Raw genomic sequence first — 87,676 nt, forward strand, 5'->3', positions numbered from 1 at the left:
TATCAGGTTGGATAGGTTAACCCCTTTGGGGAATTCAAAATTCAAAATGACGCTCTCTTACGAGACGCTGCGCGAACACAGACTCGCTCTAAGCGTACCCCTACGGGGAAGCAAGCTACGCGTAGCGTCTCTAAGAGTTGCCATGCCGCAGGCTTTACGCTGCGCTAACAAAATTCAAAATTCAAGTATTTCTACTTGTTGTGAGTTGATTATACTGATGGCAATAATAATACACGAGTTGGCGATTAGCATAATTGTTTTTACCTTTCTTATGACGAAAGACAAAAGCGAAAAAGGAGAGCCACTTGGGTCGCTCTCCAGATCATTACCATGCATTCTTTTTTTCACACCAATTCCTTGATGATGTCAAGGTTAATACTTATTTATTGAAATTATTTCTAGTAATGTTATGAGTTTATCCGTAAATACCATAAAAAGAAAATAAAAAAGAGAGCCACTTAGGCAGCTCTCCAGATCATCAGGGTGCATCTACTTACCACACTATATCATTTTATGTATGCGGGTTGTCACCAGTTTTTATGTGAAGATTCTGTGAAGAAGCACCGGGGAAATACTTACTTGGGGCATGGGGCAATTCAATTTTGGATAATGGAATTGATGATAGCGCAGCGTAAAGCCTGCGGCATGTCTTCTCTACGAGGAGGCTACGCCAACGCTTAGAGCGAGTCCGCGTACCCCTTCTCTTAAGCAAGCTAGCAAGAGCGTCTCGTAAGAGAGCGTCTTTTAGATTAAATTTCAATTCTTTAATCCAAAACCGTTCGACTGAGCGACCTGCCTTGAGCGTACCCCTACGCGTAGCGTCTCTAAGAGTTGCCGAAAGGAGCCGAAGTCTAAAATCTAAAATTCTTACTCCCCTGCCCCCCTCACCAACCATTGTTGACTATGACAGACTACTAGGCGTTCAGTTTTTTCTCCACCAATTCGTTAGTCAGCTTAGGATCAGCACGTTTGGCTGTTTTTTTCAGAACTTGTCCGACAAAGAAGCCTTTGAGGTTGGTGTTACCGTTGCGATACTTTTCTAGTTCTTTGGGATTGGCGGCTATTACTTCATCAACGATGGGTTCCAGTACATTAGGATCGGTGATTAACTCCTGACCAGCAAAGGCTTTGTCAGGAGAAATACCACTGAGCAAATCTGGCAACTTTTCTTTAGCTTGAGCATTGCTAATTTTGCCCGTTTCAATGCGAGTGATGATATCAGCTAAATTGGTGGGAGTCAGGGCGATTTCAGTAATACTGAGTTTTTGCTTATTGAGGTGGGCTGCGATATCTTGAGTAATCCAGTTTGCAGCAGCTTTCGGAATTGCTCCAGCTGCGATCGCAGTTTCAAAATATTCCGCTACGGGATGATCTTCTGTCAACACTCGCGCATCGTAAGCCGAAAGCCCCAACTCACTTTCATAATGATGGCGTTTTTGGGCTGGTAATTCTGGTAATTCGCTGCGCCATTGCTCTAATTGGGCATCCGTCACCTCAATTGGTGCTAAATCTGGTTCGGGGAAATAGCGGTAATCGCTAGAACCTTCCTTCACCCGCATACTAATTGTGCGTTGAGCGCCTTCTTCCCATAGACGAGTTTCTAGGATAATGCTCCCGCCTGCTTCGATGGCGGCAATTTGGCGCTCAATTTCGTAGTCAATCGCCCGTTGGATGGCGTTGAACGAGTTCATGTTTTTAATTTCTACCTTAGTGCCAAACTCCTCTCGCCCCACCGGACGCACAGAAATGTTGACATCGCAACGCAGAGATCCTTCTTGCATATTGCCGTCACTCACGCCGAGATACCGCACAATCCGGCGCAACTCTTCGGCATATTCAGCAGCTTCTAGTCCAGAACGCAGGTCAGGTTCTGAGACAATTTCCACTAACGGTATACCTGCGCGATTGTAGTCTACCAGAGAATAGGAAGAACCGGAAAGGCGATCGCTGCCTGCATGAACCAATTTTCCAGCATCTTCCTCCATATGCAGACGCGTAATGCCAATACGTTTGCGAATGGGGTTACCCTCAGCATCTACCAATTCAATTTCTAACCAACCATGTTCTGCGATCGGTAGATCATATTGAGAAATTTGGTAATTTTTGGGTAAGTCCGGATAAAAATACTGTTTACGGTCAAATTTGCTATATCTAGCGATTTGACAATTTAGTGCCAAACCAGCTTTGACAGCGTATTCTAATACTTTTTCATTGAGTACAGGTAAGACCCCAGGTAAACCCATACAAACCGGGTCAATGTTAGTATTTGGGTCAGCACCAAATGCCGTAGAGCTATTAGAGAAAATCTTGGTATTGGTACTCAGCTGACAATGGGTTTCTAAACCAATAATCGCTTCATACTCAGTTTTTACGGTCGTAGCAGTGGTCATAATATCAATATTTTGGCATAATCCTTCTAGTGGTACTATTGTAGCGGCGTATTGAGTTGCCCTGAAGACGGTTATTTGGGTGAGTAATGCTTACCCTCTTGAGCTTGAAAAGGAAGATGCAAACCTAAGCTGAAGAAAATCTTAATCATTGGTTCTGGGGGTGCTGGTAAATCTACCTTAGCCCGCGAACTGGGAACCATTTTAAGCTTAGAAGTCATTCACTTGGATGCTTGGTACTGGAATCCTGGCTGGGTTGAGACTCCAAAAGCTGAATGGCAGAGCATAATCCAAGACCTAACCCTACGAGAATATTGGATCATGGATGGTAACTATAGGGGTACTCTCGACGTTCGTTTATCGGTTGCAGACACGGTAATTTTTTTGGATTTTCCCCGTCTTTTATGTTTGTCGCGAGTGATTAAACGTCGCTTAATGTATGCTGGACAATCTAGACCTGATATGGCATCAGATTGTCCTGAAATATTGAACTGGGAATTTCTCAAATATATCTGGTCATACCCAATTACTCGTCGTCCCGGAATTCTAGAAAAACTTAGTCAAATAACACTAAAACAACAAGTTATTATTCTCTGCAAACCAACAGAGGTCAGAGAGTTTTTACAAAAGATTTCCCACTTTTCTTGAACTGGTAGTAAAAATATTAAATTTAATCCTACACCTAAAGCAATACGCTTGGATTAGTGATAATTAGCCCCGAAGATCCCCCCAACCTACCTACGCTAGTCTGCTCAACAGGGGGAACTCCCGCACACGGCTGGCTCTAATTCCCTCCTTTTTAAGGAGGGTTAGGGAGGAGCAAGCCTTTACACGTCGTCAGGGAATTAATTAAATAATTATTAAAAATATACAAACACCTTTCTTAATGCCTCAAACTCTTTAATAATAAATCAAACTATTAATTAAATATTAGCACTCTCGGCTTGTTAGTGCTAATTTTTGACTGAGGTTTAATGCCTATGATATAGGCCAAAACTATACTTTTTCTAGATGCTTTAGTTACTTGTCAGATATTATATTAAAAAAACTAAAGCTTTACTGCAAGTAATTTAAAACTGGGAGTACTAGGATGAAATACACTTTTGATATTGTAGGAGTATCTCCACTTTTACAGTTTTTTAATCACCAACAGCAAAATGGGCAAAAACTACCCCACCAAGGCGTGGAATATTTAGGAATGTATACGTGTACACTAGATACGTTTCTAGAATCGGTGGAACCAGTTCCAGCAAAGTGGGGTTGGAATCTAGATCAAGTGGTAGATACCGTGATTCAGTTTTGGTTGAACAACTCAGACAGTATTCGTTATTGGAAAGTACGTTTAAGTGATGCTGGTAAGGATAATTTACTAGTCGCAAGATTGGCGGATATAACCGCCTTACAAGCTGAATTTGAATCGCTACTAGATAAGAAGTGGTGAAGAGATACGTAGAATTGAAGAAGAATTCTAGAGCGGAGCAACTCCTGCTCCGCCTCCAGTTAAAATCAATAGTTTTCTCTATTATTCTGATTTTCAAGTGCTTTGAGAATTTTGAGATATAAATTTTCTACTCTTTTCGTCTGAACTTCACCAAATGAAGCATAGTGAGTTAAGCTAGGAGCGCCATTTACTTCAATGATTGTATAATCTACCATTGGTGACGTTATATCATTAGTAAGAATATCCACACCTGCTAATCTCAATTCCATATCTTTTGTAATACTTACTGCTAATTTTTGAAAGTCTGGATGGATATTTTCAGTGAAGTCTATTGCCTCACCTCCAGTCGATAAATTTGCATTGTCTAAAAGATAGACTATATTATTTTTAGGTATAACACTACTAAAATTTAGCTTCCGTCTTCGCAAGTTTTTTTTGATTCTGTAATCTTCAAAATCTATGATTTCTTTTCTACCATTTTTGATAAAAGTTTCCTGTTTCTGTTGCAGAAGTTCCAAAACATTAGATTGACCATCTCCCATTATAAATAGAGGAATTCTTTGATATGCTGAAACTACTTCATCATCAAGTACTACAATTCTATAGTCATTGCCACTATAGAATCGCTCAACAATAAACCCTGAGATTTTTTGCAAGATTTTCTTGGCTGCTTGATAGTATTCTTGCTTGTTGTGAACCTTTGTAACAAATGTTCCTTGACTGAGATTAATCGGCTTGACAATTAAGGGAAATCCCAACTCTTTAGCATAATAGAATCCTGCATCTATATTCCTGGGATTAGCTATTTCTTCGCATAATTCTTCACTAAAAAATGTTTTTCCTTCAGTAACCTTATAGCCAAATTCATTCAGAAAAAAGCTCGAAACCCCTTTGTCTTTTGCTATTGCGGCTGAAGCAGAAGAATTAATACTGAATTTAGTAGTACGAAAAAAGGTTTTGTTGCCGTTTTTAAACGTAATCAGTCCCACAAAGGTGCATTCGGGGTCAACTAAAACTACTGCTCCTATTTCCTCTGCTACTTTTTGAATTATTGATGTTACAAATGGTGTTTCCATTATCATAACTATAATTTGTTCGGGGAAATATTAACTTTTTTATAGTAATTAGTCAAGATATTCTAAATTAAACAATTGCACTATGTATTGTCCCTAAAACTCTAGTAAAAACCTGAGGAAAAATTTATTTTTCTAATATCTAAAGAAACTATTAAAATCTAAGTATATAGACTAACTATAAAAAACGTAAATGTCCGCAATATGGCTTTACTGAGCGCACTTATAGAAAATTTAACAGTGTGTCTGCGCCCATTAATCTTAGGCACGTTATTGTTCATTTGCAACTGAGTTTCAAGAGTATTTTTTCAGACATTAATGTTGGCTTTACCACTGATACGGACTTTACTTCTGTGTATGCATACAAATCATGCAAACCCAATACTTGCCAAACTTTCTGCTTGAGCTTTGTTGTGTCCTGGAAACAATTGCAAATTAAGGTTTTGAGATTCATAGCCACCTGAAAATTCCAACTTAGTTGGTCTAAAATATAGCGTTAAGTGTTGACAATCTATAAATAATCGAATAACAAGGTGGCAGCAGCATTAAAAAAAGCGTTAGTGCATTCCTACCTAGAAACTAATTGACGCCCTTGATGAAACTTCATACGGATAACATAATTATGCCAGAAAATACGGATAACAAAGCTACCAAATCAGACAATCCGGCTATTGCCTATAAAGAACGCCTCAATTCTTGGGCGATCGCTCGTCTACTTCCTAATACACAACGGGAGATTGTTGCTCGCTTCCGCAGCCGTTCTGATGCCGATGGCTATATGCGGCACCTCCCCCAGGAAATACCAAATGCTTCCTACATGGTTGTTTTTGATTGTCAACACCAAGAAGCTGTCATTTAAAGTACAAGTATAGGCAATAGACCTATCTTGAAAATAGGGAACAGCTTACAGGTGATAGGGAACAGGGAAAGAGATTTTCGTTCTAAATTGTGTTCGCGTAGAGGGTGCTTTGTCCTGACTCTGTTCATGAGCGTCTCTTGCAAAAGGCACTTTTGCACTCTTGTGGTGAAAAGGGAAGGGTTAAAGGGGAAAGGAAAATTCAATCCCTATAACCCTTGCTCTTAATCCCCACTACCCTTTTCTTGTGATCATGGGCGTAGCTTGCTTAAAAGTAGCGGTACAAGAAGTCTGCCTCTGGGCGTATACGCACTTGTAGTAAAGTTAGGGCATGATAAAAGAATTAAAAATGCGTAGGCGTAGCCTGCCCTTAGACATCGGTTACAACTCCAGATTGCAATTCACCAAATTTATGATGTTTAAATTTTGGATAATGGAATTGTTGGCGGAGGCTCTCGTAGAGAAGATTCAAAATCCAAAATTTAATGCATGTTTGAGAGCAGGCGAATTTAAACGCGAGAATAATTCTATTATCCAAAATCTAAAATTAATTGACAAGTAAGTAACTTGATTGCTGGGGTCAATCTAAATTCTATTATCTAAAATCCAAAATTGATTGACGCTTCACTTAAAAATTCTGAATGTTGCCAACGAGCATATTGACCTTTATATTCTACCTTTCCAAATCCGAGTTTCTGAGCCACCCTTGATAATTCACCAAACAGTAAGCCTTTACGCGTCTATGTTCGTGAGCCAGTAACTTCAAGTTTATTCGCATCATTCGCACATTAGCGATCGCGAGTGCATTTGGTAGAAAAGCCTAGTACAGCAGGCGCGTAAATCCACCTACCATCTCAATTTTAATTGATTACAGCACTTGAAGATCAAGAGTCAGTTGACCGTACATTTGAAGTGAGGGCAATGGATTATGTTAACAAACCGATTCACTAGCCAGTTTTGCGACAACGGGTAAAACGCTTGATTCAACAATCTCAGTTACAGCAAAAACTGGAAGCCGTTAATGTGGAATTGCAGCAATTAGTTACTATCGATGGATTAACTCAAGTAGCTAACCGCCGACGGTTTGAAGAGTATTTTAACCAAGAGTGGCAGCGCCTGAAATGGGAGCAACGGTTCCTTTCGCTGATTCTTTGCGATGTTGATTTCTTCAAATTATATAACGATACTTATGGTCATCGGGTAGGCGATCGCTGTCTTCAAGAAATTGCTAAAGCCATCAAAGATATTATTAAATGTCCCGCAGACCTAGTTGCCCTATGGTGAAGAAGAATTTGCTGTGATTTTACCTAACACAGACACTGAGGAGGCGACTCATGTTGCCGACAAAATTTGCCATGCTGTCTGCACACTAGCAATTCCTCATCGAAATTCCCAAGTTAGTCCTCATGTAACCATTAGTGTCGAGTTTACGACAAAAATTCCTCAGCCAGATTCTGACTTGGAAGAAATGATTTCCGCAGCGGATTGGGCGTTGTATCAAGCAAAGGCAGCAGGACGCGATCGCTTTGTGCAAAATATTCTACTACCCAGAAGTAAATAAATTTGTTATTGCCTCGCCTTTGCGTGAGACTAAATTTATACTCTTTATCAGCAACGCCTAAAAATCTACCCCCCGTTTGAGTTCTACACCTTGATTGGCATAGTGTTTGTGGCAATAAACCTCTGAGTGGACGCTAGCCAAGTCGAAGTACGCTGGTTGATTTTGGCAGCGACCAGTGATAATGATTTCGGTGTCGCGGGGTTTGCGGAGCAAAGCTTGGACAATAGGTTCAACGGGGAGGAGTTCTAAGTCAACTGTGGGATTGAGTTCATCGAGGATGATAGTTTTATAGAGTCCAGAGGCGATCGCAACTTTAGCGATTTCCCAACCCCGTTCGGCTTCTACGTAGTCTAATTCTTGCCGGGAATTTCGCCAGACGATCGCATCTCCACCGCAGCGCTGATGATCCACCACTTCTGGATATGACTGCTGTAAGGCAGCGATCGCTGCGTCTTCTGTATACCCGCTACCACCTTTAAGCCACTGCATAATCAACACACGGGTAGACCCGGGATGATTAATTCCTCTACCAATGGCCTGTAAAGCTTTGCCCAAAGCACTGGTAGACTTGCCTTTCCCAGCACCAGTATAAATTTCAATCCCCTCAAGGAAGAGGGCTTTAGCTGTTGGGTGGTGATGAGGTTTCATTTCTGAGTGCAAATCTGCAATATCGAGCAACTTTTGCGGCGCGGCGCGTCCGGTGGCGATGATTTCTAACTCTTGGGGTTTGGATTTTAATGTTTTTACCACTTCATCCACTGGTAACAAACCTAGATCCAGAACAGGGTTAATTTCATCTAAGACCACAACTGAATATAAACCACTGGCGATCGCACCTTTGGCTACATCCCAACCCCGCTCCGCTTCATCTCGGTCAAAGGTGGTAATTTCTTCATGCCCAAAAAATTCGGCTCTCCCAGTGCGAACTTGGTCAATTAAATGGGGAAAACCGCGCTGCAAAGCTGCGATCGCGCCATCTTCATCGTAATCACGTTCCGGGCCTTTTAAAAACCGCAGCAGTAAAACCCGGTTAGAATTGCTAGGCGTATTTATCCCCAAGCCAATGGAGCGCAAAACCACTCCCAAAGCCGCTTGAGACTTACCTTTACCCACGCCATCGTAGACGTGAATTTGACCAATGAGCCGCTCCTGACGCACTTGCGCTGTGCGAATACCAATACCGTTCCTTGTCATCTCTCGAAAAGCTATAACGTGGCAATCTTTAATCTTACCTAACGTCTTGTCATCTCATCTGAGAAACTGCCCCACTAGCACGCTCGTACAAGCATCAGCTTGATATATTAACAATATCAATAAAGGAATACTGGCACACCAACATGGTAAAGGACAAGAACAATGTGATAATTTCCCCCATCACCCTCACTATCCCAGTTATACTCTCTACAGTTAACCCTTACCGTTGACCATTTATGCCTGAAAATTGGATACTTCCCAGGATTTTTCCCATTGGTGGAATTCTGTTTGACTTTTTATTTGTACTGATTGCCATCCCCATCGAAGCATATGTTTTCCACAATCGACTAAAATTTGACAAAAAATCCAGTATTTTTTATGCCATTTCTATCAATCTGTTTTCAAGTGTAATTGGTTGGATCATATTTTTTATATCAGAACCAATGTTGCCGATCCAGGTGAAATCAGAATTAATTAACTATATATTTTTTAATTATTTTACACCGAAAACACAAACGTTAATTATCTTAACCGCTTTTGGATTTTTCTTTGCTACTTTTTTGATGAAATTTTTCCTTTTACAAGTATTACTACTATTATTAAATGAATCATTTGCTAAAAAAGAAGAGGAACCTCAAACATCTCAACGGCGGCGTTGGCGGAGTTTTAGCAATATTAGATTACAAAGTACCAATTTAGTCACTACTACGTTAATAGCGAATTCTGTGAGTTATACTGCTATCACCATTATTTTATTGTTTCGCTCAAAGTAAGAAGAATTTACTTCAAAGGAAGAATAGTGATTAATCAGGTGTGGTGAGGAACATGAATACGCTATTTAAAGATGTATTTGGGATTTTTAAATTTACTGAAGGGCTTTATGCGGGAATTAGAAAGGTATTAGTTCCACCCAAAGCTTATTCCTGGCAGACATTTATTTATCTGAGTGTTTTTTCTTGGGTACTTTCATACTGTGCTACCGGTTATATCAAAGATATAATTGCCTTTTTCGGTTGGTTATTTTTAATTGCCGGCACAGCTTGGTATACAACTGAAGATCCTTTGAGGGTTCCTGGTACTTTTATGCCAGTTGGGGCAGTGATCACTGGATTTTTAGTTAGCGTTTTTGCCTTTGGAAATCAACAGGATGTAATTACATCAAGAACAATCGTTTTTTGGCCGACAATTTCAGCACTAATTACAGCAATACCAGAATTTATTGAAGGAAATGACACCGACGCTAAAGCTCGAATTCCTAAGCCAGAAGACCGCCAAAGAATCATAATTTTAGTTGCTAGTAGTATGCTGTTAAGTTGCTGGATTCAGTTTTACTTTGTGATGGATAATTGGTTCCAACAATATCCCAGTTTGCAGGCAGATACTTTTAAAGGTAGTGCCTTTGTTGTCAGAACAGAAGAACGAGTAAAAATACCGAAAAACGGTGTTGTAATTCTAGAAAAACTCCAACCAAGAGTAGTAGAAGAAATAGCTCAAAGACCTTGGTCAGAAGTAGAAAAATGGTTGCTAGATGCGAAACAGCGGGTAAGAACTCTGGGTACGGAAGTAATTCAAAAAAACCTGGAGAGATATGAAGAGAAGGAACTATGGCACGTTGAACCGCGTGTAGCTAATACTAAGTCTGGATATATATTAGATTTATTAAGTATTTGGATAGGCCCAAGTTCTAACCCACGGGGCTATTACTTGAAAAAATCTTGTGGGATTGAACCAATTGCAACAACTAACAATTCAGAGAATAAGATTACAGTTGCAGAAATTGAATGCGATCGCATCAATAAATTAATTGCTGGATCAGCGCCTCCGCAGCAGTGACTCAATTTTGGATTTTGGATTTGTTCTTGCATTGAAATTTGGGGGCAACTTTTACAAGACGCGTAAGGGACAGACATTTTTAAATTCTTTGACTTTCCTGCGGAACGCTACGCGTAGCTTGCTTCCACGAAGTGGTACGGCGTGAGCGCTCAGTCAAACGCTTTTGAATTATTCAATTCCATTATCCAAAATTTAAAATCTCAACTTCGGTGAGGGAGATGAGAAGATCAGGGAAAAATAACAAATGACTATTAACAGAATTTTTGTATTGGCAAAAAATGTATTTCAGGAAGTGGTACGCGATCGCATCCTATATATTATTGGTTTTTATGCCTTAATACTTGCCACTGCTTTCCGTGTCCTTCCTGAATTTGCAGCTACGACTGAAGACAAAATGTTTTTAGACTTTGGGATGGCGGCGATGAATGCCATCGGGTTAATTGTGACGATATTTGTTGGTACGGGACTGATTAATAAAGAAATTGAAAAACGCACTGTCTTAATGTTAATTGCTAAACCTGTCAGCCGCAGCGAAATTATCGTCGGCAAATATTTGGGTTTATCCGCAGTACTAGCTGTACTTATCGCCACGATGACAGCAATTTATCTGATATTCCTACAATTTGGTAACATTCCTCATCCAACGGTGAGCATTCTAATTGCGGCAATTTTCTTATTTTTGCAGTTGTCATTAATCACCGCTGTGGCTATTACCTTTGGTGTTTTTACTGCTTCTTTACTAGCAACTATTTTAACCTTTGCAGTATATTTAATCGGAAATATTACTCAAGATTTAGTACAACTTGGTCGTCTTAGTCACAACCCTGGTATGGAACGTCTAACTCAAGGTTTGTTTCTCATCTTACCAGATTTATCTCGATTAGATTTGAAAAATGATGCTGTTTATGGTCTGCAAGCACTACCTAACACAACTGCACTAATTATGAATGCTGGCTATGGCTTACTTTATAGTGCCATGTTGTTAGCGATCGCTATTCTTATCTTTTCACAACGCGAATTTTAGTCATTGGGCAGAAGAACAAACAGAAAGTTATTTTCTCCTAACTCTGCTAATTTTAGATTTTAAATTCAAGGAAAAATCTAAAATCTAAAATCGTTCGATGGTTCCTGAGCGAAGTCGAAGGACTGAGCGTTCACGTAGCGTCTCCAAGAGTTGCCGAAGTCTAAAATATAAAATTGAATCACTCCTAACTCTTTTAATAAATCACTATCTGAGGTTGCTTAATTGTGCCATCAGGCATGATAGTATTTCGGAACTTAGCATAAATTAGGTTTGTCTCCCAAAGGTTTGCCTTACTCAAGTTTGCCTTGGTTAAATTTGCCCATGTCAGGTCTGCACCAGTTAAGTTGGCCTCAGTTAAATTAGCTTCTAGTAATTTTGCTCCACATAGCTTTGCTCCTGTGAGATTTGCTCTAACTAAGTTAGCTTCAATCAGTGATGCTTCAATTAATTTGGCTTCACTTAGGTCTGCTTCTCTCAAATCTACATCACACAAAGAAGCACCCCAAAGATTACTATTTATGAATTTTGCCCGCCATAAGAAAGTTCCGCACAAATTTGCTCGTGTTAAATCAGCATTAATCAAATTAGCTTCACACAAAGATGCTTCATACAAATTAGCTTCACGTAAGCTAGCTTGCATCAAATTTGCGCCACTTAAATTAGCACGAGTGAGGATACAGCCACACAGATTTGCATCACGCAAATCCGCTCCGATGAAGTTAACACCACTTAAATCAATTCCTTTCAGGTCGATTCCACTCAAGTCACATCCACTGAAATCTCGGCGCTGAAAATATTTATTTGTAATTTGACTTAATATAAATTCCTGCTTATCAGCATAATTTTTCATGGGATTCACCTCTGGGTGTAATTTATCTCAAAGATCGAGTAGATAGTTACCGTATATTGAGAGTACACCCCAAATGGAGATCAGCTCAGTAAATAATCAAAAATAAATTCCTAAAAAATCGCTAATAACCTGAAAATACGCTTTTGAAGTGGTTTTTAAAACAAAAAATGCTGACATAAGTCAGGAAACATTGATAAGTCAAGTTGGTAGGGTGGGTTACGCTAAAGACTAACGCACCACTTTACTAAGTTGATAGCGAAGGCTAAAGTAAAAACCATCATTCTGGGCGTTATTACCGCGATCGCTCAGATCGATAAATGGAAATCCATAATTGAGCCGCAAATACAGATTATCAATTCCCATTGCCTGATTCCACAATAATCTTAAGCCTGCCCCACCAGAAAAGTTTGCTCGGGTAGCGGATTGGGATTATTAGACTTATTCCAGACGGCTCCCATGTTGAGAAATGGTGCGAGTTGAATCGTGGATAATCAGATTCATTGCGCTGCACTGTGATCCGATCTTCGATCCCTACACGAAATCCATTATCCCCTGAGCGGATATTTTGGCGATATCCCCTTACAGACTGTCCACCGCCAATGACGAATTGCTGCGAAGTTAAAAGGCTATCTGGTGTTAGCTGCAAGTCTGCTTGGATGAGCAATAGATGCTGCACGCGCTGTACTTCACCCAACCAACTGAAAAAGCGACCATTAGGGATGGGGTGATTGTTGATAGTTGCATCTAATATGTCAATACCAAAACTAAATTGCGATGCCTGCGGCGGGCTACGCCTACGCAAAAATCAAGCTCCTTGAGGTTCGCGCTTAATATAGTCTTGACCAAATTTAATTATACTGGTACGGCTAACTCCATTGGCGTCAGGGCCAATACCAAAGGGGGTTGCAAGGTTATCGAAGAGAAAAGTTTGACCATCCTCATAGGTAAATCCCAGGGATAGGGCAAATTCAACTCTTGGCGATCGCAATTATCCCACCCTTAATCACCTCGTTTCTTTGCCACCGACTATATTTCGGAACAAATCCCCTATTTACGAATTACGATTTATTTTAATTACTAGTCAGTTTTTCAACTTTAAATTTGGAATTGCTTATGTCTAACCTACCACCACTGAATACAGAAACAATTTGGGCAATTCTTGACGAGAAACTTGATGATGCCACAGTCAACCAGTTGCTATGGCATTATTTAGGCTATCGCTATGATTCCTCAACTGCACAATGGGACACTAGCCAAGTTACACCAGAATGGCAAGATGAGTACCCACAACCACCAGATTTCATTGAATCTCGCCCTGCAATAGTCAAATTGACTCGTTCCATTCCTGCTGAAAATAAACAAATGCTAAAAGAAAAACTGGGTTTCAAAGGTTACAAAATTGGTGAATTTGGGCCTCGACAAACTCGCAGGGCGACGGCGGCGAATTGGTTGTTAAGTTATCTGCAACAAACTAACGGCAAAATTGAGTAATTTCATGCGGCAGATATTTATAGCAATCCTAAATCATTTCTGAGAAACAAGATCCCCGACTTCGTAAAAGTTGTCAGGGATCTATGGGTTGTAATTATCACAAATTAAATCAGATTGCTCTAGTAAAAAAGATCTTATTATTACCAATACAGTTCAGTTAAAACCAAAAACTAAAACCAGTGTAGGTTGGGGAGCCACTGCGCCCTTGCGGTTTCCCGACTTGTCCCTTGTGCGTCTCCCTTTCTCACATTGCCAGAGGCTAGCGCCTGCCGTAGGATGCCCGAACGCGAACAGCGTCTCCTCTCTTGAAAAGGGCTGTAGGGAGAAGCAAGTGGCGTTTGAGGAACGAAACCCAATATTTTTCGTGGTTTGTTGGGTAACACGAATGTTCAACCCAACCTACAAATATCCTTAACCCAAGCGTATTGTTCTTATTCCCGAATATATGCTGTTTTAGAACTTAATAAAAAGCTATTAATTTATTTGCTAAAATCTTGCACTCGGATACAATAAGATTTTCATTTTAGTAGTATCATCAGACCAAATTGCACTACAGTGAATTTGGATATGAATCAAAAAATAAATGTTATAAACAGTCAAAAATTGCCAAAAAATAGTTAACTTTTATAAATTGTTTATCAATTATTCCTGAAGATAGAAGCACTAACTATATAATTATTTCTCTAGAGTGATTTGCAAATTCAATTGAGCATCAGAAAATACTCCTATCAACCATTGATATTATAAATACTTCTATGGCAAAGCCAATTGAATTTGATTTATTTGCACCTTACAACAAAGGAGCCGCATTAATTGGTTCTTTTTCTGATTGGCAAGAAATTCCGATGGAAAAAGGTGATGATGGTTATTTTCGTACAAGTGTTGAACTAGAAGACGGCGTTTATAAATATAAATTCCGCGTCCAGTCAAATTCATGGTTTTTTGAACCAGAACAATGGGTTGATGTGACAGACCCCTATGCAACTGATATAGATGAACAAAGTGGAAAAGATGATGGTGTTATCCAGGTAAAAGATGGTAAAAGGATTACTGATACCTATATTTGGCAACATGATGATAAACCTTTACCTGCTGACCAAGAATTGGTAATTTATGAATTACATGTCGGTGACTTTTCTGGTGGTGAGGATGACCCTTATGCACGAGGTAAGTACAAACATGTCATTGAAAAGTTAGATTATTTGTGTGAACTGGGAATCAACGCTATTGAGTTGATGCCACTTAAAGAATATCCTGGTGATTATAGTTGGGGTTATAATCCCCGCCACTTCTTTGCAACAGAATCTAGTTATGGTTCAACTGCTGAGTTAAAAAAATTGATTGATGAGTGTCATGCTATAGGTATTCGTGTGATTCTTGACGGTATTTATAACCACTCAGAAGCATCTGCTCCTTTAACACAAATTGACCACGATTATTGGTATCATCACTCTCCCCGTGACCCTGGTAATAACTGGGGACCTGAGTTTAATTATGAACATTATGATGAAAAATTAGATATTCATCCAGCGTGGAAATTTATCGGTGATACAATCCGTTTTTGGATTGGGGAATATCATCTTGATGGTATTCGCTATGATGCAGCGCGGCAAATTGCTAACTACGACTTCATGCACTGGATTGTTCAAGAAGCCAAAAAAACTGCTAGGATGAAGCCTTTTTACAACGTTGCCGAATACATTCCTGAAACTACCAGCATTACCAATGTAGATGGGCCAATGGATGGTTGCTGGCATGATAGTTTCTATCACTGCATTTTAGAACATATCTGCGGTGATACATTTGATTTAGAGCGTCTCAAAGAGGTCATTGACTGCAAGCGCCAAGGCTTCTTGGGTACTACTAATGTGGTAAATTACCTCACCAACCACGACCATAACCATCTCATGGTTGAATTGGGGAACCGTGAGATTTTTGACGAAGATGCCTTTAGGCGGGCTAAATTAGGAGTAGCCATCCTGATGACTGCTGTTGGTGTACCTTTGATTTGGATGGGAGAGGAATTTGGCGAGTATAAACCTAAACAACCTGAATCAGCCAAAATTGATTGGACGCTGTTAGGTAATGATTTTAATCGTGGTTTATTTGAATCATACAAAGGCTTAACCAACCTGCGTAAAAATAATCATGCCCTCTACACAGAAAATATTGATTTTATCCACGAAAATCCAGAGGCAAAAGTATTAGCTTATACTCGTTGGAATGATGAAGGTTCTCGTGTAGTCGTGGTAGCTAATTTTTCAGAAAACTTTCTAGGTGACTATCATGTTCCTAATTTAGCAAGCGGTGGTACATGGCACGAGTGGACAGGGAATTATGATGTCGAAGCTAGTGACGATGGTATCATAGCTGATTTGGGACCATACGAAGCCAAAGTGTTTGTATGGCAGTAATGATATACACTACTGCTGAGTCAGTAGTCCAATAGGAAAGAAAAGGGGAAACATTTTTTCCCTTTTTCAGTTATTATCTTACTCGTATACAGTTTAATTAGAAATTTGTCAAGCAAAAAATCGGCTATTTTAAAATATCATCGGTTTGTGTTACACTTTTGAGTTGAAGTGCGGATATAAAATTGCCAAATCATCCCCATGCACAACAAATTATTTAATAGTAATATCGACAACGCTAACATCGAGAACGATCGCATTTTATTAACTCCCAATGAAGTCAAATCAAAATTACCTTTAACACAATTAGCTGAACAAAGAGTTTTAGCATCTAGACAGGAAATAGAACATATCCTGGATTTTCAGGATCGCAGAAAATTTATAGTAGTTGGCCCATGCTCAATCCACGATATAAAAGCAGCGCTCGAATATTCTGAGAGATTGAAAATATTGGCCGAGCGAGTTAAGGATAACTTGCTACTAGTTATGCGAGTGTACTTTGAAAAACCAAGAACAACTGTAGGCTGGAAAGGATTAATTAATGATCCAGATATGGATGATTCTTTCCATGTAGAAAATGGTTTGTTAATTGCCCGGAACCTGTTATTAAAAATTACAGAATTAGGATTACCTACTGGCACAGAAGCACTAGATCCAATCATCCCTCAATACATTAGTGAACTGATTACATGGTCTGCCATCGGAGCACGCACGACCGAATCACAAACTCACCGCGAAATGGCAAGTGGGCTTTCGATGCCTGTAGGTTTTAAAAACGGTACTGACGGTAATATTCAAGTAGCTTTGAATGCCCTACAATCAGCTAGAAACCCGCATAATTTTCTGGGAATTAATCAAAACGGACAGGTCAGCGTATTTCAAACTAGAGGTAATGCCTACGGTCACGTAATTTTAAGGGGTGGTACTCAGCCCAACTTTGATCCAGCAAATGTCAAACTGGTTGAAGAGAAATTAAAACAGGCAAATTTACCACCGAGAATTGTGATTGACTGTAGCCACGGCAATACCAATAAAGATTACAAATTACAAGGTATTGTCTTAGAAAATATTATTCAGCAAATAGTGGATGGTAATACATCAATAGTTGGGATGATGTTGGAATCCCATTTGTATGAAGGTAATCAATCAATTACTGGTAAACAAGAAGAATTAAAATATGGGATTTCTGTAACTGATAAATGCATTGGCTGGGAAGAAACCGAAAAAATTATTTTGGCTGCTCACGAAAAACTTAAGTAAATACCATAGCGGAGGTTTTCAGAGGCTTTGAATCTTACTCCCCAACGCTAGTAGGGCTTGTCATTACCCATATATGACAATCCCCGCTTCGTTTCTATCCCGCCTCGGAATAGAATTCCAAGGCTAATAGCTAAAGTCCCCTCAAGAGGACTAAACAAGAATTTTATATCATGTCCGTTTGATTACTTAATTAAACCCGAAGGATTGACATTTACCCAAAAGATTTGCCTGCACTGCCTCCTGGCCTTTTTTAGTTCCATAAAACTCACCTTAAATATGGATAAACACTGATGATTTATTCAAAAAACCTGCGATCGCACAGTTTTTAGGATGAATCCTACAATCGCACGTACCTATGGAAATAAATTTCCTCGAACAACCTATCTTTGATAAGTTGTTCAAGGAATCGCAACTAATTGATTAGGTTTTTAGATCATTTTTCAAGCAAGATTGAAAGGACTACCAGAAGCGATCGCCTGCTGCTGGAGATCAAGGACTGAGGAAACAGATAGTCCTGTTTCAACGCCAGAAGTCATCAACCCAGCCAGGTTGCTACGACCTGCGGTTCCATTTAGTAGTGATATTCCTAAGCTTTCTAAATCAACAAATGAGTTGCGGGTGATGGAACTAGCTTCTACCCACTTCAGGCTGGCAAGTAAATATCCGGTAGAGGCAATACTGATCTGAGTGGAGAACTCATTGCCCTGCCGATTTTGGGTGATAGACAGTTGATCGAAGCTCAAACCACCGACAACACCAAAGCGATCAAAGCTTGGAATTGGTCAATCGTGGTAGAACCAGCACCAGAAACAAGAACAAATAAATCGCGACCGCTACCACTATAAACTAAGTTATCGCCAGTGCCTGCTGCAATTAAGTTGTTACCTTCTGCGGCATAAATGACATCATCTCCCGCACCTGTAAATATCCAGTCGCTGCCGGAACCTGCATAGACGATATCGTTACCGGAACCTGTGCCAATCAGATTGTTACCTTCTGCGGCGATATCATCTCCAACGCCACCAAAGATTTCATCGTTGCCGTTTTCACCGAAGAGGCGATCGCTTCCTTCTTTTCCTTGGATAATATCGTTGCCATCGCCACCAAGAATTGTGTTGGCGTTGCTGTCACCAATGAGGCGATCGGCGAACTGAGAACCGATGATGTTTTCGATATTTCTCAGGGTGTCGAGTCCGTCAATGCCATCGAAAGCGATGTTATTTGCTAGGTCAACAGATACGCCAATGTTAGAACTGTTGAATGAGCGACGGTAGCTAACGGTGTCAATGCCGTCACCACCATCCAGAATGTCATCACCGCCGTTGCCAATGAGCAGGTCATTGCCAGCCAAGCCGTTGAGGGTATTTCCAATTAAGACATCATTGTAGTTAGAGCCTGTGATGTTTTCCAGATTTTGGAGGGTGTCAGTATTGCCAAAACCATCGAAGGCTTTCCCTGCTGAAATATTAAAGGAGGGTTCGAGGTCGAGGGGATAGGCTATGTTGCTATAGCTTTGGGATTCGTTGATGTTGACAATAACACCGTTAGGAGAATTTACATAGCTAACATCATCAAGCCCGCTTCCTCCATCAATTTGGTCATTGCCTGCTTATCTCTACTTCCAAATTCCTGAGGTGCACACACTTAGTCTAAAAACCGTGCTTAGGAAAAGAGAAGGAATGTTTTTTCAAGTTTTTAAGGAACGCGATTCGGTCAAGTTCCAGTTAGCAGGAGGTTATGCTGTGTCGATACCTCAGATACTGGAGCCTGCGTTGTAGTAACGGCGGCAATCTTCTGGTAAGAATATGGGAATAAAATTTCTCTCTGGAGTTAAATTACAAATATCTATTTCCTGGTTTAACGTCACAAGATGAATTGATTGAAAGCATTGAAATATCCACTTCAATGTGAGGTTATTCATTGATTTACCTAATTAATTTTTAACAGTTAATTTTGACGCTGATAAAGCGGCTCTAATTTGTCTGTGTTCAAGTGGATAAACTAGTAAGCATAACCCCATTTTTCAGACTATTGATAGACTCTCATATCCGTAGAAAGATAGAAAAAATACTTCAGCCAATTAGATAACATCAATATTAATCCTAATATAATTACTGTGTTTATTCAGATTTTCTTTCAGTGGTATTACACAACAAGTATTGCGGTAGATATGACCCCAAATTCTCCTGCGGGGGTTTTTTTTGAATTAGCGATGTCTACGACGAGCTTGTTTACGAGATGCTACGCCTAGCTCGATTCTCCGTGCGGGTACGCTTACGCAAGCAAATCTCCTAAGCCTGTAATCCCTTAAACCACTTATTCAAAAATGTACTGATGGTTTTCTTAATCTGATGCTTACGACTCCATTTCTGGAATGCCATTTCATACTCTTCGCCTTTGATTTGAAAAGTATTCCAGACATCCAGCCCTACAGGCAATCCGCAGAATAGCAAAATGTACAGCGACCAAGAAATTCCGCCACCAGTGATTAAATCGATAAGTATAAAAAAGCCATTGAAAATGACATAATTGGCTAGATGCTTCTGAAATTTTCTGATGCGGTAGGTGTCAAAAGCCTTTCGCTGTTGAACTTGACCCTGTTGTACTAACCAATCATGTTGGGCTAATTTTAAAGAATCAGGTGATATTTCTAACTCAGCAGCAATTTCTAATATCTGCTCATAAGAAAATTCTGTATCCTTGTCATTAGCTTGACGAGCGATCGCTAAGTGCAGAATTTGTTGGACATCTTCTTGGCTATAAGAGCGGATGCTTTGAGGTTCAAACGCTGTCATAATTCTTTCGCTTATATTAGTTTTAATAGAAATTTACTACCCAATAGATTTTAAGCAGCTACGCCAGTACTATTTCTATTATCTCTACATTAGCAAATCTGGATGTTGTCGCGCGTCTAATGTATTGTATTTTTAACTTTGAGTAAAATGCGTCTATCGCTCCTGCACTTTTGGTTGTCAATAGGCATAAATATCTTTAATAACTTGTACCCAACCGTTAGGGACAGATTCGAGGATGCGATCGCCTTTTTCTTTAGTTGCGGTTGTGGCGTCGTCAATCACTTCAGTTTTACTGATATCTCGCGTCACCCAAGCCATAGGTAACTTACCTTCCCAACTCAGTAAACTAATTTCTGACTGTTCTGGGGGATACTCTGCAACAGTTTTCTCTAGCTTCACTTGTTCTGGCAAAATCGATAACATAATACTAGTTTCAGCATCTACAATTAACCGCAGATAAGGGCGATGTTATTCAAGTTGCCCCCATAGACTGGATGATTACCACATTTTCCTTATCTGCTATTGCCTGGATGTCAGTCCAGGTGAGGTAGGGAAAAAGCGTTCTAGAGGAATGAAACTGTGCATATTACTTGGATTACGCCATTTTTATCTTAACGGGATTGATACAAGAAACAAGATTGTGGGCAAACTAACTCTAGCCAGAAACTTTATTCTTTGCTCACATCTTGCACTTAGCCCTGGTGACTCTGATCGCTTAATAGCTAATTCTAATAGCCACAGGCCATTTACGTTAATAAATGGTAAAACGCAACGCTTAAGCGCATTAAATAGTAGTGATCCCTTAATTCAAGCGACAGCAAAGTATTTACAGCATAAATTTGGCAACTTTAAGGCAATTAAAGACACCCAAAAACTGGATTTTGAGTTTAAAGGCGATCGCGAATTTGTCCACGTCATGAATTGGCAAGACGAGTTCGGTCTCGACTGGTTAGTAGTTGTCGTTGTACCAGAAAGGGATTTTATGGCACAAATCAACGCCAATAACCAGACAACAATTTTACTGTGTCTTGGTGCATTAGGTGTAGGAGAATGCAGTTAAAGTTAGTACAAGAAGAAAAAATGTCTTCTTTGGGACAATTGGTAGCCGGAATTGCTCATGAAATTAATAATCCAGTTAATTTTATTTATGGCAACTTAATTTATGCTCAAAAATATATTGAAGCTTTATTAAAACTAATAGAATTATCCGAAATCTATACACCAAAGACAATCCGAGAAATTCAAGAATTTTCAAAATTAATTGAATTAGATTTTATTAAGGAAGACCTTCCTAAACTTTTATTATCAATGAGTGTGGGATCTAACCGCATTGAAGAAATTGTGCGATCGCTCCGAATTTTTTCGCGATTGGATGAAGCTGAAATTAAAGAAGTTGACTTGCATACAGGTATTGATAGTACTTTAATGATTTTGCATAGTCGCTTGAGAGCTACACAAGAGCGTCCAGCTATCGAAGTGATTAAGGAGTATGGGTAAATAATACCTATAAAGTGCTATGCAGGACAAATGAATCAAGTGTTTATGAATCTTTTATCCAATGCTATTGATGCAATTGATGAGAAGATTAATGATGTGCAACTACCGAAAATAAAGAAAACAGGGTTAGATAAATTAACTTACTTACCTACTCAATTCCTAACTCCCAATTCTATATTACCTAAATTTGAAATCGAATTCACACCTCAAATAAAAATTCGTACAGAACTAACTAAAGACCAAAAAATTATATTAATTCAAATTAGTGATAATGGGGTAGGAATGCCTAGAGAAGTGCAACAGCGTATATTTGAACAATTTTTTACCACTAAAGACGTAGGTAAAGGAACTGGTTTAGGATTAGCGATCGCTCATCAAATTATTATAGAAAAGCATAGAGGAACACTAGAAGTCAAGTCAGTTTCAGGACATGGCTCACAGTTTATAATTACCATTCCGATTTGTAGGATTGAGGATTAGGGACGCTCAGTGATTTAGTTATAGCAGTTTGCTTTTTAAGTGAGTTACAAAACGCAGGACTCTTTGATCAGATATAAAAAGTTTCTACCTTCTGCGCTTCGGGTTCGGCAGTCCGCCAGACGCTCGATGACTCGCTAACGCTGCGCTATCGACGGGAACCGCCAAGACGGGGGCTACCTCACCTCAAGCCGGACTGCCTCAAAACCCGTAGCTTTGGACTTCATGTAAAAGAAAACTGCTGTATAACCCCGCCCAAAGCAAGCCGGATTTTTTCCTATGTGTAAATTGGGAGATTGGGAGCGATCGCTTGTAAATCCCTATGTGAAGAACTCTAGCTATATCCAGTCTAATCAAGATGCGGCAGAGGATAATAACCAAATAGGGACTAATAACAAGGACTTAAGCTAATGGTTGAAGAAAATGGATCGATTCGTACCCTATCGGTTGATATTGGCGGTAGTGGCGTTAAGGCTATGGTTTTAGATATAACGGGGAATCCTGTCACGGAAAGGGCACGTTTAGATACACCCCAACCTGCTACACCAGATGTTGTAATTAATGCAATTGTTGTGTTAGCAGCGGCTCAAGGTGAATTTCATCGCGTTTCGGTCGGTTTTCCTGGTGTGGTGCGGTCTGGAGTCACGGAAACAGCCGTAAACTTACATCCAGATTGGATCGGATTTGATTTGGAAACAGCATTATTAAAACATTTAAATAAGCCTGTGCGGGTGATTAATGATGCAGATATGCAGGGGTTTGGAGCGATCGCAGGTAAAGGCGTAGAATTGGTGATTACTCTGGGTACGGGGTTTGGTTCGGCTTTATTTATGGATGGTAAGCTGGTACCAAATATGGAAATGGGGCATCATCCGTTTCGCAAAGGAGAGACTTTTGAGCAACAGTTGGGGCGTGCAGAGTTAGAAAAAATTGGTGAGAAAAGATGGAACAGGCGTTTAGAAAAAGCGATCGCATCCTTGCAACATCTGTTCAATTATGATTACCTTTACATTGGCGGTGGTGAAGCCGTGAGAGTGAATTTCCAGCTACCGTTAAATGTGAAACTCATCCCCAATATCACTGGTTTATTAGGTGGTATTGCTTTGTGGCGAGATGAGAAAAGGTAAAAAGTTTTTCAGTAGCCACAACTGGGCGTACTAAGCGATGTCTAAGGGCGGGCTGGATTGGTTGCAAAGGGTATTAGCACCCATAGCACCCGCAGGAGCTTTATGATCAAATTGCACCAGAACGGAACAGACCTTTATACAATCAAGCAAATTACGGGCCATCAAGATTTCAAATCCCTAGAGCGCTATGTGGAAATTGACAGCGATCGCGTTAGGGGAGCGATCAACGCTTTATGAACGCCAAACTCCTATTTCTGCTTTCTCGAAATCTTTTTTGAGAGCTTGCAGCATGGGGAGTATGACCTTCAAGAGCTCAAGGCTTAGGCACTCTCCGTGTTTAGCGAACCAGGCATGGGATGAAGTTGATGAAATCTACCCGAACTTGTGACAAATCAGAACTGAGCAGATAGGCTGAAAGTGATTTCAACAAATAATTATGCGATGCCGAAGGCGGTTCGCTTCGCGACGATCGCACTTTCATCTCTGACCAAGCGGCGTAGCTCACACTTCGGCATGGTTCGACTGCGCTCACCAGCCGCTCAGGGTAATAATGATTATCTTTGCAGTTATCGGCAGATTGGCTTAACTTAGCCGGATCAGTCTGTGGCAGTACGTCCTAACCGGCGTGGAAACTGAAAGGCTACCAGAGAACGAACTTACTAAAGCAGGACTTACGCAAGAACTCTCTGAAACTCTTATTCCTACCCTGCGGGAAGCCGCTGCTGCGTCTATGTGTCCAACTCTTGGAGACGCTACCTACGCGAATGCGTCCTTTGCGGTAGCCTGCCGTAAGCCCTCCGGGTGACGCTCATTCCTCGCTATCGCTAACGCTGCGCTAACAGCAGAGTCGCTCATGGGGAGCCACTGCGGTGGACGGGTTAAGAGGCATAAAGGAGCCAGCGCTGTGGGCGGGTTTCCCGACTTGAGGCGACTGGCGTCAAGTGGCGTGGAAACCCCCTACAACCCTTCTTTTTAAGGAGACGCTCTTGCGTTCGGGCATCTTAAGGCAGGCGCTAGCCTCTCCCAATGTGAGAAGACCGCGCTGCTTTACCGCTTTGCGTCTACGTTTTATCATGATTTTGCGTAAGTCCTGTAAAGAATTGATTTATCACTGCGACTCACTCAAGAAGACAGTCAGCAGCTGCTAGGTGGTAAGCACATCCAGGGTAAGCTCATGAGCAAGGTAGTAAACTTGCTGTTCCAAGAATTGTGTAAAATAATTACCGTAGGGTGATGTTACAAACCCTTCATACAAATGAAGAGTTTTCAAATCTGATAAAGTTTCAATTACCCTGAAGTTTGATAATCTTTATAAGTCGTTGGGAAGAATCCCCAATCATATGAACTGAGAGAAAATCTGTTTGATAAGTCCGGTTTTGGGTTGCGAGTGCGATCGATCTTTCAGCTCCCCTGAAGTTGATATATAAAAGAGCAATTTTCAAATGACTATTTACTTTTATAAGGTTTGGCAGCCTTATGGCTGTTTTTCTAACTTTTCTCCCCATAGAATCCATATCCAGGGTACTTACTGGCCAACGGTTGAGCATTATTATCAAGCGCAAAAGTTTGTCGGCAGCACAGATGCGGCAATTATACCCCTCATTCATGCCGTCGCCACCCCAGAAGAAGCTGCCGCTTTGGGAAGATGTAACACTCGCCAATTTCGTCGAGACTGGGATTTGGTGAAAACTCAAATTATGCGAGAAGCTGTACTCAAAAAGTTTCTCACTCATCTTGATATTAGAGAAGTTCTCCTGAACACAGGCGATGAGATTTTGGTTGAAAACTCCCCAACCGATTCTTTTTGGGGGTGTGGTGCTAATAAAGCAGGTCAAAACCATCTCGGTAAAACTCTCATGAGTGTGCGTGAAGAAATCCGTAAGTTACTATCTTTAACAGTAATTTACGAATAATTTAATCTAAATAGTTACATTTAAATAGTTAGATTTAACATAAAATCAGCAATTGTACGGGGAATAGTAAAATTCCCCAGCCAAAAATATTTGAAAAAGTTGCCAATAATTTAGTTGTTTATTTGAAAAAATCTTAATTAATTGAATTAATGGGCAAAAATCGTTAAAAAATATTTTTAATTTCAGGAAATTATTAAGCTAAAAATTTAAGTATAATTACTGAAATGACTTCATGTTTTAGAATATAAAATTAATAGATGACAATGATTAAAATTTCTTAACTTTAGACTTGAGAAATGTTTGAAAAGTCTTTACTGATACAGTAAGCGGTTTAATATTTACTTAAATAAATTTTAGAAGACTACGGGTATCAAGCAAAATATCTGATACTTTTCAAATATCCTCATAATCCATTGCCAAAAATATTTGCAACAAATGTACGCCCCAAGCAACGCATTTGTAGCAGGAATTTCTTAAAATTGGATGAAAATCAAGGCATTGTAAGTTGAAAATTTTTATCAAAGACAATTATAAAAAAAATTATACTTCAGTCATGGTGTATATAGGCAATGACATTTACCGATAAACCAAAAGGTTTGCAGCAAAACTTAGACCAAGAAAGTTTACTGCATCGGATGATAAACCAGATCAGGCAATCGCTCGACCTGCAAGAAATATTAACGACTACCGTTACTGAAGTACGTTTATTTTTGCGTTCAGATCGAGTAATGGTGTATCGCTTTGATGCTGATGGTAATGGTGAAGTTATTACTGAATCTATTCATGACCAGCGTCTGCCATCGTTATTGGGGTTGCGCTTCCCAGTTCATGATATTCCCGAAGCCGCCAGAGAGATGTTTTTGTCAGTGGGACAACGTTCGATTGTCGATGTAGCAAACGAGAAGATCGGGCTATCGCCTCTACAATCAAAAGAAACTGGCAAACCCCTACAAACTAATATCTACTATCGGCAGGTAGACCCGTGCCATATTCAATACTTAAAGGCAATGGGCGTGCAGTCTTCTTTGGTAGTACCAATTTTACATTGCGACCCACAAGAACAATCGGCAAAGCCTAAATTATGGGGATTGTTGGTATCTCACCATAGTGAACCGCGAAAGATTTTGAAGCGGGAACTAAAAGTATCGCAGCAAGTTGCCGATCAGGTAGCGGTAGCGATTGCTCAAAGTAATCTACTCACCGAAACCCTCGCCAAGCAAGAGCGAGAAGCTACTATTAACCGAGTTACCACACTATTGCATAAACTACCGGCAATCGAATTGCAGGGAGCGCTAGAAGAAGTTATTACTGCCTTCGGTGGAGTAGGTGGCAGGCTTTACATTGAACAGAGTTGGGAACTATACACCTGGGGCGACCAACCCACACTCCCCTACGAGTTAGATAACAGTATTATCGAACAGCATCCTATGTGGCAAAACTGGATGGCTGAGTGTAAACAAGGTAATATTTGGGCAACCACTGACCTCTATAAAGAACCACGTTTGCGAGTTTTGGCTTTAGCATTCCGTTCTACTCAAATTCGCGGACTCATGGTGATTCCCTTGCATTACCGCGAAAAATTTATCGGTGTATTAAGCATTTTTCGCTCGGAATTTGAAACAGAAATCTTGTGGGCGGGACTATGTGAACAAAATCGGCGACAACTTTTACCCCAGCTTTCCTTTGAGGTTTGGCGAGAGCAAAAAAAGGGGCAAGCAGCTGAGTGGAAACCGGAAGAAATCTTATTGGCGCAAGCCTTGTACGATCATTTCTCAATGGCAATTCAGCAGCAGCAAATGTATAAACATGAACAAGCCCTGAATGTCAACCTAGAACTGCGGGTGCAAGAGCAAACGGCTGAACTCGAAAAATCATTACTGCTTACCAAAGTACTCAAGCAAGTCACAGAGCAGATTCGCCGCACATTGGACTTGCAGACAACCCTGCAAACTATCGTCCGGGAAGTCCGTCTCCTGCTAAACTCAGACCGGGTGCTGATTTTCCAACTGAAGAGTAGATCGGTGATTGTGGAAGAGATTAATGGCAATTGGCAGTCAGTTTTGGCAGTAAAAGCACTACCGGAATGCTTTCCTGATCAGTATACCCATCCATACTTTCAGGGCAGAGTACAGGCAATTAACAACGTTTCAACAGATCCTTTAAGTGATTGTCATCGAGAGTTTTTGCAGAGTCTGCAAGTGCAAGCAAACTTAATAGTTCCGATAAACATGGGTATGCAACTATGGGGCTTACTAATTGCCCATGAGTGCAAGGCTCCCAGAAATTGGCAGAATGCAGAAATTGATTTATTGCAACAGCTAGGAGATCAGGCTGCGATCGCCATTCAACAAGCAGAACTCTACCAACAAACCTGTGATGCCGAAACTGAAGCCAGAAATCAAGCTGCACATTTAGAGCATACCCTACATGAACTCCAAGAAACACAGACAAAATTGATTCACACCGAAAAAATGTCTGGACTAGGACAGTTGGTGGCGGGTGTCGCCCACGAAATCAACAACCCCGTTAACTTTATCTACGGTAACCTGTGCCACGCTAGTGACTACACCGAACAACTGCTAGAAATTTTACGCCTCTACCAGTTACACTATCCCCTCCCGCATAGTGAAATTCACGTTGCGATCAAAGCGATCGATTTTGAATTTTTGGTAGAAGACCTCCCGAAAATCATGACCTCAATGCAAGTAGGAACCGATCGCATCCGCTCAATAGTGCTGTCGTTACGAAATTTTTCTCGCTTGGATGAGGCTGAAAACAAGCGCGTTGACCTGCATGAAGGCATTGACAACACCTTATTAATTTTGCAACATCGGCTGAAAGCAAATGCTGAATTTCCAGGTATTCAGGTAATTAAAGATTATGGCAACATCCCCCGGGTGGAATGCTATGCCGGCCAAATGAATCAGGTATTCATGAATATTTTCAGCAATGCCATAGATGCCCTGATAATGGGGGCTGAGGACTGGAGACTAGGGACTGGGGAACTGAAGACTAGGGACAAGGTGGACAAAAGGAATAACTCATGCCCAATACTGACTATTTATATTTCCACTAAAATCTCAGTAGACGACTCTCGTCTGTTGATTCGTATTTGTGACAATGGCCCCGGAATGACTAAAGAGGTGAAAAAGCGAATTTTTGACCCGTTTTACACTACCAAACCTGTGGGCAAGGGTACAGGACTGGGACTGGCAATCAGCTATCAAATTATTGTCGAAAAACATGGTGGAATAATGGAGTGTATTTCAGAACCTGGCAAAGGTACAGAGTTCTGGATTGAAATTCCCGTCAAGCCTCCAGCCAAAATCAATAGACTTCTTGCATAAATAATTCATGGTACAATGGAGTCTTTTAAAAATTTGCTTTTTATATCAATCTGATATACCAATGAACTAACAAAAGTTCTCTGTATAAATTTGATATGCATTTTTTTCAAAATTTATAATCATACCACAAAATAATTTTGCAAGAGGTCTATTGAAATAATAATTACTCAATTCATCCAAAAGGCTTATGATCAAATTTTTAACATTAGACTAAAAAAAAAAGATTAGAAGCTATCCAGGGCCTGTAATATATTAACTTAAATTAAAAATGCTTAAAAAGTAAAGTTTCGTTGCAAAAAAAATCCCTCCGATCCCGAAATGATAATCTAATAGTTGAAGCCACTAAATAAGCTTCCCTGGCAGATATAACAGCTGCATTTGAAATGTAGTAAGAGGTAAAAAACGCTGTTTAACTTACATCTGTCTCGTCAAAAGACAGCAACACCCAACGCGAAAACTGCTATTTCCTCAAATATGGAAGATTAGGGGACGCCGTAACTGATTTTCATTACTTGTTTACAGAAGCGATGAAAGTGATTACATCCCTGGATAGAATAAAGAAGAGGAGGAAATAGTTCAGCAATTAGAGGTTTGGGTGTTGTTGTGTTTAAAGAGAAGTCTGAGATAGGGTCTCCTCTGGGTGTAAGATTATACGAAGTTGAATAGTGAGAAATAGTTTAAATAGCGCCTTATGTCAATTATTGCGCTCAAAGCGTGGTATCTACAGGATTACGAGCCGATTCCAGAACTGGAAAAACGTATGCCAGACATTCGCTTAAGCAAAAAAAGCCTGTTGAAATCAGCATTGCGAGCAGACTTTTTGGAAGAAAGCGACGAAGTTAAGAAATCAACTTGGTTTGGGCGCTATCTGGAAGGGGAAAATATTGAATTTTATATTGAAGGTAGTGGTGGCTATTGCGTAGCTAACATTGACTTAATTAGTCATGAAATTTATTTTATCAAGCAGGCGGTGTTAGCTCAGTTAGAACCAACGATTTTTTTGTGCTATCAAACTGAGTATGCCGCAGCGACGAATGTTATAAGAGAAGAACTGCGAAAAAGTTTGGACAGTTTAAACAAGCGATCGCGCTTTCCCCTAACATTAATAGAATCCTCTCGTCCCAGCGGTGCGCCTGTACGGATTAACCGCACGATCATGCGAAAAATCCGTAAGAGTTTGTTATTTATCGCTGACACCACACCCATTGCTAGTATTGATGGTAAAGAAACTCCCCAACTAATTCCCAGTCCTAATGTCTGTATTGAGATTGGCTATGCTATTCAAAGTAAGCGGTCTGAACAGATTTTACTAGCGCAAATGCAACGCCCAGAGTTTGAAGGGCAATTTCCCTTCGACTTGCCCACGCAGCAAATTTTGCAATTCCAAGATACCACAGAACTAAATAAAATCCTCACAGGAACCATTGAAAACCAGCTAGCACGATTCAAATTGTTTTTTTGAGCAAAATAATATTACTTACCAAAAATCGAACTAAACCTCATCTATGTTGAGAACCGTAGTTTTTGCCCTCACCCTAAATCCCTCTCCCAAGTAGGGAGAAAGACTTATTTCCGGCTCCCCTTCTCCCAAATTTGGGAGAAGGGGCTGGGGAATGAGGGTTTTTTCTTTTCATACGGAAAGAACTACAGTTTTCAAGGTGGACGCGGTTTATAGTACTCCTTTAAGTAAATCTCTTTAGTGAGCACAGTATTACATTAATAAATTAATCCGAGAGTAGTACATTTACACTAAACTGGGACAAAGGATCGAATAAATGATTGAACTATATTTCAACAATTGAAGCTCAAATTTTTCTCAAAATAAAAGCTCCCTACTTATCAGGAGCTTTTTATATTTAGAGTTTTTTGGAATTATTTCTTTTTATCCTTATCTAGCTTTTCTTGGATAGCTTGACGGCAAAACTCTGGCGGGTCTTCTTGTGCCTTCACCTCTTCCTTCATCTTTTCAGTAAGTAGGTAGGCACAATTAAACCAAACTACGTAAACTTATGTAAAGCACGAGAAACGCTTTGAATATAAGCTTTTAAGCAATTTACATTTCTTAATCTGGTTGTATTTTTTAACGCCCACCTACTTACCACGAAAACTAATAGTAGCTGTCATGGGTTCCTCACCTTTTGGTTGTGCTGGCTCAAAATTCTGTGGGTTCCCTTTAGGATTAGGTATTGTTGAGAGATGTAAATAAGGCTTGATACTAATGTTTGCGAGGGAATAGTTTTTTAAAAAAAGGTTTATTTTACATTGATTAAAATAAACGAACAGGTTTTTTTTGTAGCTGAGAAGTAATCGAACTCAGCCGATCGACCACAGAAATCATGTATTTGTAATCTGGTACTTGTCCATTGGATATATACCCTACTTCTTGAGCTAAACCTGAAGGTGCATCACTCATGACTTTGCGGATGAACTCTTGACGGTTACGTTCTACATTTGGCCCAATCAAGACCACACCTAATGGTACATAGTGAGGGTCTTTAAATAATATGCGAAATTCGGTTGGGCCCAACTGTGAACCGTAGAGAGCCAATTCCGCCTCCGAGACAGCACAGGCGATCGCTTTTCCTTGGGCGACCAATTCCAGCCCGGCTTTGGGTGTGGGTGCAAATAGGATCTGTGCTAGTGTTGTACCATAAAGATTGTAAAGTGGGAAATAATATCCTGTTGCTGAACCTAACTGACCTAAAGCCACTGTTTGACCTTGCAGCTGTTTTAAGTCAGATATTGGATTGTCTTTGCGAACAACGAAGATTGAACGCAAATTACTAATACCTATTAAAGGAAACAGGGGAACATATTGGTGACGGGCGATCGCAATAGCCGCTAAACCTGGTGGAGCAAATACCAATGACCAAGCACGAGCCTGAAGGCGCTCAACCGCTCTATTTTCATTAAAAGCAGGCTCTAGCTGAATATATGAGTTTGTCTTTTCACCCAAGTAACTATTGAATTTAGCATATTGGTTAATTATCTGTTCACCTCCACCATAGTTGATAACACCAATAGTTAACGTGCCTTCAAACTCCTTTGGTGATTGGCAGGCAGCAAATGTCAAACCTAGCAGATTAAACAGAAAGAAACGTCGGGGAAATTGCAAAAATATCATTAATTATGGTTAAAGAAATAACTTGGCTTTCAGGACTAATTTAGATAAGTTTGACTGCTGCCTAAATAGGTTACATTGCAACAAAAAATTAATATTTATTTAAATATTGTTGAGATGCTTTCTAACAGGTATAAATAAATATTAGACAAACTCAGATACCAGCTTCGTGCTTCCGGTTATGTTAAACAACATTACGTTAAAAAACTTAAAAATAGGTGCTAAATTTAACTTACTTTTAATATTAGTTTTCATAGTCAGTATTGTGGGAAGTGGCGTTGCCTTATCCAGTGTACTTCAAGGGAGAGCGCAAAATGAAGTAGCTGCTCAAGCACAGACTCTCATCCAAATGGTGAACGGAGTTAGAGATTATACACAAAATCGGATAGTTCCTCTATTGGAACCTAGACTAGATATTAATCCAACGTTCATGCCTGAAGTAGTACCAACTTTTTCCTCTAAAGAGGTTTTTGAGAATTTTCGTAAAAAGCCGGAATATAAAAACTTTTTTCATAAGGATGCAACACTTAATCCAACTAATTTAGCAGATAAAGCCGATAGTTTTGAAACTCAACTTGTTGAGCGTTTTCGTAACGAACCAAACACTCAAGAAATTACTGGCTTTCGCACCTTGTCAGAAGGCGAAGTATTTTATATTGCCCAACCACTCAAGATTACACAGCAGCAATGTCTGCGATGTCATAATACACCAGATCAGGCTCCTAAGAGTCAACTAGTAACTTATGGATCGGAAAATGGTTTTGGCTGGAAACTGAATCAGATTGTTTCTGCCCAAATAATCTCTGTTCCCTCTCAAGAGATTTTTGCCAATGCCAAACGGACTTGGATATTGATAATGGGAATTTTAATTACTATCTTTGCGCTCATACTTTTCTTAATTAACTTCTTAATCAAAAAATATGTGATTCAGCGGATCAGAAAAATAGAGAAAATAGCCCAAAAAGTGAGTGTGGGTGATATGAGCGCTGATTTTGAAGAAAGCTCTAATGATGAAATTGGCGGGTTAGCAGAAGCATTTAATCGAATGAAAGCTAGCTTAAAAATAGCTCTGGAGATGCTGAATAATTAGAGCTAATTCCATTTTGGATTTTAGAGTTCGGCAACTCTTAGAGACGCTCTTGCGTTCGCTCAGTCCTTCGACTTCGCTCAGGAACCATCGAACGATTTTGGATTCTGAAAAAGTCAAGGGAAACACAACCTACCCATTTGTTGCATTTTTTTCAAAATTGGTATCAGCTAAAAATTTAAGAAAGTAGACGTTGCTGAAATTGCAAAGCTTTTTGAGGTTCAGGAATTTGTGATGCTAAAACTTTCACAAATTCTGCACGAGAAATTTGCCCAGAAGACTTAACAGCTTTTTGGACTAAGAACTTAGCTATTGGGCCAATTAAATTAGCTAATTCCTGTTCGCACTGATGCACAAAGCTATCGCTGATTTCTTGAGGTTCTTGGCTTGGTAAATTATTTGACTGAATTTCTGATTTAACAGTAAGTTCCTGTAGTAGAGTAGGTTTCTCTAGTAGAAACATTGTTTTCTTGTTAAAATCAATTTGTTGATTTCCTCGAAGATGAAGGGCCAATTGATTAATTAATTCTTCGGGGTTGGGCGCTGATGCCGCAACTTGTCGTAGTAATCTTGAGGCAACGGGGCCGACAAATTCCAAAAGAATTGTTTCCAAGCGGCTGTAATTTTCTGGAGACAGGATAGAAGCAGGCGGATACCCAATTGAGTTTTGTTGAGAAAGTAAAGCTTGAGGCGGTTGTGTAAAAGATAGTGGTTGAAGTGATTGCGCTTCTACTTTAGTATCGAGATCCTTAAGCGCCTGTAGAACTTCAGCCGCAGACTGATAGCGTTGTTTAAAGTGGTGTAATACCATCTTAGATAGCACAGATGCCAACCCAGAACTGACGTTAGCCTGATGCTGCCAAGAAATTTCTCCTGTATCTGGGTCTTCCTCAAAGTTTATCGGATGTAACCCGGTCAGCGATTGAATACCAATAATGCCCAAGGAATAAATATCGCTGTTGGGGCGGGGCTTACCTTGCCCCTGTTCTGTAGACATATATCCTGGGGTACCAATGATAATAGTAGCCCCCATCTGCCCTAGAACTGTAACCAGTTGAGTTTGGACTTGTTTAACTGCGCCAAAGTCAATCAGCACTAACTTGCCGTCTTGTTGCCGCCTGATTATATTATCCGGCTTGATATCTCGATGGATAACGTTGTGGCTGTGAATAAATTGTAGAATACCCAACACCTGTTGGAGCAGTTGAATTACTTGATCTTCTGTCCAAGGTTGATTGGGGAATAGTTCCGCTTTGAGAGTATGCCCTTCAATGAACTCTTGCACCAAGAAGAACTCTTGGTTGTCTTCAAAATAGGCTAAAAGCCGAGGAATCTGGTCATGGTTGCCCAGTTTTTCTAGTGTTTCTGCTTCACTGGTAAATAGCCGTCTAGCAGTTTCGAGAAATTCAGGGCTACGAGTGACAGGCTTAAGGTGTTTGACAACGCATTTCGGCAAACCTGGTCGATGGGTATCTTGGGCCATGTAGGTTTGACCGAATCCACCTCCACCTAAGACTTGAAGGACTTGGTAACGTCCGTCTAATAATTGTCCTAACATTGTCTCACTTGCCTAAGTCCTCAAATTAATCTTGGCACAACTACCAGCTTTGGCAAGGTTTGTTGAGAAATAAACTAGGTAGGTAGTGCTGAAATACCAAGGTTTTTTGAGGATTGTACTACAAGTATCATGACTTCCTAAACTTTTTAAGGAACTGGTTAAAGGATTAGGCGTCTACAGTGAAGAGTCATGCAGCATTGGTCATTGGGCATTTGTTCCCTTTTGCCCCTCTGCTCCCCACCTCCCGTATGCTTACCCTTTTCATTCGGGGGTTACGTGGTTAACAATAGGTTGAATGTTTTTTAAATGATTCAACCTTATGCCTAGAACTGCAAATGAATATGCCGTATACCTCCTACTGGAAAGCGGTCACCGGGAAGAAGTACGTTTTCCTACTATTCAAGAGTTTCAGAAGTGGTATAGTGGCGAACTTGTGCCAAAGTCTGCTTCTAATGACTTTATTAGTGTGCCGCTCAAAAATATTCAAGGGGAATATATGGTAATCCGCCCTTCTCGGATCGTGGCAATCCGGGTAGAACCAGTTTTTAGTTCCAGTGTTGAAAGATTCAACTAAATGATGAGAAAAACCCTTGCTTTGCTTTCCTTGAGTTTGGGAATTGCCCTTATAAACCCTCTCTGGTCGGCTGTTGCTCAGGTTCCTTACTTACTGCCGTTGCCAGTACCCACAACTCCTGATCTTCCACCTCTACCAGTACCAATTACTCCTGAGTTAACGCCACCGCTCAAACCAATCGCTATTGCAAGCGATTGTCCGTTCGGGCAGACTTGTTTGGGTTGGGATGACCAAATTTGGGGTCAAACAGGTAAAATAGGCGATCGCAATGCGTTGTTAGCTTCCATTGACAACAGTCTGCTTTACCTAACAAAGAAGGAGGCGATCGCAGCATATCAAAATTATCCAGTTAAGGAAATTACGCTTGATCGCGTCCGCACGAGTTTGCTACGTTTCCGCGAACTGGTTATCGGTTCTAAGTCAGCAGCGCAATTACAAGCCGCTGTCCGCCGTGAGTTTGTCTTCTACCAGTCTGTGGGCAACGATGGCAAGGGTACTGTTAAGTTTACTGCTTATTATGAGCCTGTTTACACCGCTAGCCGTGTTAGGACTTCAATATATAAGTATCCTCTTTATCGGCTACCACCTGATTTCAGCCAATGGCGTAAACCCCACCCAAAACGAATTGATTTGGAAGGTAAGGATGGTTTACAAGGAAATAAGGGCAAGTTGCGCGGTTTAGAACTGCTTTGGTTTCGCGATCGCTTTGACGCATACATGGTACATATCCAAGGTTCTGCCCAAATTAACTTAACTAATGGCAAAACAACGTCAGTTGGCTATGCAGGTGGAACTGATTACCCCTGGACTAGTATCGGCAAAGAACTAGCCAAAGATGGCAAACTTCCACTAGATGGATTGACACTGCCACGGATGACTGCTTTCTTCCGGCGACGGCCGCAGGAGTTGAGCAATTATCTGCCACGCTGGAAACGATTTATTTTCTTTCAAGAAACTGGTGGTACCGCAGCTACAGGCTGTATTCGTGTGCCAGTGACAGCAGAACGTTCCATTGCTACAGATAAGTCTCTCATGCCACCGGGAGCGCTAGCCCTGATTCATAACTCATTTCCCTATCCTGCCAGTGGTGGCAAACTAGAGAGGCGTACTGTCAGCCGCTTTGTGCTTGACCAGGATACAGGAAGCGCCATCAAAGGCCCAGGACGGGTAGATTATTTCATGGGATCTGGTAAACTAGCAGGCGATCGCGCTGGCATCACAGGCGGTAATGGTTCACTATATTATTTGCTGCTCAAAGAATAAAGAGACGCGATTAATCGCGTCTGTACAGGAGTTAGGAGTAGAGACGCGATTAATCGCGTCTGTTATTAATTCAAAACTCATCATTTATCACTCCTCACTCCTCACTTTTTTTAGTACGGCGGATAAGCAAAATCATCTTCATCAGCATAAACGTAAGAGTTGGAAACTCCTGCGATCGCCAATTTAGGCGTTTCTGATTTTACAGGTTCCTTGCCAAAATCTTTGTATTCTTCAAAAGTCTTGCAAATCATTGCAGACTCAAGAGAATCGGAAGCAATTAAGTATTGTGTTAAAGTTCCTACTGTCGGATGTTTGTAGTCTACAGTTGAAGCTACCAGAACTGTATTTGGTTCAATACCTCTTTCTTCACACTCAATTATCGGGCAAAAAATCCCGTGAGCGTGGAACAAAGGGCCTTTTGGTGTCAAAGGTTGCTTGCGGTAAACAGCATAAGCCTTTTCTAGTTCAGCAACGAATCCACTAACTACTTTACCTTGTTGATATTCGCAGTAGGTTTTGCTGAAACTCGCTCCGGCGGCACCATTAAGAGTTAATTGTAGTGGTGATTCATGTAAAAACTTTTTATTCTCACCCACTATAAAAATTAGATAGCGAGTAAAAGTTTTAAATTTAAGTTTATCGGCTAAAAAAGCATCATAATTTTCTTTGAGCGTACCCAGTTTTAGACCACTTTCCCGGTCTTTGACAGACAATGGCCCCCGACGCACCAAAACCAAGTGTGGAGTAGTGGTAATAAAGACTGTTTCGACTCCAGAGCTAAATTCATGCTCTACCTGCTGCCAATTATCATCTGGCACAAAGCCGACAGCATGGGCATTATCTAGCTTAATCGCCAAACCGTGGGATTGCATACCATCTGCGCCATACCGAGGATTAATCATCTGACACCAGGGAATGACTTGAGAAGGCGGTGCATTGAATTTCTCGTCTTCAAAGTCGAAATTAGCAGATGCTTTCATCGTTTTAGGCTATCAAAGTGTTTTATTGAACAAGTTTATCAGCACGCTGATCCTAGAGAGCCAGAAGGAGAGCGTTGGTACGAGCGTCACCCGTCCTTTGCACGTCGCCCTCAAAAGAAGGGTGAACGTGCCATCAAACTGGCGTAGTAGTTTTTCCAGATTAAGGCAGAATCAATCTATCTTGCAATCCCTGTTTCGTTTTGTAACAACAAATCCTCATCGAATATAGTGCTAGGCACTCAGCACTTATTGCTCAGTATTATTTCGGTAAACTCAAAGCAGCGAGAGTCTTTAAATCCGGCACTTCTAAGTCAGGTTGACTTATTGCTGATTCTATGGTATTAACTCCTTGTTGGTCTGCTCGACGGTTTACCCAGACTGTTGATAGTCCCAGAGATTTGGCTGTAACTATATCGTGATATACACTAGCAGCAACATGTGATATACACTAGCAGCAACATGTAATATCTGCTCTAACGGCAAATCAATTCTCTTAATAGCAAGTCTGAAGTTATTTAAGGAGGGTTTGTAGCTTTTTGTCTGTTCTGCTGTGATTATCTGGTCAAATTCCACCTCCAAATGCCTTGCTGAGAAAGCAAAGAGATCGTCATCGACATTTGAGATAATTACCAGCTTAAAGTTTTGCTTGAGGGTTTTAAGTGCCTCAACTGTATCGGGGAAAGGCAGCCAATACTGAATCGAATCAGCAAGTGAATTTAATTCCTCAGCAGTTGGCTCAAAGCCCAATCGCTCACCAAATTTCTGGATTACTATCTGCAAAACTTCTCGATATTTGATATATTCTCCTTTTTCCACTTCTGCTTCAAATTCAGCAAAAAGTTCCAGAATTTGATCCTCATCCAAATTAGTGTTATGTGTCAGCAGAAGTGGCTTTAGCACCCCTAAGATGCCGTTTTCCCAATCAATCAGGGTTCCGTAACAATCGAAAGTTAAAGCCTTATACTGATTGAAGTTAATCACATTTTTATACTTCACAGCTTGACTAATAGTGTTCAGTTTTCACAAACCAAAGACGGGTGAACCCATCTGCGTTGGCGCAGCCCGCCGCAGGCATCGCCACATTTGCCGCTCTTAAAGTCTCTGAACATTTTTTCTATATCAAAGCAGAGTTTAAGTAGGTAGACAATAAAATACCAAACTGTGTGAAGATAAGCAAGTAGATGGGCACAAAAAAACTAAACTCTCCTACGGGGATCTTGCTAGCAAGATCCCCGTAGGGGTACAAGTCGGAAAACGCGATGCCACTTGCTTTAAGCCTACATAGAATTGGTATAAGTTGAAATTGAAAGGTTGAGACGGGGACATAGGGAAATATTCATTCTCCGCGTCACTGTGTCTTCGTCTGATTGCGTCGCTCCCTACCCATGATCTATTGATTGATAGTCTACTCTTATGGCATCTAGTTAATTCTAGATGCTCAAAATTTTGCCGCTTCTCAATTTGATTATAAACCCCCTTTCTTCACCTCGATAACCCTAATTACTTTGGCAGAATACCTATTTATATCGTTCTAATTAGATTCATAATTGTAGCTTAATTGCAATCAATTTAGAATTAACAATGTTGAAGAAAGCCTTAACCTAAATTTGTACTAACTTTAACTCAACCTTTGCTTACGCTGTATGTCTTAGTAAGAAGATTGTGTAGTAACTATGTGAAAGTACTGTATTTTTATCGGTTTTTAGATGTATGGCTACCGTTAACCGAGAGCTAGAAGTCAAATTGGAGATTATTACGAGTTGCTGTTGACTGCATTAAGGAGCGGAGATTCATGAAACTGCAACTGACTCAATTACATATACTCTGAGCCAAATTAACTGGAGCGTAGACCCATGAGATGCACAGGTGCTGATTGCATAGCAAAAAGCCAGGTGTCTACGCCGACAGCATGACATTTGCATATTTTGTGTGGAGTTTCTTAACTTACTTGAGGAGTACAAATGCTTGAGGCTATCGCTGTTGCTTGGTTATTACTGTTTTTTGGCGATTTTCTATCTACATTCTTTTACCATGTACCTGAGCACGTTTTTGGTAGCCTTCATTTAAAAACCCACCACTCCTGGAAGAAGGACTTCCGCCACTACGCTATTTTGACTTTTAATCCCCAGGTTCTTTTAGATGGTATCTTGGGAGCTTTGCCTTATGTACTCATAGCAGTAGTCCTGTGGTCTTTCTCTCCCATTGGCGTTATCTCTGGATTACTGCTTGGTCAGTTTCATGTATGGTGGAGACACATAAGTGTACTAGGTTGGCAAACTTCAAAGCCTGTAAATATTTTATGCCAAATTCTATTTATTACTACTCCTGAGAGACACTGGTTACACCATCACAAAACTAATTTGGGTCTCGGTGATATTTTCACCTTCTTTGAACAACCTGCACAAATGTGGTTACGCTGGCTTCGGCTACTCAGACTTCGTTTTCGCTACTCTCGGATCTAACTGAAGCTACCGCTTACCTAAATACTTTTTAAAATTACCAAAATCAGCTGCGATCGCAGCTGATTTTGGACACTATTTATGTTTTGCCAGAGAGGGGATTATTCCAGTCTCAGAAATGCGATCACCCACATACTCAAAAAAGCTGATTGCCAATTTAGAAGTAGTAGCAATAAAAAATATTAATTTACCATAGATTTAAATCTATGCTTTTCTCTAATTATAAAATCTTTATTTATAGGTTTTCGATAACTCATCAAAAGTAAGCGAGTTGCACGGACGCAAGGATGGCTCTGGTAAAGAGTTTAAAGGTATTTGCTGCCGCTTAACTTTAATGTTATACCGCCAATCTTTTTGGGAAAACTAGTCTTAATTAGTAAATTATTATATGCCTAGATTTTTATGACAATTTCTCTCTTTTGGGGCGATGCTAGGCGTAGCTTGCTTTCCCGAAGGGTTACGGATAGCTACGCTAAGGCAACCGTTCGGATTCTGTGCTATGTGACCACCAAAGAGATTTATTCTGAGGGTGACACTAAGCAATCCCCTATTGCCATCAAACAGTCTAGAGAAGAATTTACACGCGATTTCGTTGAAATCCTGAATCGGTTCTGTACTCAAGCCACGTCTTCAGAAAATCCAAGGTTTTATCAACAGACACCACTGCAACTGGTACAAAGTGAGAAAATGTCCGCTTTGGGAAACTTAGTGGCAGAGGTGGCAAATAAAATTAATAATCCGGTTGGTTTTATTGCTGGAAATTTGCAACCTGCTGCTTATGAGGTGTTTCATGTCGGCAGTTAGCCTCAGAAAGATTCTCAACAAAAAAGAGTTGCCATCTCTTCTTCAGGGGTTAGTCTACCAGTTGAACATTGCGATCGATGTTGAACTGGTAGATGGCACGAAACTAATTAGCATTGGGGAGCAAACTGCGGAAAACAGATATCCAATCGAGGTGTCAGGAGAAATCATCGGTTGGGTTGTTGGGGGAGAACAGGCAACTCTACTTGCGACTTTGCTCTCCTTTTTAGCAAAGCAGGAAGCTGAGAAGAAAATACTCGCTAAAGAATTGCTAGAGCGATACCAGGAAATTGATTTGTTTGAGGATATCTCGACTCAACTCACAACAAGTTTGGATACTCGACAGATTGCCCAACTAGTGCTTCAGGAATTAAGTCAATTAATTGAATCGTCTGCGGGGATGATTCTGCTCCTGAATTCAGATGCAACTGCATTTGAAATCATTGCCGAATTTGGAGTATTTTTTAATGACAGTCAGCCGGAACCAAATAAGGGAATTATTGGCAACATTGTGCAATCTAACCGGGCAGAACTCATCAATGATGTGCAAGCCGATCCTCGATTAGAGGGGCAAAAAAACGTTAGTGCAATGATTTGTGTACCGTTACGAGCCAAGGAGCGGGTACTGGGAGCGATCGCCATTGGAACGCCCAAAACTGACTCATACAAGGCTGAACACCTGAAACTTGTGAGTATCTTTGCCTCTCAAAGTGCGATCGCCATTGACAAAGCTGTGCTTTACGAACAAAGCACTCAAGCAGCCATCCAGGCAAAAGCCCAGACACAGAGGCTTCAGCAAGCTCTCCATGAGTTGCAATTGGCCCAAACTCAGTTAATCCAAAGCGAAAAAATGTCCAGTCTAGGGCAACTTATTGCTGGAGTTGCCCACGAAATCAACAACCCGGTTAACTTTATTTGCGGCAATTTAAGGTATGTTGCCGAATACGCCCAAGACTTGTTGCACCTGTTAGAAAAGTATCAGAAATTCCTACCTGTTGCTCCTCCAGAACTGGAATCAGAATTAGACAATATCGATCTGGAATTTATCATGCAGGATCTTCCCAAACTGCTAAATTCGATGAAACTGGGCACCAGTCGCATCGTAGAAATTGTTCAATCCCTGAAAAACTTCTCCCGCCATGATGAAGCCGAAATGAAAGCTGTCAACATCCACGATGGCATCGACGGAACGCTGATGATTCTTCACCATCGCTTGAAAGCAGATGTTCATCGTCCGGCAATTGAAATCGTTAAAGATTATGCAAAACTTCCCGTGATTGAATGCTATCCCGGACAGTTGAATCAGGTGTTTATGAACGTTTTGGCAAATGCCATTGACGCTCTAGAGGAGGGAATGGGCAATGAAGAAATATCCCCCCCTACTCCCCGAATCATCATTCGTACCAAAGTCCTCGACCACCAGAAGGTTGTGATTCGCATTGCTGACAACGGCCCAGGCATGAAGGAGGAGATAATCCACCGCATTTACGATCCCTTCTTCACCACAAAAGATGTTGGTAAGGGAACCGGGTTAGGCATGGCAATCAGCTACCAAATTGTTGTGGACAGACACCAGGGAATTATCAAGTGTCGTTCTCAACCGGGTGAAGGGACAGAATTCTGGATTCAGATTCCGATAAATTGTGCAGTGGTGGACGCTACTGAAGAACAGAATTATACCTCTGCCTCGCCAATCACAACCGAATCATCCCCCACTCCCGATGCCGACGGCTTCATTGCATCAACAGTTCCAATGCTCAAACCGATGGATTTGCTAATCTGCCACACTCAATTGATCCAGCGACTTTCACAGCACAATCCAGAGGTGGAAGCTGCATCACCCGATCAAATTTACCAAATGTTCCAACGCCACCCAATTTCGTTAAAGCTTTACGCCACTTTGTTGTCTTCGTTCTATTGTTCTAACCCTACCCAAATACGCCACTAAAGAAACCTCAACTATGTTTAACCAACTTGATGAATACAACAGTCAGCTATTTGAACAATGTCCTGTTGGGCTAATACTATGCCGAACAGATGGGACACTAATTAACATTAACCCCGCCTATGCTGCCATTTTGGGGCGTACTGTTCCAGAAACTCTGAATCTCACGTACTGGCAAATTACTCCGGAAAACTATGCCGCCGAGCAAGCCCTGCTAGAGAACCTAGAACAGACTGGTCGCTACGGGCCCGATGAGAAGGAGTTCATCCACAAAGACGGGCATCTAGTTCCGGTCAGGGTCTCCGGACTAATGATTGACAAGGATGGAGAGCGCCTGATCTGGTCAAGTGTGGAAGACATTAGCTACCTCAGGCGGGCCCAGCAGGAACGTCAACACTCCGAAAAAATCTTGAAACGGAGCGAAGCCCGATACCGCTCTCTGGTCAAAACTAACACGCAAATTATCTGGGTCAGCACACCAGAAGGAATTTGCTTTGAATTGACAGACTGGATCGCCTACACAGGTCAAAGTCTAGCTGAAGCGGAAAATGGGGGTTGGATTGATGCCGTTCATCCCGACGATCGCCCCTACACCGGAGAAGCCTGGGGTGTTGCCATAGCAAACCTGAGCATGTATCAAATTGAATACCGAATTCGGGGCCAGGATGGCAATTATCGCTACTTTTGGGTCTGGGGTGCCCCCGTCATCGAAGATGATGGTAGCGTTCGGGAGTGGATTGGCACTTGTACCGATATTCACGATCGCAAGCTGGCAGAAGCCGAAAATCAGCGGCTTAAAGAACGATATCGCTCGTTAGTAACTGCTACTTCACAGATCGTCTGGGCAGCTACCCCAGAAGGACTAGGAATAAGCAGTGAAATGCTCACCTGGATAGCCTATACGGGGCAGAGCGAAGCTGAAGTTGAGGGTTGGGGCTGGATTGATCCAATTCACCCCGATGACCGTGCCGGCTATACAGAAGTTTGGAATGCTGCTGTGGCGAACCGAGGTATCTACCAAACCGAATATCGGCTGCGTGGCAAGGATGGCACATACCGCTACTTCTCTGTCTGTGGTGCCCCCGTCCTGGAAGAAGATGGCAGCATTCGGGAATGGATTGGCACCTGTACTGATATTCACGATCGCAAGCAGACAGAAGCTGAAAATCAACGTTTATTGGATATGTTGAATCATTCCAGCGATGCGATCATCGTCCGTGACATGAGCGAGAAAATCTTGTACTGGAATCAAGGTGCCGAAACTCTCTACGGCTGGACGCGTGAAGAAGTGAAAGGCCAATACATTCACGCATTTATCAAAAAAACCTTTCCAAAACCAAAACAAGAAATTATCGTAGAGTTATTAGAGGAAGGCAGTTGGGAAGGAGAAGTACAACATCTCACCCATGAGGGCAGCCTGATTACCGTCGAGAGCCGATGGACGTTGCAAAGGGACATCGACAGTCAGCCTTGCGCGGTGCTGGAAATTAATACCGACATTACTGCCCGCAAACAAGCAGAAATCGCTCTGCGGCAACTGAATCAAGAACTGGAAGCCAGAGTTATAGAGCGGACAGCTGCCCTGCAAAATACCCTAGCAGAAGCGCAGGGATTAAATGCCATTTTAGATAACTTAGCAGATGGTCTGTTGGTGGCAGACACCGCAGGACAAATCACCCACTTCAATCCTGCCTTTTTAGGCATGTATGGATTGACAGCTACCGCCCTCAACGTTCACTACCGAGAACTGCCGATCTCTGGTTTAGCAAACCTGGTTGCACGAACTCAGTCCCATCCCAAACAGGTGTTCTCTGCCGAAGTTGCACTAACGAAGGAACGTATTGGTCAGGCTGTAGCGACCGCCATTTTCAAAAAGACGACAGACCAAGAACCTGCTGCCTGCTTCGGTTCGGCGCTGCTGATTCGGGATGTGACGGCAGAAAAGGAGATTGACAAGATGAAGACCGACTTCATCTCAACAGTTTCTCACGAGCTGCGGACGCCGCTGACTTCTGTTCTCGGTTTTGCATCGATCATTAAAGAAAAGCTAGAAACTGATGTGTTCCCAATAATTTCTACCGAAGACCGCAAGCTTCAGAAAACTATCAAGCGGGTGGGTGACAATCTCAACATTATTGTGTCGGAAGCAGAACGGCTCACATCTTTGATTAACGATGTCCTGGACATCGCCAAGATGGAAGCAGGTAAGGTGGAATGGCAAATGCAGCCCATTGATCCCAGCGAATTACTGGATTGGGCAAGCAATTCCACTGCGGGGTTATTTGAAACCAATGGCTTGCAGTTGGTCTGCGAGATTGAACCTGGACTGCCTCAGATCGTAGGCGATCGCAACCGTCTGCTGCAAGTTTTAATCAACCTGATTTCCAATGCCGTTAAGTTTACCGAATCTGGTTGTGTCACTTGCCGCGTCAAACAAGGAAATGACGGTGTTTGCATCAGTGTCATTGACACAGGCATTGGTATTGCACCTGAAGACCAGCCGAAAGTATTTGAGAAATTCCGCCAAGTAGGCGACACCCTCACCGACAAACCCAAAGGTACAGGGTTAGGACTACCCATCTGTAAACAAATCGTCGATCATCATGGCGGTAGAATCTGGGTTGAGAGTGAACCAGGTAATGGCAGCATATTCTCGTTCATAATTCCTACCTACACCTGCGATCAAGAAGGTACTACTAATCTGAATCTGGATACGCTAGTCAAACAACTCAAAGAACACGTCATCACCAGAGACACTGTACTGAACCAAAACCGTAAAACCATCTTGGTTGTAGATGATGATGCCAACATTAGAGAACTGCTCCGTCAACAACTGGAAAACGAAGGCTACAACGTTCGGGAAGGGAAAGATGGTATGGATGCAATTCATCAAATCAAAATAGCCCATCCCGATCTGATTCTCTTGGACGTGATGATGCCCCAAATCAACGGCTTTGACGTGGCAGCCGTTCTCAAAAATGATCCCCAGACCGCAGACATTCCGATCATTATTCTGTCAATTATTGAAAACAAGGAACGGGGCTACCATATTGGCATTGATCGCTATCTCACCAAGCCCATTGACACAGAGAAACTCCTCAAGGAAATTGGCTCACTGCTTTACCAGGGCACTTCTAGTAAAAAGGTATTGGTTGTAGATAAAAATGCATCAGCCTTAAAAACCCTATCAGATGTACTACAAACTCAGGGATACAGCGTGATTGAAGCCTCGAATCCGCAAGAATGCATCCATAAAGCCTTGTCAGCCAAACCTGACATGATCATCATCGATTCTATGTTTTCTCAAGAAGCCGACCTAGTGAAAACCCTACGGTTTGAGAAGGAGTTGGAAAATGTATTTTTTATTATGCTGTCCGAATAGTAATCGCTGCTACTAGAGACTGGGGACTGGCAAAGAATTCTTCTAATCCCCAATACTTCTCTACGAGAGGCTGCGCCAACGGCTTACTTCGACTTACCTCGACTTCGCTCGGCACAAGTCGCTCGGCACAAGTCGCTCAGTACAAGTGCCTAATGCCCAATACTTCGGCTTCGCTCAGTACAAGTGCCCAATTCCCAATCCCCAATCCTTATGACCCAGAAAATTCTGATTGTTGACGATGAACCCAATATCTTGATTTTGATGGAACAAGCCCTAGAAGCATTAGAAGACAAGGGGGTTGAACTTTTAATTGCTAGAAATGGAGAAGAAGCTCTCGAAACTATTAAAACTGAAAAACCAAACCTAGTTTTTCTCGATGTAATGATGCCTAAAATGAATGGTCTGCAAGTCTGCCATATTGTTAAACACGACCTGCAAATGACTGACATCTACATTGTGATATTGACAGCTAAGGGACAGGAATTTGATAAACAAAAAGGAATTGAGGTTGGTGCAGATTTATATCTAACTAAACCATTCCGCCCCAAAGAAGTACTTGAAAAATCAATGCAGGTATTGGGTTTTTGAGGAAAGTCTTGAATGCTTTTCACTGCGATCGCTTCCGGCAGACTGGAAGCGATCGCAATCCTTGGCAGTGCTAATTCATCTGCAATGGCATCATTAACTGCATTCACCCTCCAAATGAGTTCTTTATCCTATATTTGATGCTAGGCGTAGCTTGCTTTCGCCACTACGCTATTTATTTGGACTTTCAATCACCAAGTTTTTTTAGATGGAATTAAATACTTTTTAAAATAAGTAAAATCGGCTGCGATCGCAGCTGATTTTTGTCCACTATTTATATAATTAAGTAGTTAATTTGAATATTCTAATCAATATTTTGCACTGATCTAATAAAACGAGAAGCTCCTGACTTTCCGCTTGATGTAAATGAAACTACAGCAACTGGTGAACGATTATAAACTTACCAAAGTTCAAAGTCTTTACGTTGCTACATAGTGGTGTGTTTTGGAACAAGACCGCCAACAAATGAAATGGCTATGGTTTCCCCAATTACACTTAGGTTGCTGCTGGTTGAGATAACAACTTGTGCAAACGTAAAACCCGATTTTCCCCAAATGGTAAAACCTGGATGACTTCAGCCTCGAATGAGAAGCCCATGCGTTCCCAAAACTTCCGTGCTTTTGGATTCTGTTCTTGGACAATGAGTTTTACCTCAGACGCTCCCATCTTCTTAATCTGCTGTTCTATTGCTTCCCAAAGTTTTTTGCCGTATCCATTGCCACGTAACTCTGGAGAGAGCAGTAGTAGGCTGACATACCACACACCACTATGAGGATAATCTCGGAGTATCTCTACAACACCAACAAGCTTAAAATCTTTCTCAAATCCCCACACTATCTTGTGGCTGATCGGTAAATTTGACGGACGCTCCTGCAAAATTTCTCTTGCAGTTTTCTTTGAGCCTGGTTGTTGCTCTACAAGCTGGAAAAAATCTGTACACGCAATACAAAGCTCAGTTAACTGCGGAAGTTCCGCCTCTTTGAGAATTCGGGCGTGAAATTGGAAAAAATCTATCTCCAAAAAACTCATCTTGCGAATATTCTTTAAGTCGGGCGAATAATTTCATACAAATCCTGGGTGCGGGTATACCAGTTGCCCGATAGCCGACCGATCGCGTGCAACTTGGCGACATCAATTGTGTTTTGTGGTGTAAGTAAATCGTCCCGAACATGCCACAGCACTGCCTCAGCAATAATTAATCCCGATTGGCTACCTTCATTCCCTAGATAAACTATTTGCTTCAGCACACACTCAATATTGATGGGTGATTCAGCAACTCGTGGCGGACGCACTCGTTTTGAGGGAGCAGGAGTTAGTCCCGCTACTTGAAATTCGTCCACATCTGGCGGAAAGTCGCCACTGGTAGCGTTCATCTGTTCCCCCAATTCTTCAACAACTATGTTGACGACTAGTTCACCCGACTGCTCTACATTCGATAAAGTATCTTTTTTAGATCCGCGTCGTAGACCGCTGGAGATGGCTAGAGTGGGTGGGCTAGCTGTCACGCCCATAAAAAAACTGAAAGGTGCGACATTGGGCGTACCATCGCTGGCGATCGTTGACACCCAAGCGATCGGTCGGGGAACCACTGAACCAACAAGTAATTGATAGGTATTTCGTGGATCGTTCTGGGAGGGATCGATAATCATTGAGATTTTCCTCACTAAACACTACAGTTTTTCAAAATTCGATCTTGCCGAAGAGAATGTCAATGCTCTTGCTTTTTCTCGCTATCTGTGAGATGTTCATACTCAGTTACGATACTACGGTTAATTGACCAATTTAAGGTAGTATTGATAGGTTAATTAATTAACCCAAATGCTCATGCCCTAAGTCCGAGTCAAATGTTAAAAGCCCCTAGTACAAGGGTAAAGCCAGCTATGTCTGAACCATACTACAGAATTTGGATTTGCGTTGGCGGTAACTCCAGAGCAATGAACCACCCACAGTCTCCCTGTGATCCGAGTTACGCAAGAGCCAAGACGCTCCTCCAACTAGCCCAAGACTGTGGGTTTACTACAACCCTCATTTTACAAAACTAGATTATTTCTTGAGATTAAACTACAGACGGACACAAAGAGGAGTCTGAGTGTTTATCTGTGGTTCCAAATATTAAATTCATATTTTTACAATCAGTCTATTTTTCAGAAAAAGGTTGGAAAAAAGACAGGAGCTTTCAAGATGAGACATGAAATCCTACTACCAAGATATTAAAACTCGCATGGCTAAATATGGGCGGAACCCAGACACCTGTAAAATTCTACCTGCGGTGATGCCATTTGTAGGTGAGACAGAAACTATTGCTCAAGAAAAGCAAGCTTTCCACAATGAGTTAGTACATCCTATGGCTGGTTTATTAACTATGTCGAATCATTTAGGCGTTGATCTGTCGCAATATTCTTTAGATCAATCTGTGGAAAAAGTTGAAGCTCAAGATTATCAAAAACTGTTAGCTGTAGTTCAAAGACTGAGTTTAGATAAAACTCTCAACACCCCAGAGGAACCTGTGAATGCAAGTTATGAGCGCACGCGATCGCTTATTTTAGAAGCAGAGCGTTTGGGATATGCCAGCACTTTGGTAGCGCAGCACATCGCCAACCCCCGCAGTCTAGAATTAGAACAGTTAGAAACCTGGACGGCATGTGCCGCCTTGGCTGAAGCCACAGAACAAATCGAGATCATCGCCGCGATAAAACCCCTGCTATTTCATCCAGCAGTTTTGGCGAAGATGGCGTTAGGCATTGATGCCATCAGTGGTGGACGTTTTGCAATAAATTTAATCAGTGCCTGGTTTAAACCAGAGATGGAGCGCACTAATATTCCCTTCCCACCTCACGATGAGCGCTACCGCTATTCGGGTGAGTGGTTGCGGGTTGTCAAATCCCTCTGGAGTGGCGAGAGGGTTAACTTCCAAGGCGAATACTTCAAAATAGAGGATTTGAGTTTTCGGCCCACTCCCATCGCCCAACCGCATCCTCCCATCTACCTTGGAGGGGCATCTGATCCGGCGCAAATATTAGTTGCTGAACAGGCAGATATCTACTTCATTAACGGTCAACCGATTGAGGATGTCCGCAAGGTGATTAAACAAGTTTTAAGTAGACCGCGATTGCTACCCAAACCAGTGCGCTTTGGTCTATCAGCCTTTGTGATTGCTCGTTCCACCGATGCCGAAGCCCAAGCAGAACTTGAGCGACTTATGGCACTCCAGAAGCAAGAAGAACACTTGAAATTAAGTGTTGCCAAGGGAGTTGATCCAGAAGCCGTGATGTTCCAACTCTTCGCCAAAAATCCTGGTGTTGGTGGCAATGGTGGTACAGCAGCAGGGCTGGTTGGGAGCTACGACACGGTGGCTACAAGAGTTGCAGATTTTGTTGATGCCGGAATCGAGACTTTTATGCTGCAATTCAATCCCTTTACACAAGAAATGACACGTTTTGCCCAAGAAATTATGCCACGAGTGCGCTCTTTACAACTTGTGGCTTGAAGCTAAGTATTAGATCCTTTCATGCCACATTTTCAAAGAAGCGTTGGGGGGATCATCTAGTGCGATCGCAGCTTTTTTTGTCAACTATTTAATTGACCCAGATTCAGGATTTTTGACTGACGCTGGGTCTTTTCTGCAATCAATACAATTCTAAAATTTCTAATTCTGGTGATAGTGGAAAGCCAAATTTATCATGAAGATGAGGAAATTTTAGTAAAAATAGACATAAGGGTTTATTGTGATAAAAAGCTTTTAGCTTAAAGAAGCGAACATCAAAACCTTCCTTTTGTGCTTCTTTTGAATCAGAAAAGCTTCCAGGAAAAATTTCATCAAAATGAACTTCAAATTTTCTTGCCGTTTCCAAGAAAGGTTTGCCAATCAATTTAGCACCATTGTCATAAGCAGGGTTAGGTATTGCTTTCCTGTACTCACTTTCGTCGAATCCAGCCCTTAAAATAAATTCAAAAAATCCGTTAAGTATCTTGAGGTTGTCACTTGTATTAAAGTCTTCCCAACCTTTAACCAAACTATCTTGAAGTTCAAAAAAAATGTTAAGTATAAATTGGGTTTCTACAGAATTTAAATTGGCGGTAGATAGTTTCATCTTTTTAAGTGTTGTTTATTCACAAAAATCCACTTCACTTCAATATCATGAAAGTGAATAATTCAAAACGTTATTGCAATCTCAATTAAAAAAATTGAGAGCGCTTAGTCAAACTAAAATCTAGGGTTTTTAAAATCCCTCTACTTCAGCACGTCATGCTAAGTAATTATTATCAACAGGTTTTTTATTTGGGGATAATGCAATCCTCAAAGCTGACTAAATTTCCTTTAGAGCCTGTAAAATTTATGAAGCTATGTGCCAGAAACCTGTGTATTTATACTGCCATATAAGTTTTATATAAGTCAACCAGATTAATAATAAATTTAAAAATTACTGAATATTACTATTGACAAGTTTATATTCATCTATAATTCATATTTGTCAAAGCAATTTTCTGCTCAAAATACGGATAACACAGATATCTTCCTTCTGCCCCAGCCCCGATCTTCTACAAATAATTGGGCGGGGAGCAGGGGGCAGCAGGGGGAAAATTCCTCTCCACTGCACCCTTTCTCCCACCTATAGAGTCTCTTCAGCACTTGCTCCCTACTTGTTCAATTAGAAGGTAATTCTGGGAAACCTTAACTTGTGAGAGCGAGAGCTTTTGCCAGAAGGAACTAGAATTAGGAAACACCTAGCTGGGTTCTTCTGACTTTTGAAATTAGGAGTGCATGTGTGCCAAAATCCCCTAAATATTTGCTGATTGGATCAACCGAGACTTACAGCGGTAAATCTGCAACTGTTCTGGGTTTGTCTCATCAGCTACAGCAAAAAGGACTGGATATTTCCTACGGTAAACCGCTCGGTACGTGTTTGAATTTGTCTAGTGGAACCGTAATTGAGGAAGATGTCCAGTTCATCGCTCTTAGCCTCAATTTGCCGGAAAACCGTGTTGCACCTACAATGCTGGCTTTGGATGAACTAAATGTGCAAAAGCGCTTGCGGGGGGAAGACAAAACCGATTATCAACAGTCCCTAATACAGCAATATTTGCAAATGTCCCAAGGAGATTTGGTGTTACTTGAGGGGCCTGGTGATTTGTGCGAAGGCAATTTGTTTGACTTGTCTTTGCTGCAAATGGCTGAAGTATTGGATGCTGCTGTGCTGTTAGTAACCCGCTATAAATCGTTGCTTTCGGTTGAGGCGCTATTGGCTGCTAAAGGGCGTGTGGGCGATCGCTTGATTGGAGTTGTGATCAATGATATCCCACTCACCCAACTAAAAGCGGTTGACACTCTCTTGCGCCCATTTTTGGAACAGCAGGGAATTCCGGTGCTAGCAATGCTGCCGAACAGCGATTTGCTCCGCAGTGTCAGTGTTGGCGAACTAGTCAAGCAGTTAAAGGCTGATGTTCTCTGTGGTAACGATCGCCTAGATTTGTTGGTGGAAAGTCTGGCAATTGGAGCGATGAATGTCAACTCCGCTGTCAAGTATTTCCGCAAACGCCGGAATATGGCAGTGGTAACAGGAGGCGATCGCGTCGAAATTCAGCAAGCTGCTTTGGAAACCTCTACCCAATGTTTAATTCTCACCGGGCAACTACCACCCCCACCGTTCATTCTCAGTCGCGCTGAAGAACTAGAAATCCCCATTTTATCTGTTGACTTAGACACCCTCACCACTGTAGAAATTGTTGACCGCACTTTCGGACAAGTCCGCCTCCACGAGCCGATTAAAGTTCAGTGCATTCGCCAATTGATGTCTGAGCATTTTGACATTGACCGCCTGTTATCTAAACTGGGTTTAACTCCCGCAGCGGCATTGTCTTAGGCTCATCAACCTAAACAATTATGAGTATCTATGCTCAGTTATCAGTTAGGAGGGTGTATTGCTGGTGAGGGTACAGCTGGTTCGCCGTCACCTCCCAGGCGACGGCGTGCTGTCTCTCTTTGCCCCATAGCTGGGACGTGCTTAGTTGCAGCAGCTAATCCAAACACAGGCATATTCCCGTAAACCGCCTCATATTTTCCCGGTTCGATTAAATAAGTTTCGTGCCAAATGCCGACACTGCCATCAGCACCAATGGCTTGATTAAACCTTTGCCAAGCTTCTAGATGTGCATCAGCTGGATTTCTGGCAAAACGCTCCAAATCCTCGAACGATCGCCAATACTGAATCAGTCCCACTCCTCGCCAGTAAACAAAAGTTTCTCCCCCTAAAAACCCTTTTTTAGGATTCTGATTAAGGCTTCGTAGCATGGGCGACATTGCCCTAGCTGTGGGAATCCATTTGGAAAAAGCGAAGAATTTATTAATTCGCATTCCAATTAGAAACACAACAAAGGGTTCATTAATCTCGGCTGTAAATCGTCCCTGTATTACTTGAGGCATCTATTACTCACTCCTTGCTGTTTTCATTTAATATGCAATTAGTTGCATATCAGTATTTTATGCAATTAGTTGCATATATCAAGTGGTGAATTCAAAATTATGGCATTAGCGCACGCAATATTAGCTGCTCTGGTTGACGCGCCTTGTAGTGGGTATGATTTAGCAAAACGATTCGATGGCTCTGTAGGCTTTTTCTGGTCAGCAAGTCACCAGCAGATTTATCGGGAGTTGTCGAAGCTAGAAGATCAAGGATGGATCAGTTCCGAGTCGATTGTCCAAGCCGGACGCCCAGATAAAAAGCTCTACAGGGTTACAGACTTGGGAGAACAGCAGCTCAAAGAGTGGATTGCTCAACCTTGTGAACCCACACCGATTAAAGATGATTTGCTTGTTAAAATTTTTGCTGGGCATATTGCTTCTAACCAGATGATCTTGGCAGAGCTACAGCGTCACCAAAAAGCCCACTTAAAAAAATTATCTACGTACAAGGATTTAGAACAAGAATGCTTTCAGAATCCGCAAGAACTCCTAGAATCAGCAAAATTTCAGTATTTGACTCTCCTGAATGGCATTACTTATGAAACACATTGGCTGGCTTGGTGTGACCAAGTAATCCAAACAATCGAAAAATTGTAGCAAAGTCTAACTCAGGTTCGCCTCGCACCTACACGCTGTTTGGTAAAATATCTAGGTCGTTTAATCGGATTATGTCCATCTTTGAGCCAATCAACAGACCTAATTAACCTCGATACATTAGCGCAGGAACTGGCGACAATCCAGCAAACGGGTTCTAAAAGAATTGCCTTGCTGGGTTCTCGTCACGTCCCGATTACGCATCAGAATCTTATTGAAATGATGACATATGCCCTAGTTTTATCGGGTAATCGCATCATTACTTCTGGTGCTACAGGTACAAATTCAGCTGCCATCAAGGGAGCAACGCGGGCTGATCCGAATTTATTAACGGTGATTCTACCCCAAAGCCTGGAACGCCAGCCTTTGGAATCGCGCCAGCAACTAGAACAGGTAATGCATCTAGTGGAAAATTCCAGTAATGATAATCTGTCTCTTGCTGAAGCTAGTTACCTGTGCAACAAGGAAATTGTCTCTCGTTGCCAGCAACTGATCTGCTTTGCATTTCACGACAGTGGCACCCTGTTGCAAACTTGTCAAGATGCAGAAGAACAAAGAAAAGTAGTGACCCTCTTCTACTTTGATTAGTCATTTGTCATTTGTCTTTTGTCATTTGTCATTTATATTTGACTAATGACTAATGACTGATGACCCTTACGGGTGAAGCTCCTACGTCGCTATCGCAACGCTCAAGCCAGTCACTCATGGGGGAAATCCCTAAGACCGTGCTGGCTCACTGATGACTAATAACCAATAACTAATAAGTAATGATAATTTTTTTATACTCGATCGCTGCTGCTGCCGTTCTGATTTACCTACCATTTTTGGTGGTAGCTTATGCCCGTGTGCAGATTGGGTATGAAATGTTTTCTACTCCTCGTGCTATGTTTGAGAAATTGCCACCATACGCCCAACGAGCTACCTGGGCACATCAGAACACCTTTGAAGCGTTTATGGTGTTTGCGGCAGCTGCATTGATGGCATACGTAACTGGTGTAAATTCTTCTACAGCACAAGTGGCTGCGATCGCCTTTGTGGTGGCCCGTTTGCTATACTCAATTTTTTATATTTTGAATATACCCCTTTTGCGATCGCTGATGTTTGGCATTGGCATCTTTGGCTCTGCCACTCTCATCTTCTTGAGCATCATCCAAGCTACTAGTTAATTGGGGAGTTGTGGCTGGGGACTGGGAAAAAGTTTTCCCAATACCCAATCCAAAATCCAAAATCTAAAATCCAAAATGTTTTATGGCTTCTACTTTTTCCTTTGACATTGTGAGCGACTTTGACCGACAAGAGTTGGTTAACGCTGTCGATCAAGTTATCCGAGACATCAAAGGTCGTTACGACCTCAAAGACACTCAAACGACTGTCGAGTTAGTCGAAGAAAGCATTAACGTTAGTACTGATAGCGAGTTTACCTTAGATTCTGTACACACCATCCTGCGGGAAAAAGCCGCCAAGCGCAACCTCTCCCAGAAAATCTTTGATTTTGGCAAAGTTGAATCAGCTAGTGGTAATCGCGTCCGTCAAGAAATCAAACTCAAAAAAGGCATAAGTCAAGAAATCGCCAAACAAATTTCCAAATTGATTCGCGACGAATTCAAAAAGGTACAAGCTTCAATCCAAGGGGATGTTGTGCGGGTTTCTGCCAAATCTAAAGATGACTTACAAGTAGTTATGCAGCGGCTGAAACAAGAAGACTATCCGGTGGCTTTGCAATTTACAAATTATCGTTAAAAGATTTGCATGGTGGGCAGTGCCTATCCAAACTAAGTTTTTTGAAGATTTTTTGTTTGGATATTAATACACGGTAGGTAACTTAACGCTAAAAGGGCGGTTAAAAACCGCGTCTAGACGAGGCTTTACCCCCCTGCACGGGGTAAACTAAACCTTAATTTTCTACTTAGCCCACGGAGGTGTAGCTCTTGTTTGTGTAGCCGCGAATTCCATGAGACTGTTGGCGAATCAATAGGGGGTCTAACCCATCAGCCCCAATCCATCTGAAATTTCTGGAATTTTAGTGCGTTTCAACTCACTTTAGCTATTAGCCCACAATTTATTGCAGGGCAGGAAAACAACGCAAAGCTAAAGTTTTAGGGGTGGGGGGTTAAACCCCTTGTCAATTGACCAACAGTCTCATTCCATTCGCCGAGGCTTAAGGTACTTCCAGTTAAAAAACATCCCATCGCAGGGGCGCAAGACCTTGCGCCCCTACTAAAATCAAGCCCCTCCGCCAATACTTTTTTGAAATGCCGGACGCTCAGATAACTTCTTCATATAGTTCAACACCGCTGGGTAGGAGCTGAGGTCTAGCTTCAGCATGATGGGAATGTAATTCAAAATAGACCCCACTGCCACATCGACAACAGTGAATTCATTACCCAGCAAAAAAGGTTGCTTACTAAAAATTTCATTTAATGGAGTCAACAAGCGGGGCATTTCCCGCTCCCGACTTGCTTCTACAAAAATTCCTGGCCCAAGGGTGGCATTGGCAAACAACACCCATTGGGAAAATACAGCACGTTCCTCTGGTGAAAGCGGAGTTTTAGCGTACTTATCAGCAAGATATAGCAAAATTGCCCCAGATTCCCAAAGCTGAAAGTCCCCATCAACAATTGCTGGAACTTTACCAACTGGGTTAATTGCCAAATATTCAGGCTGGAGATGTTCACCTGCCTGCATATCGAGCTTGACAAATTCGTAAGGAACTTTTATTTCCTCTAAATACCAGTGGACAATTGAGGCTCGACTACGAGCGCCGCCGTAAAGTTTTAGCATAATTACTTAAAGAACTTTGTGAGTGTGAGAATGCTGTTTAACGTTGTCTTCTTTGGTGACAACTCTAGCGGCGTTTAACACCCTTTTCCGCTCAATGGAATACTTAAACTCAGTGTAGTTTGTACCTAATGGAATCAGAGATTTTGCAGATTCACGACGCTTGTAGGTACGAGCTGCTGCAAATGCCCGTGGCACAAATTCCTCTCCAAACTGAGCCGACTCTGGGAAGCCATCTGGCACCAGTAATGAATCGCCATCCAGCACAGATCCTAAAGTTGTTGCATGAGCCAGCTTATAGGAGGTAGGGATGCCCTTTAAAAGCGCTTCCAAAGCCGCGGAGGGAATCGGTTCTATAACTTCGATTTGATAAACTTCTCCATCTTCTTTGACGAAGCAGGTTGCTAAACCGATAACAATATAATCATCGGTTGCTAAATCAGGGGCATTGGGATAGGAAATTGCGGTTGTCATCAGAAAATTTCTCAAAACTTAAAAATTGAATCCAGAGGCTGGGGCATGGGGCACTTGTACTGAGCGAAGCCGAAGTATTGGGCATGGGGCACTCGTACTGAGCGAACGCAAGAGCGTCTCTAAGAGTTGCCGTTGGCGCAGCCTCTCCAAGAGTTGTATTGGGTATTAATTGTTCTCCCCCAGATTCCCCTTCTCCCTTATCCTGCTCATCCCCTCTTTAATGAACGGCTTGTTGGCATTCTACCAATTTGTCGCTCTCACTACTTGACTAGTCTTTGAGATTAACATCTGCTATTTCTGGAATTCAGCTTCGGGATCAAGTATCCATGATTAGGTTTGAGGAGCAATTGTTTATTTAGGGCGTAAATTTCTCTTATGCGGCTAAGTTAAGTTCTCTCTTTAGATAGCTTTAATGTAACCCTAAATACCTTAAAAATAGACACAGTGGTAAAACCACTAGCGGTAAAAAACTAGAATTGGATTTCAAAAAGCATTGATTTCATGTAGGAAAAGATGAACATTCACTCATTTTTAGCTGACGATGACCAGCAAAGTAAGCAATATAAATATGTTCTAAATAATACAAATAAAGTTCAAGAGCAGAGGATGAACGATCGCAGCGAATCTACTTTAGGGGATAGCTACTTACGCTCTTGTGCTTTGAAGTCGGCTCAACAAGGAGATTATACTGAGGCAATCGCACTTTTAAGCCAACTAATTTCCTGCCATCCGCATAATGCCGTTGATTACAATAACCGCGGGCTAATTTATTTCCAAAGTGGTGAAAGGCAAAAAGCGCTTTCCGACTATAATACTGCCCTCAAAATCAATCCCAATTTAGCTAGTGCTTATAATAATCGGGCAAATTACTACGCTGCTTGTGGAGAATTAGCAGCAGCACTTGCCGACTACGATCAAGCGATTAATTTTAATCCTCGCCATGTCCGGGCGTGGATTAACCGAGGCATTACCTGGCGTGACTTGGGGCAATATGAGGAGGCAATTGAGAATTTTGAGGTAGCACTGCTTTTTGGTCAACTAGAAGGTCATATCTGGGCTGAACGCGGCAGGACTTACCATCTTTGGGGCGACTGGAATTGTGCTATCGCTGATTATCGTCGCGCCCTCACTCAACTGCCCTCTATCGACAACAGTAAGGATATTACTGGTTGTCGCTTGCGTTTACAACTCGAAAATTGGCTAAATGAGTTGCTATCTGAATCAACGTCCTAATTGGTAGATTAGTTCTTCTGGAGGATTCAAAATTCAAAATAATTGATTAAATTTTGAATTTGAGTTTAGTGACGCTGTATCGCTAATGACTAATAGATGATAACTACATAGCTATTCAAAAATTAGCTATTAACCATTATTTATTAGCAATAATATAAATTAACACCCGGTTTATCCGTAGCCTGAATCACAAGAAACCTGAATTATCCCAAATTCCCGATTTGTCTTAGGGTGATGACTCAGTTTGTTCATCTTCTTGGCGATCCTGATTCATCAACACGACCCGACGCTGGCTGGGATCAAATCGGTATCCTTGTTCTTGCATAATAGTTTTAGTTTGCTGAGGATCGAAGTTACGGCCAAATTTCACCTGCAAACCATTCACATGTCCTTGCATCAGCTTGACTTCAGTACTAATTTCTCGCAACTTTTCTTGCTGTAACCAATGATAAGGCAAAAGTTGTGCTAGAGCAGATGCTGCGACGGCTGTAACAGCAAGATTAACCGCTATTTTGGCTGTGCTTTCCAGTGCCATCACCTGGTAAGAACGTTGACGAAGATGCCGCTTTGGTCGAGGAACGGCCCGGCGTTTTTGTATAGGTTGTAACGGTGGTTTGGAGGGTTGAATCGCGTTCATGATGCTAAAAAATAACCTCGCTTAATGAAGGGAAGCACTGTAAAAGCGTTCTGGCGCTAATTACTGCTTGATTTAGCTGTCATATTACTTCATTTTTTTGAAATAACTACAAGTGTTGCACCAGTTAAAAAATAACCTGGCTTACGTAAGTGCCAGTTTCCTAGCTACTTATGGCATAAAGCCACAAGCATTGGAAATTGCACCCCGTACTGCCAGGATTATTAGCTTTTTAACTGTGTCACATCGTAGTGTTACTTGTAAAGTTCTGTGGCTAATCGCCAAGCTAGAACTCCTGGAATCAACGCCACAACTAGAGCGATGTAGACTTGAGTATCTGAGATGGAAGATATCTGAGCGATGTACAGAGTATCTAAGATAGGCATGGCTGAAAACCTCCTAACCTGAATAGATTTTGAACAGTTCGTTTACTACTTTTCCTTGTTTTGCCAAGATTGGGGAATATCTTGTTACAAGATGCAACAAAAGCAGTTATTGGTAAGTAGTCGTTAGTGATTCTCCATTAGAAAAATTTATAAAAATATGAATTTGTATTTGGGTATCGACTTTGGCACATCTGGCGCCCGCGGTGTGGTGATTGACGAGGAAGCTTCTTATATCCAGGCTGAGGTGCGATATCCCTTCCAGGATTCGCCAGCCCCTGTTATGCCAAAAATTTGGCAGCAAGCTTTATTTGTGCTGATGGAACAAATACCTGACCAATTGCGGCGAAAAATTAAAGCGATCGCAATTAATGGTACTTCTTCTACCGTCTTGCTGGTCGATGCTGTTGGTAATCCAACAGATGCACCATTGCTGTATAACGATGCGCGGGGATCATTGGTGCTAGAGCATTTGAGGGATATAGCACCCCCCAATCATACCGTGTTGAGTGCCACCTCCAGCCTGGCCAAACTTTTGTGGATGAGGCAATTACCCTCTTTTAGTGAAGCTAGATATTTCCTGCATCAAGCTGATTGGCTGGCGTTTCTCCTACATGGGTATTTAGGGATTAGCGATTACCACAATGCTTTAAAGCTGGGTTATGACGTAGAAGAGTTGAAATACCCCGAATGGTTAGAAAAGCTGCAAATACCGATACAGCTACCCAAAGTTTTAACTCCTGGGACTCCCATTGCAAAATTGCGCCCTGAAATTGCGGATAAGTTCGGTTTGTGCCGTGATTGTCAGGTGTGTGCAGGTACAACTGATAGTATTGCCGCTTTTCTCGCCAGTGGGGCAAAATTACCTGGTGAAGCCGTGACTTCTCTGGGTTCAACGTTGGTACTAAAGTTATTAAGTCGTACCCGTGTAGAGGATGCCAGATATGGGATTTACAGCCATAGGTTGGGTGATTTGTGGCTAACTGGTGGTGCTTCTAACACTGGGGGTGCAGTACTTAAGCAATTTTTCACAAACGCTGAGTTAGAAAGCTTTAGCCGGGAGATTGATGCATCTAAAGCTAGCGTTTTAGATTATTATCCATTATTGAAAGCAGGCGATCGCTTTCCGATTAATGACCCCAATCTAGCCCCACGTTTGGAACCACGCCCAGATCATCCAGTGGAATTTTTGCATGGGTTGTTAGAAAGCATTGCCCGCATAGAAGCGCGAGGGTATGAATTATTACAACAAATGGGTGCAGACAAGTTGACCCGTGTTTATACTGCTGGCGGTGGCGCAGCGAATGATATTTGGACTGCAATTAGGGCGCGTTATTTGCAGGTTCCTGTAGTAGCGTCAGTGTATACAGAAGCTGCTTACGGAACGGCGCTATTGGCGATGGGGGACGGAAGAAGCGGTGAACAAGAGTAATTGTGTGACTATCTTTTCGTAGATATCTTGTAAATCAGTATCTATCCCAGTGACAATCGACATATCTAGGCCGATACTGGGATGATTAGATACCGGACTATAGATTCCAGGTTAATTATCTGGGCAGCTATTCGGGGATGGGTGCTTCGCAACAAGCGAATGTCATCTGTCTCCTTTACTAATTATCGGTGTGAGTTTAAGATAGCCTAGCATCGCTCGCGGTAACGGGTGGATTCGTCAGACTAGTGCTCCTATGGGGCTAACAAGGGTGTGTATGTGTAAAAAAAAGTGGAAATGAAAAAAAAGCAGTTTACAAACGTTTTGTTTTGTAAAAGTGGGAAAGGTAGGATGTTTGAAAAAAGCAGTTAGTTTACAAGCGTTTAATAAGCTGTTATTTTTATTTTTTTATTTTAAGAATATAATTTTTGAGGAATAAATCATGCAACAGTTTAAAAACGCAATCATTTTTACCGAGGATCGCGAAGCGGGCTTAAAAAAGTCGTTACAAACTCTAAAATTCTTTTCGCTTTCAGATGAAGAATCAGCGATTTTGTGTGGCGGAAAAGCGATCAGTAAGTTCGATGTTTTGGTGATGGGGGGGAGTGGACCTGAGGTGTTGGGGTCGAGTTAGATTTTCGATTTTCGCATCATATCTCATTCATGCAACTTGCGTCAAACGCTCTATTCGCTAGAACAAACTTCTTTAAAACTTCTGCCACTTGCGGGCATTCCGATACCTGGCACTGCGCGAAAAGTGTCAGTTGACCAGGCGAGCATTTGTGCTTACCCTTATTTCGGCTAATTTTATGGCCAGCCAGCAACTTACTTCCCCAGTCAGAAAGTTTGGCTGGTTTTGCTTTTGGTTTATACCGTTGACAAAACCCCCGATATTTTTTGGCACATTCATAAACATGTTTTACCCAGTTCTAGAAAAGCCGGATGCCATTGTGTCAATCCATCAACAGTCAATTGGTGAGTCCAGTCCTGCAAGCGGGTTTCCCGCCGTAGGGAACTGGCGTTAGCGAGTACTCGAGCGTCACCCGTAAGGGTCATAAGTGCCGTAATTACTGAAATCGTAGAAAAAACTGCGTCGCATTTGAGCAGCTTTGGGATTGCCATGAATGTAGCGTAGAGTATTTAATGCTCGCTTAGTATCCGTGGGTGGAAACCCACAGCTATAATATCTCGCCTCCCAAAAGTGTCCTGTGCGATTGAGCATCCCTTCGACTGCGCTCAGGGTTACACCGATTAAAGCACATGGCTGTGTACCAATTGAGAAAATGCATGATTTTAGGCAAATCTTCTGGGGTAGCTGGTTCTATGAGATAGTGGACGTGGTTGGACATGATGCACAACGCATAAAGTTTGAAGCCATATTTGTCCAAACCTTTTTTGATTGCATATAAAAAGACTTCCCGGCACTCTCGCCGCGCCAAGTTAAATTCGCGGTTGTTGCAGCGCGTAGTAATGTGGTAAGAAAATCCTGCTGACAAATTTCTTTTCTGGCGGGTCATTTAAGTTATACCAAGTTGTCAAACTTAACACGCGGATTGCTAATTATCGGCTACGTTCTTTCACATCTCGAAAATAACGATACCGTTGCGTCAATTCTACGTTCTTTCACGTCTTGACAATGATATATAGCGCTTCTGGATTGAGTCCAATACAGACCTAACCCCCACCCCCTTAAGAGCAAGGGAAGCTACGGTGTACACACAAGTCGGAAAAACTTCATTCACCAAAGATTTGCAGTGCGTTACGCTGGCGTGACAAAGCTAAATGTGAGCGTATTATATTCTGATGAAATCAGTTTTTTATGATATCCTTATCCTGATGGCAAAAGGGTATCAGGTTTCTAAATCATGGACTATGAATTTCGGGTCATCGTAGAGAAAGTCTCCGTTACGAGCCAAAAGATAGTCAAGCGAGATACGGTAAAAATCTACGATATTAAACGACCTGAGTCCATCCTCGACCTGGGTCTTCGCCATCAAGAGCAAATCTCATTGCTCTCCAAGGTTCAAAGCGCCTTACTGGTAGAGCAATCTGCCCTGATTGATGCGGGTTACGAGGCTTGTCCCCAGTGCGGACAAAAGCTTAGCAAGAATGGATTCATGGTATCGAAATTTCATGCCGTCTTCAGCGATCACAAGCTGCGCATCCAAAAGCATTGCTGCAAGAATCCGGATTGTAATTGGCAGAGTGCACCGACCACCACTTCTTTATTTAACACCGACATTCACCCCGATCTAGCCAAACTTCAATGTGAGCAGGGGGCATTGCATAGTTATCGAGAGGCTGTCGTTAACCTGGAAAAACTGAACGCCCAACGTCGCAGTATCAATAACCACGACCGCGTGAAAATCATGACGAATCGAGTGGGTGCTCAACTGGATCAGGAGAATCGTAAAGTCCCTACTGGCGAAGAAATACCCATCCCGGCTGCGGAATTGATTGTCCAAGTCGATGGGGGACATATTCCGACCAAAGACCAAGATAAGCGCAGCTTTGAAGCCTTGTCCGGTATCGTCTATAGACCCAGCAGTATTGAAGTGATCGAGCAACACCATCGGCGAATTAGCGATAAGACCTGTGTCATCTCGGCTTTAGAGGATAAACTGCAAACGATCAAGACCTATGTATATAGTGCAGCCCTCAAGCAAGGGCTGACGAAACAAACGCATGTGACCGGATTAGCCGACGGTGCGAACAACTGTTGGTCTATCATCTTAGACCTTCAGCCGCATTGCCAAACCCTCCAGTTGATATTGGACTGGTTCCATATCGGCAAGAAATTTCAGACTGTCAAAAATGCTCTTGAGGATACGTTTAACGAATCTCTGGAAAGTGCCAAGTGGACTCTATGGCATGGTGGAGCAGAAGAAGCTCTGAAAAAAATTGCAATCATCCGAGACAACATCACCGATGAAAAGAAACGATCTAAGCTCCAAGGATTGCACGATTACCTGAAGAATAATCTTGACTATCTCGTCAACTACGATGAGCGGAAGAGAACGAATAAAGCCTTTACGAGTCAAGTCGCAGAATCTCATATCGATTCATTGATCAATGCTCGACATAAGCGCAAGCAAAAGATGCAATGGACTCGAGAAGGGGCTCATAATGTATTGCAAATTAGAGCGAGTATGGTAAGTAATGAATGGGAGGAGAAGTGGCTAGAGTTAGTATTGACTAATTTAGAGAAAGCTGCTTAATAATTTACTTCCTTCATCATAATCTAATACGCCTCCTGTCAGCTACGGAATTTATCCAAGATAACTACAAGGGTCAAGAATAGATTTCGCATTTCCAGATTTTTTAAGGGGTATACCCACGATTTCGAGAATTGCTAAACAAACCCACCTCCAACCCTGTGGCAAAATTTATTAGAGTCCTTCCATAGTTAGTTTGCCCCGCATGACCGCAACCATTCCCAATCTCCCCAGTCTCTACGACCCCTTTTCCACCGAAGCCAAGTGGCAAAAATTCTGGGAAGACAACCAAGTTTACAAAGCTGACCCCAACAAAGGCGGCGAACCCTACTGCATCGTCATCCCGCCGCCTAATGTCACCGGCAGTTTGCACATGGGTCACGCTTTTGAAAGTGCGTTGATTGATACCCTCGTGCGCTACCACCGGATGCAAGGGCGCAATACCTTATGGCTACCCGGAACTGACCACGCCAGCATTGCTGTGCATAGTATGCTGGAAAAGCAACTCAAGACAGAGGGAAAAACTCGCTACGAGTTGGGGCGCGAGAAATTCTTAGAACGCGCTTGGGAATGGAAGGCGGAGTCTGAGGGAACGATTCTTAATCAGCTACGACGCTTGGGTGTCTCGGTGGACTGGTCACGGGAAAGGTTTACCCTGGATGAGGGTTTATCCAAAGCTGTTGTCGAGGCGTTTACTCGCCTCTACGAGGAAGGCTTAATTTATCGTGGTGAATATTTAGTTAACTGGTGTCCAGCTTCTCAGTCGGCTGTGTCTGACGTGGAAGTGGAAAATCAAGAAGTTAATGGAAATCTTTGGCACTTCCGTTATCCCCTCACTGATGGTTCTGGTTATGTGGAAGTGGCGACAACTAGACCAGAAACTATGCTGGGCGATACGGCAGTAGCAGTTAATCCCAATGACGATCGCTACAAACATCTCATTGGCAAAACTGTAACTCTGCCAATTCTACACCGAGAAATTCCGATCATTGGTGATGAATTTGTTGACCCTACTTTCGGCACGGGTTGCGTGAAAATAACTCCCGCCCATGACCCGAATGATTTTGACATGGGTAAGCGTCACAATCTGCCGTTGATCAATATTATGAATAAAGACGGCACTCTCAACGCCAATGCTGGGGAGTTTCAAGGACAAGACCGTTTTGTTGCTAGAAAGAATGTGGTTTCTCGCCTAGAGGCAGATGGCTTTCTGGTGAAGATAGAAGATTATAAACATACCGTTCCCTACAGCGATCGCGGTAAAGTACCTATTGAACCCCTCCTCTCGACTCAGTGGTTTGTCAAAATTCGCCCCCTAGCTGACAAAACTTTAGAATTCCTCGACCAGCAAACTTCTCCAGAGTTTGTCCCCCAACGCTGGACTAAGGTCTATCGTGATTGGCTAGTAAAACTCACTGATTGGTGTATCTCTCGCCAATTATGGTGGGGACACCAAATTCCTGCTTGGTACGCTGTCAGTGAAACGGATGGGCAAATTACCGATAACACGCCGTTTGTGGTGGCGAAATCGGAAACTGAAGCTTGGGAGAAAGGAAAAGCACAATTTGGCGAAAATGTCAAATTAGAACAAGATCCAGATGTGCTAGATACTTGGTTTTCTTCTGGACTCTGGCCGTTTTCGACTTTGGGCTGGCCGGAACAAACTCAGGATTTAGCAACTTATTACCCGACTACTACCTTGGTAACAGGCTTTGACATCATCTTTTTCTGGGTAGCTAGAATGACAATGATGGCTGGGCATTTTACGGGTCAAATGCCTTTCCAAACGGTTTACATCCACGGCTTGGTGCTGGATGAAAAAGGTCAGAAGATGTCAAAGACCAAAGGTAATGGTATTAACCCGCTGTTATTAATTGACAAATATGGTACTGATGCCCTGCGCTACACCCTAATTAGGGAAGTGGCTGGCGCTGGACAAGATATCCGGCTGGAATACGATCGCAAAAAGGATGAATCGGCTTCTGTAGAGGCATCCCGCAATTTTGCAAACAAGTTGTGGAATGCTGCTCGGTTTGTGATGATGAATTTGGATGGACAGACACCGCAACAATTGGGGAACCCAGTCGCTACCGAATTGAGCGATCGCTGGATTATCTCGCGCTATCATCAAGTTGTCAAACAAACTACCAATTTCATTGACAACTACGGTTTAGGGGAAGCAGCAAAGGGACTGTACGAGTTTATTTGGGGTGATTTCTGCGATCAGTATATTGAACTGGTGAAATCCAGATTGCAAGCAGATGCCGATCCAGCATCGCGGCGGGTAGCACAGCAAACCCTCGGCTACATACTGGAAGGGATTATGAAACTGCTTCATCCCTTTATGCCTCATATTACCGAGGAAATTTGGCAAACTCTCACCCAACAACCAGCAGATTCTCGGCAAACTTTACCGTTACAAATCTATCCCCAGATAGATGCAAACCTGATTGATAAAACTTTGGAAGAACAGTTTGAATTGCTGATTGCTACTATCCGCACAATTCGGAATTTGCGTGCTGAAGCGGATATTAAGCCAGGGGTAAAAGTGACAGCAAATTTGCAAACTGAAAGTGAGAAGGAGCGGGAAATTCTCACTGCTGGACAGTCTTATATTAAAGATTTGGCTAAGGTTGAGACTTTAAGCATTACTGACAAGCAAGAAAACCAAACTGTTGCTGCTAAAAAACCTCAGAGTGGTTTGAAGACAATTGGCTTAGTTATTTTGGCGATTTTCTTAGGTAGATTGGGTTTAGCTGTGGGGAATGCCATTGATGATACTCCCATCGTCGGAACTTTCTTTGAAATAGTTGGTTTTAGTTACACAGCTTGGTTTGTTAGTCAAAATTTCCTAACTGCTCAAGCAAGACTTAGCTTATGGAGACGCTTTTTCCCGCAGAGAGAATCAGAACAATCACAAGAACCAGAAAATGCGATCGCTGGTGTGATTGGTACAATACAAGTGCTAATTCCCCTTAGCGGTGTGGTGGATATTGAAGCTGTGCGTGCCAAACTAGAGAAAAGCCTGAGTAAAGCTGAAGCCGAAGTTCAATCCCTGAGTACCAGATTAAACAATCCTAGTTTTGTGGATAGAGCTAGAGCCGACGTAGTACAAGGAGCGCGGGATGCCTTAGCAGAAGCACAGAAGCAAACTGAAATTTTGCGCGATCGCCTGAAGGGATTGCTGTAGGCGTCACATACATAGCTTAGGATAACTGTAATGGGTAATGGGATTATTAATTCCCAATCACCCATTACCAATTAAATTTATTCCAAATATCAATTTTGTCCTTGTTTTTTATTAAAAATCATTTTTTGAATTTGGAGCGGAGCCGGGGACGTTTCCGTTACTCCAGAGAAGTCGAAGCTAAGGCTTCCTTAGATCAGAACTTCTCCGATCGCAGACGCTGCGCCAACGGTGATTTTGAATTTTGAATTGGAGCGAAGCGACTCTCATGCTATATCTAGCCCAGGTGCGTAAAAACGATTTTTTAGACCAGCACCAGTTACGCTTGTTGGCGCGTCAAGAAGCTGATAACTTGTGGGCGATAATTCCGGAAGAGGCTTTTATTTTGCTGGGAAAGGGAAAGATCATGAGTGAGAACTTGCTTGTTTTAGTAGAACTTTCCCCTACAGGCGACATTCAAAAACTAGAAGATGCTACCAACTGGGTACTTCATCTGGTACAAAACTACCTCACCATCGGCATTACTCCAGAATTTTTGCAGCAGGAAGCTGAACGAGCAGAACATTGGCGACAATCCCTGACGTTACAAAACCAAGACTTAGCGCGGCGTTCCTTGGAATTGGAAGCTCGTCGTGAACAAATTCAAGCCTTAGAAGAAAGCCTCAAACGCGATAAAAATGGCTATCTCCAAGAGGAAAGTTAAAAGTTTACAATTAATTGTATTGCCTATAAAGCCACAGCACCCCTAAGTGTATATTTATTGCACGTGACCCAGCAACAGTTTATCTGTCTATTGCTGGGTAATGTACCAATGCTTGCTGTAGTTAGCTCCCGTTAGGCAATCACAGTAATATTTGCATTACTAAGCAGTGCGTTATTCGAGAATTGGGCTATTTGAACTCCAGAACTAAAAATAACCATGAAAAAACTCATCCTCCCGCTGATCTTCGTTATTCTGGTGCTATGTAGATTGGTGGGTTACGCTGCTGTGAATAGCCCAGCGTCTGCTTCCGGCTGTGCGATCACCACCCGTTCCGCCCCTATTAGCAATGGAACGTTGTCCTACAACCAGGTTGGGACTGGACAACCAATCTTACTGCTGCATGGACTATTTGCCAGCAAAGAGCAGTGGAACAGTATGATGTGTCAGTTGTCTGAGGCGGGCTATTGGGTGATCGCTCCCGACTTACCAGGCTACGGCAACAGCACTGGGTTCGCAACGAGGGACTATGCCCTGGAGAATCAGGTTGCACTGCTGCACCAGTTAACGAATCAATTAGGAATTCGCTCCAGATTTGATGTGGCAGGGAGTTCGATGGGGGGAGCGATCGCCACCCTTTACAGCCAGCGTTACCCGGAACAGTTGCGTAGCCTTGCCTTTATCGGTTCACCTTTAGGTGTGACTGATTGGGCTTCGAGCCTCAGAAATTCCATCTTTGACGGCATAAACCCCTTTATTCCAATCACCAAAGAACAGTTTGACCTGGAAATTAGCCTGCTGTTTGTCACACCTCCCACCATCCCTGATTCTGTTAAAACAGAGAAAGTGAACGACTACATCACTCATAACCGTCACTATCAACAGATTTGGGACATCGTGAACCTGTACGATGACGTTCTCTGTCAGGGACGCTCAACTCAGCTTCCGACCCTTGTTATTTGGGGTAGAGAAGACAAAATCTACGACATTCGTGGAGCTGATCGGCTGCAACGCTGTATTCCCGGAAGCCAAGTGATCCGATTACCAAAGGCAGGACATCTGCTGCTAATGGAAAATTCAGAGGAGGCAACTGTGGATTACTTAAGATTTCTCAATGTGTTTCACTCTAAAAGCACATTGCCAACGTCTTAAAAAACATTAATTTTTATGCGTAACTTCTGTATTTCAATATAAAAGCACATTACTGATGCGTGAGATAGCCGTGCCAGCAAGCCGCCGCTACAGTATATATGAAATCTTGGAGGTTTCAGGCTTTATGACCATTGGACTGTATTACTTGTGCAGTAAATCTGTATATCTATTTATTTACCGTTAGTGGACGTGAGGAAAAACTGGCATTTTAAGGCTGACACGAGCCGCCAAGCAACGCCTGAAATTCCTGCTAAAAAAGGATTATAAAAATAAAATTGCTATTTTACCCGAAATCACCCAAAAAAGCTTTTTTTTGGTGTGCCATTTGAAGTGTACGGCGGAGGTAGGATGAGACAACAAGAGGGTGGCGTGACAGTATGGTTCACTGGTCTAAGTGGTGCAGGTAAAACTACCATCTGTCAATTCGTGGAGAAGGAACTGCGGATACAGGGATACAGAGTTGAAGTTCTGGATGGCGACGCAGTCCGTCAAAACCTATGCAAAGGGTTGGGTTTCAGTAAAGAGGATCGAGAAGAGAATATTCGGCGCATTGGCTTTGTGGCTCATCTTCTTGCCCGAAATAATGTAATTGTATTGGTTTCAGCCATTTCACCTTACCGTAAAATTCGCGAACAAGTGCGCCAAAGTATTCCATATTTCATTGAAGTTTACGTCAATGCATCATTAGAAGTTTGTGAACAGCGAGACGTAAAAGGGTTATATAAAAAAGCAAGATCCGGGGAGATTAAGCACTTCACTGGTATTGATGATCCTTATGAAATACCACTCCGTCCGGAAGTCGAATGCAAAACTAACCAAGAAAGCGTTGCCCAAAGTGCAACTAAGGTCTTAGAAAAGCTGGAAGAGTTGGGTTATATAGTTGCTAGATTGAATAATTTATGAGTTAAAGAAAGTTTTTAACTCATAATTTTTACTAGGATGCCAATAATTGCCGAATTAACCTGGCTACAGCCTTTTGCGTGAAGCGGCTGGCAATTTGTTGACCCAAACGCTGTACATCAGAATTTACCAATAACTGGGCAATTTGGGGCGCAAGTTGCACTGGATCAAAGCCTCGTGTTTCTCGGAGAATACCCAATATACGTTTAATATGCTCTAAGGTTTGTTGTTGCTCAACTGTCGCCGCCGGAATTTCATTAACTGCTGTCAACCCAACCCGTTCTCGCAGCAGATAGGTAAAGTTATGCAAAACATTTTTACCTAAAGCATCGAGTCCGTTAACAGATTCATCTACCAGTTTGTCACGAATGAAAGCACCGCGTTCAGATGACAGAAATTCTATCCCCTGATTCAGCACTAAGTCAAAGTCGTAGTCTTGACTCTTACGCGCATTAAGTAACAAGTTTTCTAAGCGATTCCAGCGAAATCTGCCATCTTTAAATAGCAAATCTTGCAATGATGTTCTTAATTGCGGTGCTGGGTCTGTTAACAGGCGTTTAGAAACGTAGGGATAAGCTTCGCTGAGGACTTTAAAGTTGGGATCTATAAATATTGCAATCCCTTCGAGTGTCACCAGAGAGCGAATAATTAAGGCGTAGTAGGGCGGTACGCGGAAAGGATACTCATACATCAAAGCCGATAGTTCATCGGTAATGCTTTTAATGTTAAGTTCGGCTACGCTGGCTCCTTGGGCATCAGCAAAGACTCTGGCAAAAGCTGGGATAATTGGTGTTAAATCAGTTTCTGGTGATAAGAAATCTAACTTAACGTAGTCTTTTGCTAATCCTTCAAAGTCGCGGTTGACGACATGGACGATCGCTTCAATTAAACCATAACGCTGTGGTGGCTTAATCTCGCTCATCATCCCAAAGTCGAGATAAGCCAATTTGCCATCGGTTGTTGCTAACAAATTACCAGGGTGGGGATCGGCGTGGAAAAATCCATGTTCTAGCAGTTGGCGTAGGGAACACTGGACACCCACTTCAATTAGATAACGAGCATCTATCCCTTGGGCGCTAATTTCTTCTGTCTGGGTTAATTTCGTGCCGTTAATCCATTCCATCGTCAAGACACGACGATTGGTATATTCCCAGTAAATTTGCGGTACATATACGTCTTTTATATGACCGTATAACTCGAAAAATCTTTCGGCATTTTCACCCTCATGGATGTAGTCCATCTCTTCAAAGATGCGATCGCCTAATTCATCGAGAATACCAACTAAGTCACTTCTTACCCGCTTGATCTTTTTCTGCGCCCAGGCGGCGAGGTTACGCAAAATATACAAGTCAATTGTGATCCCCTCTCTTAAATCGGGGCGTTGGACTTTAACAGCGACTTCTTCACCAGTTTTTAGCTTACCTTTATAGACTTGTCCCAATGAAGCCGCAGCAATTGGCTGGGCCGAGAGTTCGGCGTAAACTTCTTCTGGAGGGGCACCAAGTTCTTCTTTGATAAACTGGTAAGCAATTTCGTTGGCAAAAGGCGGTAATTGGTCTTGTAGCTTAGTTAATTCTTCTAAGTATACGGGAGGAACCAGATCCGGCCTGGTGGACAAAGCTTGTCCAATTTTGATGTAAGCAGGCCCCAGCTGGGTCAGCAATACTCTTAGCTGAGTGGCTCGGCGGCGGTTATTTTTGACGACAATTCCCCGTTTGCTATCCGACCACAACCCAAAAGCAAAGGATAGAGTCGGCCCCAACACGGCAAAAATCCGCTGTAAAACTTGCACTTTTCTATTTTGGTAATGCGCCGCTATGCCCACAGGATCGTAAAGCGTCTCAGGTTGGGCTGCTGTCCTCACCTTTTGGGCAGCTAAGAGTCTTGGCGAGCGCACAACTAAGCTTGGTGTACCATTTTCTTCTGGCACTACATCAATAACGTCCAGTTCGCCTCGGCTATTTGTGCCGTTGCGACTGTCCTCCTGAATCGGTCGGGAACTAGGGGGAAGTGTCTTAACAATCATGAAGAAGGCCACCAGTCAGAACGATCACATTAAGTATTGTAACAATCTGTTCAGAGATTGAGCATTGGGTATGGGCCAAACAGGGCATTGGAATTAAAATAATTTTTTTCCAGTTCCCAGTGGTTTGCTACACTAAAATGGGCATACTAGTTCAATAGTAGTAGGTATTGCTAGTTGCTGAAATATCATACTTATTGTCCTGTAAGTTAGAAGTATCCGGCATCTGTCCTAACGGAGAATTTGGTTTGATGTTGCTTTGCCTGCGAATTGAAAACTTTGCCCTAATCGACCAACTGGAATTGGAATTTGACGCGGGACTAAATGTATTGACAGGTGAAACCGGCGCTGGAAAATCGATTATTTTGGATGCCATTGATGCCGCTTTGGGTGGCAAAGTCTCTAGTCGAGTGATTCGCACGGGAACAAGTCGGGCAATGGTAGAAGCTACTTTCACCTCAAACGCCCCCCTAGCAGCTTGGTTGAGTGAACAGGAAATAGATTTGCTTGATGAAAATTCCGTAGTCATTAGCCGAGAAATCACAGCCACTGCTAGTAATGTCCGCAGTCGATCGCGGGTGAATGGCGTGTTGGTAAATCGGCAGATCATGGGAGGAATGCGCGATCGCTTGGTGGAAATCACAGCTCAAGGTCAAACGGTACAAGTGGGACAATCTGCCCAAGTCCGCGACTGGCTAGATTTATATGGCGGCGACTCCTTGATGCAGCAACGTCATAAAGTTGCCACCAGCTTCAGTACTTACCAACAGGCGCATTTAGCACTAGAAAAACGCCGGACATCAGAACGGGAACGGTTGCAACAATTCGACTTGCTCACCTATCAAGTGCAAGAATTGGGAGCAGCCAATCTCAGCGAACCGAATGAATTGGAACAGTTAGGACAAGAGCGGGAACGCCTAAATCACGTCGTCGATTTGCAACAGATGAGTTACAAAGTTTATCAGGCTTTGTATCAAAACGATAATGAAATCCCAGCCGCCGCAGATTTATTGGGAGACAGTGAGGCAACATTAAATCATATGGTGGAATATGATACCCAACTGCAACCCCTATTGGAATTGGTGAGAGACGCGCAAGCTGCGGTAATGGAAGTGGGAAGGCAGATTAATGCCTATGGAGATGGTTTGGAAGCCGATCCCCACAGGTTGGAAGAGGTGGAAGAACGCGTTCGGGAATTAAAGCACATTTGCCGCAAGTACGGGCCGACACTAAAAGAAGCGATCGCTTATTACCAACGTATTCAAGGGGAATTAGCGGTACTTAACGACAGCGAACAATCTATCGAAAACCTAGAACAGCAAGAAAAGGCGTGTTTTGAGAAACTCACCCAAGCAAGTAATCAGTTAACTCAACTGCGGAGTAAAGCGGCTGCTAATTTAGAATCACGTTTGATAGCTGAACTCAAGCCCCTAGCGATGGAAAAGGTAAAGTTTCAGGTTGAGATAGTGCCTGCTTCTCCTACTGCTATGGGGGCAGATAAAATTACCTTTATGTTTAGTCCCAACCCTGGAGAACCACTACAACCTTTAACAGAAATTGCCTCTGGCGGGGAAATGAGCCGCTTTTTACTGGCTCTGAAAGCTTGTTTTTCTCAGGTTGATGTGGCTGGGACAATGGTCTTTGATGAAATTGATGTCGGGGTTTCGGGAAGAGTAGCCCAAGCGATCGCGGAAAAATTACACCAGCTAAGTCAACGCAACCAAGTATTATGTGTTACCCACCAACCTTTAGTTGCGGCAATGGCCGATCGCCATTTCCGCGTAGATAAACAAACTATTAATCAAGGCAAAGGTAAAAAAGCCAACAATGATAACGCCGAACAGCGTACCGTTGTCAGAGTTACTACCTTGGATAATTTAAGCACTCGCCGGGAAGAACTAGCACAGTTAGCTGGTGGTAAATCAGCAAGTGATGCGATCGCTTTTGCCGAATCTCTGTTATTACAAGCTGCTAACCACCGTCAAAAAATTAAAAATTAAATATAAATCTACACTGTCGATGCTTCTAATAATGACTGACCGAGATAATCTCCTTCAGCGTTGACACCAGGTAAAGCAAAGAAATATCCACCACCAATGGGGCGAATGTACTCCTCCAAAGGTTCTCCTTTCAAGCGATTTTGCACTGTCACAAACCCCTTTTCTAAATCAGCTTGAAAACAGACAAACAACAAACCCATGTCTAAGTGTCCAGATTTGTCAAACCCGCGTGAATAATTGAAACCACGCCGCAGAATCAAACTCGACTCTGATTTGCGAGGATTAGCAAGGCGGATATGAGCATCTAGAGGAATTTGTTGACCTTTAGGGTCTTGATCATAATTGGGAATATCTTTCTCGTGCTTCATCCCCAAGGGTGCGCCAATTTCCTTGTTTCGCCCAACAATTGTCTCTTGCTCCTGTAATGGTGTACGATCCCAGCGTTCGACTAAGTTGCGGATCACCCGTACCACTTGATAACTTCCCCCTACTGTCCAAACGGGTTCACCACTGTTTGGCTGTACCCAAACAATCCGGTTCATCAATTTGTCGTCACTAGCATTTAGATTTGCTGTCCCATCTTTAAAACCAAGCAGGTTACGCACCGTAGATTTGCCTTGTTTTTTGTGGGTATTCGGCGGCAGAAACCCCGCTATTTGCCAACGCAAAGTGAGCAAGTCAGGTAAGTTCTTAATGATGTCGCGTAAAGCGTGGAGATTAGATTCCTCAGTATTCGCACAGAATTGCAACAGTATATCCCCATGACATAAATCTGGGTCAAGCTGGTCATTGTGAAAATTGGCCATAGTATCTAACCGCTTGGGTTTCAAGTTGCCAAGTCCAAAGCGGTTATCGAACAGTGAGTTACCCACAGCTAGGGTGATTGTCAGGTTATTGGGAGCAATCTCTGGGCCCATAATCCCGGAATCACTGGGTGGAAATTTGGGGTCACGCGGCTTAGGTGTTCCCCCTGCCATGAGAAACTGGATGCGCTCAGTTAAAGTTTTGAACAACCGCACTAAATCAGCTTTATTTGCAGCAGTTGTATCAAATGCGACCATTAAACCCGCAGCAGGAGTAGGGGTAAGAATACCTGCTTGGTGAAGCCCAAAGAAGGGTACGACCTCTTCAGATGGGTCAAGAGGTGTTCCCAGAAGAGTCCGATAACCCAAAGTCGTCAAAGCTGCTACTCCACCTGCTGCTGCCATGCCGATTAACAAGTCACGACGGCTGATGCGGGGAGTAATGCGTAAACTTGGTTGCTTTGTAATGGACATAATTTACTCCTCTAGGAATTCTTTATCAATTAATTAACGCCCAAAGTGCCGCGCAACTGAGATAAATCTTCAGAAAGGGCAGCGATCGCTGTTTTCATATCTTTCTTGTCTGCTTCACTTACCTTGTCGTAGGTAGCAAAACCACCATCAGGGGTTTTGTATTTAGCAAGTTTTTGGTTAACTTTGGTGAAATTGCTATCTACACGTGTCAGCAAATCTGGGTTAGCTTTTTGGATGACGGGGCGCAATAACTCTACAATCTTTTGGGAACCATCTACATTAGCGCTGAAGTCCCAGAGGTCAGTATGGCTGTAACGGTCTTCTTCCCCAGAAATTTTGGTAGCAGCCACTTCTTCAATCAAGCCAGCAGCACCGCCAACCATATTTTTCGGTTCAATGGTCAAGGTGGCAATGCGCTTTTGTAGGTCTAGTCCATCTTTCTGTAGCTTTTCGGCAAAGGGTTTCATGCCTTTTGTAGTTTTGTCCTGGAATAAAGCTTTCTCTATGCGATGGTATCCAGTGAATTGTGGGTCAGCCTCTTTTTTGGCAAAGTCATCAGCACGGGAATCCATAGTTTTATCGAGATCGGAGAAAAGTTCAGCTATCGGTTCTGCCCGTTCCCAGTGGGCATGAGTAGGGGCATAGAGTTTCGTAGCTCTAGCAACGTCTCCAGCACTCACGGCATCCGTGAAGGTCTTGTTGTCTGCCACCAGTTGGTCAGTTTCTTTAGTGACGTAGACTTTGTATTCTGCGATCGCCCCGACTAATTGACCTTGATCTACAGTCCCTTTGGCTTGAGAATTTCCAACTTCTGCTTTGACACTGATTTTCCCTTTGGGATTGCTGCGTAAACCGCAAGCCATGTCATATTCACCCGGTTGTAGATTGGTTTTGAGTTTTTGAACGAAGCCGGGAGCAATATTTTCCTTTTCCTCAATCACTTTCACCCCAGACAAAATCTCCCACTCCAAAGGTTGGCTGCTTTTATTGGTAAGCACAAAGTTGTTTTCCCCAGATGCTAATGTCAGCTGATTGGGTTCGCAACCTTTATCTGTCACAGTCAAAGCAGTTTCTGTGGAATTTTTAACAGAGGTATCGCTGGCTACTTTAGCTTCTAGAGAATTATTCGTGGAAGTATCGCTTGATTTGTTAGATTCACAGGCAGCTACTGTCAAGGCAATTAGACAGATAATTGTTGAGTACTTTAAAACATTTTTCATTCTTGTATTTTCCTAAAAATTATTGAAGTAGCTAGGAATGGCTTGCTGTAGTCTTCTGTCCAGCCTTATCCCCTAAGAAGAACAGCGACATGGTAGGAATTAGATAGCCAAAATAGGCGATCGCCTCACTGACAGTCGGGGTATCGTTATAGCCAAAAAATCCCGCCAAAAGTGATCCGAGAAACCCGTTCTTGGGAAGTACCCCACTAGCATCAAATATTACTGATTGTAGTGAATTCCAGACTCCGGCTTCATGGAAAGCTCTCACCCCACTTGCTAAGAGTCCAGCAGCAACCACGATAATGAAGACTCCTGTCCATTTAAAAAATCGCTTCAAGTTGATGCGGATACCACCCTGATAGATGCCTACACCGACGGCTAGGGCGGCTGCATATCCAAACAATGCCCCCACGGGAGCTTGAATTCCCAAATTTTGCTGAAACGTGGCCAGCAAAAACACTACTGTTTCCAGACCTTCCCGCAGGACTGCAAAGAATGCCATCCCCACTAGTGCTATACCCCATTTATCCCCCGACTGAATCGCAGTTTCAATTTGAGACTGTAACTCGCCTTTAATCGAACGAGCAGCACGGCGCATCCAGAAAACCATCCAGGTGAGAACCCCAACTGCGACGATGGAAATTACCGCTTCAAATAGTTCCTGTTCTTTCTGCGGAAACTCCTGACTGGTTATTTGCAAAATAATTCCAGCACCTAGACAAAGAAAAGTCGCTAGTGCGATGCCAATCCAGACTGACTTCATCAAATGGGTACGACCAGTTTGCTTGAGATAACTGGCAATGATCCCCACGACAAGTGCAGCTTCAACGCCCTCTCGGAACATGATCAAGAAGGGAAAAAGCATGGATAACCTTATTAGTTATAATTACTATCAAATCATCATGAGAATAATAACTTACTTGAGAACATTTGTATATAACTGTGAGTTAAAAATCTCTAAAATCCTGGAATAATAAATTTTCCATTCAAATGACAGTCTGTCAAAAAAATATTGGCGACTGTAAATTATTACTTAATAAAACTACGTAAATCAATAAAACAACTCCTGCAACGCTTTGCTAGGAGTTGTTTCCAGTTTTATCCCTCTTGAACAATGGATGGCAAAGTGTTAGTTTAACACCTGTGTTTTCCGTATTTGCTAACTTGACTTTTCACGGGATGTGGAGAAGGGGGAATGGTTCGCGAACATTATGACTTTGTTGGCGAATTCGATCAGCTTCTATATGAAGCTAGAGTTAAGTATAAATCTAGTAGCTTTTTACTCTTTATTCAAATCCGCGATGAAATTGGATAAAGATTTTTTGGCGGCTTTGTAACCAGGATTTTGTTTAGCTAAATACAATTATGCTAATACACGCTCGCAAGCGTGCTTCTAAATCAGCTAACTTTTGCCTTGTTCGGTGATAGTTTAACTACGTTTCATACCCCATTTTTGCACTGTTTTGATTTCAATTAATCGAAAAATATAATCGATAGCTAAACCCAAAATTGCAATCACCACCAATCCGGCAAATACGCGATCGGTTTGCAGGAAGTAGCGACTATTATTAATCTGCCATCCCAAACCACTAGTAGCACCCCCTGAACCAAACACTAACTCAGATGCAATCACAGTGCGCCAACCAAAAGCCCAAGCAGTTCTCAAGCCTGTTAAGATGTGAGGCAATGCAGCAGGGAGCATAATTTCTTGAATCAGTCTGAAACCATCTAGACCCAGATTTTTCCCCACCATAAGAACCGTTGGGTTGATGGTACTGAGTCCCATTTCTGTATTCAGGGCAATAGGCCAAGTTGTAGCATGGGCAGTAACTACAATAATAGAAACAGAAGTAAACCCAAACCAAATCATCACTAGGGGTAAAATAGCGATCGCAGGTAAGGGACTCAGCATCGAACTCATTACAATTAGCAAATCTTGACCAAAACGAGAAATTTTGGCGAAAGCTGCTAAAGCCGTACCTAGAATCACACCCAAGACCATACCAATAGATAACACGGACAAAGTACTGAGTGTTGCTTGCAGAAGTTTTTGACTCCATAAGTCGCGCCACAGTACCTCTAGGACTGCTATTGGGCCAGGAATGAGTAAGGCGGGAACTTGGCTAACCCATACATACAATTGCCAAAAAATCAATAGTCCGCAAAAAATTACTCCGCGCCTGAAAGTACTACTGGCTTTGAGTGAAGCATATAACTTATCAAATTTATTGGAATTTGCTGTTATTCGAGTCACAAATTTCATTCTCGAAAAGCCTCACGACGAGAATCATTGCTGAGTAAACTTTTTAAATAGGTAGCAACTTCGATAAACTTATTAGTGTTGATATCATTAATCTCTGCGGTATCAACAATTTCTTTGACAGTTCCAGGTACTGGTGTCATCACTAAAACTCGATGTCCCAGGTAAACAGCTTCTTGTATGGAATGGGTGATTAAAATGATTGTCAACCCTGTATTCTGCCAAATAGTATTGAGTTCGGATTGCAGTTGAGTCCGCGTCAGTGCATCCAAAGCGGCAAAAGGCTCATCCATCAGGATAACTTGAGGTTTTACAGCCAAAGCGCGGGCGATCGCTACCCGTTGTTTCATCCCTCCTGATAACTGATGGGGATACTTATTGATAGCTGCTGAGACTCCCACTAAGTCGAGATATCTGACAGCTTCAGCAATGGCGGCTTTACCAGCAGCTTTGCCTGTAGTCTCAAGGGCATAAACAACATTTTGCACCACAGTTTGCCAAGGTAGGAGTTGTTCAAAATCCTGAAAGACAACTATCCTATCTGGGCCAGGAACAGAAATGCGTTTACCTGCCATCAGTAATTCTCCGCTACTGATAGACTCAAAACCAGCGATCGCCTTTAAAAGCGTACTCTTTCCACAACCCGATGGCCCAATAATGACAAACTTTTCTCCTGGTTTGACAGCAAAGCTAACATCTTCCACAGCCGTAAATTTATTCTTACCTTCGCTGTAGCTAATATATACATTTTTTGCTAATATTAACGATTCTAAATTAACCATTAAATTAATCTCCCCCAGCACCTTTAAGCGGCGGTAAAATCAATTCATCAATTGATTTTGGTTGCTTATTTAACATGCCGATTTCATGCATAAATGCTGCACATTTAAGGAAGGCTCTTGGCTCAATTCCGTATGCCACTGCCTTATTCGTGAGCCACTTTTTATATTGCTCTTGTGAGACTTTTCCACTATCCATTTGTGAGAGGATTCTGGCCGCTTTATCAGGTTTTTCATTCACAAGTTTAGTAGCATCTACAATTGCAGTATACAAAGCTTTACCAAACTCAGGATATTGATTGTAAAATTTTTCAGTTGCAAATAGACTTGCTATGCTAGTCTTACCAAAAATATCAGAGCTTTTAATAATTACCCTACCACCTTTTTCAACTTCTTGAAATTCAAAAGGTGGTGTTGTAAAATGTGCATCAATTTGACCAGTTAACAGAGACTGTAACCCTAGAGGGTGAGCAATCACTTGCAGATTTTGATCGAGTGCTGTGGGATTTCCTAAGTCTTTTTGTGCTACCTTGCGTAGTACAATTGCCTGTACCCCATCTAAAGATGGTAAACCAATTTTCATTCCTGGCTTAAAATCTTTGATACTTTTGATATTGGGATTTTTCGTTATTAGCCAAAACTCACTATAGTTAAGAGAAGCTAATATTTTCCAGCCCACGCCTTTATCCCAACCTACGAGAAACGCTCCAGGGCCACTTGCACCAACTTGTATTTGATTAGCGATAATTCCATCCCTAATAGCTGCACCATTCGATAATTCTTGCCATTGAAATTGTGTCTTGGGAAATTGTTTTTCTAAAATTTGCTGCTGCTTGACGATAAGTAGATTAGCGTAATTCATTCCAGGTTGATAAGCAATTGTTATTTTGTCTGGTGCTTGTGAAGCAGTTTTATTACCAGAAGCACAAGCTACAAATACAAACGTCAATAGTGCTAATCCAATCAAGAAACTCCATGTTCTAAATATCTTGAATATCATCATTTTCAACCTTTTGTAAGAGATTTATGTTATTTTATAAGTTAAACGAAAGTATCACACAGCTAGCAGCAAAAGACAAGGTCTTTTCGAGAAATTAAATTTGGAACCTGGCTTTGTAATAACACTAGAGGTCACTCCCTTCGGGGAAGTCAAAAGTCACTTGTACTGAGCGCAGCCTCTCGTAGAGAAGTAAAAGTCAAAAGTCATAGGCATTGAGTTTGGTATCTGTGGAAAAAAATAAAGCTTTCCCAAATTTATTTGGGTCGTGCTGATCAAGTATGTAGGCCTGACTTTCCACATCCGGTGAAAAGTCAGATTAGCTAACGTAATATCAACTGATAATTGGGATTGTGTAATACATCTTGTGGCGACAGTAAGGCAATATGATTTTTGAGAATCTGCATTTATTGCTGGTTTGGCACTAGCAAAGCACCCACGAATCCTAATAAATTCACAGAGATGGGGTAAGTTCTAAAGAGGATCGATAAGTGCTTCTACTTGTACTCCTGCAAAGCCCCTAACTTCCGAATTCCTGGCCAAATCATCGCTGTAGCAATCACTACTACAATTGTGCCAATTCCACCACCCACAACTGAAATCACCGGGCCAAACAATGCAGCAGTCAAGCCTGATTCAAAGCCCCCCAACTCATTCGAGGCACTAATAAACACGCTATTGATAGCAGCAACCCGACCACGCAAATGATCCGGAGTTCTGATTTGAACTAATGTATGGCGAATCACAATGCTAATACTATCCAGTGCGCCACCAAGGGTTAACATCAACATAGACAGCCAAAAAGAACGAGAAAGCCCAAAGATAATTGTTACAACGCCAAAACCAACCACTGACCACAATAAGGCTGGACCTGCTTTGCGTAACGGTGGTAAATACGCTAGGGTAATCGCCATAGTCAAAGCACCAATGGAGTTGGCTGCCTGGAGGTATCCCAATTCCACTGGCCCCACATGTAAAATATCTTTGGCAAAGATGGGTAGCAACGCGATCGCACCACCCAACAATACAGCAAACATATCCAATGTAATCGCTGCTAAAATCAAGTGATTCTGCCAAACAAATTTAGCACCAGCTGACAGCGCTTTGAGTGAGATTGGCTCAGTTGAGCGAATACCTTTTTGCTCTTTAATCGCCAGCGTTAAAATAAAACACAGCAATGCAGCGATCGCTGCTAGCACATATACGCCTGTAGCACTTCCTAGCAAAGCGATGCCGAATCCCCCCAAGGCAGGGCCAATCACAGCGGCTAACTGAAAGCTACTACTATTCCAAGTAGCTGCATTCGTAAACACACTGACAGGTATCAACTGCCACATCAGAGCATCACTGGCAGGTCTGGAGAACGCCCTAGCGACACCTGTTAATACCAAGCAGGCGTAAATTAGAAAAATTGCACCTTGAGTATAGGAAAGCACTGCCAAAGCTAGGGAGCAGAGAGCTAGCAACATCACTGACAGTAACATGATGACTTTGCGATCGCGGCGATCGGCCACATGTCCGGTAATCAAGGTGAGAGCAATCATCGGCAAGACTTGCGCTAGCCCCACACCACCTAGAATGAGAGGTGAGTTAGTCCGCTCATAGAGTTCCCAGCCGATAGCTACAGTTTGCATTTGCGACCCTACGGACAGCACCAGCCGTCCAATGGTAAATAGCCGATAGTCTCGAAACTTCAGGGCTGCAAAGGGATCGTGCTGTACAACCTCAGATTTATGGGGATTTGAGTTCGGTTTTCTCGAAGACATTTTTTAGTAGAGTTAAGCCTTCTTCAATGTTGGAAATTTGTTCTTCTGTAAGACCTTTCAGGAGATCGGTAATATGAGCGCGAGTTTGATCTTGGGATTGCTTCAGATGATGCTTTCCATCTTCGGTCAAATTGAGCAGCACCCGCCGCCGCTCTTGAGGATGAGCGATGCGTTGCACAAAGTCGCGTTGTACCAAGCGTTCTATGGTTGCTGATGCTGTGGCAGAGGTGACACCTAAATGCTCTGCCAAATCAGATAATGAAGCACCAGGATTGCGGTTGATAAATGCCAGCGATCGCAACTGAGGTATAGATAAAAAGGCGGCACTATGGGCACGCATATCCGCTCGGATAAACCGCATCATTAATGGAACTGTGTCCATTACCCTAGCGGCACATTCTTCGGAAGTTGCACCTTGAGTAGGTTTATTCAAGGTCATGGGCTTGTTGTTCTCCTGATTAGATCGCCACCCGTGGATAAAGTTTTTCACCAATGATGGCTAAGATTATTAGTGTTAATAAGAGAATTGTACAATCCAGACCAAAGCTATAGATGCTAGTTCCATTGGGGATTACATTGCTACCCGTGGATAAAGTCGTCCACCGATGATCACCAAAACTGTTAATGTTAATAAGAGAATTGCCAAATCCCAACCAAACCCATAGACGCTGATTCCATCCACTAGCATTGTGCTGCGTAAGGCGTCAACCTGATAAGTTAAGGGATTTAAGTGGGAAACAAACTTTAACCAGTCGGGCATGATTGAGATCGGATAAATAGCATTGCTGGCAAAAAATAACGGCATGGTTAACATTTGTCCAATTCCGGTCATCCGCTCTCTGGTTTTTGCCAAACAGCCAATAATTAGTGAAAAAAGACAAAAGCAAGCCGCACCCAGCATCACTATCAGTAGCACTTGCCCAAAAGCTAGAGGATGGGGATTTAATTTTACACCTAAGACAAAAGACAATACATAAATTACTACTACCTGTGATAAGCACCGGACCCCACATGCTAGAGCTTTGCCCAAGACCATTGCTACACGGGGTGTAGGACTAGCAAGAAATTTATGGACAATCCCTAAATCTCGCTCCCAAATTAGTGTAATTCCACCGCTGAAAATAGCCACATTTAACACGCTTTGAGCGAGAATGCCAGCAGCCATAAAGTCTAAATATGGTAAGTTCCCTGTCGGAATTCCCCGAAGTTTGGAGAACACTTGCCCAAAAATCAGCAACCATAATAACGGTTGCACTGATCTGACTACTAAATCAGTGGGATCGTGGCGGAGTTTACGCACTTCCAACTCAGCGATCGCTAGGGTTTTCGTAACTAGCTCTTTAATTGCAGAGATCAGATTGGCTCGGACAGTAGGTGGTGTTTTAACCCAACCGTTGAGCAGTACGTCTGGTTCTTGCTGTGTCACGGTAGTTGACTCCTGATGTTAACTGGTCGCCTGTATAGTAAATAAAGACATCATCCAAAGTTGCGTTTGGCTTACCTAAAGAGGCTTTTAAATCGCTTGGTATCCCTGTGATAACGACTTCACCTTGTTGCATAATCGCCACTCGGTTACATAGGTTGTCCGCTTCTTCTAAAAAGTGGGTTGTTAAAAATATAGTTGTACCGTAATCAGCACAGAGTTGTTCCACAAGCTGCCATACTTGAGTCCGGGCGATGGGATCTAGTCCAACAGTCGGCTCATCTAGAAACAAAATTTTGGGTTGATGCAGAACTGATACGCCGATTTCCAGCTTGCGGATCATCCCACCAGAGTAGTTTCGTACCAAGCGCTGCGCCGCATCTTGCAAACCCATGTATTCTAGAATCTCATAGATGCGGCGATCGCGTCCTTTGGCAGGTATTCCATACAGCTTGGCGAAGATTAAGAGATTTTCGTAACCCGTAAGACTTCCATCAGCAGAGAGCGCCTGGGGGACATAGCCGATAGCCCGTCTCACAGGATTAGATTGGTGAGTCACATCATAGCCAGCTAAGGTTGCTTTTCCTGCACTGGGAGGTAGCAAAGTTGTCAACATCTTAATAACTGTACTTTTCCCTGCCCCATTGGGCCCAAGCAGGCCAAATACTTCACCCTGTTCCACAGATATGCTCAGGTTATTAACAGCCGTTAACTTGCCAAAACGGCGTGTGAGTCCGTGAGTTTCCAAAATCAGCGGTTTTGGCTCGCTAGGAGGTTGCGATCGATTTATTTTTCCCGTCAGTATTGTCACAAGTTTGATGCACTTCTAATAATTAGTTAAACTAACTATTAGCTTCTCAATATATTTGTCTGAAGTCAATAGACTTGTTACAAAAATCTGAATCAGAATTTAAACTATCAGTAGTGTAAGCGTAGCCTTTTTGATCTGCTGCGACTAAAATCATTTCCCCTTTGCCAGCAAGTAGCTTGGGAGCTGTTTGTCCTAGTCCGCCAAAACCTAGTACTCCCACACGAATTGTTTTGTTCGCTTGTTCTGTATTCATAGTCAATTTGTGGAGTGAAGTTAACAGCTTTCGTGTTTAGCGTCTTGGCTGATTGCTATAAAAGCTAATTAGGCTTTATTTCTATAGGTTCTGAAGCTGAAAAATGTGTTTTTTTACTGCAAAGTCTTTGTTGGTGATTTGGGATGTAGCGAAATTCCAACAGTGTTAATACTGTTATATTTTTGGTAACATTTATATAAAGTAGTATTGGATCGCGTACCTGATTAGGAGAAATTGATTTATGAGTTTGGAAGATATTGCTAATGAAGCCGTTGAAAAAGGTGCAGAAAAAACTTTAGGCATTAAAGACCTAAAGACGGTACGAGCGGTTGTAGAAACTGGTGGGGCCGCGGGCGCTGCTGTCAGTGCTGCTACAGGGTTATCTGTTGCAGCAACTTCAGGAGCAGGAATTACTTCCGGTCTTGCTGCGGCAGGTGGTGTGGTTGGTGGTGGCATGGCGGCGGCTCCTGCTGTATTGGCAGCAGGAGCCGCCGCCATGCTGGGGCAAAAATAATGAATGAAACTTTGTTCAAAGACCAACCAGATTTGTCTGAGGAAGAACGTGAAGCTCGTGCAGCTGCAAGAACAGCTACAAATATTGGGGCTGCTGCTGGTCTGGCTGGTGCTGGTGCTGTAACAGTAGCTGCTGGTGCTTCTGGTGCTGCAATTATGAGTACCCTTGCTGGTATTGGTGGTGTTGTTGGGGGAGGTGCAATTGCCGGTACTGCCATAGTTGCTGCTGCACCTGTTGCTGCTGCGGCAGCTATTGGATACGGGATATACAAACTTTTCGGCGGCGGCAAAGAATAGCATTAACTCAATTGAAAAAGTTGAATAAAATTCAATAAATACACCCTTGCCATGAATTAAATGTATAATATGTAGTAAGGAAATAAAATTGAAGTGCCTGTGTATTTTAAGCGCAAATAGCCCCTTAGGCTATAAAACTTAATTTGCACAGGCATTTTCCATGTTTATATTCCCTAAAATCTATATTTACTCTAAAAATAAAAATTATGTCTAATTTACCCAATCTAATCCCAAATGCAGAAAATGCAGTCGTTGATATTCGTAAACTGCGTGACTACTGCCTCAATCCAGAGCATGATGAAGGCAAACATAAAGCCCGTCTCTTTTCAGTAAGTCTGGGTATGAAGGATGAAAACGCTGAAGAATTGCGCCAGATTCTTTTAGAAGCAGTTAGAACTCAAGAAGTTAGTTTGGGACGACGTGATGAATTTGGACAACGTTACATACTAGATTTCAGACTCAAATGGCAAAATAAAAGTGTAACTATTCGCAGTGCTTGGATTATCGAAGAAGGTTCTGATGTCCCAAGATTAACAACCTGCTATCCTTTGTAATATCTGGAAGTGATAGAAAATGACTAAAAGTAGAATTGAGTTGCTGGATGTAGTAGCACTGACAGTTGATCTACCTGAATATAACCTGTACCGTGGTCAAGTTGGCACAGTAGTAGAATTATTAGCTGGTAGTGCTGCTTTTGAAGTGGAATTTAGCGATCGCAACGGGCGTACATACGAATCTGTCGGTTTACGCCCAGAGCAAATTATGGTATTACATTTCGAGCCAGCATCCCCTGATTCAGTCCCAGAAATGGTGACAGCATAAGCAACAGAAAGCGATGCTTTGGTTGGGCTACGTCTATGCATAATACACATAGAACATAATGCGATCGCCTATTGTAGTGTTGAGTGCGATCGGTTTACACATATAGCTGAAAGTGCGTAGTTTACTGCCGTAGGCATCGCATTAAAAATTCTTGAAAAGATTAAATAGGATAATAGCAAACTCAAAATCCTTTATGCACTGCTAGACGACAATCATTCAGAAGCACGTCAAGTTCTTTTACAACTTTCCAAGGATTTATGCCTTTGAACACAGCAGCGATCGCAGCCTCATAAGGATTTCTACCTGTTCTTCTGACAGCAGCTATTGCAGCTTGATTTGATAATCCTCGGACGCTAACTAGCCATGCAGCTAACACATGTCCAGTACGTCCAATTCCACCAGAGCAGTGGACAACGACTTTCTCATTTTGCTTATCTGCTTCTATTAAGAAAGGAAGTATTTTCTGTGTGAGGGTTTCTAAATCAGATAAATGGAAATCTGCAATTGGTGCCCAACAAACTAGCTGATTACCAAATTGCTGTTTGTAGTTGTCCAGAAGTTCAGAGTAATAAGCTAGCTGTTGATCAGGAAGCAGGCAGCAAACTCGCTTAATATCTTGACACTTCATGAATTCTATCCAATCTTGAACCTTCTTGTTAGTGTATCCAGGTCGTGCAGCACCAAAGACTACTTGTTCGTTTTCGCAAGCTGGGGCAAACTTATATATCTTTAACAGTCTGACTTCAGAATCTTGGAAGTTGCTCGTTGCAGCCATAAAATAGTTAGTTCTTTTTTGATGAAATAGAATACTTTGCCAGAGCCTTTAGGCGGTAAAATACATAGTATAAATCTGCATGGATGATATCACATTCGGATTAGATATCTCCAGAAATTAATTATACATTGCCTGAAATCCTTGGTAGCAGATGAAGCCTTTTCTCCATTCAAAAATACACAAGCAACATTTCTGGTTGACTCACTCAATGATTTTAGAGGAAGACTTATTCAGCAGCGTGGATTGATTCTGGCGGAACCGAATAAAGTTTCCACTAAAGTCAATATGCGACCGATGCATCCTGATGAAACAATTATTGAGTATGTTGAGTTCGCTTGATTAATTTTTAGCCCAAAAAGGATCTTGTATGAAGGCTACAATCAGACTAGCTAATGAAAGTGATGCCTTAAAAATGCTGGCAATTTATGCGCCAGTTGTCCGAGAAACTTCGATTTCCTTTGAGATAGAACCTCCTAGTGAAACAGAATTTCAAGGGCGCATCAAGAACTATCAACAGCAAATGCCTTGGCTGGTGTGTCAAATTAACGGTGAACTTCTAGGTTATGCTTATGCTACTCCCTACCGGACTCGTGCCGCTTACCAATGGTCTGTGGAATCATCAGTGTACGTAAATGTTCAGCATCGCAGAAAGGGAGTTGCTAAAGCCTTGTATAGTTCCCTTTTTCAGTTACTTCAACTCCAAGGATTTTACAACGTTTTTGCCGCGATCGCTTTACCTAATCCAGCAAGTGTAGCTGTGCATGAGGCTGTCGGTTTTTCACCTGTAGGTGTATTTTGCAGAGTTGGGTATAAATTTAGTGAGTGGCATGATGTCGGGTGGTGGCAACTATCTCTGCAACAAAAGCAACCGCTACCTGTAAATCCACCTCTTTCTTTGCTAGAACTTCAAAATTTGTCTCTGTGAGATAAAGCCTTAATACCAAGTTGCAATAGATAGTATTATTTAATGGAAGTAAAATTGGTGTACAGTGATGCCTCGGACTCGGATTAAGATCATTCCTCACCTGG

At 42.2% G+C, this 87,676-nt stretch carries 87 protein-coding genes and 4 pseudogenes; 52 read left to right on the plus strand and 39 right to left on the minus strand.

Annotation, left to right across the window (positions count from 1 at the left end; all coding sequences use genetic code 11):
• Positions 1–914 precede the first annotated feature (914 nt).
• The gene (gatB, locus tag V7K49_RS11200) at positions 915–2,390 is read right to left on the minus strand and encodes an Asp-tRNA(Asn)/Glu-tRNA(Gln) amidotransferase subunit GatB (RefSeq protein WP_335205577.1); all 1,476 of its coding nucleotides are present in this window, start codon (positions 2,388–2,390) and stop codon (positions 915–917) included.
• A gap of 71 nt (positions 2,391–2,461) precedes the next feature.
• Positions 2,462–2,608: a hypothetical protein gene (locus tag V7K49_RS11205; protein WP_335205578.1), complete on the minus strand. Its 147-nt coding sequence runs from the start codon at positions 2,606–2,608 to the stop codon at positions 2,462–2,464.
• Between V7K49_RS11205 and V7K49_RS11210 the strand changes: the two genes are divergently transcribed.
• On the plus strand, positions 2,580–3,035 hold the full coding sequence (locus tag V7K49_RS11210; protein ID WP_335205631.1) for an AAA family ATPase: 456 nt from the start codon (positions 2,580–2,582) through the stop codon (positions 3,033–3,035). The genes V7K49_RS11205 and V7K49_RS11210 overlap by 29 nt on opposite strands.
• Positions 3,036–3,477: 442 nt before the next feature.
• Positions 3,478–3,828, plus strand: coding sequence for a hypothetical protein (locus V7K49_RS11215; RefSeq protein WP_334873777.1), 351 nt, complete (start codon positions 3,478–3,480; stop codon positions 3,826–3,828).
• A 65-nt stretch (positions 3,829–3,893) separates the two neighbouring features.
• Here the strand turns inward: V7K49_RS11215 and V7K49_RS11220 are convergent, their stop codons facing one another.
• Positions 3,894–4,904, minus strand: coding sequence for a cyanophycin synthetase (locus V7K49_RS11220; protein WP_335205579.1), 1,011 nt, complete (start codon positions 4,902–4,904; stop codon positions 3,894–3,896).
• 619 nt (positions 4,905–5,523) lie between these two features.
• Between V7K49_RS11220 and V7K49_RS11225 the strand changes: the two genes are divergently transcribed.
• From V7K49_RS11225 to V7K49_RS11235, 3 genes are all read left to right on the plus strand, one after another.
• A complete protein-coding gene (locus V7K49_RS11225; protein ID WP_334873779.1) occupies positions 5,524–5,760 on the plus strand; it encodes a hypothetical protein in 237 nt (78 codons plus the stop codon).
• A gap of 954 nt (positions 5,761–6,714) precedes the next feature.
• The gene (locus tag V7K49_RS11230) at positions 6,715–7,041 is read left to right on the plus strand and encodes a diguanylate cyclase domain-containing protein (RefSeq protein ID WP_335205580.1); all 327 of its coding nucleotides are present in this window, start codon (positions 6,715–6,717) and stop codon (positions 7,039–7,041) included.
• Positions 7,028–7,318, plus strand: coding sequence for a GGDEF domain-containing protein (locus tag V7K49_RS11235; protein WP_335205581.1), 291 nt, complete (start codon positions 7,028–7,030; stop codon positions 7,316–7,318). The genes V7K49_RS11230 and V7K49_RS11235 overlap by 14 nt, the downstream gene beginning before the upstream one ends.
• Before the next feature lie 57 nt (positions 7,319–7,375).
• On the opposite strand, the gene V7K49_RS11240 is transcribed toward V7K49_RS11235, so the two are convergent.
• A complete protein-coding gene (locus V7K49_RS11240; protein WP_334873781.1) occupies positions 7,376–8,512 on the minus strand; it encodes a cob(I)yrinic acid a,c-diamide adenosyltransferase in 1,137 nt (378 codons plus the stop codon).
• 236 nt (positions 8,513–8,748) lie between these two features.
• Here V7K49_RS11240 and fraC point away from each other — a divergent pair, with 236 nt between their 5' ends.
• From fraC to V7K49_RS11255, 3 genes are all read left to right on the plus strand, one after another.
• Complete coding sequence (fraC, locus tag V7K49_RS11245; protein ID WP_334873783.1) at positions 8,749–9,285, plus strand: filament integrity protein FraC; 537 nt, start codon at positions 8,749–8,751, stop codon at positions 9,283–9,285.
• 52 nt (positions 9,286–9,337) lie between these two features.
• Positions 9,338–10,345 carry a septal junction protein FraD gene (gene fraD, locus V7K49_RS11250; protein ID WP_335205582.1) on the plus strand — a complete coding sequence of 336 codons (1,008 nt, stop codon included), beginning with the start codon at positions 9,338–9,340 and terminating at the stop codon, positions 10,343–10,345.
• A gap of 244 nt (positions 10,346–10,589) precedes the next feature.
• Positions 10,590–11,369, plus strand: coding sequence for an ABC transporter permease (locus V7K49_RS11255; RefSeq protein ID WP_335205583.1), 780 nt, complete (start codon positions 10,590–10,592; stop codon positions 11,367–11,369).
• Between the two features lie 193 nt (positions 11,370–11,562).
• Here the strand turns inward: V7K49_RS11255 and V7K49_RS11260 are convergent, their stop codons facing one another.
• Positions 11,563–12,219 (minus strand): pentapeptide repeat-containing protein, encoded by a 657-nt coding sequence (locus V7K49_RS11260; RefSeq protein WP_334871260.1) that lies wholly within the window; start codon positions 12,217–12,219, stop codon positions 11,563–11,565.
• A 228-nt stretch (positions 12,220–12,447) separates the two neighbouring features.
• A pseudogene (locus V7K49_RS11265) lies at positions 12,448–13,207 on the minus strand (BamA/TamA family outer membrane protein); the annotation flags it as partial.
• A 125-nt stretch (positions 13,208–13,332) separates the two neighbouring features.
• Here V7K49_RS11265 and V7K49_RS11270 point away from each other — a divergent pair.
• The 3 genes from V7K49_RS11270 to V7K49_RS11280 all read left to right on the plus strand — a co-directional run bounded on the left by V7K49_RS11270 (position 13,333) and on the right by V7K49_RS11280 (position 17,381).
• Positions 13,333–13,710 (plus strand): DUF1823 family protein, encoded by a 378-nt coding sequence (locus tag V7K49_RS11270; protein ID WP_335205584.1) that lies wholly within the window; start codon positions 13,333–13,335, stop codon positions 13,708–13,710.
• 755 nt (positions 13,711–14,465) lie between these two features.
• The gene (locus V7K49_RS11275; protein ID WP_335205585.1) at positions 14,466–16,124 is read left to right on the plus strand and encodes an alpha-amylase family glycosyl hydrolase; all 1,659 of its coding nucleotides are present in this window, start codon (positions 14,466–14,468) and stop codon (positions 16,122–16,124) included.
• Positions 16,125–16,322: 198 nt separating this feature from the next.
• Positions 16,323–17,381, plus strand: a complete 1,059-nt coding sequence (locus V7K49_RS11280) for a 3-deoxy-7-phosphoheptulonate synthase (RefSeq protein ID WP_334871263.1) — start codon at positions 16,323–16,325, stop codon at positions 17,379–17,381.
• Between the two features lie 440 nt (positions 17,382–17,821).
• On the opposite strand, the gene V7K49_RS11285 is transcribed toward V7K49_RS11280, so the two are convergent.
• The 5 genes and pseudogenes from V7K49_RS11285 to V7K49_RS34650 form a co-directional block, all read right to left on the minus strand.
• On the minus strand, positions 17,822–18,124 hold the full coding sequence (locus V7K49_RS11285; protein WP_335205586.1) for a hypothetical protein: 303 nt from the start codon (positions 18,122–18,124) through the stop codon (positions 17,822–17,824).
• The gene (locus V7K49_RS11290; RefSeq protein ID WP_335205632.1) at positions 18,121–18,975 is read right to left on the minus strand and encodes a calcium-binding protein; all 855 of its coding nucleotides are present in this window, start codon (positions 18,973–18,975) and stop codon (positions 18,121–18,123) included. Before V7K49_RS11290 ends, V7K49_RS11285 begins: the two co-directional genes overlap by 4 nt.
• A 159-nt stretch (positions 18,976–19,134) precedes the next feature.
• Positions 19,135–19,401, minus strand: a pseudogene (locus tag V7K49_RS34645) (IS1634 family transposase); the annotation flags it as partial.
• A 271-nt stretch (positions 19,402–19,672) separates the two neighbouring features.
• On the minus strand, positions 19,673–20,176 hold the full coding sequence (locus tag V7K49_RS11300; RefSeq protein ID WP_335205587.1) for a 2TM domain-containing protein: 504 nt from the start codon (positions 20,174–20,176) through the stop codon (positions 19,673–19,675).
• 177 nt (positions 20,177–20,353) lie between these two features.
• Positions 20,354–20,617, minus strand: a pseudogene (locus V7K49_RS34650) (creatininase family protein); the annotation flags it as partial.
• 130 nt (positions 20,618–20,747) lie between these two features.
• On the opposite strand from V7K49_RS34650, the gene V7K49_RS11310 reads away from it, so the two are divergent.
• From V7K49_RS11310 to V7K49_RS11360, 11 genes are all read left to right on the plus strand, one after another.
• Positions 20,748–21,236, plus strand: coding sequence for a hypothetical protein (locus V7K49_RS11310; RefSeq protein ID WP_335205635.1), 489 nt, complete (start codon positions 20,748–20,750; stop codon positions 21,234–21,236).
• The gene (locus V7K49_RS11315; RefSeq protein WP_335205588.1) at positions 21,227–21,673 is read left to right on the plus strand and encodes a sensor histidine kinase; all 447 of its coding nucleotides are present in this window, start codon (positions 21,227–21,229) and stop codon (positions 21,671–21,673) included. The genes V7K49_RS11310 and V7K49_RS11315 overlap by 10 nt, the downstream gene beginning before the upstream one ends.
• Positions 21,674–21,703: 30 nt before the next feature.
• The gene (locus tag V7K49_RS11320; RefSeq protein ID WP_335205589.1) at positions 21,704–22,153 is read left to right on the plus strand and encodes a sensor histidine kinase; all 450 of its coding nucleotides are present in this window, start codon (positions 21,704–21,706) and stop codon (positions 22,151–22,153) included.
• A 276-nt stretch (positions 22,154–22,429) separates the two neighbouring features.
• Positions 22,430–22,561 carry a hypothetical protein gene (locus V7K49_RS11325; RefSeq protein WP_334974312.1) on the plus strand — a complete coding sequence of 44 codons (132 nt, stop codon included), beginning with the start codon at positions 22,430–22,432 and terminating at the stop codon, positions 22,559–22,561.
• Positions 22,561–23,277 carry an ROK family protein gene (locus V7K49_RS11330; protein ID WP_298919949.1) on the plus strand — a complete coding sequence of 239 codons (717 nt, stop codon included), beginning with the start codon at positions 22,561–22,563 and terminating at the stop codon, positions 23,275–23,277. The genes V7K49_RS11325 and V7K49_RS11330 overlap by 1 nt, the downstream gene beginning before the upstream one ends.
• A gap of 57 nt (positions 23,278–23,334) precedes the next feature.
• Positions 23,335–23,514: a tyrosine-type recombinase/integrase gene (locus tag V7K49_RS11335; protein WP_334871270.1), complete on the plus strand. Its 180-nt coding sequence runs from the start codon at positions 23,335–23,337 to the stop codon at positions 23,512–23,514.
• Between the two features lie 204 nt (positions 23,515–23,718).
• Positions 23,719–23,868, plus strand: coding sequence for a hypothetical protein (locus V7K49_RS11340; RefSeq protein ID WP_335205590.1), 150 nt, complete (start codon positions 23,719–23,721; stop codon positions 23,866–23,868).
• A gap of 34 nt (positions 23,869–23,902) precedes the next feature.
• The gene (locus V7K49_RS11345; protein ID WP_335205591.1) at positions 23,903–24,082 is read left to right on the plus strand and encodes a hypothetical protein; all 180 of its coding nucleotides are present in this window, start codon (positions 23,903–23,905) and stop codon (positions 24,080–24,082) included.
• Between the two features lie 637 nt (positions 24,083–24,719).
• Complete coding sequence (locus tag V7K49_RS11350; RefSeq protein WP_334871274.1) at positions 24,720–25,190, plus strand: NADAR family protein; 471 nt, start codon at positions 24,720–24,722, stop codon at positions 25,188–25,190.
• 569 nt (positions 25,191–25,759) lie between these two features.
• Positions 25,760–28,537 (plus strand): GAF domain-containing sensor histidine kinase, encoded by a 2,778-nt coding sequence (locus V7K49_RS11355; protein ID WP_335205592.1) that lies wholly within the window; start codon positions 25,760–25,762, stop codon positions 28,535–28,537.
• 691 nt (positions 28,538–29,228) lie between these two features.
• Positions 29,229–29,999, plus strand: coding sequence for a hypothetical protein (locus tag V7K49_RS11360; protein ID WP_335205593.1), 771 nt, complete (start codon positions 29,229–29,231; stop codon positions 29,997–29,999).
• A gap of 804 nt (positions 30,000–30,803) precedes the next feature.
• On the opposite strand, the gene V7K49_RS11365 is transcribed toward V7K49_RS11360, so the two are convergent.
• The gene (locus tag V7K49_RS11365) at positions 30,804–31,661 is read right to left on the minus strand and encodes a phosphate/phosphite/phosphonate ABC transporter substrate-binding protein (protein ID WP_442942292.1); all 858 of its coding nucleotides are present in this window, start codon (positions 31,659–31,661) and stop codon (positions 30,804–30,806) included.
• A gap of 178 nt (positions 31,662–31,839) precedes the next feature.
• Between V7K49_RS11365 and V7K49_RS11370 the strand changes: the two genes are divergently transcribed.
• Positions 31,840–32,748: a c-type heme family protein gene (locus V7K49_RS11370; protein ID WP_335205594.1), complete on the plus strand. Its 909-nt coding sequence runs from the start codon at positions 31,840–31,842 to the stop codon at positions 32,746–32,748.
• Positions 32,749–32,923: 175 nt separating this feature from the next.
• On the opposite strand, the gene V7K49_RS11375 is transcribed toward V7K49_RS11370, so the two are convergent.
• Positions 32,924–34,303: a serine/threonine-protein kinase gene (locus V7K49_RS11375; protein ID WP_335205595.1), complete on the minus strand. Its 1,380-nt coding sequence runs from the start codon at positions 34,301–34,303 to the stop codon at positions 32,924–32,926.
• A 319-nt stretch (positions 34,304–34,622) separates the two neighbouring features.
• Here V7K49_RS11375 and V7K49_RS11380 point away from each other — a divergent pair, with 319 nt between their 5' ends.
• Positions 34,623–34,877 carry a hypothetical protein gene (locus V7K49_RS11380; protein WP_298919156.1) on the plus strand — a complete coding sequence of 85 codons (255 nt, stop codon included), beginning with the start codon at positions 34,623–34,625 and terminating at the stop codon, positions 34,875–34,877.
• 3 nt (positions 34,878–34,880) lie between these two features.
• Complete coding sequence (gene mltA, locus V7K49_RS11385; RefSeq protein WP_334871312.1) at positions 34,881–36,140, plus strand: murein transglycosylase A; 1,260 nt, start codon at positions 34,881–34,883, stop codon at positions 36,138–36,140.
• 110 nt (positions 36,141–36,250) lie between these two features.
• On the opposite strand, the gene V7K49_RS11390 is transcribed toward mltA, so the two are convergent.
• Positions 36,251–37,120 (minus strand): DUF5895 domain-containing protein, encoded by an 870-nt coding sequence (locus V7K49_RS11390; protein WP_335065440.1) that lies wholly within the window; start codon positions 37,118–37,120, stop codon positions 36,251–36,253.
• 408 nt (positions 37,121–37,528) lie between these two features.
• Positions 37,529–38,116: an HAD-IA family hydrolase gene (locus V7K49_RS11395; protein WP_335205596.1), complete on the minus strand. Its 588-nt coding sequence runs from the start codon at positions 38,114–38,116 to the stop codon at positions 37,529–37,531.
• Between the two features lie 965 nt (positions 38,117–39,081).
• Between V7K49_RS11395 and V7K49_RS11400 the strand changes: the two genes are divergently transcribed.
• From V7K49_RS11400 to V7K49_RS11415, 4 genes are all read left to right on the plus strand, one after another.
• Positions 39,082–39,582: a fatty acid hydroxylase gene (locus tag V7K49_RS11400; protein ID WP_334871287.1), complete on the plus strand. Its 501-nt coding sequence runs from the start codon at positions 39,082–39,084 to the stop codon at positions 39,580–39,582.
• A gap of 399 nt (positions 39,583–39,981) precedes the next feature.
• Positions 39,982–40,383: a hypothetical protein gene (locus V7K49_RS11405; protein ID WP_335205597.1), complete on the plus strand. Its 402-nt coding sequence runs from the start codon at positions 39,982–39,984 to the stop codon at positions 40,381–40,383.
• Positions 40,370–42,328: an ATP-binding protein gene (locus V7K49_RS11410; protein WP_335205598.1), complete on the plus strand. Its 1,959-nt coding sequence runs from the start codon at positions 40,370–40,372 to the stop codon at positions 42,326–42,328. Before V7K49_RS11405 ends, V7K49_RS11410 begins: the two co-directional genes overlap by 14 nt.
• A 13-nt stretch (positions 42,329–42,341) precedes the next feature.
• The gene (locus tag V7K49_RS11415; RefSeq protein WP_335205599.1) at positions 42,342–45,707 is read left to right on the plus strand and encodes a PAS domain S-box protein; all 3,366 of its coding nucleotides are present in this window, start codon (positions 42,342–42,344) and stop codon (positions 45,705–45,707) included.
• Here V7K49_RS11415 and V7K49_RS11420 read toward each other — a convergent pair.
• Positions 45,691–45,822, minus strand: coding sequence for a hypothetical protein (locus V7K49_RS11420; protein WP_335205600.1), 132 nt, complete (start codon positions 45,820–45,822; stop codon positions 45,691–45,693). The genes V7K49_RS11415 and V7K49_RS11420 overlap by 17 nt on opposite strands.
• A 95-nt stretch (positions 45,823–45,917) precedes the next feature.
• Between V7K49_RS11420 and V7K49_RS11425 the strand changes: the two genes are divergently transcribed.
• Together V7K49_RS11425 and V7K49_RS11430 are read left to right on the plus strand one after the other, a co-directional pair.
• Positions 45,918–46,295 carry a response regulator transcription factor gene (locus tag V7K49_RS11425; RefSeq protein ID WP_335205601.1) on the plus strand — a complete coding sequence of 126 codons (378 nt, stop codon included), beginning with the start codon at positions 45,918–45,920 and terminating at the stop codon, positions 46,293–46,295.
• Positions 46,296–46,307: 12 nt separating this feature from the next.
• Entirely contained in the window at positions 46,308–46,433 is a 126-nt protein-coding gene (locus V7K49_RS11430; RefSeq protein WP_335205602.1) for a hypothetical protein, read from the plus strand.
• A 354-nt stretch (positions 46,434–46,787) separates the two neighbouring features.
• On the opposite strand, the gene V7K49_RS11435 is transcribed toward V7K49_RS11430, so the two are convergent.
• Positions 46,788–47,321: a GNAT family N-acetyltransferase gene (locus tag V7K49_RS11435; protein ID WP_335205603.1), complete on the minus strand. Its 534-nt coding sequence runs from the start codon at positions 47,319–47,321 to the stop codon at positions 46,788–46,790.
• 14 nt (positions 47,322–47,335) lie between these two features.
• On the minus strand, positions 47,336–47,941 hold the full coding sequence (locus V7K49_RS11440; protein WP_335071040.1) for a flavin reductase family protein: 606 nt from the start codon (positions 47,939–47,941) through the stop codon (positions 47,336–47,338).
• A gap of 539 nt (positions 47,942–48,480) precedes the next feature.
• Here V7K49_RS11440 and V7K49_RS11445 point away from each other — a divergent pair.
• Complete coding sequence (locus tag V7K49_RS11445; RefSeq protein ID WP_335205604.1) at positions 48,481–49,779, plus strand: LLM class flavin-dependent oxidoreductase; 1,299 nt, start codon at positions 48,481–48,483, stop codon at positions 49,777–49,779.
• A gap of 139 nt (positions 49,780–49,918) precedes the next feature.
• Here V7K49_RS11445 and V7K49_RS11450 read toward each other — a convergent pair whose 3' ends face one another.
• Entirely contained in the window at positions 49,919–50,383 is a 465-nt protein-coding gene (locus V7K49_RS11450; RefSeq protein WP_335205605.1) for a hypothetical protein, read from the minus strand.
• Between the two features lie 675 nt (positions 50,384–51,058).
• Between V7K49_RS11450 and V7K49_RS11455 the strand changes: the two genes are divergently transcribed.
• Positions 51,059–52,153 carry a phosphotransacetylase family protein gene (locus V7K49_RS11455; protein ID WP_335205606.1) on the plus strand — a complete coding sequence of 365 codons (1,095 nt, stop codon included), beginning with the start codon at positions 51,059–51,061 and terminating at the stop codon, positions 52,151–52,153.
• Positions 52,154–52,194: 41 nt separating this feature from the next.
• On the opposite strand, the gene V7K49_RS11460 is transcribed toward V7K49_RS11455, so the two are convergent.
• Positions 52,195–52,713, minus strand: a complete 519-nt coding sequence (locus tag V7K49_RS11460) for a DUF4188 domain-containing protein (RefSeq protein WP_335205607.1) — start codon at positions 52,711–52,713, stop codon at positions 52,195–52,197.
• Positions 52,714–52,812: 99 nt separating this feature from the next.
• On the opposite strand from V7K49_RS11460, the gene V7K49_RS11465 reads away from it, so the two are divergent.
• The 4 genes from V7K49_RS11465 (at position 52,813) to V7K49_RS11480 (ending at position 55,086) form a co-directional block, all read left to right on the plus strand.
• A complete protein-coding gene (locus V7K49_RS11465) occupies positions 52,813–53,349 on the plus strand; it encodes a PadR family transcriptional regulator (RefSeq protein ID WP_335205608.1) in 537 nt (178 codons plus the stop codon).
• Positions 53,350–53,430: 81 nt separating this feature from the next.
• Positions 53,431–53,934 carry a DNA recombination-mediator protein A gene (locus V7K49_RS11470; protein ID WP_298919191.1) on the plus strand — a complete coding sequence of 168 codons (504 nt, stop codon included), beginning with the start codon at positions 53,431–53,433 and terminating at the stop codon, positions 53,932–53,934.
• Positions 53,935–54,113: 179 nt separating this feature from the next.
• Positions 54,114–54,512: an MAPEG family protein gene (locus V7K49_RS11475; RefSeq protein ID WP_334871302.1), complete on the plus strand. Its 399-nt coding sequence runs from the start codon at positions 54,114–54,116 to the stop codon at positions 54,510–54,512.
• A gap of 82 nt (positions 54,513–54,594) precedes the next feature.
• On the plus strand, positions 54,595–55,086 hold the full coding sequence (locus V7K49_RS11480) for a YajQ family cyclic di-GMP-binding protein (RefSeq protein ID WP_273767944.1): 492 nt from the start codon (positions 54,595–54,597) through the stop codon (positions 55,084–55,086).
• 483 nt (positions 55,087–55,569) lie between these two features.
• Here V7K49_RS11480 and V7K49_RS11485 read toward each other — a convergent pair whose 3' ends face one another.
• Positions 55,570–56,127 carry a glutathione S-transferase family protein gene (locus V7K49_RS11485; protein ID WP_334871303.1) on the minus strand — a complete coding sequence of 186 codons (558 nt, stop codon included), beginning with the start codon at positions 56,125–56,127 and terminating at the stop codon, positions 55,570–55,572.
• 6 nt (positions 56,128–56,133) lie between these two features.
• On the minus strand, positions 56,134–56,598 hold the full coding sequence (locus V7K49_RS11490) for a hypothetical protein (protein ID WP_273767940.1): 465 nt from the start codon (positions 56,596–56,598) through the stop codon (positions 56,134–56,136).
• Between the two features lie 513 nt (positions 56,599–57,111).
• Between V7K49_RS11490 and V7K49_RS11495 the strand changes: the two genes are divergently transcribed.
• Positions 57,112–57,831, plus strand: a complete 720-nt coding sequence (locus V7K49_RS11495; protein WP_334871305.1) for a tetratricopeptide repeat protein — start codon at positions 57,112–57,114, stop codon at positions 57,829–57,831.
• 226 nt (positions 57,832–58,057) lie between these two features.
• Here V7K49_RS11495 and V7K49_RS11500 read toward each other — a convergent pair whose 3' ends face one another.
• Both V7K49_RS11500 and psaM read right to left on the minus strand, forming a co-directional pair.
• On the minus strand, positions 58,058–58,468 hold the full coding sequence (locus tag V7K49_RS11500; protein WP_334871306.1) for a hypothetical protein: 411 nt from the start codon (positions 58,466–58,468) through the stop codon (positions 58,058–58,060).
• A 251-nt stretch (positions 58,469–58,719) separates the two neighbouring features.
• Positions 58,720–58,809 (minus strand): photosystem I reaction center subunit XII, encoded by a 90-nt coding sequence (gene psaM / locus V7K49_RS11505; protein ID WP_040630342.1) that lies wholly within the window; start codon positions 58,807–58,809, stop codon positions 58,720–58,722.
• Positions 58,810–59,008: 199 nt separating this feature from the next.
• Here psaM and V7K49_RS11510 point away from each other — a divergent pair, with 199 nt between their 5' ends.
• Positions 59,009–60,280: an FGGY-family carbohydrate kinase gene (locus V7K49_RS11510; protein ID WP_335205609.1), complete on the plus strand. Its 1,272-nt coding sequence runs from the start codon at positions 59,009–59,011 to the stop codon at positions 60,278–60,280.
• Positions 60,281–60,719: 439 nt separating this feature from the next.
• The gene (locus V7K49_RS11515) at positions 60,720–60,911 is read left to right on the plus strand and encodes a hypothetical protein (RefSeq protein ID WP_335205610.1); all 192 of its coding nucleotides are present in this window, start codon (positions 60,720–60,722) and stop codon (positions 60,909–60,911) included.
• Between the two features lie 272 nt (positions 60,912–61,183).
• On the opposite strand, the gene V7K49_RS11520 is transcribed toward V7K49_RS11515, so the two are convergent.
• Both V7K49_RS11520 and V7K49_RS11525 read right to left on the minus strand, forming a co-directional pair.
• On the minus strand, positions 61,184–61,333 hold the full coding sequence (locus tag V7K49_RS11520) for a hypothetical protein (RefSeq protein WP_335205611.1): 150 nt from the start codon (positions 61,331–61,333) through the stop codon (positions 61,184–61,186).
• A 122-nt stretch (positions 61,334–61,455) separates the two neighbouring features.
• On the minus strand, positions 61,456–61,794 hold the full coding sequence (locus V7K49_RS11525; RefSeq protein ID WP_335205612.1) for a transposase: 339 nt from the start codon (positions 61,792–61,794) through the stop codon (positions 61,456–61,458).
• 348 nt (positions 61,795–62,142) lie between these two features.
• On the opposite strand from V7K49_RS11525, the gene V7K49_RS11530 reads away from it, so the two are divergent.
• The 5 genes from V7K49_RS11530 to cysC all read left to right on the plus strand — a co-directional run bounded on the left by V7K49_RS11530 (position 62,143) and on the right by cysC (position 69,434).
• The gene (locus tag V7K49_RS11530; protein ID WP_335205613.1) at positions 62,143–63,495 is read left to right on the plus strand and encodes an ISKra4 family transposase; all 1,353 of its coding nucleotides are present in this window, start codon (positions 62,143–62,145) and stop codon (positions 63,493–63,495) included.
• Between the two features lie 202 nt (positions 63,496–63,697).
• A complete protein-coding gene (locus V7K49_RS11535; protein WP_335205614.1) occupies positions 63,698–66,682 on the plus strand; it encodes a valine--tRNA ligase in 2,985 nt (994 codons plus the stop codon).
• Positions 66,683–66,947: 265 nt separating this feature from the next.
• Positions 66,948–67,382, plus strand: a complete 435-nt coding sequence (locus V7K49_RS11540) for a hypothetical protein (RefSeq protein WP_334871589.1) — start codon at positions 66,948–66,950, stop codon at positions 67,380–67,382.
• 216 nt (positions 67,383–67,598) lie between these two features.
• The gene (locus tag V7K49_RS11545; RefSeq protein ID WP_335205615.1) at positions 67,599–68,531 is read left to right on the plus strand and encodes an alpha/beta fold hydrolase; all 933 of its coding nucleotides are present in this window, start codon (positions 67,599–67,601) and stop codon (positions 68,529–68,531) included.
• A 348-nt stretch (positions 68,532–68,879) separates the two neighbouring features.
• On the plus strand, positions 68,880–69,434 hold the full coding sequence (cysC, locus tag V7K49_RS11550; protein ID WP_334871591.1) for an adenylyl-sulfate kinase: 555 nt from the start codon (positions 68,880–68,882) through the stop codon (positions 69,432–69,434).
• 31 nt (positions 69,435–69,465) lie between these two features.
• Here cysC and V7K49_RS11555 read toward each other — a convergent pair whose 3' ends face one another.
• Positions 69,466–71,457, minus strand: coding sequence for an ABC1 kinase family protein (locus tag V7K49_RS11555; RefSeq protein WP_334871592.1), 1,992 nt, complete (start codon positions 71,455–71,457; stop codon positions 69,466–69,468).
• Between the two features lie 248 nt (positions 71,458–71,705).
• On the opposite strand from V7K49_RS11555, the gene recN reads away from it, so the two are divergent.
• Complete coding sequence (gene recN, locus V7K49_RS11560; protein WP_335205633.1) at positions 71,706–73,454, plus strand: DNA repair protein RecN; 1,749 nt, start codon at positions 71,706–71,708, stop codon at positions 73,452–73,454.
• A gap of 8 nt (positions 73,455–73,462) precedes the next feature.
• Here the strand turns inward: recN and efeB are convergent, their stop codons facing one another.
• The 11 genes and pseudogenes from efeB to V7K49_RS11615 form a co-directional block, all read right to left on the minus strand.
• Entirely contained in the window at positions 73,463–74,731 is a 1,269-nt protein-coding gene (efeB, locus tag V7K49_RS11565; RefSeq protein ID WP_335205616.1) for an iron uptake transporter deferrochelatase/peroxidase subunit, read from the minus strand.
• Between the two features lie 29 nt (positions 74,732–74,760).
• Positions 74,761–75,951, minus strand: a complete 1,191-nt coding sequence (efeO, locus tag V7K49_RS11570) for an iron uptake system protein EfeO (RefSeq protein ID WP_335205617.1) — start codon at positions 75,949–75,951, stop codon at positions 74,761–74,763.
• 31 nt (positions 75,952–75,982) lie between these two features.
• Positions 75,983–76,816 (minus strand): iron uptake transporter permease EfeU, encoded by an 834-nt coding sequence (efeU, locus tag V7K49_RS11575; protein ID WP_335177665.1) that lies wholly within the window; start codon positions 76,814–76,816, stop codon positions 75,983–75,985.
• A gap of 564 nt (positions 76,817–77,380) precedes the next feature.
• Complete coding sequence (locus tag V7K49_RS11580; protein WP_335205618.1) at positions 77,381–78,205, minus strand: ABC transporter permease; 825 nt, start codon at positions 78,203–78,205, stop codon at positions 77,381–77,383.
• A 5-nt stretch (positions 78,206–78,210) separates the two neighbouring features.
• Positions 78,211–78,993 (minus strand): ABC transporter ATP-binding protein, encoded by a 783-nt coding sequence (locus V7K49_RS11585; RefSeq protein WP_335205619.1) that lies wholly within the window; start codon positions 78,991–78,993, stop codon positions 78,211–78,213.
• Positions 78,994–78,997: 4 nt separating this feature from the next.
• Entirely contained in the window at positions 78,998–79,993 is a 996-nt protein-coding gene (locus V7K49_RS11590) for an ABC transporter substrate-binding protein (RefSeq protein ID WP_335205620.1), read from the minus strand.
• 491 nt (positions 79,994–80,484) lie between these two features.
• Positions 80,485–81,753 (minus strand): MFS transporter, encoded by a 1,269-nt coding sequence (locus V7K49_RS11595; protein WP_335205621.1) that lies wholly within the window; start codon positions 81,751–81,753, stop codon positions 80,485–80,487.
• On the minus strand, positions 81,719–82,192 hold the full coding sequence (locus V7K49_RS11600) for a MarR family winged helix-turn-helix transcriptional regulator (protein WP_335205622.1): 474 nt from the start codon (positions 82,190–82,192) through the stop codon (positions 81,719–81,721). Before V7K49_RS11600 ends, V7K49_RS11595 begins: the two co-directional genes overlap by 35 nt.
• A 132-nt stretch (positions 82,193–82,324) precedes the next feature.
• A complete protein-coding gene (locus V7K49_RS11605) occupies positions 82,325–83,179 on the minus strand; it encodes an ABC transporter permease (RefSeq protein ID WP_335205623.1) in 855 nt (284 codons plus the stop codon).
• Complete coding sequence (locus V7K49_RS11610; protein WP_335205624.1) at positions 83,136–83,987, minus strand: ABC transporter ATP-binding protein; 852 nt, start codon at positions 83,985–83,987, stop codon at positions 83,136–83,138. The genes V7K49_RS11605 and V7K49_RS11610 overlap by 44 nt, the downstream gene beginning before the upstream one ends.
• 91 nt (positions 83,988–84,078) lie before the next feature.
• Positions 84,079–84,240: pseudogene (locus V7K49_RS11615) on the minus strand (saccharopine dehydrogenase-like oxidoreductase); the annotation flags it as partial.
• A gap of 241 nt (positions 84,241–84,481) precedes the next feature.
• Here V7K49_RS11615 and V7K49_RS11620 point away from each other — a divergent pair.
• From V7K49_RS11620 to V7K49_RS11635, 4 genes are all read left to right on the plus strand, one after another.
• Positions 84,482–84,754 carry a hypothetical protein gene (locus V7K49_RS11620; protein WP_335205625.1) on the plus strand — a complete coding sequence of 91 codons (273 nt, stop codon included), beginning with the start codon at positions 84,482–84,484 and terminating at the stop codon, positions 84,752–84,754.
• Positions 84,754–85,050, plus strand: a complete 297-nt coding sequence (locus V7K49_RS11625) for a hypothetical protein (protein WP_335205626.1) — start codon at positions 84,754–84,756, stop codon at positions 85,048–85,050. The genes V7K49_RS11620 and V7K49_RS11625 overlap by 1 nt, the downstream gene beginning before the upstream one ends.
• A 206-nt stretch (positions 85,051–85,256) precedes the next feature.
• A complete protein-coding gene (locus V7K49_RS11630) occupies positions 85,257–85,604 on the plus strand; it encodes a DUF6883 domain-containing protein (protein ID WP_334871604.1) in 348 nt (115 codons plus the stop codon).
• A gap of 19 nt (positions 85,605–85,623) precedes the next feature.
• A complete protein-coding gene (locus V7K49_RS11635) occupies positions 85,624–85,872 on the plus strand; it encodes a DUF4926 domain-containing protein (RefSeq protein ID WP_334871605.1) in 249 nt (82 codons plus the stop codon).
• Positions 85,873–86,053: 181 nt separating this feature from the next.
• On the opposite strand, the gene V7K49_RS11640 is transcribed toward V7K49_RS11635, so the two are convergent.
• Positions 86,054–86,599, minus strand: coding sequence for a protein-tyrosine phosphatase family protein (locus V7K49_RS11640; protein ID WP_335205634.1), 546 nt, complete (start codon positions 86,597–86,599; stop codon positions 86,054–86,056).
• Positions 86,600–86,788: 189 nt separating this feature from the next.
• Here V7K49_RS11640 and V7K49_RS11645 point away from each other — a divergent pair, with 189 nt between their 5' ends.
• Positions 86,789–86,986 (plus strand): hypothetical protein, encoded by a 198-nt coding sequence (locus V7K49_RS11645; RefSeq protein WP_335205627.1) that lies wholly within the window; start codon positions 86,789–86,791, stop codon positions 86,984–86,986.
• 28 nt (positions 86,987–87,014) lie between these two features.
• Positions 87,015–87,572 carry an arsinothricin resistance N-acetyltransferase ArsN1 family B gene (locus V7K49_RS11650; RefSeq protein WP_335205628.1) on the plus strand — a complete coding sequence of 186 codons (558 nt, stop codon included), beginning with the start codon at positions 87,015–87,017 and terminating at the stop codon, positions 87,570–87,572.
• Positions 87,573–87,676: the final 104 nt, after the last annotated feature.

It is taken from the genome of Nostoc sp., assembly GCF_036919675.1.
Lineage (GTDB): Bacteria > Cyanobacteriota > Cyanobacteriia > Cyanobacteriales > Nostocaceae > Nostoc.

What these genes read in the sequence shown, in the direction of transcription:
- gatB (WP_335205577.1), bottom strand. Translation starts at nt 2,390, where the DNA reads ATGACCACTGCTACGACCGTAAAAACTGAGTATGAAGCGATTATTGGT.
- V7K49_RS11205 (WP_335205578.1), bottom strand. Translation starts at nt 2,608, where the DNA reads ATGACTTCTAAGCTTAAAATGGTTCCCAGTTCGCGGGCTAAGGTAGAT.
- V7K49_RS11215 (WP_334873777.1), top strand. Translation starts at nt 3,478, where the DNA reads ATGAAATACACTTTTGATATTGTAGGAGTATCTCCACTTTTACAGTTT.
- V7K49_RS11220 (WP_335205579.1), bottom strand. Translation starts at nt 4,904, where the DNA reads ATGGAAACACCATTTGTAACATCAATAATTCAAAAAGTAGCAGAGGAA.
- V7K49_RS11225 (WP_334873779.1), top strand. Translation starts at nt 5,524, where the DNA reads ATGCCAGAAAATACGGATAACAAAGCTACCAAATCAGACAATCCGGCT.
- V7K49_RS11240 (WP_334873781.1), bottom strand. Translation starts at nt 8,512, where the DNA reads ATGACAAGGAACGGTATTGGTATTCGCACAGCGCAAGTGCGTCAGGAG.
- fraC (WP_334873783.1), top strand. Translation starts at nt 8,749, where the DNA reads ATGCCTGAAAATTGGATACTTCCCAGGATTTTTCCCATTGGTGGAATT.
- fraD (WP_335205582.1), top strand. Translation starts at nt 9,338, where the DNA reads ATGAATACGCTATTTAAAGATGTATTTGGGATTTTTAAATTTACTGAA.
- V7K49_RS11255 (WP_335205583.1), top strand. Translation starts at nt 10,590, where the DNA reads ATGACTATTAACAGAATTTTTGTATTGGCAAAAAATGTATTTCAGGAA.
- V7K49_RS11260 (WP_334871260.1), bottom strand. Translation starts at nt 12,219, where the DNA reads ATGAAAAATTATGCTGATAAGCAGGAATTTATATTAAGTCAAATTACA.
- V7K49_RS11270 (WP_335205584.1), top strand. Translation starts at nt 13,333, where the DNA reads ATGTCTAACCTACCACCACTGAATACAGAAACAATTTGGGCAATTCTT.
- V7K49_RS11275 (WP_335205585.1), top strand. Translation starts at nt 14,466, where the DNA reads ATGGCAAAGCCAATTGAATTTGATTTATTTGCACCTTACAACAAAGGA.
- V7K49_RS11280 (WP_334871263.1), top strand. Translation starts at nt 16,323, where the DNA reads ATGCACAACAAATTATTTAATAGTAATATCGACAACGCTAACATCGAG.
- V7K49_RS11300 (WP_335205587.1), bottom strand. Translation starts at nt 20,176, where the DNA reads ATGACAGCGTTTGAACCTCAAAGCATCCGCTCTTATAGCCAAGAAGAT.
- V7K49_RS11310 (WP_335205635.1), top strand. Translation starts at nt 20,748, where the DNA reads ATGAAACTGTGCATATTACTTGGATTACGCCATTTTTATCTTAACGGG.
- V7K49_RS11315 (WP_335205588.1), top strand. Translation starts at nt 21,227, where the DNA reads ATGCAGTTAAAGTTAGTACAAGAAGAAAAAATGTCTTCTTTGGGACAA.
- V7K49_RS11320 (WP_335205589.1), top strand. Translation starts at nt 21,704, where the DNA reads ATGAATCAAGTGTTTATGAATCTTTTATCCAATGCTATTGATGCAATT.
- V7K49_RS11325 (WP_334974312.1), top strand. Translation starts at nt 22,430, where the DNA reads ATGTGTAAATTGGGAGATTGGGAGCGATCGCTTGTAAATCCCTATGTG.
- V7K49_RS11330 (WP_298919949.1), top strand. Translation starts at nt 22,561, where the DNA reads ATGGTTGAAGAAAATGGATCGATTCGTACCCTATCGGTTGATATTGGC.
- V7K49_RS11340 (WP_335205590.1), top strand. Translation starts at nt 23,719, where the DNA reads ATGCCGAAGGCGGTTCGCTTCGCGACGATCGCACTTTCATCTCTGACC.
- V7K49_RS11350 (WP_334871274.1), top strand. Translation starts at nt 24,720, where the DNA reads ATGACTATTTACTTTTATAAGGTTTGGCAGCCTTATGGCTGTTTTTCT.
- V7K49_RS11355 (WP_335205592.1), top strand. Translation starts at nt 25,760, where the DNA reads ATGACATTTACCGATAAACCAAAAGGTTTGCAGCAAAACTTAGACCAA.
- V7K49_RS11360 (WP_335205593.1), top strand. Translation starts at nt 29,229, where the DNA reads ATGTCAATTATTGCGCTCAAAGCGTGGTATCTACAGGATTACGAGCCG.
- V7K49_RS11365 (WP_442942292.1), bottom strand. Translation starts at nt 31,661, where the DNA reads ATGATATTTTTGCAATTTCCCCGACGTTTCTTTCTGTTTAATCTGCTA.
- V7K49_RS11370 (WP_335205594.1), top strand. Translation starts at nt 31,840, where the DNA reads ATGTTAAACAACATTACGTTAAAAAACTTAAAAATAGGTGCTAAATTT.
- V7K49_RS11375 (WP_335205595.1), bottom strand. Translation starts at nt 34,303, where the DNA reads ATGTTAGGACAATTATTAGACGGACGTTACCAAGTCCTTCAAGTCTTA.
- V7K49_RS11380 (WP_298919156.1), top strand. Translation starts at nt 34,623, where the DNA reads ATGCCTAGAACTGCAAATGAATATGCCGTATACCTCCTACTGGAAAGC.
- mltA (WP_334871312.1), top strand. Translation starts at nt 34,881, where the DNA reads ATGAGAAAAACCCTTGCTTTGCTTTCCTTGAGTTTGGGAATTGCCCTT.
- V7K49_RS11390 (WP_335065440.1), bottom strand. Translation starts at nt 37,120, where the DNA reads ATGAAAGCATCTGCTAATTTCGACTTTGAAGACGAGAAATTCAATGCA.
- V7K49_RS11400 (WP_334871287.1), top strand. Translation starts at nt 39,082, where the DNA reads ATGCTTGAGGCTATCGCTGTTGCTTGGTTATTACTGTTTTTTGGCGAT.
- V7K49_RS11405 (WP_335205597.1), top strand. Translation starts at nt 39,982, where the DNA reads ATGACAATTTCTCTCTTTTGGGGCGATGCTAGGCGTAGCTTGCTTTCC.
- V7K49_RS11410 (WP_335205598.1), top strand. Translation starts at nt 40,370, where the DNA reads ATGTCGGCAGTTAGCCTCAGAAAGATTCTCAACAAAAAAGAGTTGCCA.
- V7K49_RS11415 (WP_335205599.1), top strand. Translation starts at nt 42,342, where the DNA reads ATGTTTAACCAACTTGATGAATACAACAGTCAGCTATTTGAACAATGT.
- V7K49_RS11425 (WP_335205601.1), top strand. Translation starts at nt 45,918, where the DNA reads ATGACCCAGAAAATTCTGATTGTTGACGATGAACCCAATATCTTGATT.
- V7K49_RS11430 (WP_335205602.1), top strand. Translation starts at nt 46,308, where the DNA reads ATGCTTTTCACTGCGATCGCTTCCGGCAGACTGGAAGCGATCGCAATC.
- V7K49_RS11435 (WP_335205603.1), bottom strand. Translation starts at nt 47,321, where the DNA reads ATGAGTTTTTTGGAGATAGATTTTTTCCAATTTCACGCCCGAATTCTC.
- V7K49_RS11440 (WP_335071040.1), bottom strand. Translation starts at nt 47,941, where the DNA reads ATGATTATCGATCCCTCCCAGAACGATCCACGAAATACCTATCAATTA.
- V7K49_RS11445 (WP_335205604.1), top strand. Translation starts at nt 48,481, where the DNA reads ATGAAATCCTACTACCAAGATATTAAAACTCGCATGGCTAAATATGGG.
- V7K49_RS11450 (WP_335205605.1), bottom strand. Translation starts at nt 50,383, where the DNA reads ATGAAACTATCTACCGCCAATTTAAATTCTGTAGAAACCCAATTTATA.
- V7K49_RS11460 (WP_335205607.1), bottom strand. Translation starts at nt 52,713, where the DNA reads ATGCCTCAAGTAATACAGGGACGATTTACAGCCGAGATTAATGAACCC.
- V7K49_RS11465 (WP_335205608.1), top strand. Translation starts at nt 52,813, where the DNA reads ATGGCATTAGCGCACGCAATATTAGCTGCTCTGGTTGACGCGCCTTGT.
- V7K49_RS11475 (WP_334871302.1), top strand. Translation starts at nt 54,114, where the DNA reads ATGATAATTTTTTTATACTCGATCGCTGCTGCTGCCGTTCTGATTTAC.
- V7K49_RS11480 (WP_273767944.1), top strand. Translation starts at nt 54,595, where the DNA reads ATGGCTTCTACTTTTTCCTTTGACATTGTGAGCGACTTTGACCGACAA.
- V7K49_RS11485 (WP_334871303.1), bottom strand. Translation starts at nt 56,127, where the DNA reads ATGCTAAAACTTTACGGCGGCGCTCGTAGTCGAGCCTCAATTGTCCAC.
- V7K49_RS11490 (WP_273767940.1), bottom strand. Translation starts at nt 56,598, where the DNA reads ATGACAACCGCAATTTCCTATCCCAATGCCCCTGATTTAGCAACCGAT.
- V7K49_RS11495 (WP_334871305.1), top strand. Translation starts at nt 57,112, where the DNA reads ATGAACATTCACTCATTTTTAGCTGACGATGACCAGCAAAGTAAGCAA.
- V7K49_RS11500 (WP_334871306.1), bottom strand. Translation starts at nt 58,468, where the DNA reads ATGAACGCGATTCAACCCTCCAAACCACCGTTACAACCTATACAAAAA.
- V7K49_RS11510 (WP_335205609.1), top strand. Translation starts at nt 59,009, where the DNA reads ATGAATTTGTATTTGGGTATCGACTTTGGCACATCTGGCGCCCGCGGT.
- V7K49_RS11515 (WP_335205610.1), top strand. Translation starts at nt 60,720, where the DNA reads ATGCAACAGTTTAAAAACGCAATCATTTTTACCGAGGATCGCGAAGCG.
- V7K49_RS11520 (WP_335205611.1), bottom strand. Translation starts at nt 61,333, where the DNA reads ATGACCCTTACGGGTGACGCTCGAGTACTCGCTAACGCCAGTTCCCTA.
- V7K49_RS11525 (WP_335205612.1), bottom strand. Translation starts at nt 61,794, where the DNA reads ATGACCCGCCAGAAAAGAAATTTGTCAGCAGGATTTTCTTACCACATT.
- V7K49_RS11530 (WP_335205613.1), top strand. Translation starts at nt 62,143, where the DNA reads ATGGACTATGAATTTCGGGTCATCGTAGAGAAAGTCTCCGTTACGAGC.
- V7K49_RS11535 (WP_335205614.1), top strand. Translation starts at nt 63,698, where the DNA reads ATGACCGCAACCATTCCCAATCTCCCCAGTCTCTACGACCCCTTTTCC.
- V7K49_RS11540 (WP_334871589.1), top strand. Translation starts at nt 66,948, where the DNA reads ATGCTATATCTAGCCCAGGTGCGTAAAAACGATTTTTTAGACCAGCAC.
- V7K49_RS11545 (WP_335205615.1), top strand. Translation starts at nt 67,599, where the DNA reads ATGAAAAAACTCATCCTCCCGCTGATCTTCGTTATTCTGGTGCTATGT.
- cysC (WP_334871591.1), top strand. Translation starts at nt 68,880, where the DNA reads ATGAGACAACAAGAGGGTGGCGTGACAGTATGGTTCACTGGTCTAAGT.
- V7K49_RS11555 (WP_334871592.1), bottom strand. Translation starts at nt 71,457, where the DNA reads ATGATTGTTAAGACACTTCCCCCTAGTTCCCGACCGATTCAGGAGGAC.
- recN (WP_335205633.1), top strand. Translation starts at nt 71,706, where the DNA reads ATGTTGCTTTGCCTGCGAATTGAAAACTTTGCCCTAATCGACCAACTG.
- efeB (WP_335205616.1), bottom strand. Translation starts at nt 74,731, where the DNA reads ATGTCCATTACAAAGCAACCAAGTTTACGCATTACTCCCCGCATCAGC.
- efeO (WP_335205617.1), bottom strand. Translation starts at nt 75,951, where the DNA reads ATGAAAAATGTTTTAAAGTACTCAACAATTATCTGTCTAATTGCCTTG.
- efeU (WP_335177665.1), bottom strand. Translation starts at nt 76,816, where the DNA reads ATGCTTTTTCCCTTCTTGATCATGTTCCGAGAGGGCGTTGAAGCTGCA.
- V7K49_RS11585 (WP_335205619.1), bottom strand. Translation starts at nt 78,993, where the DNA reads ATGGTTAATTTAGAATCGTTAATATTAGCAAAAAATGTATATATTAGC.
- V7K49_RS11590 (WP_335205620.1), bottom strand. Translation starts at nt 79,993, where the DNA reads ATGATGATATTCAAGATATTTAGAACATGGAGTTTCTTGATTGGATTA.
- V7K49_RS11595 (WP_335205621.1), bottom strand. Translation starts at nt 81,753, where the DNA reads ATGTCTTCGAGAAAACCGAACTCAAATCCCCATAAATCTGAGGTTGTA.
- V7K49_RS11600 (WP_335205622.1), bottom strand. Translation starts at nt 82,192, where the DNA reads ATGACCTTGAATAAACCTACTCAAGGTGCAACTTCCGAAGAATGTGCC.
- V7K49_RS11620 (WP_335205625.1), top strand. Translation starts at nt 84,482, where the DNA reads ATGAGTTTGGAAGATATTGCTAATGAAGCCGTTGAAAAAGGTGCAGAA.
- V7K49_RS11625 (WP_335205626.1), top strand. Translation starts at nt 84,754, where the DNA reads ATGAATGAAACTTTGTTCAAAGACCAACCAGATTTGTCTGAGGAAGAA.
- V7K49_RS11630 (WP_334871604.1), top strand. Translation starts at nt 85,257, where the DNA reads ATGTCTAATTTACCCAATCTAATCCCAAATGCAGAAAATGCAGTCGTT.
- V7K49_RS11635 (WP_334871605.1), top strand. Translation starts at nt 85,624, where the DNA reads ATGACTAAAAGTAGAATTGAGTTGCTGGATGTAGTAGCACTGACAGTT.
- V7K49_RS11650 (WP_335205628.1), top strand. Translation starts at nt 87,015, where the DNA reads ATGAAGGCTACAATCAGACTAGCTAATGAAAGTGATGCCTTAAAAATG.